Source organism: Alteromonas sp. ABH4_452 (assembly GCF_056311825.1).
Window position 1 is genome coordinate 2243770 of sequence record NZ_CM149973.1, and the last position, 115343, is coordinate 2359112.

General features: G+C 43.7%; 98 protein-coding genes and 1 pseudogene (2 of these 99 only partly in view). 46 read left to right on the forward strand and 53 right to left on the reverse strand.

Features of this window, described 5'->3' with window-relative positions; all coding sequences use genetic code 11:
- On the forward strand, positions 1–366 hold the end of the coding sequence (locus ACYX4N_RS09540) for a rhamnogalacturonan acetylesterase (protein ID WP_476056394.1). Its footprint begins 570 nt before the window's first position; the window shows 366 of its 936 coding nt (coding positions 571–936); its start codon lies off the left edge, out of view; the stop codon is at positions 364–366.
- A gap of 174 nt (positions 367–540) precedes the next feature.
- On the opposite strand, the gene ACYX4N_RS09545 is transcribed toward ACYX4N_RS09540, so the two are convergent.
- From ACYX4N_RS09545 to ACYX4N_RS09595, 11 genes are all read right to left on the reverse strand, one after another.
- The gene (locus ACYX4N_RS09545; protein ID WP_476056395.1) at positions 541–1512 is read right to left on the reverse strand and encodes a sugar kinase; all 972 of its coding nucleotides are present in this window, start codon (positions 1510–1512) and stop codon (positions 541–543) included.
- Positions 1509–2147 (reverse strand): bifunctional 4-hydroxy-2-oxoglutarate aldolase/2-dehydro-3-deoxy-phosphogluconate aldolase, encoded by a 639-nt coding sequence (gene eda / locus ACYX4N_RS09550; protein ID WP_014976837.1) that lies wholly within the window; start codon positions 2145–2147, stop codon positions 1509–1511. The genes ACYX4N_RS09545 and eda overlap by 4 nt, the downstream gene beginning before the upstream one ends.
- The gene (locus ACYX4N_RS09555; protein WP_476056396.1) at positions 2147–3688 is read right to left on the reverse strand and encodes a mannitol dehydrogenase family protein; all 1542 of its coding nucleotides are present in this window, start codon (positions 3686–3688) and stop codon (positions 2147–2149) included. The genes eda and ACYX4N_RS09555 overlap by 1 nt, the downstream gene beginning before the upstream one ends.
- Positions 3689–3690: 2 nt before the next feature.
- A complete protein-coding gene (gene uxaC, locus ACYX4N_RS09560) occupies positions 3691–5106 on the reverse strand; it encodes a glucuronate isomerase (RefSeq protein WP_476056397.1) in 1416 nt (471 codons plus the stop codon).
- An 11-nt stretch (positions 5107–5117) separates the two neighbouring features.
- On the reverse strand, positions 5118–6608 hold the full coding sequence (locus ACYX4N_RS09565; RefSeq protein WP_476056398.1) for a UxaA family hydrolase: 1491 nt from the start codon (positions 6606–6608) through the stop codon (positions 5118–5120).
- Between the two features lie 205 nt (positions 6609–6813).
- Complete coding sequence (locus tag ACYX4N_RS09570) at positions 6814–7830, reverse strand: LacI family DNA-binding transcriptional regulator (RefSeq protein WP_120958989.1); 1017 nt, start codon at positions 7828–7830, stop codon at positions 6814–6816.
- Between the two features lie 146 nt (positions 7831–7976).
- Complete coding sequence (locus tag ACYX4N_RS09575; RefSeq protein WP_476053850.1) at positions 7977–9272, reverse strand: TRAP transporter large permease; 1296 nt, start codon at positions 9270–9272, stop codon at positions 7977–7979.
- Positions 9272–9757 carry a TRAP transporter small permease gene (locus ACYX4N_RS09580; protein WP_476053851.1) on the reverse strand — a complete coding sequence of 162 codons (486 nt, stop codon included), beginning with the start codon at positions 9755–9757 and terminating at the stop codon, positions 9272–9274. Before ACYX4N_RS09580 ends, ACYX4N_RS09575 begins: the two co-directional genes overlap by 1 nt.
- Before the next feature lie 2 nt (positions 9758–9759).
- Positions 9760–10743, reverse strand: coding sequence for a TRAP transporter substrate-binding protein (locus ACYX4N_RS09585; RefSeq protein ID WP_476053852.1), 984 nt, complete (start codon positions 10741–10743; stop codon positions 9760–9762).
- 31 nt (positions 10744–10774) lie between these two features.
- Positions 10775–11620 (reverse strand): 5-dehydro-4-deoxy-D-glucuronate isomerase, encoded by an 846-nt coding sequence (gene kduI / locus ACYX4N_RS09590; RefSeq protein WP_476053853.1) that lies wholly within the window; start codon positions 11618–11620, stop codon positions 10775–10777.
- Between the two features lie 129 nt (positions 11621–11749).
- Complete coding sequence (locus tag ACYX4N_RS09595; protein ID WP_476053854.1) at positions 11750–12508, reverse strand: glucose 1-dehydrogenase; 759 nt, start codon at positions 12506–12508, stop codon at positions 11750–11752.
- A 174-nt stretch (positions 12509–12682) separates the two neighbouring features.
- Between ACYX4N_RS09595 and ACYX4N_RS09600 the strand changes: the two genes are divergently transcribed.
- From ACYX4N_RS09600 to ACYX4N_RS09610, 3 genes are all read left to right on the forward strand, one after another.
- The gene (locus ACYX4N_RS09600; protein WP_476053855.1) at positions 12683–13915 is read left to right on the forward strand and encodes a DUF4861 family protein; all 1233 of its coding nucleotides are present in this window, start codon (positions 12683–12685) and stop codon (positions 13913–13915) included.
- Positions 13916–14421: 506 nt separating this feature from the next.
- The gene (locus ACYX4N_RS09605) at positions 14422–16278 is read left to right on the forward strand and encodes an alkaline phosphatase PhoX (RefSeq protein ID WP_476053856.1); all 1857 of its coding nucleotides are present in this window, start codon (positions 14422–14424) and stop codon (positions 16276–16278) included.
- 64 nt (positions 16279–16342) lie between these two features.
- A complete protein-coding gene (locus ACYX4N_RS09610) occupies positions 16343–18085 on the forward strand; it encodes a hypothetical protein (protein WP_476053857.1) in 1743 nt (580 codons plus the stop codon).
- Positions 18086–18119: 34 nt separating this feature from the next.
- Here ACYX4N_RS09610 and ACYX4N_RS09615 read toward each other — a convergent pair whose 3' ends face one another.
- The 5 genes from ACYX4N_RS09615 to ACYX4N_RS09635 form a co-directional block, all read right to left on the reverse strand.
- On the reverse strand, positions 18120–18713 hold the full coding sequence (locus ACYX4N_RS09615; protein WP_476053858.1) for a DUF1989 domain-containing protein: 594 nt from the start codon (positions 18711–18713) through the stop codon (positions 18120–18122).
- 24 nt (positions 18714–18737) lie between these two features.
- Complete coding sequence (gntA, locus tag ACYX4N_RS09620) at positions 18738–19403, reverse strand: guanitoxin biosynthesis heme-dependent pre-guanitoxin N-hydroxylase GntA (RefSeq protein WP_474806191.1); 666 nt, start codon at positions 19401–19403, stop codon at positions 18738–18740.
- Positions 19404–19450: 47 nt separating this feature from the next.
- A complete protein-coding gene (locus ACYX4N_RS09625) occupies positions 19451–20431 on the reverse strand; it encodes a glycosyltransferase family 2 protein (protein ID WP_476053860.1) in 981 nt (326 codons plus the stop codon).
- A gap of 330 nt (positions 20432–20761) precedes the next feature.
- Positions 20762–21454 carry a response regulator gene (locus ACYX4N_RS09630; RefSeq protein WP_476053861.1) on the reverse strand — a complete coding sequence of 231 codons (693 nt, stop codon included), beginning with the start codon at positions 21452–21454 and terminating at the stop codon, positions 20762–20764.
- Positions 21454–22893, reverse strand: a complete 1440-nt coding sequence (locus ACYX4N_RS09635) for an ATP-binding protein (protein WP_476053862.1) — start codon at positions 22891–22893, stop codon at positions 21454–21456. Before ACYX4N_RS09635 ends, ACYX4N_RS09630 begins: the two co-directional genes overlap by 1 nt.
- Before the next feature lie 217 nt (positions 22894–23110).
- Between ACYX4N_RS09635 and ACYX4N_RS09640 the strand changes: the two genes are divergently transcribed.
- Both ACYX4N_RS09640 and ACYX4N_RS09645 read left to right on the forward strand, forming a co-directional pair.
- On the forward strand, positions 23111–23347 hold the full coding sequence (locus ACYX4N_RS09640) for a hypothetical protein (protein WP_474859094.1): 237 nt from the start codon (positions 23111–23113) through the stop codon (positions 23345–23347).
- A 298-nt stretch (positions 23348–23645) separates the two neighbouring features.
- Positions 23646–24194 (forward strand): hypothetical protein, encoded by a 549-nt coding sequence (locus ACYX4N_RS09645; RefSeq protein WP_476053864.1) that lies wholly within the window; start codon positions 23646–23648, stop codon positions 24192–24194.
- A 16-nt stretch (positions 24195–24210) separates the two neighbouring features.
- On the opposite strand, the gene ACYX4N_RS09650 is transcribed toward ACYX4N_RS09645, so the two are convergent.
- Positions 24211–25194: an endonuclease/exonuclease/phosphatase family protein gene (locus ACYX4N_RS09650; protein WP_476053865.1), complete on the reverse strand. Its 984-nt coding sequence runs from the start codon at positions 25192–25194 to the stop codon at positions 24211–24213.
- A 434-nt stretch (positions 25195–25628) separates the two neighbouring features.
- Between ACYX4N_RS09650 and ACYX4N_RS09655 the strand changes: the two genes are divergently transcribed.
- A complete protein-coding gene (locus tag ACYX4N_RS09655; protein ID WP_474806205.1) occupies positions 25629–26228 on the forward strand; it encodes a BON domain-containing protein in 600 nt (199 codons plus the stop codon).
- Positions 26229–26848: 620 nt separating this feature from the next.
- On the opposite strand, the pseudogene ACYX4N_RS09660 reads toward ACYX4N_RS09655, so the two are convergent.
- A pseudogene (locus ACYX4N_RS09660) lies at positions 26849–27925 on the reverse strand (polysaccharide lyase family 7 protein); the annotation flags it as partial.
- A 658-nt stretch (positions 27926–28583) separates the two neighbouring features.
- Here ACYX4N_RS09660 and ACYX4N_RS09665 point away from each other — a divergent pair.
- Entirely contained in the window at positions 28584–28961 is a 378-nt protein-coding gene (locus ACYX4N_RS09665; protein ID WP_476053866.1) for a hypothetical protein, read from the forward strand.
- 130 nt (positions 28962–29091) lie between these two features.
- Here the strand turns inward: ACYX4N_RS09665 and pyk are convergent, their stop codons facing one another.
- Positions 29092–30528 carry a pyruvate kinase gene (pyk, locus tag ACYX4N_RS09670; protein WP_118493982.1) on the reverse strand — a complete coding sequence of 479 codons (1437 nt, stop codon included), beginning with the start codon at positions 30526–30528 and terminating at the stop codon, positions 29092–29094.
- A gap of 238 nt (positions 30529–30766) precedes the next feature.
- The gene (locus ACYX4N_RS09675) at positions 30767–31618 is read right to left on the reverse strand and encodes a MurR/RpiR family transcriptional regulator (protein ID WP_474806210.1); all 852 of its coding nucleotides are present in this window, start codon (positions 31616–31618) and stop codon (positions 30767–30769) included.
- Positions 31619–31902: 284 nt separating this feature from the next.
- Here ACYX4N_RS09675 and zwf point away from each other — a divergent pair, with 284 nt between their 5' ends.
- From zwf to ACYX4N_RS09700, 5 genes are read left to right on the forward strand one after another with little or no spacing between them, the layout of a single operon-like run.
- Positions 31903–33396: a glucose-6-phosphate dehydrogenase gene (gene zwf / locus ACYX4N_RS09680; RefSeq protein ID WP_458730979.1), complete on the forward strand. Its 1494-nt coding sequence runs from the start codon at positions 31903–31905 to the stop codon at positions 33394–33396.
- Position 33397: 1 nt separating this feature from the next.
- Positions 33398–34090, forward strand: a complete 693-nt coding sequence (gene pgl, locus ACYX4N_RS09685) for a 6-phosphogluconolactonase (protein WP_474856981.1) — start codon at positions 33398–33400, stop codon at positions 34088–34090.
- A 9-nt stretch (positions 34091–34099) separates the two neighbouring features.
- Positions 34100–35926, forward strand: a complete 1827-nt coding sequence (gene edd / locus ACYX4N_RS09690) for a phosphogluconate dehydratase (RefSeq protein ID WP_476053868.1) — start codon at positions 34100–34102, stop codon at positions 35924–35926.
- Positions 35926–36879, forward strand: a complete 954-nt coding sequence (locus ACYX4N_RS09695) for a glucokinase (RefSeq protein WP_476053870.1) — start codon at positions 35926–35928, stop codon at positions 36877–36879. The genes edd and ACYX4N_RS09695 overlap by 1 nt, the downstream gene beginning before the upstream one ends.
- Positions 36880–36882: 3 nt before the next feature.
- Positions 36883–37527 carry a bifunctional 4-hydroxy-2-oxoglutarate aldolase/2-dehydro-3-deoxy-phosphogluconate aldolase gene (locus ACYX4N_RS09700; protein WP_179983754.1) on the forward strand — a complete coding sequence of 215 codons (645 nt, stop codon included), beginning with the start codon at positions 36883–36885 and terminating at the stop codon, positions 37525–37527.
- 125 nt (positions 37528–37652) lie between these two features.
- On the opposite strand, the gene ACYX4N_RS09705 is transcribed toward ACYX4N_RS09700, so the two are convergent.
- Positions 37653–38504: a D-hexose-6-phosphate mutarotase gene (locus tag ACYX4N_RS09705; protein ID WP_476053871.1), complete on the reverse strand. Its 852-nt coding sequence runs from the start codon at positions 38502–38504 to the stop codon at positions 37653–37655.
- A 174-nt stretch (positions 38505–38678) separates the two neighbouring features.
- Entirely contained in the window at positions 38679–39674 is a 996-nt protein-coding gene (gene gap / locus ACYX4N_RS09710; RefSeq protein ID WP_476053873.1) for a type I glyceraldehyde-3-phosphate dehydrogenase, read from the reverse strand.
- Positions 39675–39910: 236 nt separating this feature from the next.
- On the opposite strand from gap, the gene malQ reads away from it, so the two are divergent.
- From malQ to msrB, 5 genes are all read left to right on the forward strand, one after another.
- The gene (gene malQ, locus ACYX4N_RS09715; RefSeq protein ID WP_476053875.1) at positions 39911–42109 is read left to right on the forward strand and encodes a 4-alpha-glucanotransferase; all 2199 of its coding nucleotides are present in this window, start codon (positions 39911–39913) and stop codon (positions 42107–42109) included.
- 157 nt (positions 42110–42266) lie between these two features.
- Positions 42267–44441, forward strand: a complete 2175-nt coding sequence (gene glgB / locus ACYX4N_RS09720; protein ID WP_476053876.1) for a 1,4-alpha-glucan branching protein GlgB — start codon at positions 42267–42269, stop codon at positions 44439–44441.
- Between the two features lie 48 nt (positions 44442–44489).
- Positions 44490–46589, forward strand: coding sequence for a glycogen debranching protein GlgX (glgX, locus tag ACYX4N_RS09725; RefSeq protein ID WP_476053878.1), 2100 nt, complete (start codon positions 44490–44492; stop codon positions 46587–46589).
- A 465-nt stretch (positions 46590–47054) separates the two neighbouring features.
- A complete protein-coding gene (gndA, locus tag ACYX4N_RS09730) occupies positions 47055–48608 on the forward strand; it encodes an NADP-dependent phosphogluconate dehydrogenase (RefSeq protein WP_476053879.1) in 1554 nt (517 codons plus the stop codon).
- 99 nt (positions 48609–48707) lie between these two features.
- Positions 48708–49136, forward strand: a complete 429-nt coding sequence (gene msrB / locus ACYX4N_RS09735; protein ID WP_039216559.1) for a peptide-methionine (R)-S-oxide reductase MsrB — start codon at positions 48708–48710, stop codon at positions 49134–49136.
- A 152-nt stretch (positions 49137–49288) separates the two neighbouring features.
- On the opposite strand, the gene ACYX4N_RS09740 is transcribed toward msrB, so the two are convergent.
- Positions 49289–50173 carry a DUF2989 domain-containing protein gene (locus ACYX4N_RS09740; protein ID WP_476053881.1) on the reverse strand — a complete coding sequence of 295 codons (885 nt, stop codon included), beginning with the start codon at positions 50171–50173 and terminating at the stop codon, positions 49289–49291.
- Between the two features lie 190 nt (positions 50174–50363).
- Between ACYX4N_RS09740 and ACYX4N_RS09745 the strand changes: the two genes are divergently transcribed.
- The 7 genes from ACYX4N_RS09745 to ACYX4N_RS09775 all read left to right on the forward strand — a co-directional run bounded on the left by ACYX4N_RS09745 (position 50364) and on the right by ACYX4N_RS09775 (position 58933).
- Entirely contained in the window at positions 50364–51809 is a 1446-nt protein-coding gene (locus tag ACYX4N_RS09745) for a glyceraldehyde-3-phosphate dehydrogenase (protein WP_476053883.1), read from the forward strand.
- A gap of 168 nt (positions 51810–51977) precedes the next feature.
- The gene (locus ACYX4N_RS09750) at positions 51978–53117 is read left to right on the forward strand and encodes a M14 family metallopeptidase (protein ID WP_476053884.1); all 1140 of its coding nucleotides are present in this window, start codon (positions 51978–51980) and stop codon (positions 53115–53117) included.
- Between the two features lie 108 nt (positions 53118–53225).
- Positions 53226–54884, forward strand: a complete 1659-nt coding sequence (locus ACYX4N_RS09755; protein WP_476053885.1) for an alanine/glycine:cation symporter family protein — start codon at positions 53226–53228, stop codon at positions 54882–54884.
- Between the two features lie 265 nt (positions 54885–55149).
- Positions 55150–55476 carry a zinc ribbon domain-containing protein gene (locus ACYX4N_RS09760; protein ID WP_014949837.1) on the forward strand — a complete coding sequence of 109 codons (327 nt, stop codon included), beginning with the start codon at positions 55150–55152 and terminating at the stop codon, positions 55474–55476.
- The gene (locus ACYX4N_RS09765; protein WP_474856967.1) at positions 55477–55770 is read left to right on the forward strand and encodes a YeaC family protein; all 294 of its coding nucleotides are present in this window, start codon (positions 55477–55479) and stop codon (positions 55768–55770) included.
- The gene (locus tag ACYX4N_RS09770; RefSeq protein ID WP_476053886.1) at positions 55760–58702 is read left to right on the forward strand and encodes a DUF349 domain-containing protein; all 2943 of its coding nucleotides are present in this window, start codon (positions 55760–55762) and stop codon (positions 58700–58702) included. Before ACYX4N_RS09765 ends, ACYX4N_RS09770 begins: the two co-directional genes overlap by 11 nt.
- 12 nt (positions 58703–58714) lie before the next feature.
- The gene (locus ACYX4N_RS09775) at positions 58715–58933 is read left to right on the forward strand and encodes a hypothetical protein (protein WP_476053887.1); all 219 of its coding nucleotides are present in this window, start codon (positions 58715–58717) and stop codon (positions 58931–58933) included.
- Positions 58934–59016: 83 nt separating this feature from the next.
- Here ACYX4N_RS09775 and ACYX4N_RS09780 read toward each other — a convergent pair whose 3' ends face one another.
- From ACYX4N_RS09780 to ACYX4N_RS09835, 12 genes are all read right to left on the reverse strand, one after another.
- Complete coding sequence (locus ACYX4N_RS09780; RefSeq protein ID WP_025255565.1) at positions 59017–59211, reverse strand: hypothetical protein; 195 nt, start codon at positions 59209–59211, stop codon at positions 59017–59019.
- A 30-nt stretch (positions 59212–59241) separates the two neighbouring features.
- Positions 59242–59418, reverse strand: coding sequence for a DUF1328 domain-containing protein (locus ACYX4N_RS09785; protein WP_049587611.1), 177 nt, complete (start codon positions 59416–59418; stop codon positions 59242–59244).
- Positions 59419–59725: 307 nt separating this feature from the next.
- On the reverse strand, positions 59726–60370 hold the full coding sequence (locus tag ACYX4N_RS09790) for a phosphoribosyl-AMP cyclohydrolase (protein WP_474806234.1): 645 nt from the start codon (positions 60368–60370) through the stop codon (positions 59726–59728).
- A 550-nt stretch (positions 60371–60920) separates the two neighbouring features.
- Positions 60921–61499 carry a CC0125/CC1285 family lipoprotein gene (locus ACYX4N_RS09795; protein ID WP_476053888.1) on the reverse strand — a complete coding sequence of 193 codons (579 nt, stop codon included), beginning with the start codon at positions 61497–61499 and terminating at the stop codon, positions 60921–60923.
- Positions 61500–61523: 24 nt separating this feature from the next.
- On the reverse strand, positions 61524–61781 hold the full coding sequence (locus tag ACYX4N_RS09800) for a hypothetical protein (protein WP_476053889.1): 258 nt from the start codon (positions 61779–61781) through the stop codon (positions 61524–61526).
- 93 nt (positions 61782–61874) lie between these two features.
- Entirely contained in the window at positions 61875–62399 is a 525-nt protein-coding gene (locus tag ACYX4N_RS09805; protein ID WP_476053890.1) for a hypothetical protein, read from the reverse strand.
- A gap of 4 nt (positions 62400–62403) precedes the next feature.
- On the reverse strand, positions 62404–62733 hold the full coding sequence (locus ACYX4N_RS09810; protein WP_474856963.1) for a DUF883 domain-containing protein: 330 nt from the start codon (positions 62731–62733) through the stop codon (positions 62404–62406).
- Positions 62734–62913: 180 nt separating this feature from the next.
- On the reverse strand, positions 62914–65007 hold the full coding sequence (locus ACYX4N_RS09815; protein WP_476053891.1) for a response regulator: 2094 nt from the start codon (positions 65005–65007) through the stop codon (positions 62914–62916).
- A gap of 12 nt (positions 65008–65019) precedes the next feature.
- Positions 65020–65472, reverse strand: coding sequence for a response regulator (locus tag ACYX4N_RS09820; protein ID WP_039216546.1), 453 nt, complete (start codon positions 65470–65472; stop codon positions 65020–65022).
- Complete coding sequence (locus ACYX4N_RS09825) at positions 65462–66979, reverse strand: sensor histidine kinase (RefSeq protein WP_476053892.1); 1518 nt, start codon at positions 66977–66979, stop codon at positions 65462–65464. Before ACYX4N_RS09825 ends, ACYX4N_RS09820 begins: the two co-directional genes overlap by 11 nt.
- A gap of 4 nt (positions 66980–66983) precedes the next feature.
- On the reverse strand, positions 66984–67208 hold the full coding sequence (locus ACYX4N_RS09830) for a hypothetical protein (protein WP_474806248.1): 225 nt from the start codon (positions 67206–67208) through the stop codon (positions 66984–66986).
- Between the two features lie 15 nt (positions 67209–67223).
- The gene (locus tag ACYX4N_RS09835) at positions 67224–68555 is read right to left on the reverse strand and encodes a sigma-54-dependent transcriptional regulator (RefSeq protein ID WP_474856960.1); all 1332 of its coding nucleotides are present in this window, start codon (positions 68553–68555) and stop codon (positions 67224–67226) included.
- 486 nt (positions 68556–69041) lie between these two features.
- Here ACYX4N_RS09835 and ACYX4N_RS09840 point away from each other — a divergent pair, with 486 nt between their 5' ends.
- Positions 69042–69647, forward strand: a complete 606-nt coding sequence (locus tag ACYX4N_RS09840) for an exopolysaccharide biosynthesis protein (RefSeq protein ID WP_476053893.1) — start codon at positions 69042–69044, stop codon at positions 69645–69647.
- 19 nt (positions 69648–69666) lie between these two features.
- On the opposite strand, the gene ACYX4N_RS09845 is transcribed toward ACYX4N_RS09840, so the two are convergent.
- Positions 69667–70578: a LysR family transcriptional regulator gene (locus ACYX4N_RS09845; protein WP_476053894.1), complete on the reverse strand. Its 912-nt coding sequence runs from the start codon at positions 70576–70578 to the stop codon at positions 69667–69669.
- Between the two features lie 55 nt (positions 70579–70633).
- Complete coding sequence (locus ACYX4N_RS09850) at positions 70634–70984, reverse strand: rhodanese-like domain-containing protein (protein ID WP_474806255.1); 351 nt, start codon at positions 70982–70984, stop codon at positions 70634–70636.
- Between the two features lie 189 nt (positions 70985–71173).
- Here ACYX4N_RS09850 and ACYX4N_RS09855 point away from each other — a divergent pair, with 189 nt between their 5' ends.
- Positions 71174–71485, forward strand: a complete 312-nt coding sequence (locus ACYX4N_RS09855) for an ArsR/SmtB family transcription factor (RefSeq protein ID WP_474806257.1) — start codon at positions 71174–71176, stop codon at positions 71483–71485.
- Positions 71486–71588: 103 nt separating this feature from the next.
- Here the strand turns inward: ACYX4N_RS09855 and ACYX4N_RS09860 are convergent, their stop codons facing one another.
- Entirely contained in the window at positions 71589–72332 is a 744-nt protein-coding gene (locus tag ACYX4N_RS09860; protein WP_476053895.1) for a PRC-barrel domain-containing protein, read from the reverse strand.
- Positions 72333–72534: 202 nt separating this feature from the next.
- Entirely contained in the window at positions 72535–72891 is a 357-nt protein-coding gene (locus tag ACYX4N_RS09865) for a MaoP family protein (protein WP_474856956.1), read from the reverse strand.
- 399 nt (positions 72892–73290) lie between these two features.
- Here ACYX4N_RS09865 and ACYX4N_RS09870 point away from each other — a divergent pair, with 399 nt between their 5' ends.
- The 7 genes from ACYX4N_RS09870 to ACYX4N_RS09900 all read left to right on the forward strand — a co-directional run bounded on the left by ACYX4N_RS09870 (position 73291) and on the right by ACYX4N_RS09900 (position 83010).
- Entirely contained in the window at positions 73291–73458 is a 168-nt protein-coding gene (locus ACYX4N_RS09870; RefSeq protein WP_474806263.1) for a hypothetical protein, read from the forward strand.
- Positions 73459–73584: 126 nt separating this feature from the next.
- Positions 73585–74415: a LysR family transcriptional regulator gene (locus ACYX4N_RS09875; protein ID WP_474856955.1), complete on the forward strand. Its 831-nt coding sequence runs from the start codon at positions 73585–73587 to the stop codon at positions 74413–74415.
- Positions 74416–74487: 72 nt separating this feature from the next.
- Positions 74488–74838 carry a DUF2750 domain-containing protein gene (locus ACYX4N_RS09880; protein ID WP_474806266.1) on the forward strand — a complete coding sequence of 117 codons (351 nt, stop codon included), beginning with the start codon at positions 74488–74490 and terminating at the stop codon, positions 74836–74838.
- 165 nt (positions 74839–75003) lie between these two features.
- Positions 75004–75237, forward strand: coding sequence for a DUF2789 domain-containing protein (locus tag ACYX4N_RS09885; RefSeq protein ID WP_014949810.1), 234 nt, complete (start codon positions 75004–75006; stop codon positions 75235–75237).
- Between the two features lie 69 nt (positions 75238–75306).
- Positions 75307–76695, forward strand: coding sequence for a ribonuclease J (locus tag ACYX4N_RS09890; protein WP_476053896.1), 1389 nt, complete (start codon positions 75307–75309; stop codon positions 76693–76695).
- 245 nt (positions 76696–76940) lie between these two features.
- Entirely contained in the window at positions 76941–81113 is a 4173-nt protein-coding gene (locus ACYX4N_RS09895) for an EAL domain-containing protein (protein ID WP_476053897.1), read from the forward strand.
- A 217-nt stretch (positions 81114–81330) separates the two neighbouring features.
- Entirely contained in the window at positions 81331–83010 is a 1680-nt protein-coding gene (locus ACYX4N_RS09900) for an AMP-binding protein (protein ID WP_476053898.1), read from the forward strand.
- A gap of 217 nt (positions 83011–83227) precedes the next feature.
- Here the strand turns inward: ACYX4N_RS09900 and ACYX4N_RS09905 are convergent, their stop codons facing one another.
- Positions 83228–83881 (reverse strand): dUTP diphosphatase, encoded by a 654-nt coding sequence (locus tag ACYX4N_RS09905; protein ID WP_476053899.1) that lies wholly within the window; start codon positions 83879–83881, stop codon positions 83228–83230.
- 639 nt (positions 83882–84520) lie between these two features.
- Between ACYX4N_RS09905 and recC the strand changes: the two genes are divergently transcribed.
- The 3 genes from recC to recD are packed head-to-tail and all read left to right on the forward strand — an operon-like array spanning position 84521 to position 94219.
- Positions 84521–88144 carry an exodeoxyribonuclease V subunit gamma gene (recC, locus tag ACYX4N_RS09910; protein ID WP_476053900.1) on the forward strand — a complete coding sequence of 1208 codons (3624 nt, stop codon included), beginning with the start codon at positions 84521–84523 and terminating at the stop codon, positions 88142–88144.
- Complete coding sequence (gene recB, locus ACYX4N_RS09915) at positions 88141–91998, forward strand: exodeoxyribonuclease V subunit beta (RefSeq protein WP_476053902.1); 3858 nt, start codon at positions 88141–88143, stop codon at positions 91996–91998. The genes recC and recB overlap by 4 nt, the downstream gene beginning before the upstream one ends.
- Before the next feature lie 31 nt (positions 91999–92029).
- Positions 92030–94219 (forward strand): exodeoxyribonuclease V subunit alpha, encoded by a 2190-nt coding sequence (gene recD / locus ACYX4N_RS09920; RefSeq protein ID WP_476053903.1) that lies wholly within the window; start codon positions 92030–92032, stop codon positions 94217–94219.
- A gap of 55 nt (positions 94220–94274) precedes the next feature.
- On the opposite strand, the gene ACYX4N_RS09925 is transcribed toward recD, so the two are convergent.
- Positions 94275–94670, reverse strand: a complete 396-nt coding sequence (locus ACYX4N_RS09925) for a hypothetical protein (protein ID WP_474806277.1) — start codon at positions 94668–94670, stop codon at positions 94275–94277.
- Positions 94671–94954: 284 nt separating this feature from the next.
- On the opposite strand from ACYX4N_RS09925, the gene ACYX4N_RS09930 reads away from it, so the two are divergent.
- The gene (locus ACYX4N_RS09930) at positions 94955–95335 is read left to right on the forward strand and encodes a VOC family protein (RefSeq protein WP_476053904.1); all 381 of its coding nucleotides are present in this window, start codon (positions 94955–94957) and stop codon (positions 95333–95335) included.
- 29 nt (positions 95336–95364) lie between these two features.
- Complete coding sequence (locus tag ACYX4N_RS09935) at positions 95365–95700, forward strand: hypothetical protein (protein WP_474856946.1); 336 nt, start codon at positions 95365–95367, stop codon at positions 95698–95700.
- Between the two features lie 40 nt (positions 95701–95740).
- On the opposite strand, the gene ACYX4N_RS09940 is transcribed toward ACYX4N_RS09935, so the two are convergent.
- The 3 genes from ACYX4N_RS09940 to ACYX4N_RS09950 all read right to left on the reverse strand — a co-directional run bounded on the left by ACYX4N_RS09940 (position 95741) and on the right by ACYX4N_RS09950 (position 97683).
- Complete coding sequence (locus ACYX4N_RS09940) at positions 95741–96382, reverse strand: DNA-3-methyladenine glycosylase (protein WP_476053905.1); 642 nt, start codon at positions 96380–96382, stop codon at positions 95741–95743.
- An 18-nt stretch (positions 96383–96400) separates the two neighbouring features.
- A complete protein-coding gene (locus tag ACYX4N_RS09945; RefSeq protein ID WP_334059984.1) occupies positions 96401–96625 on the reverse strand; it encodes a hypervirulence associated TUDOR domain-containing protein in 225 nt (74 codons plus the stop codon).
- Positions 96626–96798: 173 nt separating this feature from the next.
- Positions 96799–97683: an EamA family transporter gene (locus ACYX4N_RS09950; protein WP_476053906.1), complete on the reverse strand. Its 885-nt coding sequence runs from the start codon at positions 97681–97683 to the stop codon at positions 96799–96801.
- A 277-nt stretch (positions 97684–97960) separates the two neighbouring features.
- Here ACYX4N_RS09950 and ACYX4N_RS09955 point away from each other — a divergent pair, with 277 nt between their 5' ends.
- On the forward strand, positions 97961–98410 hold the full coding sequence (locus tag ACYX4N_RS09955) for a GyrI-like domain-containing protein (RefSeq protein ID WP_476053907.1): 450 nt from the start codon (positions 97961–97963) through the stop codon (positions 98408–98410).
- 198 nt (positions 98411–98608) lie between these two features.
- Positions 98609–99463, forward strand: coding sequence for a hypothetical protein (locus ACYX4N_RS09960; protein ID WP_476053908.1), 855 nt, complete (start codon positions 98609–98611; stop codon positions 99461–99463).
- Positions 99464–99480: 17 nt separating this feature from the next.
- On the opposite strand, the gene ACYX4N_RS09965 is transcribed toward ACYX4N_RS09960, so the two are convergent.
- A complete protein-coding gene (locus ACYX4N_RS09965) occupies positions 99481–99969 on the reverse strand; it encodes a hypothetical protein (protein ID WP_476053910.1) in 489 nt (162 codons plus the stop codon).
- A 107-nt stretch (positions 99970–100076) separates the two neighbouring features.
- The gene (locus tag ACYX4N_RS09970) at positions 100077–101267 is read right to left on the reverse strand and encodes a DUF3500 domain-containing protein (RefSeq protein ID WP_476053911.1); all 1191 of its coding nucleotides are present in this window, start codon (positions 101265–101267) and stop codon (positions 100077–100079) included.
- Positions 101268–101569: 302 nt separating this feature from the next.
- Here ACYX4N_RS09970 and ACYX4N_RS09975 point away from each other — a divergent pair, with 302 nt between their 5' ends.
- Genes ACYX4N_RS09975 through ACYX4N_RS09985 form a run of 3 tightly spaced genes read left to right on the forward strand, consistent with a single transcriptional unit; the run spans position 101570 to position 103709 of the window.
- Entirely contained in the window at positions 101570–102454 is an 885-nt protein-coding gene (locus tag ACYX4N_RS09975) for a YHYH protein (protein WP_476053913.1), read from the forward strand.
- Between the two features lie 12 nt (positions 102455–102466).
- The gene (locus ACYX4N_RS09980) at positions 102467–103072 is read left to right on the forward strand and encodes a toxin-antitoxin system YwqK family antitoxin (protein ID WP_476053914.1); all 606 of its coding nucleotides are present in this window, start codon (positions 102467–102469) and stop codon (positions 103070–103072) included.
- Positions 103023–103709, forward strand: coding sequence for an SCO family protein (locus ACYX4N_RS09985; protein WP_476053915.1), 687 nt, complete (start codon positions 103023–103025; stop codon positions 103707–103709). Before ACYX4N_RS09980 ends, ACYX4N_RS09985 begins: the two co-directional genes overlap by 50 nt.
- A gap of 155 nt (positions 103710–103864) precedes the next feature.
- On the opposite strand, the gene ACYX4N_RS09990 is transcribed toward ACYX4N_RS09985, so the two are convergent.
- From ACYX4N_RS09990 to ACYX4N_RS10010, 5 genes are all read right to left on the reverse strand, one after another.
- A complete protein-coding gene (locus tag ACYX4N_RS09990; RefSeq protein WP_476053916.1) occupies positions 103865–106705 on the reverse strand; it encodes a TonB-dependent receptor domain-containing protein in 2841 nt (946 codons plus the stop codon).
- Positions 106706–107296: 591 nt separating this feature from the next.
- Positions 107297–109039, reverse strand: coding sequence for a GGDEF domain-containing protein (locus tag ACYX4N_RS09995; RefSeq protein WP_476053917.1), 1743 nt, complete (start codon positions 109037–109039; stop codon positions 107297–107299).
- 300 nt (positions 109040–109339) lie between these two features.
- A complete protein-coding gene (locus ACYX4N_RS10000; protein WP_474856934.1) occupies positions 109340–110380 on the reverse strand; it encodes a methionine synthase in 1041 nt (346 codons plus the stop codon).
- Between the two features lie 145 nt (positions 110381–110525).
- Positions 110526–111515, reverse strand: coding sequence for a DUF1852 domain-containing protein (locus ACYX4N_RS10005; protein WP_476053918.1), 990 nt, complete (start codon positions 111513–111515; stop codon positions 110526–110528).
- Between the two features lie 152 nt (positions 111516–111667).
- A complete protein-coding gene (locus tag ACYX4N_RS10010; protein ID WP_474806298.1) occupies positions 111668–112246 on the reverse strand; it encodes a GrpB family protein in 579 nt (192 codons plus the stop codon).
- A gap of 266 nt (positions 112247–112512) precedes the next feature.
- Between ACYX4N_RS10010 and ACYX4N_RS10015 the strand changes: the two genes are divergently transcribed.
- Positions 112513–113055, forward strand: coding sequence for a hypothetical protein (locus ACYX4N_RS10015; protein WP_474806300.1), 543 nt, complete (start codon positions 112513–112515; stop codon positions 113053–113055).
- Between the two features lie 188 nt (positions 113056–113243).
- Here ACYX4N_RS10015 and ACYX4N_RS10020 read toward each other — a convergent pair whose 3' ends face one another.
- Positions 113244–113507: a DUF7218 family protein gene (locus ACYX4N_RS10020; protein ID WP_474806302.1), complete on the reverse strand. Its 264-nt coding sequence runs from the start codon at positions 113505–113507 to the stop codon at positions 113244–113246.
- 374 nt (positions 113508–113881) lie between these two features.
- Here ACYX4N_RS10020 and ACYX4N_RS10025 point away from each other — a divergent pair, with 374 nt between their 5' ends.
- Positions 113882–115063, forward strand: a complete 1182-nt coding sequence (locus ACYX4N_RS10025; protein WP_476053919.1) for a pyridoxal phosphate-dependent aminotransferase — start codon at positions 113882–113884, stop codon at positions 115061–115063.
- A 195-nt stretch (positions 115064–115258) separates the two neighbouring features.
- Here ACYX4N_RS10025 and ACYX4N_RS10030 read toward each other — a convergent pair whose 3' ends face one another.
- Positions 115259–115343, reverse strand: partial view of a saccharopine dehydrogenase family protein gene (locus ACYX4N_RS10030; RefSeq protein WP_476053920.1) — the end only. 1091 nt of this gene lie beyond the right edge of the window; the window shows 85 of its 1176 coding nt (coding positions 1092–1176); its start codon lies beyond the right edge, outside the window — the gene reads right to left on this strand; it ends in the stop codon at positions 115259–115261.

Consider the following 115343-nt stretch of genomic DNA (forward strand, 5'->3'; position numbering starts at 1 on the left):
GCGAGAGGCGCATCAGTGATTATTGCAAGTAGTATTTGCAGGCGTCATTTCACCGAGGAAGGTGTATTAAAACGCACTTTGCTGGCGTATGCCGATGCAGCGAAGAAAGTGGCAGCACAAAATAACGTGCCATTTATCCCTATGAACGCTTTAACTTGCGATTTTCTTGCTCAGGTAGGCGAGCCTAACAGCAACCATTACTTCATTAAGGTGCCCGCCGACCTATATGCGCGCTACCCCGAAGGTAAAACTGATGATACTCACTTGAATGTAGTAGGCGCGGCTAAAATGGCGCAGATATTCGTTCGAGAGTTAAAAGCAACAGCACATCCATTAGCAAAATACGTTTATCGAGACACCCTATAAAATAATATAAACGAAGCGGCGCGCCAGTATACCTAGTATGCCGCGCCTATTTAAACTAACGCAGTGCAACCTATCTTAGCTAACTTGCTGAGGCATCGTTATCAATTTTGTATGTGGCGAGTGATTAGTGAGGAGGAGGGAAGACAAAAGAGAAAAGGGAAGGTCACATACCGACTATAGCGACGGTATGTGATTAGTAAAGGCATCACTTGATATAATGGCACCTGGGTAGGTTATTACGGTGGCTGCCACTTTTGCTCCATAGCTCGCGCTTTCAACAGGCTTTCTACCTGCAAGTCGAGCTGCCATATAACCGCCATTGAATGCATCGCCAGCAGCCGTTGTATCAACCACTTGCTCAACACGCTCAACAGGTACAATACATTGTTCTTTGTGGCAGAGTATATGAACGCCGACTGCCCCGTTTTTCATAACGATTTCTTCAATCTGTTTGTCGGCTAAATAGCTAAATATTTCATCAGCATTAGTGTGGCCAAACAGCATTAAATGGTCGTCAGCACCTGGGAACGCTAGATCTGCTTCAGCATAAGCCTTACCCGTCCAGTACTTAGCATCTTCTTGAGATGACCAAAGGCGAGCTCGATAATTAGGATCAAAGGCAATCTTACTTCCTTTGGCCTTGAGGGATGAAATTAGTTCGAAAAGTGTAGCGCGCTGTTCGTCATCTAAAATAGCAATAGAGATACCGCTCAAATAAAACCAGTCACACGTAAATTCAGCGCCCTTCATTATATTAAGCGTTTGCGTTGCAGCAGACTGGTTACGCCAATAGGCAAAGGTTCTTTCACCTTCATTGTCGTTGCGGATCATATACAGACCGAGATTACGCGAGGACGAGCGAAACACTAGATCAGTGTTAACTTCGTGCTCACCCATTTTAAACAGCAGCTCATCGCTTAAAAAGTCTGCGCCTATCGCTGTTAAGTAGCTAATGGAAGATGAAGGCAAACAGCGTTTTAAATAAACCGCAGTGTTGTAGGTGTCGCCAGCAAAGCTTTTCGCCATCAAATCGTTATTTGTGTTTTCATCACACGTCCTAACTGATGATTCACGCTGAGTGCTTCGAAGCTCTACCATGCACTCGCCAAAAATAACCATTCTTTGTTTGGTATCAACGATGCTCATGCCGCAGCCTCATCAAATAATGTGAGGCTTTGTTGGCATGCCAATGTTATAGCTTGCCAATTTTTTGCTTCAATGGCTGCCTTCGGCATCATCCATGTACCGCCTACTGCTCGAACATTGCCAAGCGAGAGATACTCATTCGCGTTGTCGCCATTAATGCCGCCGGTAGGGCAGAAGCAAACATCGCTAAATACACTTGAAATCGCTTTAAGAAAAGGGGTTCCGCCGCTAAGACTCGCAGGAAAGAACTTCATCTCGCGAATGCCTTTTTGGTGCGCCAAAAGAATATCGGCAGGCGTAGCGACGCCCGGCAAAAAGGGTGCATTAGACGCAATCAGAGTATCGAGCAATGTCTCTGAGCTTGTGGGCGTTATCAAAAATTGCGCGCCTGCATCCAACGCTTCAAATACGTGGTTGCGATTTAACAATGTGCCCATACCCACAACGAGTTCAGGAAACTGTTTTCTAATCGCTGACAGGGCTTCAAATGCTGCGTCGCTGCGTTTCACTACTTCTATGTTGCACAGGCCGCTATTTGCAATTGCTTCTGCTAGGTGAAGCCCCTCGTCAACAGATTTAGGCTGAATAATAGGGAGTAATGGGGCGCCTTTAAGCATGGAAAAGGTACTTTTCATCACGCGGTTCCTTTTAGTGAATCTAGCGAACTTTCTGTTAACGTAGTCGGAGCAGAACCTTGCTGACTTTCGTTGCTGTTTTCGTGCGATAAAATGTTAAGCAGCTGATTAACTTTTTCGAGCACTTTTTCTTTGAACGTAGTGTTTACCGACAATTCGGCGAACATGGTTTCAAGAGATAGCAATTTTTTTGCAAGTTCTATTGCCTGAAAGTCTACCGATTTTGCTGTAGCCCTTAACATACTATCTAGCGGGTCGGTGATAGTTTCGTTTAAACGTGCCTTGTTGTTTACAAATAGGCACCAGGCCGCAACGGCACTACAGAGCAAATCAATATTTCGTTTTGCTTTTAGGTTATCGCGTACTGTGTCGAGAATTCGAAATGGGATTTTCTGTGACCCATCCCAAGCAATTTGCGACAACAGGTGGCGAATATGCTTATTCTCATAGCGCTTAACAATGTCTTGTGCGTAAGCGTTCAGATCGAAGTCTTGTGTTCCGCTATCGGCATTCTCGTTATCACTGGATAGAGACGGAACAATTTCATCTTTCAACATGGTTTGAATCAGTTGCTTTATGGCTGGGGTACGCATTGCGTCGAATACGGTTTCCTTGCCAAGCAATAACCCCATGTAGGCCAGTGTTGAATGTGTGCCGTTTAGAATGCGAAGCTTAGCTTTTTCAAAGAAGCTCACATCATGAGTAAAAGTAACGCCAACTTTATCCCAAGCAGGTCGTGGGCCAGAAAAATTATCTTCAACCACCCATTGAGTAAATGCCTCTCGCTGAATAGGCCAGTTATCAGTTAAACCCAGCTCAGCGGCAACGTTGGCTTTAAAGCTGTCTTCAGTTGCTGGCGTAATACTGTCAACCATAGTGCAGGGGAAGGCGATGTTCTCGCTGATCCATTGGCCGAGTGATTCATCCGTTTTATTGGCGAACTCGGTCACCGCTTTTTGCAGCTTTTTACCGTTGTCTGACACGTTGTCACAGCTGATAATGGTAATATCTGCATAGCCTGCCTGCTTACGTTGTGCTAGCGCTTGCACAATTAGGCCAACTGCACTTACCGGTGTCTCTGGGGTGACTAAATCAGCTTTAATATCCGGATGATCAGTATCTATATGACCTTGCGCATTAAGGCAATAGCCCTTTTCTGTCACGGTAAGCGTCACAATTTTAGTTTGCTTGTTTACCAGCGCAGCAACAATGTCTTCACGATCATGTGCTAATGTAGAAAGGGTTTTAATTGCGCCGATAATGTGGGTTTCAGGCTCGTTATCAACAATACACAACGCATAGAGATTGTCTTGTGTACTCAACGCTTCTTTAAGTGATGCGCTGCGCATTGACACACCGTGAATGCGCCAGTCACCGCCATAAGCCAGCGCCTTTTCGGTATAATACGCTTGGTGCGCACGGTGAAAGGCGCCTGGACCAATATGCACAATGCCACAACCGGTTGCTTCCAGGTCGTAATTTGGTTTACTTACGCTGTCACTTAAAAGAGGTAGCGTTGAAATTGATAACGGCTTTGTCATGATTACCCCAGTTTGTACGCTTGTTTAGCAAAATCATAAGTGAGTTTTTTTGCAATGCTGGCCGCTTCTGTTTCGCTGATGCGGTGCTCCACAACTAGCTGTGCAAGGAAGCGACAATCAATGCGTCTGGCAACATCATGACGTGCAGGTATAGACAAGAACGCGCGCGTATCGTCGTTAAAACCAACCGTATTGAAGAAACCTGCGGTTTCTGTCACTTGCTGTCTAAAGCGCAACATGCCTTCAGGGCTATCATGGAACCACCAAGAAGGACCGAGCTTCAGGCAAGGGTAGTGGCCTGCAAGTGGCGCTAATTCACGGCTGTACGTGGTTTCATCTAATGTAAATAGAATAATGTCGAGGTTAGGCTCGTTACCGTATTTACCGAGTAACGGGCGAAGCGCTTTAACAAAATCTGTTTGCATTGGAATGTCGTGGCCTTTATCGCGACCAAACTGTGCAAAGAGCTGACTGTTGTGGTTTCTAAACGAACCAGGGTGAATTTGCATCACCATGCCGTCTTCTACACTCATTCCCGCTAATTCGGTAAGCATTTGCGCTCTAAATAGCTCTTGCTCTTCAGCGTTACTGTTTCCACTTCTTACTTTATCGAATAAAGCAATACACTCAGCTTCACTTAAATCAGCAGTGTTTGCCGTTGGGTGTCCGTGATCGGTTGCTGTCGCACCGTGCACTCTAAAGACGGCACGTCGCGCGCGAATAGCATTTAGGTAGCCTTTCCACGTCGCAGTATCTTCACCGGTTAATTCACCTAGTTTCTCAATATTTGAAGTAATATCTTCGCGAGATACATCAACTACATCATCAGGCCTAAAGGTAGTAATAACCCGCTTTGCCCACGGTGTATCTTTAATTGCCGCATGATGGGGTAGGGTATCAAGTGCACCTTCGGTGGTTGCGATCACTTCAATATTGAAGCGATCCATCAAGGCGCGAGGCTTAAAGTCATCCCCTTGAAGCTGCGCGGTAATATGGTCGTAATAATGCGTTGCGTTGTCGCTACATAGCATCTCTCGCAAACCAAACACATCGTGAAATACGGTGTCTAACCATAAACGGGACGGTGTGGCGGCAAACAGGTGATAGTTATCTGCCAGAAGCTTCCAGATTTTACGTGGATCCTTTTCCGTCTCGCCGCCATCCCAACGTGGTACACCGATATCGGTTAATTCAATGCCTTGGCTATACAGCATTCTGAAAACATAGTGATCAGGCGTGATAAATAGCTCGGTTGCATTGGTGAAATTATTGTTTTGTGCAAACCAACGTGGGTCAGTATGGCCATGCGGACTTATGATAGGGAGCTCCCGAATTTCCTTGTACAACGCCTTTGCAACACTTCGGGTTGCTTCATCGGCAGGAAAAAGTCTATCTTCATGTAATAAAATCGATTCCATAACGCTCTCTTTTAGAGGGTGACGCCACGTTTCCAAATAGCAATCTCATGGCTGCCATTTTTCTCGTTGCAGGTTTGTTGACCGGATGCCACTGCCAAGCAGTGTTGGAGTAGCGCTTCGGCACACTTATCGATAGATACGCCTTCTAGAACTTGTCCAGCGTTAAAATCTATCCAATGTGGCTTCTTATTAGCGATATCTGAATTTGACGATATCTTGACTGTGGGTACAGGAAAACCAAGGGGCGTGCCTCGGCCTGTGGTGAATAAAACGATATGTGCTCCTGATGCAGCCAATGCAGTTGAGCTTACGGCATCGTTACCAGGCGCTTGTAGTAAGCTTAAGCCTTTGTCTTGCTTGGGCTCGCCATACTGCAAAATGGACTGAATAGTAGAGGTTCCACCTTTTTGAACCGCGCCGAGAGACTTTTCCTCTAGCGTGGTTAAACCGCCTGCCTTATTGCCTGGAGACGGGTTTTCGTAAATAGGTTGGTTGTGGGCGATAAAGTAGTTCTTAAACTCATCAATCAGCGAGTTAAACGCCTCAAATACGTCTTTGTTTTTAGCGCGATTCATTAAGAGCTGTTCGGCGCCAAACATTTCTGGCGTTTCGGTTAAAATGACCGAGCCGCCTAGATTACACATTAAATCGGTAACACGCCCTACTGTTGGGTTGGCAGTAATACCGCTAAAAGCGTCACTACCACCGCATTTCATACCTAACGTGAGTTCACTTGCGTCAATGGGCTCACGTTTGTCATTAGCCATTACTTTTAACAAGTCATAAACCGCATTGACGCCTTCTTCTAATTCATCTACCACTTCTTGTGCGTTATAGAAGCGAATGCGATTTTCAGGTTTATCAACGTGAGGCAGTAAACTCTTAAGCTGATTGTTTTCGCAACCCAAGCCTACAATTAACACCGCACCAGCGTTCGGGTGAGATGCGAGAGAGGCTAAGATAGTGCGCGTGTCATCTAAATCATCGCCCAGCTGAGAACAGCCAAAAGGGTGGGTGAATGCGCGGAAGCCTTCGCATTCGCTGGCGAAACGACGGTTACATTCATCAGCAATTCGGTCCGCAGTACGGTTTACACAACCCACGGTATTTATGATCCACACCTCATTGCGAATACCCACTTTTCCATTTTCTCTTCTGTAGCCCATGAACTGTAACCCAGAAGTAGAATGTGTTTGCTTCGATGCGGAGTTTGACGGGGCGTAAACGTATTGTTCTGTGCCTTGCAATTTAGTCTTTGCGTTGTGGCTGTGAACATGTTCACCGGCGTTTATTTGGCTTGTTGCTGCACCAATGCTGAAACCATATTTTACAATGTTGTCACCATCTGAAATGGCGGTTAAAGCAACCTTATGGCCGGCGGGAATGTCTTGGCGAACTGTAATGTCATATTCAGTGATGTAGGTACCAGCCTCGACAGGGCAGGTTGCGACCGCAACGTTATCGTTATTATGAACTTTTACTAGTTGTGTTTTAACGTTCATTCCAAGTCCTGCTTTATCTTTACGGCTTACTTAACTGCCAAACGTTGTTAAATGAGCACCGGGTATTTGAAAGAGCGAAAAATTAGAAATGTTTTTTTACGCTCTGCTTACAAATTTTTTGTTTTTAACATTCTCGTTCATTATTGTGCCACCGGTGGCATATTAGGATGAAATAGAATCGTAAGCAACACTTCTTTATAAAAAATTACACTTTTTTGATGGAATCGCGAATAATTAAGTGGGGCTTAACTAAATAGGTTTCAGATTCACTGACTTCATTGCCTTCGATATGAGCAATGATTTTACGCGCTGCGATAGCTGCCATATCACCAACAGGACGTTGAACAGTGGTAAGGGCAGGGATCACGCGAGCGGCGAGCAAGTTGTCGTCGAACCCCGCGACGGAGAGCTCGTCTGGCACGGTAATGCCCATTTCGTGGGCCACTTTTAGGACACCTGCCGCCATTTCATCGTTGTTCGCAAATATAGCTTTAACTCGCGGAGACTGGATGAGCAATTGGCGTGCGCACTCAATTCCGCTTTCGAAGCTGTTTTTACCTTCAATTACTCTGTTTTTAGGTACATCGACTCCTAAACCGTTAAGCGTCTCAACAAAGCCTTCCAAACGCTCTTTTGAGGAATAGTATTGTTGTGGACCGCTGATAATACCAATATCTTTATGGCCCAGTGATACCATATAGCGCGCTAAATCGCTAAGCGCAGCTCTGTCGTCACTGACTACGATATTTTGGTGGTCATCTAAATCAACTGACGCCATTCGCACATAGTTAATGCTCTTTTGCTGCAGTGCGTCTGCTAAAAGCTTAGACTCGGATACCGGTGGCAGTATGATGACGCCATCAATGTTCGAACGACGTACAAAATTGACGCAGTCTTCTACAAAACCATCTGCGTTGTAGCGGCAAGGGTGAACGACTAATTCGTAGCCCTTTTGAGAACATATGCTTAGCACGCCTCTTTGAACTTGGTCGATATACAAGGCATCTGGGTTGTCATAAATCAAGCCTATCAAATAAGAGCGGCTAGTACTTAAACCACGCGCTTGCTTGTCGGGGGCAAAGCCCGTTTCTTGAATGACAGCTTCAATGCGCTCACGTGTTGCTTTACCAACATTGGTCGCGCCGTTAATAACACGCGACACGGTACGCTTTGATACACCTGCTAGGGCTGCAACATCATTGATAGTCGGGCGCTTGTTCATAATTCTCTGTTTTTCCGCGCTATTATGTCATTGTTTGTGATACTACCACACAAACTAGGGCAGTATGCTGTTGTTACTCAAAAGTAAAAGCTTGTGTGGTCAAACTACGACTGACCACACCTTTCAGTCTCCATAATTCTACCTTATTAAAATCCAAGTGCACGTGGTAGCGCTTCGCTGAACCAAGCAACATAAGTGACGAGCATAAGAACCACGAACATAGCCACATACAAAGGAATGAGCGGTCTTATGATGTTCTCAAGTTTGGTTTTAGCAATAGCACAGGTAATAAAAAGTACCGCACCTACGGGGGGTGAGCATAATCCAATAGATAGGTTGAGTACTAGCATGATGCCAAACTGCAACTCGCTCATACCAAGCTCTAGCGCCACTGGTAAAAATATGGGCGTAAAAATAAGTACTGCAGGTGTCATATCCAAGAATGCACCAACCACAATGAGTAACAAGTTGATAAGAAGAAGAATGAGTAATGGGTTATCGCTTATCGATAACAGTGCATTACTTAAAGTTTGCGGGATATTTTCAAACGATAAAAGCCAAGACATCGCGGTTGAAGCCGCGATAAGCAGCATTACAATTGCCGTTGTTTCTGCCGCTTTCAAGAATATGTCGGGTAAGGTTTTCACTTCTACTTCTTTATAAAACACTAAGGCTAATAGCAAAGAGTAAACCACCGCAATGGCTCCCGCTTCAGTAGCGGTAAAAATGCCGCCGACAATACCGCCAATCACTAAAAATATAAGAAATAGAGAGGGAAGTGCGGCAACAGTTTTTTCGACAACTACTCTTAAAGGAAGTCGTGGCGACAGCGGGTATCCCTTCATTTTTGCGTAGACAAAGCACACTAGCATTAGCGATAGACCCACCATAATGCCTGGTATATAGCCAGCCATAAAAAGGGCAGCGATGGATACGCCTCCACTGGCGATAGCGTATACAATTAGGATATTGCTTGGCGGAATTAACATACCTGTAGTTGATGCAGCGGCAGTGACTGCGGCACTAAAATTCGGCTCGTAGCCCGCTTTTTTCATTTCGGGTAACATAAAGCTGCCAATAGCTGATGTGGTCGCTACAGCAGACCCTGAAATTGCACCAAACAGCATGCAGGAAACCACGTTCACCAAAGCTAAACCACCGGGAAGGGCACCAATAAGCGCCATTGCGCACTCAATCAACCGCTTGGCTATCCCGCCGCGTCCCATGATAAGTCCAGATAAAACAAAAAACGGGATGGCCAACAGTGCAAAGCTATTCAGGCCACCAGCCATACGCTGCGCAATGGTGATAGTAGCAGGGGCAATATCCATGCTCATTAGCATAGCAAGTAACGTGGCGACTCCAATACTGATTGAAATTGGCACATTTAAAAGAAGAAGTACGAAAAAAGCGACGACTAGGATAATACCGGTCAGTTCCATTACGCTGTTTCCTTATTGTTGTTTTGCCAAAGCGTTGTAATGTTGACCAGTGCGTAGGCAATAATGAGACCACCAGACAGGGGAAGCACGCTATAAATAAGGCCCATTTTAATGCCAAGTGCCGCCGAGATTTGTTCCAATTCTAAGGTGAGAGATACAAGCTCGGAGCCGCCGTATACCATCACTAAAACACAAAAAATAATGACGACAATTTCAACGCAGGTGAGCAAAAGGCGTTTCACTTTGCGTGACTGGCGCTCAACAATCAGGTTGAAGCCTAAATGTGCGTTTTGACGATACGCATAAGCCGCACCTAAAATACCAATCCAAATAAGTATGAACCTAGACAATTCTTCGGTGATTGAAGCGGGGTCTTTAAGTACGTAACGTGAGACCACTTGCCAAATCACGGTAAGTAAAATACTTACCATGGCAACTATAAGTGTGCCGGCTAAGGCTTTATCGATAAGGCGTATTATTGTCATTGTTACATCGCTTTTATTTGAGTAATTAAGTCCCCAATAGGCGTGCCTTCAAAGCTTTTGTGAAAAGGTTTAACCGCTTCAACGAAAGGGGCTTTGTCAGGCGTAATAACTGTGACGCCTTCGGCTTTTACCTTTTCTAAAGATGCTTGGGTAGATGTTTTCCAAAGCTCGCGTTGGTATTCAACCGAGTCTTCCATAGCCTTGGTTAACCACGTTTGCTGCTGTTCATTCAAACTTTCCCATACCGGCAGCGATGCCAGCATGACATCTGGCACGCTCGTATGCTCATCAAGGCTGTAATACCGAGCAATTTCATAATGACGAGAAAGGTAGTAGCTAGGTGGGTTATTCTCAGCACCATCCACAACGCCTTGCTGAAGCGCTGTGTACAGCTCTCCCCAAGAGACGGGCGTTGCTGCTCCACCCAGTGCGCGAACTGTTGCTACTGCAGTAGGGCTGTTCAACACGCGAATTTTTAGCCCGTTCAGATCGTTTGGTGTTTCTATAGGTCTGTCGTTGGTGTAAAAGCTACGGCTTCCCGCATCGTAATAGCCGAGGCCTTTTAGTCGAAAATCTTCAATACCTGATAGCAATTGGTCGCCCAAGTCGCTGTTTAATACTCGCCAAAAATGATCATTATCGCGAAAAATATAGGGAATGCTGAATATCTTCATTTCAGGAGCAAACCCTTCTAGGGGGCTTGCCGACACCTTCGTCATAGCGAGTGAGCCAATTTGCAACAGTTCTACCATTTCTCGCTCGGTGCCCAGCTGGCTGCTCGGATAAATAACCACACTCATTGTACCGTCAGAATAGTAATCGAGTCGCTCTCCAAGGTATTCCATAGCCTTATGCACAGAGTGTTGCGTGTCCAACGTATGCCCCAAACGCAATAAGGTGACCTCGCCTTGCAATTCATTTTGCGAACACGCCCCTGTTAGCAACAGCGCAGTAGCAGACAGTGTGAGTTTTATATACCGCAACATAATTATTACACCTAATTTAGAGCAGGGCTGCTTAAAGCAACTGTGAAGGCGGAAACTTATCCATATCATCGTAATCTAGGTTTTCACCTGCCATTCCCCAGATAAACGCATAGCTTCCTGTACCCACACCACAGTGAATTGACCAAGGTGGCGATACCACAGCTTCTTCATTCGCAATGAAAATGTGGCGGGTCTCCTGTGGTTCACCCATGAAGTGACATACTCTGCTTTCGCTGTCCATATCGAAGTAAAAGTACACTTCATTGCGTCTGTCGTGTTGATGAGCTGGCATAGTGTTCCAGACAGAACCGGTATGCAGTCGCGTCAGTCCCATCTGAAGCTGACAGGTATCAACAACAGTATTGATAAGCAATTGTTTAATATCGCGCTGATTTGACGTTTCTTGACTACCTAAATGGAGAACATTTGCGTCTGCACTACCTATTTTCTTGCATGGATAGGCGTGATGAGCCGGCGCTGAATTCAAATAGTATTTGGCGGGATTAGAGACGTTGTCTGACTCAAATATTACTTCTTCATTGCCCTGGCCGATATATAGGGCTTCTTCGTTATCTAAATGGTAAGTCGTGCCTGAAACGGTAATGGTGCCCGGACCGCCGATGTTTATTACACCTACTTCGCGACGAGCGGTAAAGAAGGGCATTTTTAACTGATCTTCAATGGTTTCTAGCGTCAATGGACTCGTTGTAGGTACGGCGCTTCCAAGCATAAAGCGTTCGTAATGGGTGTATATCCATACGACTTTGCCCTGTGTCATTAGGGTGTCGACCAAAAAAGCGTCGCGCAGTTCTTGCGTATTGTAAGCGTTGGCCTCTTTACGGCCTATGGCGTATCGTGTGTCTATTTTTTCGTTCATGACTTTTTTCCCATTCATCGTTGTTTTGCTGCTCAAGGCAATTTGTTTGCTCGGGGCTGTTTTATCGCTCAGGGCTTCTTCATCGCTCAGGGCTATTTGTTTGCTCAAGGCTGTGACCCTTGTTAGTCACTAGCGTGCTAAAAAGCCGCCGTCGACCGCAAGGATATGGCCGTTAACATAGTTGCTTGCTGCGCTCGCAAGAAATACTGCTGCCCCTGCTAAATCGTCGCTTTCTCCCCAGCGGTTAGCTGGAATGCGTGCACAAATTTCAGCACTGCGTTTTTCATCATCTTGCAGCGCTTGGGTGTTATCGGTTTTGATATAACCTGGGGCAATAGCGTTTACCTGGACATTGTGCTGTCCCCATTCATTCGCCAGTGCTTTTGTTAATCCGGCAATGGCATGTTTGCTTGCAGTGTAGGCAGGAACAGTAATACCGCCCGTATAACTCAACATTGAGGCAATGTTGATGATCTTGCCTTGCTCGCGCTCTACCATCTTCTTGCCAATAGCTTGGCTAAGTAGGAAAGCTGAATCGATGTTGACCGCAAGTACGTTTCTCCATTCGTCAAAAGGAAAGTCGGTGGCGGGCGCTCTGAAAATAGTGCCACCGTTATTGAGCAGAATGTCGATATGACCTTTAACGCTCAACGCATCTTCGGCAAGTTTAACGACAGCGTTGGCATCGGCGAGGTCACCATCTAGTGCCATTGCTTGCCCGCCTTTACTTTGAATTTTACGTAATGTCTCATCACAGCCTCCTGGGCGAGAGCTCGCGCAGATGACAAACGCACCTGAAGTGGCGAGTGCTAAGGCAAGCGCTTGACCTATACCTCTGCTTGCGCCTGTCACTAATGCTGTCTTACCTTCTAGGCTGAAATTGACCATGTGATTCACCTCTACCATCTGCGTTATCAAATGCCTGACTTTCATCGACATACTAAGTTGAAATATCTCGTTAACAAAATTTAAAATAATTGCCACCGGTGGCATTTGTCAATATATTGTTTACAAATATCGTAAATTAGTTAAGCGCGTTAACAATCAATGGAGAGCATAAAAGTGATTAAATTGAGTAAGATAGGTCTAATTTTGGTGCCATTATTGGCAAGCTGCTCACAGGGGAATTTAAATTCTGCTTTGTCTGTTAAGGTGAAAAATCCAGCTAATGGTGGTGAGGGAAAACAAGTTTTCGAGATTTCACTGCCCCCTAAATATGCAGGCTGGAAGTTAAAGCAACACCCTTCAGAATGGGTAGAAAATGATGAAGGGAAAGCGGTGCTTTTAGGTGCGGCATCTATAGTGCCAGGCAAGAGCATATCGTTGGAACTTTTACCACCCAAGCAAGTTTCAAATAATAATGTTCAAGACAGAGCGCACGCGGAACTTTCAGTAAGAACGGGAGGGGAGTGGCAAGACGCAGCATATAGCGCTGAAGGCTTTACGTTTGAAGAGGTCACTTCGTTTACGTCACCCCCTCAATTAACCGACCATTCTTATTTTTTGCGTTACGAAGGGCCTGGTTGGGAGTCTGACCAAATGGGCTATCGCCTTTATCTAGATTGGCGCAACGCAATAGATGTCTTCGTTAAAACTGATGACAGTGTAGTGTTACCCGAAGTTGGGCAAGACGGTTATGATAGCTATCACACTTTATCTCAGTGGGGCGGAGACGCGCTTAAAGTTGGCAAATCGTTGGGAGTGGGTGCACTAGGTCGATTAATAGAACAAGAAACCCAAGACTCCTCAACGCAGGCAGTCATGCATTTTCAGCATGTAGAGAATACGCAATACCAATTGGTATCGGATTCTCAGTTGCGGGCTGAGTTCGAGGTTAGCTACGAAGGGTGGACATCGTCTTATGCGAAAGAAGACAGCATCGACGTTACCACGCACTATCGAATTGATGCGTTCGACCCAACGACCCATATCAGTGTTTCTGTATCAGAGCCTTCGGATAATATTGTCGCAGGTTTAGTGGCACATGATGGAATGCAGGTGATTAAAGCCGAGCACGGCGATTGGGGCGTGATAGCTACTTGGGGGGCTCAAAGTATCTTGGCAGATAATGACAACTTAGGATTGGCCCTTGTTTACCGGTTAGATCAGGCCGAAAAGGTATTTGAGGGTGAACATGACCACCTTGTGTTGTTTAAACCTTCAACCGCTTTTGACTATAAAATTCTTGCGGTTTGGCCCAAGCGAAGCACCGATATACAAACTGCCAAGCAATTCGAAGATTATTTGGTTAATAAATTAAAAATGTATAGTCATCCGCTTACCATTTTAAATTAAGCGGCATTGCTCAATTTGGCGAGTAGAATATTGTTTTATGCTGTGGCCTGATGATCTTTGATGCAGGGCAAAGATCAACAGGCTCTAGGTCCGTTTAATCGTTATGGTGTATTTTTGTGTTTTTGCCTTGTTCGTACATTTCTTTTTAATATCTTCCGCAACGTTCTTTAACTATCTCGACATTGACTTTTCAAGTATTGAGTCGAGTTAAACCTCTTAGATAGCCCCATGAAACAAATAATTCATAAACTGACTAAGTGGACCACTCTTTCTTAATTGAACATTCAATAACCCTAAGCACTGCGCCGCCTTCATGTACGTTTACTCTCCTTTCCCTTTTACTTTCAGGTTGTTGTGTCAAAAATCTTTCATGTTGGAGTCAATAACTTGTCACCCAAGTGTCATAAATCTTATCCACACTCTTTGTCCGCTAAGACCATTTAGCGAGGTAAGCCATCTGCTCTCCTCATTTCTAATTATAAAACAAGTATAAGCAAGGAACCGTAATGAAAAGCGAAACTCTTCGTGGAATTAAGTATTCAGCGATTGCACTAGCAGTAACACTTGGCATGTCTGCCTGCTCACTAGAGGGTGATGATGGTGAAGACGGGGTTCAGGGCCCAGTAGGTGAACAAGGCCCAACAGGCGAACAAGGACCTGTAGGTGAGCAGGGCCCAGAAGGTACTACAGCAGGCACGCTTACTCGTATTGCGACTGTTCCTCTTGGCGCAGAAGTTACCGGTATTTTCCTAACTGATGAAGGCGACCTGTTTTTCAATGTACAGCATCCATCTGGTACGAATGCAGCAACGACAAGTGTTAACGACATGCCTATCAATACAGGTACTGTGGGTGTGCTAGCAGGCGCTAACTTCAATAATCTGCCGGTTACATTACCAAATTCACCTGTACCTAGCTCTGACGAAGAAAAAGAGCTAGTGGTGTCTGCTATTGGTCAATACCAAGTACTTGGGCAAACGGGTGATACTTTCGGTACTGACCTTCCTGAAGGTTTAGGCCACATTTACACACTCGATGGCGAAGAGCTAGTTCTTGAAAACGATATGCCTGACTTTAACGGCTTTATTTCAACTGCCGAAGGCGAAGGGTATCTTTTCTCTAACTGGGAAGAACTACCTGGCGGTATGAGCCGCATGAAAGTAGAAAAAGACGAATTTGGCATGTGGGAAGTAACAGAAGCCATGATGCTCGACTTCTCACCAGTGTGGGGCACGGCAGCAAACTGTTTCGGCTCAATGTCACCATGGGGTACGCCGCTTACCTCTGAGGAGTGGGTGGTTGATTCTGCGGTAGATACCACAACGTCTCCTAGCTGGAATAACCCAGAAGCAGTATCTACAGATGCACGCTTAGGTCGCATGTGGCAGATGACGGCACCAGATGCGCCAAACCCTTACAACTATGGTTATATTGCGGAAGTAACAGAGCCATTGGCTGATGAGCCGGTAATTGTTAAGCACTTCACGATGGGTCGTTACGAGCACGAAAATTCAACAGTAATGCCTGATGGAAAAACTGTTTATCTTTCTCAAGATGACACCGGCGGCGTACTATTTAAGTTTGTTGCAGACACGGCAGAAGACTTATCTGCAGGTACGCTTTACGGCGCTAAACTAACTCAAGATGCAGGGCAGAATGACCCGGCAACTACAGGGTTTGCTGTTGAGTGGGTAGAGCTAGCTAGTGGCGACAATATGACTATTCGCGCATGGATTGACGAGTACAACGGTATTGGTACTGACGATTACGTAGATGGTCAAAGCTCTTATATCACTATGGCCGACGTTCAGGCATGGGTTGATGGCGATGCAACGTATCCAACAGTGGAAGAGGGTGGTTCTAGCGTAACGGCTGGCCAACCTATGGACGACCGCGTGGCGTTCCTAGAGAGCCGTGCAGCAGCCCGCCTTAAAGGCGCCACGGCAGAGTGGAGAAAGCTGGAAGGTATCTCTATTAACCAGAAGCGTGCGCAAGAAGCTGTTGAGGGTGTTGATACGATTGAAGGTGAAGTCGTAGACAATGCATACCTTTACATCGGCATTGCTGATATCGATAACACGATGATCGATGGTGAAGGCGATATGCAGCTTTCTGCCCGCGTTAAAGATTGTGGTGGTGTTTATCGCGCCAAGCTAGAAGAAGGCTACAACATTTCTCGTATCGAACCTGTAGTGATGGGCGGTACGTACCGTTCAAGCCTCACAGGTGCTGAGCGTTGTGATGTTGAGCAGCTTTCTCAACCAGACAACGTTGTAGTTATGAACGACGGCCGTATTCTTATCGGTGAAGACGGTTTCCAAGAGAACAACACGCTGTGGATGTATGAACCAGCAGATAAGTAAGTTTTCTCTTTAATTTAAAATACGCCGGGTGTTTACACACCCGGCTTTTTCCGTTGTGACCATTATGAAAATACTAAAAATAACTTCAGGTGTAGGCATTCTGCTTTCACTACTTATCAGTGCAGGGTGTACTGAAAGCACAAATGCTGATTTAAACAATCAATCAAATACCGGCATGAGCACAAGTACTCACTCTGTGAATGGGAAAGGGCCTTCATCAGAGCAGACAAACGTCGACAATGTGCACTCTTACCCTTATCAAGAAGGGGACGATATTCCTGCTCTGGCATACATTGAACACAATGAAGTGTATAACCCTGAGTCGGTGATACCTCCCCAGTGCTATACCAAAACAGAAGGCGTAAATAACCCTTGCTACGCATGTCACCAAAGTTACGATTCTTTAGAAAAGCGCCCTAACCAAATGGGCGATGGTACCTTGCAGGGCAACTATGAATTTTCCGATGTGGGGCTAACAAACAGCTGGAAGAATCTGTTTATTGACCGCACATCACTTATAGCGGGTATTGACGATGCCACAATAAAAAAATACGTAGAGCAAGATAACTACACCGCTTCACTTAAAAAACACGCAATGCCAGAGTACATGCGTATTGAAAACTTGAGCGCCGCTGAAAAAGCCTTTGATGGCGACGGTTTTGCTAAAGATGGCAGCGGATGGGTGTCATATAACTACAAACCTTTCCCAAGTACTTTCTGGCCGACCAACGGGTCGACGGGCGATGCTATGATTCGCCTTCCAGAAAACTTCCAAACGCTAAATGGCGACTACAACAAAGCTATTTACACATTGAACCTAAGCCTAGTTGAAATGACGCTAAAGGAGCTTAATAAACTAAGCGTAGCGCCAGTAGATGAGACTGCCATTAATGTAGACGTTAACCAAGACGGTGAGTTGTCGCCATCTGTAACTGAAATTGTTCGCACCTCACATTATCTGGGTGATGCGAGTGCTGTTCCTCTGGCTCATATGCTTTACCCTGAAGGCACCGAGTTTTTGCATACCGTACGCTACATTGGCGTGGATGATAACGGGAATATTTATAATGCGCCGCGCATGAAAGAAGTGCGTTATATGAAAAAGCATATGTTTAGAAGCCGAGAAAGCCTAGCTTCTGCCTATTATGCTGAGGCAAAAGATAAACATTTTGAAAAGCTGCCTCAAACTCGCTACCTAGGCGAAAAGGGGATAGACAACGGCTTTGGTTGGACAATCAATGGCTTCATTGAAGATGAGCAGGGTGAACTGCGTGCGCAACACGATCAAGAGCTAGCGTTTTGTAACGGCTGTCATAAAACAGTAGGGTCAACCTTTGACCAGACATTTTCATTTGCCCGTAAAGTTCCTGGCGAGGCAGGGTGGGGGTATATTGATTTGCGTGCCATCGAAGATGTGCCAAATATCAATGAAGAAAAAGGCGAATTCCTTACCTACATGGAGCGTGTAGGCGGTGGCGACGAGTTTCGTCAAAACGGCGAAATGCTAGCAAAGTGGTTTGACGAAAAAGGTATGGTTAAAGCGGAAGAAATGCAGCGTGCTAAGTCGGTGTACGAAATCATCACGCCTTCGCCAGAACGCGCTTACGCGTTAAATAAGGCCTACTTAACCATAGTGAAAGAGCAAAGCTATTTGTTTGGTCGCGATGCTACGCTTACCGAGGCAACCAATGTCTTAAGTAATATTGATGCAGCGCAACCACCATTAAAGCCTGAACACCGGTTTAAGTGGGATATGAGGCTTAACTGGCAACAAGGCAAGCCGAGCGCTATCGCAGAAGCACAATAACGCTCGCTCCATTTGCTAAAATAATGCTCGCGAATTACAACGGGTTCGCGGGCATTATTTCAAATTGTATTGGTTTATATCGAAAGTTGTTAGATTCACCAGCAGAGCAAGCCGTTAACCCTACAATCATATCCATTTTAGCTTCAAATATAGTGTAATCGCCGGCTTTTGACTTCGGCGGCAAAACAGCGATTTTACCCGTACTGTCTACCTCAACATTCATAAATGTATTGAAGGTCGTGCATACATGATGCTCTGGAATATCAAATTCAGCAAAAGCGGCAACTAAGTTACCGTGACAACCAGGAACTGGCTCTTCATTGGGGTAGAAGTGTTTGAAGGTATTTACGCTACAAGGCGTTAGTAAAAAATCATGATCCTCTACCTTATCTTCGATAATTTCGAACATGATGTTGCTTTGATTTGAATATAGCAAACTGCCTTCTTTGAATTTAAGGCTCTCGTTATAGTCCAAACTTCTGCCCGAGGAAATGAACTCATCCTTATCATGCTCGTTAAAGGCATAAAGGTCGGCCACTTGTTCCCCTTCAGGGTCAATGACTTTAAGGCGTTCACCTTTTTTGATAGTAAATGCAGTACCGCTTCTTGGCTGTATTGTTTGTCTCATACTGTGCCTTTTATATTTTAAGAGTTAATTTTCTACTTGTTTAAAGGGGCACTCCCAGCTTTCTGAGTGCTTTTTACCACTGTATTGATAAACTTCAGAACTTTCACCATGGTTAGCAAGCAATGGGTTTTTACTGCCGCAATAGGCGGCATCACGCTTCCTGATATGGTCTCTAAATGCTTCAAACTTCTGTTGTTTACGAAGCAGTTCAAACTGTTCGTGTAAATTAAATACAATTGCGGGGTGAGAAAAACGGCGGCTCTTTCTAGAGGCATTTGGGTGCAATCCAATTACGAAAAAGCCTTTCCCACCAAGGCTTAAACTGAATTGCGCACTATGCGGATCGCTTGATACTTTGCTATCCCAACTTTTTAAGCATGCGTCTACTTCATGAAGACGTTGAAGTTTTTCCCATAAAATCTTATCAAACTCAGTTTCGGTAATGGTATCGGGCTGTTCGAAGGTAACCACAAGTGAGGAGTACATATCACGGTTCAGCTTGAATGCTTCCACGAATTTGTGAATTGAAGCCAAGATATCAGGTTCATTACTTTCGCAGTAGATATCGTCAAATTGCAGAACGTGTATTTGCTTCTTAGTTAGCGCCGATTTAGCGCCTACACAGGGGAAGTCACCTTCCCCTACAAATGATAAAAAACGGTGTGTTAGATCGGGTTTAAGTAAAGACATTCCATATCTCCCTATTCAAACAGTGCCGCTCATTCCTTTTAAAGAAATTAAGCCGTGTTGCTTAAACGCTCTTGATTTTTAGCTGGCGAATGAAACGAAGTGAATTCGTATCCCGTAGAAGCCGGGGCAGCGCTTGAACCGCTCGTATCTATTTTGATTGAGTCATCTTCCTGCTCGGGCAACTGAATAATCTTCAATCCCTTTTCTTCATAGTTTGACTCGATGAAGCCTTTATCCGCGTAAGCTTTGAGTACTTCAGTGCAAGGGTAGAAGCCCCATTTAGCGTGAAAGCGCTGTGCATTATGTACAAAGTCTAATAAGTGATTGACTGGGCATTGATAATTAGGGCGCTGTGGAGCGAAAGTGCGGGTGGGCAACTGTTCTAATGAGTAGCCAAGTGCACGGCAGTTGGTGAAAAAGTCTTCGTCGTTTAGTCCGAAACCCGCGTAGCCTTCATCGAAGCCGCCGGTTTTCTGAAAGTCTGTCTTACGAATAAAAAACACTGTAGAACAAATACTATCGTCACTAAACTTTCCATGATTATTTTCCTGATCTCTTGAAGGTATTTCGTTGTTATCATCGCCAGGTAACGTTTCGTCGTTACTTGCTAGATAACCTATTTGCTGTTCATTTTTTGAAATGTCTGAAAACGGCTTGTTGCAGCGTTCGTTGGGTAAAAAGACGACCGAAGTAAACACCACCGTGTTGTCTTTCAACGCCAAAAGTCCATCTTTACAAAGGGTAGGTGATATAACCGCATCAACATTTAAGTAAACAAGGTTTTCATGCTTAGCCGCCAGCATTCCCTTATTTCGCGCTTTCGCAATTGGTAGTTCTTCTTGGGTAGTGAACTTGTGCACAATATCGAATTTTTCGCTTTGAATGAGGGACAAGTCAGAAGGAGGTGCCATCCACACAATAACAAGTTCATCTGGCGTTGGTGAGCATTGCTCCAACTGCGAAATCAAATTGCAAAGCTTCTCGGTTCTATTTTTAACAATAGTTACTGCACTTACTGGTGAACGCATACTCAACCTCCTTTGCTAACCTTTCTAAAGCCCTAGGCTTAAACGGTGTGCCTTGTACGTTATACTTTCGTATAAAGCAAAGAGTGCTCCAAAGTTGCAAGTTATTGAAGATGTGTGATTTTTTTGTTTTTATTTGCCAATTCAGCAGTGACGAGGTTTAAAAGCGAGCAAGAGCTGCAAAGAAAGAGAAAAATTTACAAACCAAAAAAGTGGGCAGGTTTTTTAGTGAAGTAACTTTGAAAACAGGTTATTTTCACCATTCTTGAAGTGGGTGCCTAGTGTACGTGCCCGCTATGCGCAAAGCTTAGTCAGATAAAAGATAAAGAAAAGCTAACTCAGTTTATAACCTATACCGTATACAGCCTGAAGCGGCGAGATTTCGTCATCCTGCATTAGCTTATGGCGTAAGTTTTTCATGTGGCTATCAATAGTGCGATTGCTAACGACGCGACCGTCCACATAGCCTTTGTCCATAAGCTGTTCTCTGGAAAATACATGTCCTGGCTTTTCTATAAATGCTTTAAGCAATCTAAACTCAACTGGAGTGAGCTCTATGGTTTGGTTTCTTCTTTCACAGACATAAGCGTCTAAATCTAACGAAATATCTTTGAATACTAGTTGTCTCGAGCCTTCACCACTTATGTTATTAGTAGTTTGCGCTCTTCTTAAAATAACTTGTACGCGAGCGACAACCTCACGTGGAGAAAAGGGCTTGCATATGTAATCGTCGGCTCCTGCATCTAACCCAATAAGCCTGTCTATTTCATCAATTCGAGCGGTTAGCATCAAAAGAGGCACATTTGAAAACTGCCTAATTTGTTTGCATAAGGTTAGTCCATCTACCGCAGGCAACATGCGATCGAGAATGACTGCGCTAAAGGTGTTTTCTCTAATTTCAGAAATAACCTGTTCACCGCTATGCAGTACTTTTGTGTTGAAACCCTCAAGAGTAAAGAAATCTACAAGTATTTGGGCAATTTTCTCTTCGTCTTCAACAATTAGGACAGGATATTGAGTAGACATTAGATAACATTTCCCCTAATCGGTAGCTCGATTGATATTTTAACTCCTCCAAGCTCAGAACTCGCAGCGTTTATCGTACCTTTGTGCGCTTTAATAATTGACTGACTTATCGATAAACCTAAGCCAGCGCCTTCAGTTCTCCGTTTTCGAGATGAATCCTCTCTATAGAGAGGGTCAAATACTTGCTTTTCATTGCCGGTGGTTATGCCAGGTGCACTGTCTTCTATGTCGATGGTGGCTTTATTTCCGGTTTCAACTAATGTGACCCGAACTTGGCCTGGAGAATCTGTGTATTCAACACTGTTGCTCAAAACATTCGAAAACACTTGGCGCAGCCGTTGAGCGTCCGCATGAACTTCTATATTGCTAGGAATATAAGTACTAACGGTAATGCTTTTGGCCTCTAAAGCTAGATTAAACTGTGCCAAACTATCATTTAATAAGCCGCCGATATCAACCACCTTGAAATCGAAATGCATGCCTCCTATATCTGATAAGGACAACTGATATAAATCATTAACCAAGCGTGTTAAACGGCTAACCTCGTCTTGGAACGAAGCGAGTTGTACTTTATCGAACTGCCTGACACCTGCTTCAACTAATTCCATTTCACCAGCAAGTATTGATAGCGGCGTGCGCAATTCGTGAGAAATATCTGCCAACCATTGTTTTTGCGTAGCCTCATGTTTTTGTAAAGCCTCTGAAAGAGAGTTAATGTCTTTCATTAACACGCCAAACTCATCGCTGGGCGGCTGCCTAAATTTTACATCGTACTCGCGTCTAGCGAGTTGTTCGACAGCTTTTACTATCTTTTTAAAGGGCGATAAAAGTTTAGGCACAATGATCACCGCAGTAATCAATGAAACCAGTAATGCTAATGCGCCTACAGCGATAAATGATGTGCGTTGCTGTCGCATAAACTCTTGCGCCATTGTAGAGCTTGGTGAAGGTGGTAGATAGCTTTCCAATGCGCCAATCTTGCGACCTTCGCTAACAATAGAGACAGATACTTTAATATCTTGGTTAGTCGCAGCGTCGCTAGGCATACTGCCAGCTATGACGTTACTTTGTGAGTCAAGTAATGTAGTAGGAGGGCCTATATGCTGTTGGTCCCGACTAGGTAGCTGATAGGCGCGTCTTTGTGGAGGATGCTGATTGATACCTCTATGTTCTTGGGCTCCAAACTTGCGCCCAGGCGGAGGGGGGCGATTACTTTGGCGAGAAAATGCATAGGGCGATATACCTTCCCAGCTTCGCTCATTCAGTGCGTACTCTAACGCGAGCATTTCTCCAAGCTGACTGAGCCGCTCTTTTTCCTGAGCTATAATAAATTTGTTGAAACCTTGTTCAAAACTCCAACGGGCAGTAGCGAGCGCAAGCATTAAAGACATGCAAGAGAACGCGAGCAAAATGATAGTAAGTTTATGAGATAACTTCATATTTCGAGTATAGCGACCTAGGGGCCATCTCTACAATATCCACAGCCTGATCAACCCTCAAATCATGGGTTAATACTCATGTTCTGCACTATTTCTGCACATTTAAATTCTATGATTGGAACGATAGAGCCGGCGCTATTTGCGGTCACTGCATTTGGCACCGATTACAGTAGATTTTGTATATATTTCGAATACAGAAGTAAGGAGTAGTAGCAATATGAATAAGACGGCAATGTTAATTGGTCTACTTAGTTTGAGTACCGCCGGTTGCTTCGCGAAAGGCGATAGAGAACATCCAAGACAACCACCTCCAGAGGCTATAGAAGCTTGTGAAGGAAAAGCTGAAGGCGAAACCGTATCTTTTGAAACACCAAGAGGTGAAACCGTTGAGGGTACGTGCACGCTAAAAGATGATACCCTTGTCGCAATGCCAGAGCGCCGCCCGCAAAGGTAATTTTAAATTCTTCATATAGCGCGGTGTTGTACGATGTTTGTTATGTCGTTTTTCACCGCGTATTTAGTGCGTAATAGCTTTGCCCCCGATATAAATTTTGATATGCTTACCTAGTAGGTTAAGCATTACATTTCAATAGTTTGCATATTCCTACAATTATTACTTAACACGTTTCCTTTCGAGTAAAATTCGTCTTTTAAAATTGGTGTTTACTCATTCAGAGTGTAGGTAAATCTTCAGCCTTACTTGTAACGTATTAATTTCTGTATTTCGTATTTTTCTTTGGTGGACAAAGGCTGTGGAATTACAATCGTCTGTAATTATTCGAAACTATGACAAGCAATCTCTAAAATTGGTTGATGTTATTTCAGGTATCTCACCAAACGCTATGCGTAGAGTCTTCGGTGGTTGGATATTTTTTGCGGCTGTTGTTGGGGTTATTGTAAGTGTGGCCCCTGATTTAAGCGCGCAGTTTATTGGTTTAACACTTTTCGTGCTTGTTGCTTTTACACTTATCATGTTCGGGCAAAGTAGAATAACGGAAGGCTGGCCTGCTATCATTTGTGACAATGACTATATCGGTGTGGTACGCGACCCCGTAAAACGAGAGTATATTTGTGTACGCTCAGCTTTGGTTAAAGACGCTAAGCCTACGTTGATAAAGCCCAATAAAAAAGCCATCGAGATTATGCTAGATAGCGATCAACTTCTTGCAAAGGATCAAGAAATCCTTAATCAAGCAGTTTGGCCAAGAGAGCATAGCTTAATTGGTTTGGCACACTTCAAAAAGCGTGAAGAGGCTTGCGACAGCCTCATGTGGTGTGTAAAGCATCGTGGGGCTCGTTAAACATCATTGAACCGATTTATCCTTTGTCGGTCATTAACGCAAGTTCGGTATAAAGAGGGTAGTGATCAGATCCCACACCCTCTAACTTCTCAATGTTTACTAAACCAAAGTGTTTAGAGTGAAAAACGTGATCTAGCGGCCACTTCACTAATGGGTACTTTGCGTGGAACGTATTAAAAAAGCCTCGGCCTTCCCTAGGGTCTAATAGGCCGCTTATTTTCTTAAAGTTCCTGGTAGTAGGTGACCACGCGACGTCATTTAGATCGCCTGCGACTATGATTGGACCTTCTGTTTTAGCAATTTCCTCGCCTACTACGGTCAACTCGACATCCCTAGGTTTAGCATAGGTATTTTCCGTAGGGCTTGGCGGTTTTGGATGAAGAAAATAAAGCAGCACATCTTGACCATGATGATTAATTTTTACCCTCATAGATGGCACATCGTCTTCTATCATAAAACGAAGTGTAGCCTCTTCAAATGGGATTTTGCTGTATAGATGCATGCCGTAAAGGTTTTCTAGAGGGCAGAATTTGCGGTAAGGATATTCTGACTCTATTTCGCTAATGCCCTTCTGCCACTTTTCATTAGATTCAAGAGTAACCAGAAAGTCGGGGTGTTTATTGCGCACATGCTCGATGAGCTTGCGAAAATCGTTGTTTGGCATATATACGTTACTGGAAAGCACGCTAAGTTTACGGTTCGTGTCCTCATTACCCACGCGTTGTACTTCACGCTTGTACAGGGGAGTGTAGGGGATTATCCAGACAACTTGGTAAATCAGGCTAACAATTAAGCCTACTACCAAAATTAGCGAAAGGCTATTTAATGGGGCGTAGTACGATGCTTTAAAAGCGTACCCAATAAGTAATAAAGAAATAATAGCTGCTATTTGAAGTCGTGGAAACTCCCATACTCTTACCAACCAGTGTGAAGAGGGTAAAAGGGGAGCCCAGCTTACAGCGATAAAAAAGACTGAAGCAGCAGTGAGTGCAGTATCCATGTCTAGATGGTCCTTGAGTAAAACTGACAAAACACATCTTACCTAAACCAAGAAAGTTAGTTGGTATGTCAAAGGCGATGTAGATGATGTGAAAACAATAGTTATAATTACGACGGTTTTCTAAAATAAGTTTAACCTTACCTTTCTATTGAGCGTCAGTATCTGTGCATGGTTCTATGGATCTTTTCAATGTTAATTCCACCGTGTTATTTCCACAGGGACATTAAGTGGCAAATTATAAATAGAGCACTTTCCATAGGGCATACGCTGTTTGCTTGTGTTAAGTAAAAAATTCTCGAAATAAGGCAAAGTTTGCAAATTCCAGAAGTCCGACATAATCGAAAATCAATAATTAATGTATATAAAACAATAGGATATTATGTTGGCAAGGTTTTAGCACCTGTAGTTGTGAGTTTCGACAAAGGAGAAATGTTATGAAACGTTCAATTATTTCTATGATTGTTGCTACAACATTAACTACAGCTGCTTATGCTGGTGATATGGACACAGACAATAAGTGGGAAAAAGGTGCTAAAGACGCATGGATTGACGGTAAAGCAGAAGCTACGCTGTTGTTCAATGGCAATCTAGATTCATTCGACATCAACACCGATGTGAAAGATGGCAATGTCGTTCTTACAGGCAAAGTTGAAAACTCTGTCGATAAAAAATTAGCTGAAGAGTTGGTAGCTAACATCGACGGTGTATCCTCTGTAGATAACAAGCTTACTGTTGTTAACGACAACGATATGCATAAAGAGATGTCTGACGACATGGAAGACACTGTAGATGAAGGCACAAGTGAATTAACTGACGCCAAAATTGCTACAGTAATTAAGACTCGCCTTCTCATGGACACAGATATTTCAGGCTTTGACATTGACGTTGACGTAGAAAATGGCGTGGTAACACTGACTGGCGAAGTCGATTCTGACGCTGAGCGTGACCTAGCAGTAGAAATTGCTAAAAATGCTTCTGATGTTAAAGACGTAGAGAGTGACCTACGTGTTGTTACTGAAACTGCAATGAACTAAAGTTTCTTCATCCGACATTATGAAAAAGGGGCATGCGCCCCTTTTTTCTTGCCTAACGAAAGTAAGGTAAAATGGTTAGCAAATCGACATAACTAATGTTTCCACTCTTCATCCAATAGGACAACTTCACCGTTTTCAGATTTAATTTCTTTTCGGGATTCAGTGCCATTTTCTTTCACAAGATAAAATTCATAAATCGTAATATCAGTTCCGTATTGTTTACTTTCAATGATACGCCTAACTTGGTCAGAGTTTTCCTGCTTATTGATAAGTGTTTTTACAGCGGAAGGTAAATCTTCCATAGTTAAATCCCGCTGTACTTCAACAATTTTCCACTGCTCTCCATCTTGCAGCATATCGAATTCTATTTCATTTCCGTTAGCGTCTTCACCTTCAACATCAAGATATACATGATCGTGTTTGTATTCTTTCTCAACTTCTTGTATCGCAAAATTAGGCGCAACGCTTTTTATTGCCGTTAACGCGGAAGTAGGAATAGCATCTATGGATATCGCTTCTTTTTTGTTTAGCGTAGCGCCAATCTTAACATTGTCGCTTTTCGCCACAGGTCTTTGCGCCCCAGGTTTTTGCGTAATTAGGTTCGCTTTGAAGGTTTCAGTAGGTTCGCTGCTTTCACCTACCGTTAAGTTGGAAAACGCAACCTGTACATAGTCACCATTTTTCCTATCTTCTTCCCAGTTTCCTGTACCCATACATGCAGCGTACCAAAAGCCGTCATCATCTTTAGTACTGCACTGGTTATAAGCGCCAGCTTTAAAATAATTCCAATCTAGCGTATAGCCGTAGGGGTGATCGTGTTGGTCCAACTCTCCATAAGCATTTACCCCATTGGCAAGATTAATAGCATAATTAACGGTTTTGTGTCCGTCTGATTTAAAGCTTAGGTACATCACGTCACCGTGAACGTTCACTTCATAACTAAAGCTCTCGTTAAGTTTAATACCTTCGCTACCCGGGTTTTCTGGGTCGGTCCATAAATTTCCCCAAACTGGATAAGCAATATCAGTACGGTTTTTATCATTCTTGGGCAAGTTGCGCTCGTAAGTCCAGAATACAGAACCAGTTTCATGCTGTGGCCACTTTTTATAATAAATCTTGAGTGGTTCATTACCCCAACCAAATCCTTTGACCTTTTTCTTCCATTTACTGGCGTGTATTTGGCCTACTACCACTGAAAAAGCCGGCGCTTTGTCGGGATATTTAGCTCTGGTAGCGACGTGCTGCACTTTAAGCGTGGCATTTAATTTTCCGCCGACTTGCGCAAAGCGATCTGAAATAGGGTTGCTGGCAACAGTAAAGTTATTCTTTGGGGAGTGAGTTTTTATGCGTGTGTTAGAGCCGCGAAGCATGTGTCGAAGTTCGCTACGAGTATTAGATGAATTTTGAGTGGTTAGCGCTTTATTAGGCGCAGCAAATACCATATTGCCGTCATCGTCAACATAGAAAAAATCTTTGTGCTCAAAGCTCTGAATATCCTTTACGGATATTTCGTCAACTTTCCCATTGTTGTCTTTATCTGTAGGAATTGTAATTTTCCATTCGCTTAAATCAAACTTCTCAGCTGGAAGTGCCTCAGCATTAGTAAGACCTGAAGCGAAGAGTAGTGGAAGGCACGTCAACAGGGGCTTTGTCCATGGGGAAACAGAGACGGTAAATAACGAAAAGGCAGTAGGCATTGTTTTTATTTTAGACATTTAAACCTCTTAGTAGACAATCGCTTACCAATACAACTCATACTTAAGTTAATATTATTGGTAAGTCCAGTTTTGGGTTGAAGTTTTACTTTGTAATGCCAATTTATCATTCTTGTAAACCAATTGCAAAATGTTATCAAGTCGTTAACGTTAAAGAGGTCTGAAGGGAAGAGTGATTATATAACCTTCACTTTTATCGTTGATTTCGATGTTTTTTTATACTTATGTCTATGCGCGTTGCGATATTTAGCGCGAGAAATAAACTTTTTGGTAATACCAAATATGCATTAGACACTATATTCTTTATCTACTGTTTGTTTGAGCCTGTTTCACAAACTTAAGTTTAGAAACGCTTAAATTAAACCTGAAGGAAAGACACGGAAAATTTCTCTTAAAGTGTGTAGAAAGTTCTTTATATACATTTTGCAGTAGCAGTCTTGTTTCATATCTTCCTGATATTCAAAGAAATATATTGTGGTATAGAAGCTGCAATTCTAAATTTAATCTAGCAATTAATATTAGCGCACTGTTTGGCATACGATAACTTTTCATCGCCGAAGAAGTTAACCAAATAGAAGTCGTTAGCCAAAAAATTGCTATCCAAATTATGAGCAGTTCACAGTTGGTCAAGGAGTGAGGCATGAACATTTTAAAGTGGGTTTATTCAGCTATTGTTGTTTCAGTTGTCATAGCATTAATCGGCATGTTTGGGCAGGGTAAGCTTTCAGTTAGTCAAGCAACGGCCGATGACGCAGAACGCACTGTTCACGCCGATATTGTTAAGGTTGAACAGACCTTATCACTGGTAGAGTTTGATTTATCCAAAAAGGCGCATTTGCTTAGAAAAACACGCTTAGATTTTTATGTTAAGCAGGCAAAACAAGCCGATTTAAGAGGTTGGAAGTTTAAACGTGATGAGTTCGTTGAGCGGGCCGAAAACATCATAAGCCACCATCTTACACAATATGCGAACGATATAAATCAAGAGACAGAGACCTACACTGCACAGGCAATCTAGCCTAAACAGTATTAACTAAAACGCCCCTTACATCATAAAGGTGTAAGGGGCGTTTTTAGTTTCCAAATCTATTCAAATTTCAGGCAAAAAAAAGCGAAGCTTAAGCTTCGCTTTCAATATTCGTTTCAGGCTATTCAACTTCTACAATTTTCAAAGTGTTCGTTGCGCCTACTTTTTCCATTTCATCGCCATAGGTAAGGATGATGCTGTCACCGCTTTTCACTAAGCCTTTGTCTTTTAGCGAAGCAATAACATCGTACTTTAATTTGCCTGGTTCGCTGTTAGATGAGTCAAAGTAAACTGGCTTCACACCACGACACAATGCCATAGTGTTAAGCGTGGATTCGTGACGAGACATGGCAATTATTGGTAGTGACGTAGTAATACGAGACATCAAGGTTGGCGTAGTTCCACTTTCTGTCAAACCGACAATCGCCTTAACGCTTGGCAGGTGGTTCGCTGCATACACAGCTGAAAGTGCAATTGATTCGCTCGTTGATGAAAACTTCTGATCCATGCGGTGCTTAGAAATTTTAACGCTTGGATGAGTTTCTGCACCTTCACAAACACGGGCCATTGCTGCAACCGTCTCGATAGGGAAGTTACCCGCAGCGGTTTCAGCTGAAAGCATAACCGCGTCCGTGCCGTCTAGTACAGCGTTTGCTACGTCCATAACTTCAGCACGTGTCGGCATTGGGCTATCAATCATCGACTCCATCATTTGAGTCGCTGTAATAACAACTTTGTTCAGTTGACGAGAGCGGGCAATTAACTTCTTCTGAACGCCAACAAGTTCTGCGTCACCAATTTCTACGCCCAAATCACCGCGAGCTACCATTACAGCATCAGAGGCTACGATAATATCGTCCATGGCTTCATCAGAAGCTACAGTTTCAGCACGTTCAACCTTTGCACAAATTTTGGCGTAGCAGCCTGCTGCTTCAGCAAGTTCTCGCGCGTAGTTTAAATCTGCGCCGCTTCGTGGGAATGACACTGCAAGGTAATCGACACCGATTTTTGCTGCAGTTTTAATGTCTTCTTTGTCTTTGTCAGTAAGTGCATCTGCTGAAAGGCCGCCGCCTTGACGATTAATGCCTTTATTGTTTGAAAGTTTACCACCAACGGTGACTTCAGTAACAACTTTGCGTCCTTCAACGCCTGTTACACGAAGCTGGATACGACCATCGTCCAGAAGAAGGATATCGCCAGCAGATACGTCGTCAGGAAGTGCTTTGTAATCAATGCCTACTTGGTTGATATCGCCTTCGTCACGACCTAACTCAGCGTCTAGGATGAACTTAGCACCGATATCTAAATGAACAGCACCCTCGGCAAAACGGGCAACACGAATTTTAGGGCCTTGAAGGTCCCCCAAAATGGCTACGTATTTACCTAAGTTCTTTGCAGCCTGACGAACGCGCTTAGCTCGCTCGATGTGGTCTTCAGCCTGCCCGTGTGAAAAGTTCATTCGCACTGTATTCGCACCTGCGGCTATTAGCGCCTGAATTTTCTCAAGTGAGTCTGTTGAAGGTCCTAGGGTGGCAAGAATTTTAGTTCTTCTGGTCATGTGATTCCGTCGCTGTTTCTAAGTTAGAAAAGACAAAGAGTGAAAGGCGTTGGCTATTATATGAACGCCTGTAATCGCTTTACGTAATTTTATTACAGAATAATAGTTGAATTTGACAATAATGTGAATGAAATAAACAAAAACGCCCAACTGGCTCGACCAGTTAGGCGCTCTTCTGGGTTCATCAGTCGCTAATTGCTACGGCAATAAAGGCGACTATGATCAGAGTGGTGGTGATTTAATCGCCACGTTTTTCGTACCGTGACCCACGCAATGTGTCTTTTACGCGCTTAAGGTTTTCTCTGAACTTATTACCGCGGCGCAATGTAAACCCTGTTGCCAACACGTCAATAAGGGTCAATTGCGCTATACGTGAAGCCATCGGCATATACATGTCGGTATCTTCTGGCACTTCTAATGACAACACATAGGTACACTCTTGAGCGAGAGGGCTTTCTGCCGATGTAATACCAACAACTGTTGCATCGTTCATTCGAGCGATTTGAGCGATTTCAACTAGGCTTTTAGTACGACCAGTATGGCTTATCAAAACCACGACATCACCGGCCGAACAATTCATACAGCTCATACGCTGCATTAGGATATCTTCAAAGTACACAACAGGCACGTTGAATCGGAAGAACTTGTTAAGTGCATCGTGAGCCACAGATGCCGACGCACCTAAACCGAAAAATGAAATTTTCTGAGCCTGGGTGAGTAGATCAACTACGCGATTTACCACATTGACGTTAACCGACTGACGGGCAACTTCAAGCGATGCCATAGTAGACTCAAATATCTTGTTCGTATATTCGTCAGGGCTGTCATTTTCATCGACGTGACGATTAACATATGGCGTGCCGTTAGCTAAGCTTTGCGCCAAATGAAGTTTAAAATCTGGAAAGCCTTTCGTATCCAGTCTTCGACAGAATCGGTTAACAGTGGGCTCACTAACATCCGACATTTTAGCGAGGGTTGCTATACTCGAATGAATGGCTGTTTGTGGGTTAGCTAAAATAACTTCAGCTACCTTTTTTTCAGATTTACTGAATGCCGCTTGGTTTTGTGTGATTTTTTCTAAAATGTTCATACAGATATAGCAATTGGTTAGCACAGATTATTGTAAGGTACACCTGTAATAGTACCCAATGTGACGTCTGTGACAAGAAAAATGTAATTTTTTGACAAAATTTGTTGTTTCAAACAGGTTAAATCAGGGTAAACTGAGGGAAATAGTAAAGATTCAGATCCTATAGTTGGTTCAAGTTGTAATTTTACTACATTTGGTGTTAACTATACGGTAAAAATAGTCGTTAGTGTTGTAAATAACTGTACAATACGCCGCGCACACATACATTTAAAAGGTCGACGAATATGGTATTGGATAATTCCTACGAGCCCTGTGATTTTGTACTTTTTGGTACGCTGGGAGATCTTTCACGACGCAAGTTATTGCCTTCTTTATATCAGTTAGAAAAAGCTAACTTGATGCACCCAGACACTACCATTGTCGGTGTGGCGCGTCAGGAAATGGAGCTTGAAGCGTATATCGAAGAAGTTCACGCTAACCTTATTAAGTTTGGTGAAAAGAACTTATGTGAAGAAACTTGGGAGCGCATGAAAGCACGTTTGCATTACGCATGCGTAGACATGAAAGATGTGGAAAGTTACTGCGTTTTAGACGACCACGTTGACCCAACTCGCACCATGGTGTGTTACTTAGCTACACCTCCTGCTATTTATGGCGACATTTGTCGCGGCCTGCATAGCTGCAAAATTATCGATTCAAGCGTTCGCGTAGTGCTTGAAAAGCCAATTGGTCATGATTTGGAATCGTCAAAAGTTATCAACGAACAAGTTGCTGAATACTTCGACGAAAAACAAATATATCGTATTGACCATTACCTAGGTAAAGAAACCGTTCTTAACTTAGTGTCGCTTCGTTTTGCCAACTCTATTTTTGCTACAAACTGGGATCACAACTGTATTGACCATGTTCAAATTTCAGTTGCTGAGTCAGTAGGTATTGAGGGGCGTTGGGGTTATTTCGACGATGCGGGACAAATGCGTGACATGGTACAAAACCACCTGTTACAAATTTTAAGCTTGGTCGCAATGGAACCGCCAACAACGTTAGATGCCGATAGCATTCGTGATGAAAAGCTTAAAGTGCTTAAAGCGCTTCGCCCTATCAACTCGTTTAATATCAACGAAAGCACGGTACGTGGTCAGTACACGTCTGGTTTTGTTAAAGGCGAGGAAGTACCTGGGTACCTTGAAGAAGAAGGTGCAAACACGCAGAGCAAAACCGAAACCTTTATTGCTATTAAAGCGGAAATTGATAACTGGCGTTGGGCCGGCGTGCCATTTTACCTGCGCACAGGTAAACGTATGCCAACTAAGGTGAGTGAAGTTGTTATTTACTTCAAGCGCCAGCCGCACAATTTATTCGGCGATAGCTTCAAAAACCTTCCGCCTAACAAGCTTGTAATACGTCTACAGCCTGATGAAGGTGTAGAAATCACTGTAATGAATAAAGTTCCAGGTTTAACTAGCTCAGGCTCGATGGATCTTCAAAAATCTAAGCTTAACCTAAGCTTCTCGGAAGCGTTTGCTGACGAGCGTATTCCTGATGCTTACGAAAAACTACTGCTTGAAGTGATGCTTGGTAACCAGGCGCTATTTGTTCGCCGAGACGAAATTGAACAAGCCTGGACATGGGTAGATTCAATTCTTGAAGCGTGGAAGCAATCAAGTGAGCCACCTGAGCCGTATCAGGCAGGTACGTGGGGCCCGGTAGATTCTATTGGTCTTTTAGCCCGCGAGAATCGCAGCTGGTACGAAAGCAAAACAGGGAAGAAAAAGTAATATGGCGTTAACAACTCTATCATTTGAAACACCTGACGCGCTAACCGATGCATTTGCACAAGATTTGGTAAGCATTCTTAAAACAGGTATTAAAACTCGTGGCCGCGCATCTCTAGTAGTTAGTGGTGGACGTACACCGCTAGCGCTTTTCAAGCAGTTAAGCGAGACCGACCTTGAGTGGGATAAGGTTGATATTACCCTTGCTGACGAACGCTGGGTTGAAGAGGGCCATGAAGCCAGCAATACTAGCCTAGTTAAAAACAATCTAATTCAAAATAAAGCCGCAGCAGCTCGTTTTATCGAACTGAAAAGCGATGTTGACGATGCAAACGAAGGTGTAAATGCAGCCGAGTCTAATTTGGCTAGCATGTCACAGCCTTTTGACGCATTGATTCTTGGTATGGGGGAAGACGGGCACACTGCATCGCTTTTCCCTTGTTCTGAGCAAGTACTTGACGGCTTAGATATGAGCAGCGGCAGAACCTGCATTGCTGTTCAACCTACAACAGCACCTCATCAACGTATTTCATTAACGCTACCTGCGTTACTCAATAGTCGAAACATCTTTTTACACCTAACGGGTGAAAAGAAAAAGCAAGTGCTTTTAGACGCTATTGAAAATGCTACCGAAGCGCAAAAGCCCATCACTGCCGTTGTAAATAGAGCACCGGTGACTCTGATGTGGGCGCCATAGGAGACAAGAATGAATCCAAAAATTGCTGAAGTTACGCAACGAATTATCGAGCGTAGTAAAGAAACGCGTAAAGCGTATCTAGAAAAAATTGAAGACGCGCGCCGTCAAGGCCCACACCGCGGTGTACTATCATGCGGTAACTTGGCCCACGGCTTTGCCGCATGTGGTTCAAGTGAAAAGGCAGACCTTCGTTCCATGACCAAAGCCAATGTGGCTATTGTGTCAGCATACAATGACATGCTTTCTGCTCACCAGCCTTATGAGACTTATCCTGCGCTTATCCGCGAAGCGGTAAAAGAAGTAGGCAGTGTAGCGCAGTTTGCCGGTGGTGTACCTGCAATGTGTGATGGTGTGACGCAAGGCCAGTCTGGTATGGACTTAAGCCTTATGAGCCGTGACAACATCGCTCAAGGCGCAGCTATTGCGCTTTCACATAACATGTTTGATAGCACCTTGATGCTGGGTATTTGCGATAAAATCGTACCCGGACTTCTGATGGGCGCACTAACGTTTGGTCACTTGCCAACGGTGTTTGTTCCAGCCGGTCCTATGCCATCAGGCTTACCGAACAAAGAAAAAGCGCGCGTTCGCCAAGAATTTGCTGAAGGTAAGGTTGGTCGCGACGCACTTCTTGAAGCTGAGTCTCAGTCTTATCATTCTGCTGGTACTTGTACTTTCTACGGTACAGCAAACTCAAACCAGCTTGTGGTTGAGATGATGGGTTTACACTTACCAGGCTCTTCGTTTGTAAACCCAGGTACGCCACTGCGTGATGCGTTAACAAAAGCCGCTGCGGTTCAAGCGACGCGTCTAACTGACCTTGGCGACAACTACACGCCAATTGGCCACATTGTAGATGCTAAAGCCATTGTAAATGGTCTTGTAGGTCTACTTGCAACGGGTGGTTCTACTAACCACACCATGCACCTTATCGCTGTTGCGCGCGCTGCTGGCTACATTGTTAACTGGGACGATTTCTCAGATATTTCAAATGCGGTTCCACTACTTACCCGTATTTACCCTAACGGTTCAGCAGACATTAACCACTTTGTTGCCGCTGGCGGTATGTCTTTGCTTATCAAGCAACTGCTTGACGCAGGATTACTGCACAACGATGTGAAAACTATCGTAGGCGATGGCTTAGAGCTATACACCAAAGAGCCTGTGCTAAAAGACGGCGAGCTTGAGTGGCGCGACGGCCCAACAGAATCTCTGGATAAAGAGGTACTAGCAACAGTTGATGCACCATTTAAACCTGATGGTGGTTTGAGCGTGCTTGACGGGAACTTAGGCCGCGGCGTAATCAAAACGTCTGCGCTTCGTACTCCGCATTGCACTATTAAAGCGCCAGCGGTTGTATTTGAAGATCAGTTTGAACTAGATGACGCGTTTAAATCTGGCAAGCTAGATAAAGACTGTATCGTGGTTGTTCGCTTCCAAGGGCCATCGGCCATTGGTATGCCAGAGCTTCACCGCCTAACGCCGCCGCTTGGTGTAATTCAAGACCGTGGCTTTAAAGTAGCCCTTGTTACTGACGGTCGTATGTCGGGTGCATCAGGTAAAGTACCTGCTGCCATCCACGTGACTCCAGAAGCTTATAAAGGTGGCCTGCTTGCTAAGGTACAGGAAGGCGACATTATTGAGCTCAACACCGAAACCGGTGCCCTAACTTTGCACGTTGATGACGAAACCCTTGCTGCTCGTGAAGCTGCGCCGGCAAGCTTGGCGAAGCATCATGTGGGAATGGGACGTGAAATGTTTGCGGGTATGCGTGCCATCCTTACTGGTGCAGAGGAAGGAGCGTGTTCACTGTTTTATACGCAGGAGCAAGCATAATGAGCCAAAAGTTTGTGGCTGATGTCGGCGGTACCAATATTCGCGTTGCGAGAGTAACCAAGTCGGGCGTCACTGACATCAAAAAATACATGTGTAATGACTTTGCTAGCATCGATTTAGCTATTACACAGTATTTTACTGATATGCCAGAGCACAACTTTACCCAAGGTTGTATTGCAATTGCCTGCCCAGTGCTAGGTGACCAAGTTGTAATGACTAACCACAGCTGGGCTTTTTCTCAAAACGCTTTGCGTTCGCAGCTTAAGCTAGACGCGCTGTTTGTCATTAACGACTTCACTGCAGTGGCACATTCATTACCTGTGCTAAGTGAAGACCAAGTTGTTCAAATTGGAGAGGGCACACCAAAAGAGAACGGCAATATTGCTGTTTTTGGCCCAGGTACGGGCCTTGGCGTTGAGCATATCACCATGACTTCGACAGGTTGGCAAACATTAGACGGTGAGGGTGGTCATGTTGACTTCGCTCCTGTTGATGAAACCGATGTTGTGGTTTGGCGTCATTTGCAATCAACATTGGGGCGTGCTTCTGCTGAAGAAGTGATGTCTGGACGTGGCTTGCACAATATCTACACTGCGTTAGCTAACGATGCGTCTGCCCCTGTCGCTTTTACTGAGCCAGCGCAAATTACAGAAGCAGCATTAAACGGAACGTGTGAGTTAGCTGAAGCAACACTGACTCAGTTTTGTCGAATTATGGGAAGCTTCGCGGGTAATATAGCGCTGAATATGGCGACTACTGGCGGTATCTTTATTGGTGGAGGTATTGCAAATCGTTTCCCTGAGTTTATTCAAAACAGCGACTTCAGAGCGCGTTTTGAAGCGAAAGGGCAAATGAAGCATTACGTTAAAGACATTCCCACCTATCTTATTGCAGAACCTGATCACGGTTTATTGGGTGCGGCTGCATATCTGAATCAAAATACAGCGAGCTAAATTATGACATCAAAATGGAAAACCTCTCCAGAGGAAATTTTTGCGGCGGGCCCAGTTGTACCTGTGTTGGTTATCAACGACGTAGAAAAAGCGGTACCTCTGGCAAAAGCGCTAATGGAAGGTGGAATTAAAGTACTAGAAGTTACTTTACGTACACCTGCAGCAATTGACGTAATTAAGCGAATTGCAGAAGAAGTACCTGATTCTTTGATCGGGGCAGGCACGGTAACCAACGCGCAACAGCTAAAGGCGGTTGTTGAAGCCGGCGCTAAGTTTGCTATTAGCCCAGGCATGACGGCTGACTTGCTTAAAGCGGGTATGGATGCTGATATTCCACTTATCCCAGGTATTTCTTCAACGTCAGATCTTATGAAGGGTAAAGATGCGGGTTATACCCACATGAAATTTTTCCCCGCAGAAGCGTCAGGTGGCGTTAAAGCTATCAAGTCTATCAGCGGTCCTTTCCCTGATGTAACCTTCTGTCCAACAGGCGGAATTGGCCCGAATAACTACAACGACTACTTAGCGCTTAAGAACGTTAAGTGCGTAGGTGGTTCGTGGTTAGCACCAGATGACGCGATTGAGTCAGGTGATTGGGCGCGCATCACGCAGCTGGCTAAAGAAGCCGTTGCAGGAGCTAAGCAGTAAAATTCGCTAAGCTCTACGTTTTAAAAAACCTGCCAATTGGCAGGTTTTTTTATAAGATACTTTCGCTACTCGATATTGCTAGCAAGCACGACTCATCGCGAAAGACCATCGATATAGCCACACGTTTACTTGGGAGCAATAGTCTGTCTAAGAGTGTGACTTTCACCAGGTGCTAATGTTCTGCCTTGTGTCAACGACGTCTCCACGCATAGCATGTGCTTATAGCCAAATGGGTCCATATCTGAAATGGACGCAGCACCTTGCCACGGGTTCCACACAACAAGTGAATCATTGCCCTGTGAGACAACTTCCGTAAATGAATTGCCGCCTACTTCAATATCAACGTTTTTAATGGGCGCAAGATGGATTCGGTCGGTTTCTCCGGTAATGGTGTAAGGCGTTGGCGTAGGCTTTATCGCCCAATCGTCAAGCTTGTCTTTATATTCGCCCTTAATTCCTTTTATAACTGCTTGCTGAATATCATCAACATGAAAATAAGTGTGCAGAGCACAATTAAAGTCGAATGCTACCACCCCTGTGTTTTCAGTAACCAGAGATACCTCCATAGTTTCACCGATAGCGACAACCATGGCGACAGTGCAGTCATTTTCAAACCCCTCAGCCCGAGTAAAGCTTGGTGAAAGGGTTATAGTGGTGCAGTTTGCTGTTTCTTCTGAGTTAACCAGCTTCCACACTTGGGTTCTTAAAAAGCCGTGAGAGGGAAGGGCACCTTTTTCGCGACCATGGTCATCACTAAACCACGGCCAGCATACTGGAATACCCCCGCGAATTGGACGCTCGCCATTTAAGTATGCGTGTGGACTCACCCATAGTCGCTCTTTGTTATCACTTTTAGGAACAAATGATAAAATATGGCCGCCAAATAAGCTTATGCGCGCTGTGGCGAAAGCGTTATCCACGTCTAAAAAGGTAAGACCATTAAACTCGCTAACGGTAACTGAATTCACAGATGGCATACGTCCCCCTTGGACTGAATACTAAACTTACAAATAGGCGACGGGAAAATGTGTGTCGCTGAAAAACCGTCTTTATTTTTGAGACAACAAAAAAGGTGCAAACATAATGTTTGCACCTTTAGATTAACTCAACTTTAGAACAAATAGTTTAACTATTTGTTCTATATTTTTTTATTACTTAGAAATATGAGCTACTAAGTCAAGAACCTTGTTTGAGTAACCCCATTCGTTGTCGTACCAAGATACAAGCTTAACGAATGTGTCAGTAAGTGCGATACCTGCAGTAGCGTCAAAGACTGAAGTGCGTGCATCGCCTAAGAAATCGTTTGATACAACTGCATCTTCAGTGTAACCCATGATACCTTTTAGCTCGCCTTCTGAAGCTTCTTTCATTGCAGCACAGATTTCGTCGTAGCTAGCAGCCTTCGCTAGGTTAACTGTAAGGTCAACAACTGAAACGTTAGGAGTAGGTACACGGAAAGCCATACCTGTTAGTTTACCGTTAAGCTCAGGGATTACTTTACCTACTGCTTTGGCAGCACCCGTTGATGATGGAATGATGTTTTGACCCGCGCCGCGGCCGCCACGCCAGTCTTTCATTGAAGGACCATCTACAGTTTTCTGTGTAGCAGTTGTAGCGTGAACGGTTGTCATTAGACCGTCTACAATACCAAACTTGTCGTTAAGCACTTTTGCAAGTGGAGCAAGACAGTTAGTGGTACAAGATGCATTTGAAACGATAGTTTCGCCAGCATAGCTTCCTTGGTTAACGCCCATTACGAACATTGGCGTGTCGTCTTTAGACGGCGCAGACATAACCACTTTCTTCGCGCCAGCTTCAATGTGCTTCGCTGCAGTTTCTTTAGTTAGGAATAGACCTGTTGATTCAACAACAACATCTACGTTTACTTCATCCCACTTAAGCGCTGCTGGGTCTCTTTCAGAAGTAATACGGATAGTTTTGCCGTTTACAACTAGACTGTTGTTATCAACTGATACTTCACCGTCAAATAAACCGTGCGTCGAGTCGTATTTCAAAAGATAAGCAATGTAGTCTGTGTCTAGCAAGTCGTTAATAGCTACAACTTCAATGTCGTTGCGCTCAGCTGCTGCACGCATTACTAGGCGACCAATACGGCCAAAACCATTGATACCGATGCGGATTGTCATAACGTACCCCGATTGTTCAAATAAAATGAAAATAAATTACGTAAAGTATGGATCAAAATGCCATAATTAGCAAAATAAAAAGCTAAAGTGTTGCAAAATTACGAATAAGTGCTATTGCAATCGTATTCACATATCGCGAAGCCTTTGTTTCTAGAATAATGTTAAAAATTTGTTTGCAGACGCACTTTGCACCTTTGGCCTATGCGTCTTTCACCGAATAACAGGAATGACACACCATGACACAACAACTTCTGCAACAACTGGTTGAAATGCGGGGAATTGAAACCCAATACGTCGACGCATGGGGAAAACCAGCAACCATCGCAGAATCAAGCAAAGCGAAATTGCTAAACACGCTTGGCTATGACACCAGCAGTGATGAAAAAATTCAGTCACAAATTACACAAGATATTAAATCGGTATGGTTGTCGCCTTTAAATCCTGTTCAAGTTGTACGAAACACCCAAGAAATAAATTTAGCCGTTCGCTTACCCATCGAGTTGGTCAACGACGACCATACATTTACTGTTACGTGTGAAAATGGTGACGTACAGACCCATCAATTTACGCCTGTTGATCAAGAAATGACGACAATGGCGCACATTGATGATGTTGAATTTCATGAATACGTAGTAACCCTACCTTTGGATTTACCACTTGGATATCACGATGTAGCATTAAGTGCAGATGATGATGAATTCGCACGCTCTCGCTTAATTGTGGCACCAGAGGCATGCTATACACCGAAAGAGATTAAAGAAGGCAAAAAAATCTGGGGCCTAAGTGTTCAGCTTTATTGCGTTCGCAGCGAAAAGAACTGGGGCATTGGTGACTTCTCAGACCTTGCACTACTTATCGAAAAAGCCGCGGGCGTCGGCGCAGATTTTATCGGGCTTAACCCAATTCACGCGCTTTACCCAGCTAACCCTAACGCGTGTTCTCCTTATGGGCCGAGCTCACGTCGCTGGTTAAACTATTTATATATCGATGTAACTGCTATTGACGGTTACGACGATGCATCAGTGCAAAAGGTAGTTAACAGTGATGAGTTTAGAGCTACGCTAGAACATGCCCGTAATGTTGAGCATGTAGACTACGAAGCAGTAGCCCATGTGAAGTTAGCAGCGCTTAAAGCGGTGTTTGATGTTTACGATGCTAAATACCTTCGTAAAAGCACCAAACAAAATAAGGCGTTTAATGCTTTTGTAGAAGCAGGCGGCGAGAGTTTAGATATGTTAGCGGTGTACGATGCGCTGCAGTCACACCTAAAAGCCGATGGTAAGGAAAGCTGGGGTTGGCCAGTTTTTCCACAGGAATACAAAGACTACCACAACCCAGCAGTGGCTAAGTTTAAGAGCGCTAATCAGCATGAAGTTAAGTTCTATCTGTTCCTTCAATGGATTGCTGCCCAGCAACTTGAAGTAGCAAGTGATAAAGCAACAGGTGCAGGCATGACTATAGGTCTTTATCGCGACCTTGCTGTAGGTGTGAGCGAAGGCAGTGCCGAGATTTGGGGTAATAAGGACCTTTACTGCACAGGTGCAAGTGTAGGTGCTCCACCGGATATCTTGGGGCCGCTTGGTCAGAACTGGGGCTTACCTCCAATGGACCCTCGCAAACTTTATGAACAAGCCTATCAGCCAATTATTGACTTGTTTTCTTCGAACATGGCGTCTTCTGGGTCGTTGCGAATTGACCACGTTATGGCGTTACTTCGCTTGTGGTGGGTAGTAAAAGGCGACCACGCAAAAGACGGTGGCTATGTTTATTATCCTGTCGATGACTTGCTCGGTATTCTAGCGCTAGAAAGTCATCGTAATGAAAGTTTGGTTATAGGTGAAGACTTAGGCACCGTACCCGAAGAAATTCGCAGCAAACTCGCCGACAACGGTGTGTACTCATACCGCGTATTTTTCTTCGAACAAGCAGAAGACGGTGGTTTCTTCTCGCCTAGTCATTATCCAGTTCAGTCGATGTCAACCTTGACTACTCACGATATGCCGACGTTGATTGGTTACTGGCACTGTTTAGATTTAGAGTTGGGTAAAGAAATAGGGCTGTATCCGACAGAAGAAATTCTTCAAACGCTTTATGCAGATCGCCATGAAAATAAACAAGCAATACTTGATACGCTGCATGGACACGGTTCAATTGGCGACAATGTAGGTCGCGATGTAAATCACACGGGAATGAATCGCGATTTAAATAACGGTATGCAGGTGCATATGGCAGGGGGGTCAAGTGCGCTATTAAGCCTTCAGTTAGAAGACTGGTTAGAAATGGATAAGCCGGTGAACATTCCTGGTACATTCGATGAATACCCCAATTGGCGCAGAAAGCTAACTGAGAATATTGAGTCGATGTTTGATAGACATGATATAAATGAGTTAGCGTCTAAACTTACTCATGCTAGAAAACAAGCAAGCCAAGGTTAATTGTCATTATCAAAGAATTGATAACAGACAGTTGCCTAGGCAACTTAAACGAGTAAGATAAAGTACCATGACGGTACTGGATAGAGCTTAAATGTAAAAACGCATTTAAGCTCACAATTCAACCCGCTGTAATGCGGGTTTTTACTAGGAGTAGCGAATGCAATTAGCGCAGCAGTTTGAACAGGTATTATGTTCTCAACCGTTTTCCCACTTAGGTATAGTGTCAAATGAGCAAAGTTCTATACTTCGTGTTTGGAACCCAAACGCAAGTGAGATAACGATTAAATGGGGCAATCCTGCGCTAAAGGAAACAACCGTTACTTCCAGTAATGGTTTGTTCGAGACACCACTGCCAGAAAAGTATCAAGGCGAAATTTATCGCGTTCTCGCTAAAGGCGAAAACGCTTATATCGATCCTTATCAATTTACCGACCAGGCTTATCACGCTGTACATTACATCGACAGCTCGCCTGCGAACTTATATGAGCAAGCTGGCGCGCAATTGATTACACTGGCTTCACCAGAAGGTGAAGCTGTAAGTGGTGTAAGGTTCTGCGTATTCGCCCCTAATGCCAGTACGGTGTCACTTATTGGCGACTTCAATCAATGGGATGGCCGTTTACATCCTATGGAAAAAACGTCTATGGGTTACTGGGTGCTGTTCGTTCCAGAACTCAGCGATGGAGAGCGCTACAAGTATCAGCTTAAAGATGCGTACGGCCATGACCTGCCGCACAAAGCTGACCCCCTAGGTTTCAGCGCAGAGCAATACCCATCGCACGCGTCGAAAATCTATGACCACAACATCTACAAGTGGAATGATAGCGCTTGGATGGAAAAGCGAAAGGGCAATAAATACAACCGCCCGATGAGCATTTACGAAGTACATCTAGGGTCTTGGAAGCGCCCCGGCATTGAAACGGACGCGCGCTATCTGACTTATAAAGCATTGGCCGATGACTTAATAAGCTATGTCAGCGATATGGGCTACACTCACGTTGAATTGCTGCCCATTTCCGAGTTTCCGTTTGACGGTTCATGGGGCTATCAGCCAGTGGGAATGTTCGCACCAACCAGTAGATTTGGAAACCCAGACGACTTCAAATATTTTGTCGATAAAGCCCACCAAGCAGGCATTGGCGTAATTATCGACTGGGTACCAGCGCACTTTCCTGAAGACGGCCATGGCTTGGCGCGATTTGATGGTTCTTGTGTTTATGAATATGAAGATCCGAGGAAAGGTTGGCATCCGGATTGGAATTCTTGCATTTACGATTTCGGCAAAGACACAGTTCGTCAATTTTTAGTTGCAAACGCATTGTTTTGGCTAGACAAATTTCACGTTGATGGACTCAGGGTTGATGCAGTGGCATCCATGCTTTATCTCGACTATTCACGCAATGACGGAGAGTGGATCCCGAATGTGGATGGTGGCAACGAAAACTATGAAGCTATAAGTTTACTCAAATGGATGAATGAAGAAGTGTACAAGCACTTCCCCGACGCTATGACCATTGCGGAAGAGTCAACGTCATTTCCAAAGGTTTCTCGACCTGTTTTTGACGGTGGCTTAGGCTTTGGCTTTAAGTGGAACATGGGGTGGATGCATGACTCTTTGCATTACATCGCTAAAGACCCAGCGTATCGCAACTATCATCATGGTGATATCACGTTTAGCATGGTCTACGCATTTGATGAAAACTTTGTGCTGCCTATTTCACACGATGAAGTTGTGCATGGCAAAGGCAGTATGCTGCACAAAATGCCAGGCGATGAATGGCAGCAAGCTGCTAATCTGCGTTGCTATGCCGGTTTTATGTATGGCCACCCCGGTAAAAAACTTAACTTTATGGGTAATGAACTTGCACAGGCCCGTGAGTGGAACCATGACAGCAGCCTAGACTGGCATCTGCTCGATTATGATAAACACAAAGGTGTTCAAACACTTTATAAAGCGCTCAATAACCTTTATACATCAACACCAGCGCTATACGAGCAAGATCACGAACCTAGTGGCTTCGCATGGCTAGATCACAGTAACGCAGACCAAAGCATAGTATCATTTGTGCGTACGTCAAAAGATGCAAAGCAGAAAGTGTATGTGGTGTCTAATTTTACGCCCGTGCCACGTGAAAACTTTAGAATAGGCGTAGATGATGCATGTACGTTATCGCTTGCACTTAATACCGATGACAGTGCGTACTGGGGTAGCAACTATGAGGTTTTACGTGAAGTTTCCACGCAAAACACTCCTTTCCATGACCGCGGTCACTCGGTAGAGATAACTTTACCGCCGTTAGCCACCGTTTTTTACGTTGCTAATGTAGGTTAATCCGTATTAGGCGTTATAGCCTTAGCGTATAAGTAGATTGAGAACGCAGTGAACGAAATTTCAGATATAGCGCAAATTGTTGAAAGTGGGGTGGGTAATGCACATCCACTGGGCGCCACACTGACTCACGATGGATGTAATTTTGCCGTTTATGCCCCTGATGCTAAAGCGGTCGTATTGTGCTTTTTCAATTGCGATACTGAAGAGGCAATAAGTGAACATCCACTGCCAGAAAAAACTGGCGATGTTTGGCACGGTCATTTTAGCGGCGTAAGTGCGGGCCAGTACTATGGGTATCGTGTAGAGCGTGGAGAAGGTGGTCTACATGCTGTCCCTACTGACAAATTGCTTATAGACCCGTACGCTAGAAAAATCAGCCGTGCAATAAAGTGGGATGCAAGGCAATACAAGCACGACTCTCAGTTTATGATCCCAAAGTGCATAGTCATAGATCATAATGACTATGCAACTAATCATGTTAGTTCGCCCAATATACCTAAACACAAGCGCGTGGTGTATGAAGCTCACGTAAAAGGGTTAACAAAACTTCACCCTGATGTACCAAAAGAACACAGGGGAAAGTTTATTGGTGCAGCTCACCCCAGCGTCATTAAACACATTAAAGCATTAGGCGTAACGACAGTTCAATTTATGCCTTTGTGTTCATTTATGCCAGAGCCTTTTATCACCGATAAGGGTTTAACAAACTATTGGGGATATAACCCAGTTAACTTCTTTGCGCCCGAACCTCGCTATGGTGTTTCTGATGCGCTCGCTGAACTCAAGTCTATGGTTGACGCTTATCACAGTGCAGGCCTAGAAGTGATAGTTGATGTGGTATTTAACCATACAGCAGAGGCCGGTGTTGGCGGTCCAATTCTATCCTATAAGGGTTTTTGCCCTTACCAAGCTTATTTGCTAGAACAAACGAAAAACGGAGAGTTAGTTTATTCCAACCACTCTGGCTGTGGTAACACAGTGAATACTGCCCAGCCATTTATGATGGGACTTATCTTGGATGCCATGCGTCATTGGGTATCCGTAATTGGCGTTGACGGTTTTCGCTTCGATTTGGCAGTTTGTTTAGGAAGAGAGCCGCAGGAATACAATAAGAAATCAGGGTTACTAAGAGCCATCAGTAGCGACCCAGTTTTAAAAGACAAGGTGCTGCTCGCTGAGCCTTGGGATATTGGGCCAAACGGTTACCAAGTCGGCAACTTCCCGTCACCATGGTTAGAGGTAAACGACAAATACCGCGATACAGTGCGCGCGTTTTGGCGGGGAGATGGTGGTGTAACAGCAGACTTTGCTACTCGCTTGATGGGCTCACGAGATATTTTTCATAAAGGCCGGCGACATATTAGTACGTCAGTCAATAATGTGACTTATCACGACGGTTTCACGCTGCACGATATGGTGACCTACGCCGAACGTCACAATCTCGATAACTTAGAAGAAAATCGAGATGGCCACGGACACAACCTGTCTGCCAATTATGGTATTGAAGGGGAAACGAATGACGAGCAGATACTCGCTATGCGAGAGCGTCAAAAGCGTAATCTGTTCGCTACTTTGATTTTTTCCCAAGGGACACCCCATATACTCGGTGGTGATGAGTTAAGTCGCACCCAAAACGGCAACAATAACGCCTACTGCCAGGATAATCCGATTAGCTGGATGAATTGGGAACTAAACAAGCGTAAACAGGACTTTTTGAGTTTTTGCCAGTACGTGGTGCGCTTGCGTCAATCATCATCGCTGCTTAGCGAGTTGAAGCTGCATGACGACACTTTTACATTATCGAGAAACGTTAAAGAGATTAATTGGTACAAACCGGATGGGTCGGACAAAGCGTCTGAAGATTGGAATGCACACCACAACAAAGCGTTTGGTGTTGAAATAAAGGGTTGTGCCATGAGCCAGAGAGAGCCCGACCAAAAGCCCGAGCACTGGTTCTTGTGTGTAAACGCTAGCGATAGCGACGTGCGTTTTCACTTGCCAACTGTGATGCCGAAAGGCGGGTGGACCATGCATTTAGACACGCGCTATAGTTCACTAGAAGAGCAACCTTCTATTTGTATTCAAAAGGTGTTTTTACAAGCCAGTAAATCTCTCACGCTGTTTAGTTTTTCCCAATTTTCCGAATAGAAATTGCCGACTTTCGGGATAAAAGTTGTGGCTGAATGTTCAGAAAGGTTTAAAACGACAACGCGGTATATAGGGTCCTAATTACCTGCCACATGCCGCTTGCCTTATCAAAGCTCACTGCGCTCGTTAGCGGGCACTAACCTGATTACTCAGCGCTAGGTGGAATACAGCCAGCGAGATAAATCAAATTGGATAAAAGCAGCGCTCAGCCACCGTCTAACAGCATGCTAAGTAGGAGAATGCTGCCGTGTCTTTACAGTTGTACGAATTTTGTTCGTCGTGGTGGTGCGTGTGTTATTCGGTATTAAATAAAAACAAATTTCTCGTTCAAACTGGCCTTAAAAACCTGTTAATGTTTACCGCTGGTGACATTTACACCAGCGCGTACTAATTTGTTAGCTTAGACTGTTCTTTATTCTTTCAGGTGGTATCATTCGCAGCCATCTGAAATGTGAGGGTGTTCCTATGCAAAAGAAAGGTGGTAATTCGCACGAAGACAAGTCGTGTGATATTGGTTTTATCGGTTTAGGGGTGATGGGTAGTAACCTAACCATGAACCTAGTGGACCATGGCTATCGTGTAGCGTGTTTCGATTTAGACCAAAATAAAGTTGAGTCTATTCTAGCCAAAGACGCAAGCGAAAGAGCTGAAAATACTGAGCCTCGTGTTGAAGGCTGCAGTTCTTACACCGAGCTTTTAAGCAAGTTAAAAGCCCCGCATCTTATTATTATCTCTGTGCCTGCTGGCGATCCTGTTGACCACGTTTGCAATCATCTTATTGACGCCGGAATTCACGCTGACGATATCGTGGTTGATACTGGCAACAGTTTGTGGACAGACTCTGTAGCACGTGAAGAGCAGTACAAAGGTAAATTTATCTTCTTCTCTACCGCCGTGTCAGGTGGTGAAGTAGGCGCGCGTTTCGGGCCATCTCTTATGCCTTCAGGCAACCCTTATGCATGGACACGCATTGAGCCTGTTCTTAAAGCTATTGCTGCAAAGGTTGACCCAGAAACAGGTAAACCATTAGAAAGCCATACGCCCGGTCAACCAGTGTTAGAAGGCGAACCATGTGCGACCTACATCGGTCCGGTTGGAGCCGGGCACTATGTAAAAATGGTGCACAACGGTATCGAATACGCCGACATGCAGCTTATCTGCGAAACTTACCATGTTATGCGCGAAGCGCTAAATATGGCGCCTGCTGAAATAGCAGAGGTGTTTCGTCGCTGGAACGAAGGCAAGCTGAATAGCTACCTGATGGAAATTAGTGCTGAAGTTCTTGAACAAATGGATCCAGAAACACAGCAGCCGTTAGTTGACGTGATCTTAGACAGAGCAGGTCAAAAAGGTACAGGCCTTTGGACTGCAGTAAGCGCATTACAGGTAGGTAGTCCGGCACAGACCATCACTTCTGCGGTATTCGCGCGCAGTATTTCTAGTTTGAAAGACGAGCGTGTAGCTGCGAGCAAGGTTCTTGCAGGGCCTGATGCGCCATCATTAAGCGATGATGAGAAAATGTCGATCATCAACAAGCTAGAGCAAGCGCTTTATTGCTCTAAAATCTGTGCATACGCACAGGGCTTCCAGTTAATGGCAATGGCAGGCAAAGAACACGGCTGGACACTGGAGTTTGGTGAAATAGCTAAAATATGGCGTGCAGGCTGTATTATTCGCGCCGTATTTCTTCAGTCTATTTCTCAGGCCTACGAGAATAACGAAGACTTAGCCAACTTGCTTATGGACCCATTCTTTGCGGAACAAATTACGCAGTACCAATCTGATTGGCGCGAGTCTATCGCCCAAGCGACACTGGCTGGCGTGCCTTGCCCTGCCATGATGTCGGCGCTAAGCTATTACGATTCATATCGCACAGCTGTGTTACCTGCTAATTTGCTGCAAGGCCAGCGCGATTATTTTGGCGCACATACTTATCAGCGTGTAGATAAGCCAGCAGGTAAAAAGTATCACATCGAGTGGAGTGATCCTGCACGTCCGCAAACCGCTATCAAAAAATAGTATGAACTAAATAGTGTTACACGCGCTCATAATTGAGCGTAAACTATCGAAAGGTGTATTTGTTTTCAAATACACCTTTTTTGTTTTAAGAGGTAAGTTATGTCGACAGATGAAAAAGCAAACGCATCAATAGCTAAAAAAGACTGGAAAACTGAGCTCACTGACGAGGAATATTATGTATGCCGCGAAGCGGGTACTGAGCGACCTTTCACTGGAGTATTGCTAGACGAGCAGCGAGATGGATTGTACGTGTGTAAGTGCTGCGAAGCGCCACTTTTCCCCTCAGATACCAAATTTGATGCTGGTTGTGGATGGCCTTCTTTCTATAAGCAGCTTGATGACGGGAATGTAGATTACAGAGAAGACTTGAGTCACGGTATGCGTAGAGTTGAGATTTTTTGTAAGCAGTGTGGCTCCCACTTAGGCCATGTATTTCCAGATGGTCCTGCGCCAACGGGTCAACGCTACTGCGTAAATTCGCTATCTATGACCTTTAAAGGCGAAGATGATACACAAATTAAAGGTTAAAAAGCCCTAGGTGAGCGCTTGATTAAGGTAAACATCTGATTAAATTTTGACCTCATGTGGGAAGTCGAGAGATCCAATCAAAAAAAACCGCCTATAAACGGCGGTTTTTTTAATTATTTACCAATGAAATTGTGTAATTGAGTTTCAAAAAATCAGAGCTTATCCAGTTTCAATGAATCTGCGTTGAAGGTCGCGCTATTCAAATTACTGACTATTTCATCAACAATGTTATCTAGAATGCCTACTGGAAGGGCATAGCGTTGTCCAAGTTGAACACGCTGAGTGTCGTTAATTCTCTCATCGAAGGCTTCAGCCACACCATACCAAACATAGGCAAGGCGATAGTTGTCCATATCCATTCCCATTGAAGCAAGCGAGTAGAAAATGCTGACGTCAATGTCGTCGCTGTCTGTATATAAACTTAGCGCGCGATATAAGGTTTCAATAGTACGCTTTTGGTCTGTTTTAATCTGAACAGAGGCCAGTGCGACCAGTAGCTTTGGGTCGCTTACGCGGTTGCTGGCAGCGTAGCGCTCAAAGCGATGAAAAGCCTCTTTGTCGTTATATCGTGTCCAATGATAGTAAGAAAGGTAAGGATCAAGGGAGTCTTTCGTCTCGCGGCTTAGGCGTTTAATTTCACGCTGAGCAGTAATAACGCCTTTTAGCCGTGTCGCTTCCTTGCCTTTGCGTTTAACGTGTTCGATATGCTGCACTTCTTCAACGCAGGTGAGATACTCTTCGAAGTTCAGAAGGAGCGGGTACTTGTAAGCGTCGTCTTTTGAATCTTGATTGTAGTAACGTAAGCGAATAATCTCAGCTCGCTCGCCGCGACAACGGGCATCCAAACTCAAATCTAAGCAAATCTCGCTGTGAGATTCACAAATTTCACTAATAGTAGGTTCAAAAAGATCGCCGCAACCTGCCAGTGTTGTCGCTGCTGCAAGCCACACTGTCGCTAGATGCTTTTTTGTTGGAAACTTACTAAATAAATTCGTTGTTGTACGAGTTTTCATAGAGGTTTTGAAACTTATCAACAATTTGGTCTTCCTTGCTTGTTTATTTAAGATACTGCTCGTCACCGTCAGGCGAAAACTCACCTAGTGTACCCTAAAAATAATAAAAAGCTGACGCGTAATTAGGAATAGTTGATAGCGGTAGTACCAATAAATACTTGGTCGCGCACACCAACCACAAAACCGTTAATTTAATATCGATGAAGGCAGAAGCATGAATCAACAGTTTGAGCAGGAATTACAAAGCAGCTGGCAAGAGCGTCAGGAATACGCAGAAATGATGTTGCCCCTTATTGGTAAGTTGTACCGCAATAAGGCAGTTGAAATTTCAGTTTATGGACGCTCGTTACTGAACGCCAGTGCTATTGATGTTATTAAAGCGCACCGCAAAGTGCGTCTGCACGAAGGTATTAAGCTACGCCTACGCGAGAGCTATCCAATTTTAGAAACCTTGAGCAACATGAAGCTTGCTCCTGCACAGATTGATATAGGTAAATTGGCTTTTGATTTTCACTACGGTTCTGCGGTCGACAACAACGACCTTACGGCCTACCTTAACGAAAAACTAAACGACGTTGCCGACAAAGAGGACGATCAGAAACCTCAGGACGTTGTACTATATGGTTTTGGCCGTATAGGTCGTTTACTTGCTCGCTTGCTTATTGAACGCCAAGGTAAAAACAATAAGCTTCGCTTACGCGCCATTGTGGTTCGTGGCGGGCGCGATGGCGACCTAGAAAAACGCGCAAGCTTACTGCGCCGCGATTCAGTGCATGGGCCGTTCAACGGCAGCATCACAGTTGACCATGAACGCAATGCATTAAAAGCAAATGGTTCGTACATTCAAGTGATTTATGCCAATAGCCCTGATGAAGTGGATTACACCCAATATGGTATCGATAACGCTATCATCGTAGATAACACAGGTATTTGGCGTGACCGCGATGGCCTTGGCCTACACCTTAAAGCTAAGGGGGCAGCGAAAGCTATCCTTACTGCCCCGGGTAAAGGTGACATCAAGAATATCGTACACGGTGTAAATGACGAAGAAGTCACACCAGAAGATACAATTGTATCTGCTGCGAGTTGTACGACTAACGCGATAACGCCAGTGCTTAAAGCGCTGGACGAAGAATATGGCATTGAAAACGGTCACGTCGAAACCGTTCACTCTTACACTAACGATCAAAACCTTATCGATAACTACCACAAGGGCGACCGTCGTGGACGTAGTGCGCCGCTTAATATGGTTATTACCGAAACGGGCGCAGCGAAAGCAGTTGCCAAAGCCTATCCGAAACTGGCAGGTAAGCTTACCGGTAACGCTATACGTGTACCTACGCCAAACGTATCGCTAGCGATTTTAAACCTAAATCTTAAGACGCCGGTGGATCGCATTGCCGTTAATGAATTTTTGCGCGATACCGCACTGTTTTCAAAGCTTCAACACCAAATTGATTACACAGCTAGTAAAGAGATTGTATCTACAGACTTAGTCGGCTCTCGCGCTGCATCTGTGGTTGACTCTCAGGCAACTATCGCCGCCGATAACCGCCTGACGCTATATGTATGGTATGACAATGAATTTGGTTACAGCTGTCAGGTACTGCGCGTAGTTCGTGACATGGCAGGACTAAGCTTTCCTACGTTGCCGCTGTAAGTAACAAGCATTACAAGAAACTGTACAAAAAACCGACCTAAGTGGTCGGTTTTTTAGTGGTGTAAACATTTTGTATACTCTCGACAGTACAAAACCCGCTGAGTGCGTGGAATTTGTGTTTATGTCTATGCTAAATTAGCGCTCAAATAATGAGGAAAACGACAGTCTATGCATATTTCCAGTCAATTCGACAGCGGTAACATTGAAGTTGTTAGCGCACAATCACCAGACGATATCCGTCTAACCATTCCTAACGACAACCAATCTGAATTTGCTCAGTGGTTCCATTTTCGTTTAGTGGGCGAAACTTTTGTAACTCACACAATGACGATTGGTAATCTAGCAAAGTCAGCATATCCAGAAGGTTGGAAGGGATATAACGTTCTAGCGTCTTACGACCGTCAAACATGGTTTAGAGTCCCTAGTGAATTTGATGGTGACAACCTTACGTTCTCACTAACGCTAGAACAGCCCAGCGTTTACTTTGCGTATTTCATTCCTTACAGCTACGAACGTCACCTTGATCTTGTGCACGACGCGCAGATGTCACTACTATGCGAGCACAAATTCCTAGGCCTTACCCTTGATGGCCGTGATATGTCTATGCTGGTTATCGGTGAAGAAACGCCAGAAAAGAAAAAAGTCTGGATCACGGCACGTCAACACCCTGGCGAAACCATGGCCGAGTGGTGTGCCGAAGGTATTATTTACCGTCTGCTCGACGAGCAAGATGGTTTGGCTCGACAGTTGCTAGATAACGCGGTGTTCTACATTGTGCCAAACATGAACCCAGACGGCAGCGCACGCGGTCACCTGCGCACTAATGCTGTAGGAACCAATCTTAATCGCGAGTGGGCGACACCTTCGCAAGAAAAAAGCCCGGAAGTACTTTACGTATTGAATGCAATGAGCGAAATTGGTGTAGATATGTATCTTGATTTGCACGGTGATGAGGCATTGCCGTACAACTTTGTTGCAGGAAGTGAAGGTAACCCTAGCTACAATGACACTATAAAGATGCTAGAAAACACCTTTAAAGATGCGTTGTTAAATGCAACGCCAGAATTTCAAGACGAGTTTGGTTACGATAAAGATGAGCCAGGCAAGGCTAATTTAACCGTAGCGTCAAATGCAGTGGGCGAGAAATTTAAATGTATGGCGTACACGGTAGAGATGCCATTTAAAGACAACGCAGATGTACCAGATGACATCTATGGTTGGTCGGTACAGCGCAGCCGCCAATTAGGTGAGGATTTACTTATTGGTGTGAATGCGGTTGTTAAAAAGCTAAAAGCATCAGAGCAATAAAATAAGAATTAGGAAGCGAAAGCTTCTGTAAAAAGGCCTCGACAAAAAGAGGCCTTTTAATTATTAAAATAAAACAACAATTAAACATAATAAAAAAGGGGAATAACGTTGGAAGGGTTATATGGTTTTCTAACTATGCTCGATGGATTCTTAGGAGGCGCGTTCTGGTTTCCTTATGTACTGTTAGGCGTAGGTCTTTTCTTTACGGTTTATCTTAAATTTCCGCAAATTCGTTTCTTCAAACACGCTTGGCAGGTTGTTACCGGTAAGTTTGATAAAGAAAGCGATCCAGGTGACACCACGCACTTTCGTGCACTAACTACTGCACTGTCTGGTACCGTAGGTACAGGTAACATCTCAGGTGTTGCATTCGCTATTTTCCTTGGTGGCCCCGCTGCACTATTTTGGATGTGGGTAACCGCCTTTCTAGGTATGACTACAAAATTCGTTGAAGTTACTCTGTCGCACAAATATCGCGTAAAGACAGAAGACGGCACCATGGCCGGTGGCCCTATGTATTACATGGACCGTCGCCTAAACATGAAGTGGTTAGCGGTTGCATTTGCTGTTGCAACGGTAGTCAGCTCATTTGGTACCGGAAACCTTCCTCAAAGTAATGGTATCGCACAAAGTATCGAAGCAACATTTGGCTTCGAACCTTGGATGGTAGGTAGTGTACTGGGTATTCTTCTAGCCTTGGTCATTCTTGGTGGTATCCAACGCATTGCCGCGTTTACGGCGCGTGTTGTTCCCGTTATGGCTGTAATTTATCTTATTGGTGCTCTTGCTGTTATTTTCGCAAATCTAGAAAATATCGGTCCATCATTTGCCGCAGTTATTGGTGATGCGTTTACCGGTTCAGCCGCCGCAGGAGGCTTCTTAGGAGCGTCGTTAGCTTATGCCTTTAACCGTGGTGTTAACCGAGGCCTATTTTCAAACGAAGCGGGTCAGGGTTCTGCACCTATCGCTCACGCCGCAGCAAAAACAAAAGAGCCTGCGTCAGAAGGTATGGTGTCACTGCTTGAACCTTTCATCGACACTATTCTAATTTGTACCGTTACTGGTTTAGTTATTCTGTCGTCAGGCGTGTGGAAAGAAAAACACGAAAATGTTTTCGATCGTTCAGACATGTACTTTGTAGCCGGGCAATATGACGATTCCAACCAAGATGATGTAAACAAGCTATACGGTTACCTAAATGATATTGAGGGCAGTGCTGTAGAGGCATACACAGGATCAATTACGGTTGTTAACGGAACCGCGGTAAGCGAGGGTTTTACACTTCTTAATGCGCGCTCTGTAGCAGAAGACGTGAAGTATGCAGTAGGTAGTGAAGACTTGTTTACTGGCACGCTTAAGATTGTCGACGGAAAGCCGGTTAAAGAGAACCTTGAAGTAAGCGGTAAGTCACTGGTTCACTCGGCAGCGCTTACAACCATTGCCTTTACTCGCGGTTTCTTTGGCGATGCGGGGCAGTATATTGTATCCATTGGCTTAATGTTATTTGCGTTCTCAACTGCTATCGCGTGGTCTTATTATGGTGACCGCGCTATGACCTACCTGTTTGGTCCACGCTCTGTAATGCCGTATCGCGTTATCTACGTAGCAGGGTTTGTTTGGGCGGCATTCTCTGATACTACACTTGTTTGGGCGCTTTCTGCCGTAGCAATTGTAGTAATGACCTTGCCAAACCTGTTCGGCATCATGCTGCTTTGTAAAGAGATGAAAGAGACCGTTAACGACTACTGGTCTCGACACAAAAAATAGTATTTAAGCTACCTTTAGTACTTTTTCTTCGGGTATTTAGAAGAAAGAGAGTACGGAAAGCTAGCCAGTAAAAATGCGCAGTGGTGAACTTTGTACAAAAGTTAACACCCTGCGCATTTTTGTTTTGTAACAAAGAGGGTATTCAACAGAATCGACTTCATTGTTGTGTTGAACTTCAGTATGATACCCGTCCGCGTATAAATGCTCATTCGCTTAAAAGCGTACAGTGCATTTCGAATTCGCACTCAATAAACAGGAGCAACATATGGCATTAGTTGACTGTCCTTCATGTAATAAGAAAACGTCAGATAAAGCGAAGACGTGTCCTCACTGCGATTTTAAAATCGGTGATGCGACCTCTGAAGATATAGAACGCAAGCAAAGCTTACAAAGATTTAAAAAGTTAGCCAGTATCCAGAACCAGTCCCTTCTTGCTATGCTGATATTTGTTGCGAGTTTTGGCTTCATGTATTGGGGCGGAACACGCCCAGGTGATTTGCAACACAATTTAGCTATTTTGGGCGCTGTGGTTGGCTTTGTTTGGTACTTAGTAAACCGCGCGCGTATTGTTTACATAAAGCGTTTTTCCTAAATGAATATAGAAGCACTATTAGCCAGCATGACGCCGGAGATTTACGAGCGTCTGCGTCAGGCGGTTGAGACAGGCAAGTGGCCTGATGGCACGCCTTTAAATGAAGAGCAAAAAGCAAGCAGCATACAGGCTGTTATGCTGTATCAAGCAAAAATAGAAAAGTCCTCTGAGCATATGACAGTGGGTGAAAGCGGCGAAATTGTTCATAAAAGTAAAGCCGACTTTAAACGCTCGTTACGCGATGAGCAGGATGATAATAATACAATAGCGCGGTTTAAACAGGATGATATTTAGTCGTATATTTGCGCCTTCACACCAAAGCCCTAAGCCTGAGAAACGGATGCAGGCAATAGAGAATCTTTCTCCCGAAAAGGCACAGGAAAAAACAATTCTTCACGAACTGGCATTTAATGACGAAGATGCAAATGTCAGTTTAGCAGCACTCGAAAAGCTTAATAGCTTTGTGCTGTGGCTTAAAATGTCACAAATTGCCAAGCAGTCTCGCGTTAAAAAAGCCGCCGAGAAAAAGGTAAACGCTGCTTTGCTAGGCGAGGGCGATGTCCCACTTTCCCGCCAAGAGATATTCTCTTTTTTAACTGAAACAGCCAACGCTGATCTGGTAGTGCAGTTAGTTCCGCAAATGTTGAAGAAAGAGCCTACGCTTCTGCAAGATGATGCCCTAGCTAACGCGCTAATCGAAAAAGTAGCGAAGCCATCTTTCACCCAGTTTGTCTTTCTAGAAGGAGCAAGTCCCCAACTGCAGACTCAACTAGTCAACGCACATTCAGACGTGTCAGATTTGCAAAAGCTTGCTAAGAAAGTGTCAGATGATGCGCTTGTAACGCAAATTAATGCGCGGATCGATGTTATTAAAGAGGCTGCAAAGCGCCCCGTAGAGCTTAAAAAGCAGCTTACTTTGGGGCTTTCAAAATATCAGGCTTTACTCGACAAATCAGATGTAGAAACCATTGATGAAAAGCGCAACGAGCTTGAGAGCGAATTGACAGGGCTGTTTGCTCAAATTGACTTACTCACTTCAGAAGAACGCGCTGATTATATAGAAAAGCGCGCGCGTATAGGTGAGCAGCTCGAGCGATATTTAAGCCGTATCCGCCCAGCATGGGAAGAGAAGCAACAAGCGTCGCAACGTGCCAATACCAAAGCATTGTGCGAACAGCAGCTTACTTATGCCAAGGAGCAGGTAGCTTGGTTGTACAATAACAGGCTTTGTGAAGCTACGCTTGCTGATGTTGCAACAGTTAATGAAAGTGTACGCGGTGTCGAAGCAACGCTCGAACAGCTAGCGCGTCTCGATGTTGAGTCGGCCGCTGATAAGCGTATCACACAGATTAAGCGCTCTGTCGACGAACTAAACGAGCAACTTGATCGCTTCTCTATGCAGCAGCAATACGGCCAAAAGCTACTGATAAAACTTCAGTCGCTCGAAGATATTGCCGCTAAGATCGTTTCAGCGGGCGATAACGGGTCAGATGAAGATACTCGTGATGTAAGCACTGAAGACGCTAGCGCATCAGCTGAAGATTTGAGTCAAGTAAACGGTGACGACGCAGTACAAAGCAGTAGTGTAGTGGCTCTCAAAGCGGAGTTTGACGAAGCACGTCAAGCGTATAAAGCGCTTAGCCGCGAAATCGATGCCATTCCTAAGGCGTTGTCTAAACGTTTTAACGCTGCCACAAACAGTGTAAATGCCAAAGAGCGTGCTCAAAAATCCAAAGAAAATGAGCAAGTAAAACACATTAGAAAGCACATTAGCGTTATCGACAACTTAATTGATCAGGGCAAGTTTCGCGTTGCTATTTCAAAGTTTGCAAAGCTTCAAGAAAGTTATGCTGCGCTTCCTGATTCAGCGAAAAAGTATGTAGAGAAGCGTTTTGAAAAAACGGCTGGCGAAGTGTCACGCTTAGAAGGGTGGCAGGATTATCTTGCGGCGCCGCGCAAACCCGCTCTTTTAGAAGAAGCAAAAGCGTTAGCCAGTGCTGATGCAGAAAATATTAAGCAAAGAAGCGAAGCTATTAAGTATCTGCGCAAGCAATGGTTATCATTAACGCCTTCATCGTCTAGTAACGAAGAAAGCAGCGAAGACGCGTTATTACAGCAGCAATTCGATGATGCACTTGAAAAGGCCTTCGAGCCTTGTAGAGCGCATTACGCGAAGTTAGATGCACAGCGGGCTGCTGCCCGTGAACAGCGCATGTCGATTATCGCTACCGTTAAGGCAATGGACATTAACACGCCAGAAGCCGAGTTAGTGAAGGTTTTTGATAGAGCGTCTAAACAGTGGCATGCTGCAGGTCAGGTTGAACGTGAAATTTATGAACAGCTGAAGCAAGAATGGAAGGCGGTATCATCGCCCATCCAGGCTAAAGTGACTCAGTGGCAAAGCGATAATCAAGCTCAAAAGCGTGCGTTAGTCACTCAAGCTTGTCAACTTGCTACGGAAGAAGATGTCGCTGGCGCTGCCGACAAAGCTCAGCAATTGCAAAGCCAGTGGAAGCAAGTAGGCCATGCAGGTAAACGTGAAGAGAGTAAGTTGTGGGCAGGATTTAAAGCTGCCAATGACACCGTATTTGAACGTTTAAAAGCCGAGCGGAAAGTACAAAATAATGCATTTAACGCGTTAGTAGATTCGCTACTTAAGCAAATGGAAGCGGTTGATATCAACAGCGATGATGTCACGTTTAGTCAATCAATGAGCGACGTTCGCGCTCAGTTAACCGACTTGCCTAAAGCGCAACGTACGAAAGTAGATAAAAAGATTGATTCACTTGAAAGTAAGCGTGCGGCGCAAGCGAAAAATGCACAATCTCAAGCCCGATTGGCGCGAGCTCAGGCCCTGATTTCTTTACTACAGCTAAGTGAAGGTGAGGGAAGTGGTGACGAGCAGGCTCTAGCGGAAACGTTAGGGAAGCGTTGGGCGAACGTATTATGTCAGTCTACTGGAAATGAAACAACTCAGCACGACAGACAATGGTTAACGGTAGCACTAGAAGTTGCAACTGGTATGCCAAGCCCGGATGCAGATGCATCTATACGCTCTAGTGTACAGCTACAAATGATGACATCTAAGTTGGAACAAGGAGAGGCAGCGACCGCTCCCGACATTCTTGCTGACTGGTTATCCTACGACTCAATAGATAATGTGGACAATAATCTGCTTCAACGTGTTGTCGCAGTAATTAATGCTCACCCTGAAATTGTGGCCTAAGCGGGAAAATAAATGGAAAACAGTGTTGAGTTTCAATTTGAAACCGAAATGTCTGCGTATCGTTTTTTAAATACCGTAAAGCATATTGAAGCTGAAGGGTTAAGAGTTAAATTTGGACGTACCGATCATCACGTAAGTGTACGGTACCGTTATGGGATAGGCGAGTTTGATTCTACGCTATCTACACTGGATGACCTTGCTCGAGAGTTAGGTGGTGAAGAAGTTTCTTAACGAGAACGTAAGTCTGGGCAGATTAAATCAGTACATACAAAAAGGGCCAGACATTGTCTGGCCCTTCTTTTATAAAGACGTGATTAACAGTCTTTATCTTCAGCGTTTGCGCCTTCTTTCACATCTTCACAAGCGTCTTCAACGGCGTTACCTGCATCGGTAACCATCTCGTCTAGCTCTTCGCCTGCGTCTTCTGCCTCACCGTCACCGCACGCTGCTAGTGATAGTGCAAATGCTGATGCTACTAGTACCTTTGATAGATTTTTAAATGAAAACATATCCTTACTCCTTTTTCCTATTAGATATTCTTAGGCCTTTGGTGCCTTTCCACGTAACGCATTAGCGATAAGTGAAATTACCAACAACGCGATAAACACAAAGAAAAGAAACTGTGCGATACCTGTTGCTGCACCTGCGATGCCTCCAAAACCAAAAACTGCTGCAATAATGGCGATGATAAAAAATGTGATTGCCCAACCTAACATAACTAGATCCTCGTATTGCTTCCGTTACTTTCACAATAACTAATGCTATCTTTATGCCTGTTTTTTAAGTGTATGAATTATATAGATTAAGTTTGTTTCAGATTGAAATTTTGAAATGTAATTTTCAGTGGCAGGAGTCACGATTACACAAGCGAATGCATTTTTTACATGATAGAGCAGAAGCTCTTTTCTCATCATTTAATTCAAGATGAAAAAAGAGGCAAAGCGAAAGGGAAAAACGCTTTGCCTATAAAAGGGAGGAGGTGACGCCCCACATAATCTGAGTAGATTGGGGGCTGAGCGTTACCTAGTTACCATTTGGGTTGTAAGGTAACGAAGATTGGTGAGCGACAATACGCAGGTCGCCATCACTGTCTTTCACATAGGCAAAGGTGTACTCTACTTTTGTTTCTCCGCCCTTAGTGTCAGTAAAGAAGTAGTTACCCATCGCCACCGCCATCCGACAACTGTTATTAATAATTCCTACATTGTCGAATTTCACGTTTGTATAAGGCTTAATCGCAAAACCCTTATCTTCCTGATAAGCGTCATTTCCACCGACAAAGTAAGAAAGCGCTGCATCAAAGCTTGAACGGAACTGATCATTTGCTGCAAGGGTTGGTTTAAACAGTACACTACTTAAATCATATCCGTACATGTCCTGGATAAAATCAGCCGCCTCGCCAGAGTAGTCACCGTCGTTACTAAACACTGCGCCAATACGTACAATGCCTTCACCCCACATCTTTTGTGCTGCTACAACTTCACGCTCTGTAATACATTCATCCGAATACAGTAATGCATTGTCTAGCGCCTTAGCCTTCAAAACACCAACGTTCGAAGTGGCGGTCTCATTCATTTGCGGTTTGGCCACTGCACTGCAGCCTGTTACTAGCATAATCGAAGCTGCAAGAAGCGTTGTTTTTGTCATTAACGAGTTTAGCTTTTTCATCGCGTGACTCCTCAGTCATTTGCAAAATAAATACGTGTTATTACCTAATTAAATTGCTGGGAGCAGAAGCTGTATAACGTTGTAAAAAGCGGTCTACAAATCTGCTCTGCAGTTCATAGGTTTAATGATAGCTAGATTGGGTGACGGAGACTTTTGTACAACATTAATAGAAGATTAATGGGTCATTAAGAATAAAGATGTTAAGACATGTATCGGTTCTGAACGAATGAATGTCTCATCTATCATGTTGATTAGTGTGTTTTAATGTCGCTTTACTTCATCGATATTACGTAATTTATACGCAAGCTTATTCGTTTACTTATATACGAAGGACTGGATTTACTCGATTTTGCAGGCCCTTAGTCTGCTTTATAGGATGCATTTCAGGGAATGGGTGGTAGCTATGAATTTAAGGTAGTGGGCTTTAGGGCGTTCCACAGACTTGCTCGTGCAATTAAGCTATGCTTTTCAGTAACACTGATTGCGTACCGAAAAGCATTTTGTCAGAACACTGATGATGCAGTGTATAGATGTACAGAATGACGTTCAGCTAATTTGTATTCTTTGGCTCTAGAGGCTGTGACAGCACTTCTAAGACAGTAAAGGCGTTTTTACCTAAACGAGTTTTATCATGCGCCATTTTTACATCAATAGTAAAGTAGATGTCGTTAATCTGAGTATTTACAACATCGTTTGAGCTCGGGGCGGCCATCGGTTGAGCAACTTCCTCACAGCCTGACATAGTGCATTGCCTATCTGTTTGAAATATTGCTGGCTCATTTTTGCCAGCCGTTACTTCCCGCGCAATAACAGGCTTTTTATCAATATTTGTATTAATCACCTCTAGATAAGTAAAGCCTTGCTCTTGTGCGACTTCAGCGGCGCGATATAGAGCGTACTGCTGTACTTTGTCGGCCGGAGTTTTATCAGTCGCTTTAAAAAGAACCTGATACTGATTTGCAGATACTTTTTCGCTCGAATAACCATATGAGGCTTTAGAGTTCGCTGATTTGTATGGGGTAGGGGCAGCTACTGGTGTCGATGAACACCCTGCTATCGCAAAGCTTAGTGCCGCACCTGCGGTGGCAAGAAGTACGCGGCCACTTTTAATTTTACTTTTGATGTTCATCTCACAAATTCCTTAATACTGTGATTACTGAAACAAAGAGAACAGCGCGGTTCTACCTAAAGCCATTAACGCTCGGTTACGCTTTGCTTTAGGCTTAGCATCTACTGCACCTTTATATGCGCCAACAGAAGCTATGCCAAGTAGGGTCTCTGGCTTACCCATCATTAACGAACATTGCCTTTTTGCTTGTGTAAGTGCAACATCTGCGTGATGTTTTTGAGAAAAATAGGCATGTTCCTTTTGCGCAATATCTTTTATATTCGCTTTCAAAAAGATGTTCATAGTACTCACCTCATTATTGTTGACAGGGCACTGTCCATGGATTTGATCAAATGAACTTAATCAAAAGGGTTAATGCGCCTTTAAATCTGTGCCTTACCCAAAGACCCTACGCCATGTTTGAATTAATCTGCTTAAACTTAGATAGTTGAACGCATTCTGAGCAAGCTTAAAGAAACCGAACGCCGCAAGACTATTAAGTGCTAATAACACAAGTGGTACCACAACGTAGTGCACGCCAACATTGTGAAGTATAGCGCCTATAGCAATATTTAGAATAAGCCAACAAACTGTACCAACCGCAAATGCTGCGAGGCATGCAAAAACAGTGACGAAAAAACTCTTTTTGACAAGCATGAGTTCACTATTAGTAAGCTCAAGAAATGCAAAGCCTTGGTCTTTTCTCTGAGAGAATGCTTCTTTAAATGCGTTGAATACATCGGAGAAAGACGGGTCGGGGTATTGTTGCTGGGTTGACTGCTCGTCAGGTGGCGTTTCTTTGGGTGTACTTTCTCCTGTAGCGTTTTCATGGAACTTCGCCTGCGCCGAAGGCGGCGTCAGGCGAAATGGATTTTCATTGCACGTGCGAAACCGTGCTTTGTGAAAATCTAGCGCTTTCATGAATCTACTTCTTACGGAGAAGTGACGTTACTAGCATGCCTGCCGCAAAAGCGATACCTGCAGTTTGAACAGGATTTTCAATTGCAAATTTGCGTACTTTTGATGCCTGCCATTTCTGTTCTGCTAAACGCTTTCTTTCAGACATGTTTTCAGCAGATGATGATGCTGTGCGACGAATATTTTCTTCCGCCACGCCCGCACTATCAGCAAGCTTGTCTACTGACGCATGAAGGGTATCTTTTAGTTGATCCGTTACTGGGTGACTCGGTTCAGCCACACCGTTAGTGCTATTAGTTTTAACGGTTTGTGGTTTTGCTGAAGCTTGTGTAGCCATAATACTCTCCTTAATATTTTGGGTTCACAATAACTGTTGCAACGGCTGTACCAATCGAATAAATCCTTTATTTACAATTAGATAGGGGGTTGAGTTATTTGGGAGGGTGAAAGGTTTGCAAGAGAAATGCGTTATCCTTGCAAACCCCTGTAATATTTTCTTAGTCGCTAAAACGAAAGCTTAGCTTCCACCTACGACAGATGCGAGGTCATCTTTTGAAACCGGCTTAAGAAGCGCGCTATCTATTCCTATCGATTCCATTGCTTCTTCTTCGGCTTCGTGTCCACTAACTATGGTAAGCAATGCATTAGGCAATTTTTCTTTAAGTTCGCCAGCCAAGTCATAACCATTGTAATCGGGTAACGTCAAATCCATTAACACGTGATCAAAGTCATTGTCTTGTGCGGTGCTAAGCGCATCAACACCACAGTACTCGGTGGTGACTTCATGACCTAAATGAACTAAAAACAACTGCAATAGCTCTGCAGCATCTTCATCATCTTCAATTACTAAAATACGTTTACTAGAAGGGCTTCCGTCACCTTTTTTCTGAGGGGTATCTTGAGCTGCAATGTCTATATTCGTATTGGATTCAAATCCATCGCTTGATGGCATGTTTTCCTCTGGTGCGTAAGGTTTCTGTATCGGCATGTCAGCAACCTGTGCTTCCACATTAGTAAAAGTAACGTGATCGCCAGGAGGAAGGTATTGTGAGAGAAGTTGAGCGAGTGCAAAGCGGTCTATTGGTTTACCTATAACGTCATTAAAACCTTCGCGTATTAGCGACTCTCTTAATCCTTTACGACTGGCTGCGGTGACCGCAATAACGGGAATATCTTTACCATGGCGACGAATAGCGTGTAACGCTTCAATGCCATTCATCACAGGCATGTGAATATCCATGAGAACGAGGTCAAATGGTTGATTGTGTTCATCGGCCTGTAATACAGCTTCCAGTGCCTTAACACCGTTTTCCGCGTAACTAATATCTGCCTGAGACTGACTTACAAGGTGGCCGGTAAGGCGCCGAATTTCTCTTAAGTCATCGACAATCAGCACTCTGCCGGTAACATTTAAATCGATACTGCTAGATTCGACGGTTTGTATCTGACCGAGTTCTAGGTCAACGAGAGGTTGCTTGGAAATATCGCCAGGGTCAATATCGAATGTGAACGTACTACCTTCTCCAAGTCGAGATGACACGTCTATATCGCCGCCAAGCTTGGTGACAAGCTCTTTACAAATAGCTAAACCTAAACCAGCACCACCGTGATTAGCGCGCATTACATCTTCAATTTGCTCGAAAGGTTGGAAGATGTTGATCAACTTGTCTGGTGGCATACCTATGCCAGTATCGTCTACGGAAAATCTAAGTAGCTGAGGTTTTTCACTATCTGTTGGGTTTTCATCAAGGGTTATAGTAAGTGTAATACTGCCCTTATCGGTGAACTTAACCGCATTAGAAATGAGGTTAAGCAGCACTTGGCGAAGTCGGGTGGGATCTGTCTTAATAAATTCAGGGATTTTGGTGTTAGACACCACATTCAAACTTAGCCCTTTATCTTTGGCGTTCAAGCGCATTAAGGAGTGAATATCGGTAAGAAAAGCAGATAAGTTTACATCTTTAATGTTTAATTCTAGCTTCTCAGCCATTATGCGCGACATATCAAGTAAATCATTGAGCAAGCTCAATAAGTGTTTGCCGTTTGAATGAATTATCGATAGCTCTTGCTGAAACGGGCTATTCCTTGCGTCATCAATGAGAAGTTCTGTATAGCCCAAAATAGAGGTGAGAGGCGTGCGCAATTCATGGCCAAGGTGGGCTAGGAACTTGTCTTTTGCTTTGTTTTTTTGTTCAACCTTATTGCGCTCAATTCGCTCGTTTTCTATATCGCGACGAACCATGGCATAACGGATAGTACGCATAAAACGTGGCGATTCTATCTCGGACTTTTGAAGATAATCTGCGGCTCCCGCGCGCATCACCATTTCATCTACAGTAGCGTCTGACTGACCTGTTAAAATAACCACTGGCAGACTAAATTGGTTCGATTTAAGAACACCCAGAACGTCTATGGCATTCTCAGCGCCCAACAAATAGTCAAGCAAGCATAAATCAAAGTCTTCCGTCTTAAGCGCTTCTATGGCGTCAAGACTGTTTGTCACCCACGTTAACTCAAACTTAGGTGACTCACACTGTTCTAGATAGTCAGAAGTTAAGAAGTAATCATCTTCATCGTCTTCTACCAATAGAATTTTAATAACCTCTGACATCTAGTACCTCTTTTACTCGTGTGGTAACTCTACAAACTCGATCCAATAACGACCTAAAGCACGCATTAATTCAACTAATCCTTCAAAATTAACGGGTTTAGTAATGTAAGAAGCGCAACCGAGGTCGTAACCGCGGAGCATATCTTCTTCTTCTTTCGACGTCGTTAAGATAACAACCGGAATACTGCGTAGTTTAGGGTCGTTTTTAAGTTCTTGAAGTGCTTCGCGACCATCTTTTCTTGGCATGTTTAAGTCAAGCAATATAAGGCTAGGGCGAGGCGCCGATGCTGGATCAGAATATTTTCCCTCGTGACGAAGAAACTCTAACAATTCCACACCGTCTTCAACACAAAACAGATTGTTGAGGACACGACTTTCTTGAAGCGCGTCAACAGTTAATAGGCGATCATCCTCATCATCATCGGCCATCAAGATATTTATTGGCTGGGTTTGTTTACGCGTCATTTTGTGTCTCTCCATTATTGTTGTTAGAACCAAACGGCTCGCTATCTACCGGCACTATTATTGTAAAAGTAGCCCCGTGTCCTGGTGCGCTCATAGCAGTAATTTGACCATTATGCCTTTCTACTATGCGTCGGCATACCGCAAGCCCTATACCCGTACCTTTATATTCACTTCTACCATGAAGGCGTTGGAACGGAGCGAATATTTTCTCTGCGAATGACTGGTCAAAACCAATGCCGTTGTCGGTAATTGCAATTTTTATCCAGTTATACTCTTCGGACATAAGTATATCCTGAGTATCTTCTTCGCTGGCTTCTTGTAAATTGACTTTGACAACCGGCGTTACACCTTCAGTTTGAAATTTAAGCGCGTTAGAGATTAAATTTAGAAATAATTGTTCAAGCTGTGTCTTATCCCCTCGAATGGAAGGCATATTTTCGCTTACATCTATCTGTGCTGATTTTTCATCAATGGCGATCTCTAAATCGCCTAGAACGCTCTGTATAACTTTATTTAAGTCTACATCATCAAAGTCTTTTCCCCGGGTTGATACACGAGAAAAGGCAAGAAGATCAGATATGAGCATCGACATGCGCTCTGCTGCGTTTAGCATTCGCGCTAAATAATCCTTGCCTCTCTCATCAATAACATCCTTGTATCCTGACTCTAGTCGGTTTCCGAATGCCCGAATTTTGCGAAGGGGTTCTTGTAAATCGTGTGAAGCGACAAATGCAAAATCTTCCAACTCTCGATTACTTCGTGCTAATTCATCAGAGTAAATACTAAGCTCTTGTGTCCGTTCATCTATGCGATTTTCTAAGTCCTCATTGACAGATTCAAGATCGGCTTGATACTTCTCGTGCTCTCGCGAGTTAATTTTCAATAATAGGAAAACTGCAATAACGAGTAGTAGGGTAGTAGCTGATGAGATGATTAATGTGTTTACTGAGTCTCTTCGCAAGCTCATCAAATTTGCTAAATGCGTACCTTGCATACCGCGTTCGGACCCATCGATTTCGCGAAAAAGCCCTTCAAAACGTTTATATAGCAGTATACCTTTGTCGCTTTTAACTAGACTAATAGCCTCTTGCTTTTTCCCTTCCTTAACAAGTTCTACTACTTGAATAACCTCGTTGACCTTTGCCTTAGTTAGCTTTAGCAATTCCTCAATTCTTGCAGATTGCTCATCAATATCAGACGAAAAAGAACTCACTTCTACCTCGTCCATCAACTCACCGATGACACCAAGTGTTTCAGTATAGTCAGTTAAATACTCTTCATCGTCTGTGAGCATATAGCCGCGTTGACCAGATTCCACCCGCAGCACCGCTACATGAAGCCTATTCACTGCATTGATTACACGATTAGTTGTAAATAGTCGCGCCTCAAGTGCTGAGAGGTCGTTAAGAGTACTTACTACATAAAAGGAGTTTGCAGTCATAACGACAATGATGACAACAACCAAAATTATCCAGCTGTAAATGGAAGACAGAACTTTAGAGATCATTTAATTATTCCGCATCGTTCTTACCCAGTTCTGACGTCATTTCAGAAAGGGTCTCGCTGCAGTCTTTTGCACTGCTTATTATTTTATCTAACGCCGCTAATGCTTTTTCGGGCGCAACATCACCATTTAGTGCCATTTTTACTAGCTCCGCCTGCATAGATATTCTATTTAAAGGCTTGCGAGCATCATGTACGAAAACACTTAGACGTGAGAATTCCTCGCTCGTCATATCGAGCACCCCTTATTATTCATCTTTGCTTAGATCGCCGTAGGCATGAAGGCGGTTGTACAGCGTTTTAGTACTTATCCCTAACATTTCTGCGGCCGTGGTTTTATTGCCACTTACTTTTTCTAACGTGGCGTAGATAAGCTCTTTTTCTACATCTTCAATCGTTCTTCCAGCTTGAAGGGCAGGTGTCGTACTCTGCTTCTGTGCAAAAGGAGATTCAATAGTTTTAGGTAGTTCAATCTCACTCTTCTCAGGGTCACTCATAATTGCTGCACGGTGAACGAAGTGTCTTAACTCACGAACGTTTCCTGGCCAATCATAGGCTTGAAGCGTTTCAAGTTGATTATCTTCCCATTTAAAATTAGAACCGTTATCTTTGTTAAATTCTGCAATAAAGGTTTTCGCTAGCAGCGGAATATCTTCTTTTCGTTCACGTAATGGTGGGATAGTGATTGGGAAAACGGCCAATCTAAAATAGATATCTTCGCGCAACACTTTGCTTTGAGCTATTTCTTCCATTGTTCTGTTTGTTGCAGATACTACGCGACAATTTACCGGTATAGATTTTGTGCCACCTACGCGAAGCACTACTTTATTTTCAAGTACGCGCAAAAGGTTGGGCTGCATATCGATGGGCATTTCTGTGATTTCATCTAAGAAAAGGGTGCCACCTTCCGCCTGCTCAAACACACCTTCTTTACGACCTACCGCACCAGTGAAGGCACCTTTTTCATGGCCAAACAGTTCACTACCAATCAATTCTTTAGAAAAGGCACCACAGTTTGTGGCGATATAAGGACCTTCACTTTCAGAAGCTCGGTGAATTGCAGCAGCAACCACTTCTTTACCAACGCCACTTTCGCCTAACAGCATGACGTTAGCACTTGTTTTACTGACTCTTGAAATGAGTTTGTATAACTCTTTCATCACGGGAGACTCGCCTATCAGCAAATCGAAGTGTTTTTCAATTGTTTCTTCTTTAGGTGTTGTGTCTTTTTGTTTTTTACTTAGAACAGCCTCAATTTCTTCGCGCTGTATTGGCTTTACAAGGTAGTCTACGGTAGGGCCACATAAGCCTTTAATCACGCTTTTAACCGAAGGGTGACCAGTAATTAGAGTAACGCGAGGACGCTTAGGAAGCGCATCAAGTTCATTAAATAGATGAGCGCCACTACCATCAGGCAGCATAAAATCTAACAGTACGTGATCGAATGTTTCTTTCTCAAGCCAATCACGGGCTTCAGCTAATGTAGCAGCGGTTAGAACGTCGTGGCCTAAAAATTCAATAATAGTACAAGCTACTTCTGTAAACTCGGCGTCATCATCAACTAAAAGTACGGTTAGCACGTGGATGTCCCTCTCTATTACTTTCCATTTAAAATATGGAATAAAATCAATGTTATAGTTTTATCATAAACAGCAAGGAAAAATAACTAGATACCTAGTTTTGATCGTTTATTTCCAAGCGTTATGTTGTATAGGTCATGTAACACTACATTAGCATTTAAGTAACTCACCTCAAGCATGTAAGCTTAATTCAGCGAACGACTGTTTAATACTTCGTTTCCACTATTTGCTCTAACCGGGTTTCGATCTATCAAATACAGTCTGAGTGTTACCTATTTACAAACGACTGCAAAAAGTATTCCCATTACCTTATGAATTGTGTGTGCATAGAGCTATGGCACATTTTTCGCACAATTTGTTGGGGGAGCAATTTTATAATTGGTGGAAAGAGTAGATAAAATTTACCGAAGGTTTGCGCATAGTAGGTCCGCATTTGCTCTCTGAAATTAGGGGATTACAGCTAAATTTATGTCAAAGGAATTGAAAATGTGGGCAAAAACAGCTGAGAGATCAATGACCTTAACCGAGCTGCTGACAAAAATGCAGCCTCGGGCTAGTCAAAATTTATTTTATTTTGCAGACTTTTGGGAAGTAATGGAAAAACGGGGCTTTGGCCCGATGCTAGCGCTTCCTTCCTTTATCGCCTGCACCCCTATAGGCGCTATTCCAGGTGTACCTTCGTTAACCGGTGTGACGATTTTACTTATCGCATTGCAAATATTACTCGGTAGCAGACATCCCTGGTTACCTCAAAAAGTAATGGATATTCATTGCGATGCCGATCAGTTGCGCCATATAGTTGAAAAAGTAAAACCCTACGCGGCCAGTGTTGATCGCTTTCTCGTTCCCCGTTGTTTTTTTATGAGGCAGCCCGTTTTCCGCTCTCTAATTGCATTGAATTGTGTTGGCTGCGGCTTGGTAATGGTTCCGTTAGAGCTTATTCCCTTTATGGGTCTTATTCCCGCCTTGGCGGTATTCATAATGGCGGTTGGTATGGCTACAGACGACGGCGCAGTAGCCTTGGTAGGTGTAACAATTTCGCTGTTTGGTTTTGTGTTAGGCTTTAAGCACCTGCCTGCCGTGGTGAGCTAATGCGCGAGCTACTTATACATCAATCAAGCATAAACTCAGAGGTAGGCAAGTTCATTGTTTGGTACCTCAGTTCTCCCATAAATGCGCGTGCCGCTGGGCCTAACGTGTCTCCATCTTCGAAAGAAAGATAGAGAAGGGCCTTTCTCAACGCCGCATTGTTATTCAAAGGAAGCGGTACTAGCGTACCATTTTCTAATTCATCCTTGATAATGGCTATAGGTAGCCATGCAAATCCTAATCCTTGAGCGATGATATCTAAAGATGTTCTCACGTGACTCACTGTCCAGCGCTGTTCTGCACCCAGCCAACCCACATCCGCCTTGCGCTCTGCAGATGAGTCGCGAACGACAATCTGACGATGAGTTTTAAGATCTTCTAAGGTAAGAGTTCTATTTAATTGATGCAATGGATGTTTAGCATGAGCCACCGCGGCGAACTCAATTTCACATAAGTCTTCGCTAAAACCATTCGGAAAGACAAAGGGAGAAATGCCCAAATCTACTTTTCCGCTACTTAATAACGCGTTAGCTCCGCTAAGGACGGTTTCCTCTATTTCTATACGTAAGAGAGGAAACTCTGCAGAGACTTTGGCAAGCACGTTATACAATAACTCAGAAGGGAAAATAATATCCACAGCTATACGTAGTGTTGTTTCTGTTCCTACTTTTAAGCTACTTGCTACCGCTTCAAGCTTGTGAGCTTCGTTAAGCAAAAACGAAGCGCGGCGATACATGAGCTCACCCTGCGGAGAAAGCTGTACTTTACGGCCAATATTTTCAAATAGTGTTACACCAATGGCATTCTCAAGTTTTTGAACAGCGTGATGAACACTAGATTGACTTTTATGTACTTCTGCAGCTGCTTGATTGAAACCACCAGCATCAACAACGGCTTTAAACATACGCCATTGTTCGAGTGTAGATTTAAGCATACGACGCCCTTAACCCGCTTTATGGGCTACTTATAGCATAGACTGATTATACAAGTCACTTTTCAAGAGCGAGGTTAATAGATGATACAGGACACGTTACTACTGATACGTTCTCGTATCCCATAAGCATTAATTGCTCAGCGGCTAATTTGGCACGAACGCCAGATGCACAATGAATGTAAAGCGGTGTAGAGGCATCTTTGAATTTCTCCAGTGCTTTCATCTCGAGCACGCCTCGTGGAATGTTTTGGGCAGAGGGGACTGGCTGGCTAGCTGCTTCATTGCTTTCCCTGACATCGATGAGAGCGCCATTATTGTGCACTAGCTCTTCTGAAGCTTTTTCTGCAGTGACGCATCGAATATCGAAACTGATGTTCTCAATCCGAGTTTTAATATCTATTAGCATAATACTTCCAATTGATAACGACTTTATGTAATTAAGATAAGGTTAATCTAATGTAAGGGCCGAATCTCACTAAAACAATATGAATTACCGGAATTCGTCGCATAAAATGGCAAGTCGGCAAAATGTCTTATACTTTAGTATAATTAATAGCTAAATTATTGCCAGAAATGTTAAAGAAAGGAAGTGCTTATGTCTGAAGATATGGTAATAGGTTCAGAGGATATAATGGAACATGCGGTGGAAGCTGAGATCTTCCTTAAGCAATTTGCGAATAAAACACGTCTTATGGTGCTTTGTTCATTGTTAAAAGAGGAAAAGTCGGTAACCGAGCTTTTGGAAGTAGTCAATGTTTCACAGCCCGTGATTTCTCAACACCTTGCGCTATTGCGAGAGTCGAAAATGGTAGCTACGAGAAGGGAAGGGCAAACAATTTACTATCGACTAGCGGATGAACGTGTCAAACGACTTATTGCGCTTATGGACGAATTCTTCTGCAAGTAACTTTTTCGTATCCATTATCACAACGATAATGTCCGTGCCAACACGGACATTATATCGTTTAACATTTATTCAAATTCTAATCTTAGACGAGCTATCCAGTTGTTTACTCGCTATCCAGTTGCTTTCTCAAAAGGGCAATGTAGTCCTCTTCTGCAATCCTATCACTATCAACCTCTGGTCTATTGACCAATTCGTCATGACTCAGGTTGACCGCAACACAGTGTGCCGCCCAATCGATATTTTCAATGTCTCTCGGTAATAGCGCAAGATGTTTACCGCCTGGAAGCCAGTTATTGGTATCAACCACTAGCATCACAATTTTCCAACTTCGCGTGTCGATTATAAAATTGCTTATGTGTCCAACGTTGTCGGTAGTCGTAGCAACCTCATAACCTCCCACTTCGCCAACAGCCCTCAAATGATTACTCGTTTTTTCAGGGTGAAGTGTTTCGGATTCTTCTGCTTGCTGTAATTCAACGAGCTCATTGGGATGTGCAAATTCTCCCCATGCCCCTGGCCCAATCCAGTAGTAGCCGTAACCAAAGTACTTGAAGAGGTTTTCTTCATACTCTCTAGAAACGGGCTTATGTTCATCAATTGACGGACTATTCTTTAACTTTTCAACAGTCATATTTACGTGAACAGTGTCATCACTGCTATCTAGCTCTGTCACAGCGATAGGAGAAATAACAACTTTTCTGCTAAGAGGAAGCCACGTATTTGTATCTGCAACCAAATAACGTACGGTAAACGTTTCATCGTCAAAGAGAATATCGCGAACACCGCCTACCTTGTCATCAACGGCGTGAATAGAAAAGTGAGTAAGCTGTTTTGAACTAATGATCATCGTTGCGCCTCCTTTGCTAGGGCTCTTTGTATAGAGTGACAGTTACCATTAGTTAATGTCACTCTTTAATACTCTAAGTGTAGACAGTCCTTAACCTTTCTTCATTTTCTTCTTGCATAGCCTTGATTGAGATCATTTATCATCTAAAACAAAAAAAGCTCGCCTGAGCGAGCTTTATAATGTGAACTGGTATGATTTTAACTTAGGCTACATCAAATTCTTCTTCAGAGTAATCATCATCGTATTCTGATTGATTGCTAGCGCTGCTGTGGAGGGTATAAAAGTGTTTTTTCCCTCTTGCCAGCCTGACATATTTTGCCCACGCTTTTTCAAGGTTATTCACTGCTTCAACTTTGCCATTGATGAATGCAACGAAATGTTGCTCATCTTCACTTTCTGGCGAAAGTTCACCGCTTTCAAGGCCTAATAAGGTCTTGCCATAGTTAGTTAAAAGATCTGCTTCAGTGATACTGAAGTCACCTGATTTACGAAAGCCATAGGGAAACTTTTGACGGTCAATATATGGTTTTGGAGATAGTCGAATAGCTAAACTTTTCATGTTGTACCCAACGTATTGTTTTGTTCAGCGCACTTTTAAAATAAATAAAAATGAAGATAAAACAAAAGATTTTTCTCTTATCAATAAAAAATTTTTTAACGGGTTAAAAAGTAACGGAGACTCAGAGGAATATTCTTGCAAATGGGCCTTTTTAGAAACTGTTCGCAAAAGATTTGTATTCTTTAAATGCATGAAAAATAAGAGTATATCCGAATTTTTTTAAAGGGTTGCTATTGTGGGCGTATTGTCACAAAAATGACATATGGATTAGCAAAACACGCATGTGAGAAAGCAGCAAAGATATCATCAAAAATTCTTGTCGCTACGATGATTAAAATTCGTTTTCTATTTTTCGGCTTAGGATGATAATTAAAAAGTGTTAACAACCCAGAGAAGTCAATGAGTAAAGACTATCGTTACCAGCGTGATGAATGGGACTCGGTAGAAGAGGAAGATCTTCACGCAAAGAAAACAAATTCTAAACGTCATAGCTCTGTAAAAGTAAAACAGAAGCGTGACTTGCAACGTCGTGAAAAGCAACGACGTTTGCATCAAGAAGAGTATTAATTAAGCGAGTTGATGAATTTTTAATTAAGCGCACCGGTTATAGTGGTGCGCTTCTGTGCATTTGTATTTACTTACCGTATTATCTATGTCAGTTTAGAGTCATATCAATTCGGTTGTAAATTAAGCATGGATATACGCTTTCTCACCACTTTTATAGAGGTGACAAAAACACGTCACTTCGGTAAAGCCGCTGAAAATCTCTACCTTACTCAATCTGCCGTTAGTGCTAGGATAAAGTTACTTGAAGAGTATTTTCACACGACGCTTTTTATTAGGCAGCGCAACAGTATCCAACTTACGCAGTCCGGAGAAAAGTTGCTTCCCTACGCTAAGCAATTATGCGCCACACTCAACGAAGCCAAACAAGAGCTGCAAATACAGTCATCTGAGTATGTAGTTTGTGGAGCGACACAGCTCGCCAGTGAATTGCTATTGCCTACAATGCTAAGCCATCTTCACAACTCATTTCCTGATTGGTCTGTAAAGGCAGAAGTCTTGACCCTAGATACTCTTTCCCGCCAACTGCACGAAAGAGTTACAGACCTCGCTTTTTCTACAGAGCCACTCAAATCTGAGGAAGTAAATAGCACAGTTTTGATGGAACATGAAATTGCACTCTATCGTGTTGGAAAGAATTCGGATGCTGTTAATGCCGCTGATTTTGTAGCAATTGACTGGGGTACTAAGGCTAGGGACTGGCTTCTTACCGCCTACCCGCAGCTTCGCGATGCAAAATTAAGGACCAATTCGTTAAATCTTGCTCTTAACAACTTACTTAGCGAAGGTGGGGTAGCCGTGCTACCCACTAATATAGAAAAACAGATACCAGCCAATGTTAACGTGACTAAAATTGCGACCCTTGAAAACGTATCATTGAAATTATACATACACAGTATGAAGCAAATACGGCGTGTTGGCCTTGACGAGATTATAGACAGCGTATCTACAGTAAGTTAAATGCAACCAATAGGTTTTGCGCGAGTGCCACTATATATGGCACATAAATGACAGAATTAAAAAGAGAGTACTATGTCCCAAATACATCCTTTACTAGAAAAAAACGCATTTCAGCGCTTAGAAGCTAGCTTGGAGACGATTAAATCCGAAAAAAAATTGTTTATCCTTAAAGATGAACACGGTTGTGTCATGCTAACCACTGACGAAGAAGATGGTGTGCCGGTTTGGCCAGACGCTGAACTTGCGCTTTTGTGGGCCACAGAAGATTGGGCACACTGTGAAGCAATGGAACTCACTACAGAAGAATTTTTAACTAAGTGGGTTCCAGGTATGACGCAAGACGAACTCATGGTTATTGTTTGTCCAGTTCCAGCTGAAGAAGGTGAGGTAATTTCACCACAAGAGTTTGCTGAGTACCTTTAATGTATTATTCAGGGCGCTGCAAGTTCAAAAGTTCCGGGTGATCTTAAGCACAGAGCTTGGGGTAGTCATTTAGTAACTAGGTAGAAACAATTGAGCGGTAGTGTAATCAACACGCCACTCGTTGTCTCTACAGCTCTTGTTATTAGATAACCCAAGGGAGGTGTTATGTTTACTGAACAACCCACAATGAACAGCTTATTTAGTCAACTCGGTCTAGGAAGTTCAGATGAAGAGATCGCAGAGTTTTTCGAAACTCATAGAGGGCTAAATAAAAGCCAGCACTTACACGAGGCGCCGTACTGGAATGAAAGCCAGTCCGCATTTCTCAAAGATGCTATCGTAGAAGATGCAGCATGGGCTGAGGTTATTGATCAGCTCAATGCAGAACTACACGAATAATACTATTTAGCAGGCATCTACCGCATTCGTGGCTTATTTCTAATTTTTTGAAAAAAGGCAGTATACGCTTTGTTACACCCAAACATTGATGATTTGTGGTTTGTCCCCTTAGGGGGGACAGGCGAAATTGGTATGAATCTGAATTTATACGGACACAATGGTCAATGGCTGATGGTAGATTGTGGAGTATCATTTGATGAACCCCTCGTCCCGGCGTACAAAAGCGACGATTCGGTTGGTGGCAGCACTTCGCCTAAGGGTGCTACGCATCGAGTAGTAGCGCCTGACCCAACTTTTATAGCGAAGCAGAAAGATTCATTGGCCGGCATTGTGATCACTCATGCTCATGAGGATCATGTGGGCGCTATCCCTTACCTCTGGGAACGGTTTCAAACGCCGATTTTCACTACCCCATTTACTGCTGAGGTACTAAGACGCAAGCTAGCTAGGAGCAAGCTTGCGAATCGAATCCCCATCGTTGAAGTAGACGCTGGTGACACTCGGCAAATAGGCCCTTTCAGCGTGAATTGGTTGGCTATTACACATTCTTTACCTGAGCCCTTCGCACTTAAAATTGAGACACCCGCAGGCACTGTTTTACACACTGCTGATTGGAAAATCGACGCTAACCCCATCACTGGATTGCCCTTTGATGTAGACCTTTACAAGCAGTTAGGTAATGAAAATATCCTTGCGTTAGTAGGCGACTCTACTAATGCACCTAAGCCTGGGTTTTCTATCTCTGAACGAAATTGTTATGACGGCTTACTCAGTACTATTTCCCCGCTTAAAGGCAGGGTGGTTGTGGGGTGCTTCGGCAGTAACATTGCAAGACTTGTTTCATTGGCTAGGGTTGCTAAAAAAACTAAGCGCTACATGGCGCTTTATGGACGTTCACTGTTAAACATGTACGGCATTGCAAAACAGCAGGGTATCTGGCCCGATGATTTACCGATAACCGACCCTCAACACTTGGGTTATTTGCCCCCTCATGAAGTTTTAGCAGTAGCAACGGGAAGTCAGGGCGAGAAAAATACAGCCTTAGCCCGCCTGGCTCGCGACAACCATCCACATTTAAGTTTGGACAAAGGCGATACTGTTATATTTTCATCCATAATTATCCCTGGTAACGAAGAGAGTGTAGGTCGTCTGAGTAAGGCGTTGTCGGCAAAAGGCGTTGCGGTGATTCATAGCGAGGACAGTTCCTTGCCTATTCATGCCAGTGGCCACCCTTGCGCAGAAGAGTTAAAACTTATGTATCACTGGGTAAAACCTAAAATTGCTATACCGGTGCATGGTGAGCATGAGCATTTACAGGCACATGCAGATATTGCTAAGGCGTGCGGGGTTAAGAAACACTACGTGGGACAAAATGGCGATTTATATCGGTTATCTCCTCAGCCCAGCATTCGCCGCCAAGTTGTTCCAGTGGGGCGGGTGCCAGTTCAACAAGACTAAACTTTTCGAAAAAAGTAGGGTAGAAAGAAAAAGTATTTGCATAATTTAATCATTCTTTAATCCTTTTAAGACTTACTTTTTGCGTTATTAAACTTCTTGTCGCTAGTGTAATTAGTTTATTAATATCAATGCGATACCAGTATCTTAAGGAAGTGTAAAAACCTTCTTTTGAAATTGCCCATGTTTCGAACATTCTGGTACACTTAATTGCATAATAAAAATTTAAATTATGCGAACAACTTGTGATGAAGTTTTTATCCTACCTGATTCTTTTGGTTTTTACTTTTTGTACTTATGCAGAAGCTTCTCCACGGCTTACCAATCCAGTTTTCCAATCGCTCTCGACAAAAAATGGTCTGCCACAAGATGTCGTTAACGACATTGCAATAAGTGATGATGGGTTTGTATGGATTGCCACAGAAGGTGGGTTAGTGCGCTGGGACGGCGTTAGAACAAAACGGATAACAGATTCATCTAACACGCTACTTGATTCGTCAGTTTACAGATTAGCGCTGCAAGGCTCTGAAGGACTTTGGTTTAGCATTTTCGGAAAAGGCAATTACTATCTAGATTTAGCTACTCAAAAAATCGTTCAAATAGAGCCTACGAGTTACTACGATATTGAAGGTGTGGTTCAACACGCCCAGACATTTCATTGGTACACCAAAAATAAATTGGTCATTGCGCTTCAAGAAGAAGTTCAGCTTTTCGATACTGAAAAAAATAAATTAACGAGTATTGCTAAGCTACCTACCGAGCTTTTAGAAAATAACCATATCATTCGCGCTGCTATTACTATCGACGATATTTTGTTGATAGCAACATCCAAAGGCGCTTATATAAAAAATATACACGATACAGAACAGCCGCTGGTTAGCCTAGATTACTTAGGTGAAACACCACAGAATATTGACAATATTAACGCAAAATTTCTGCTGTTGGATAAGCAAAATAGAGTATGGATTTCGACGGTGCTTGGCGTATTCGTCACACAGAAAGAAGACTTTTTAGCGCAAGTGAATGGCGTTAAAAGGAATGTATTTGAGCAGGTAGTTGCTGATAGGAATGTGTGGACTATGGTTCAGCACAAAGACAATGCGTTCTGGCTGGGAACTAATAAAGGCCTGTATCAACTAGTCAAATCTTCAGAAGGTTGGGAGAGCGAACACATTTTAGAGCCTAACAACGGGTTCACTGAAATCTCAAATAAAAAAATTTCAGCAATAGCGAAAGATGAAGCTGATAACTTGTGGATGAGTTCCGTCTACGCAGGCGCGTTATATTTTGGCGTTAAAAGTGCTGACATGTTTACTATTCAGAACGAGCGAGCGGCAGCAGACAGCACATTAACCAGTCATATAGTGTGGACCTTCGCGGAAACCGAGCCCAATAAAGTATGGATAGGTACTGACAATGGGCTAAATCATTATGACTTCACAACAAAAACATCTGACAAATTTCTTTATTCTGACAACAAAGTTTATGGTAAGGGAGTGGTAGATAAACTTATTCCGCTGCAAAACGGAAAGTTATTCGTAAGTACTTATGACGGCATCCGACTCTTCAACCCGAAAACAGAGGAATTGTCTCGCCCAGAAGTACTTAGTGGAGGAGATAATGCTGTCTTTGATACTTATGTCCCTGGCATGGTTCTATCTAATAACGATGTTTTATACTTTATTGGATATGAGGGCTTTTTTAAGTATGACGTAAATAATAAAGCAATCTCTCCACTTAATTTAGACTCACGAGTTTTCGACATCAATTTTTCTTATGGCTTTATAGGGCAGTCTTCCTATCACAATAATAGGTTGTTCTTGGCTACCAAAGGAGGCTTATGGTTAATAGACCCTGAGACTTCGCAGCATGAACTTGTTTATCGTTTCCCTGAGTCGCAGCGCGGAAACGAGCGCTCAATATCATCTTGGGTCATTGACGATATGGGCGTACTATGGCTTGCCTATAGTGGGGTCGGTTTAATTGGCGTCGATGCCGATACATTCGAACCCCTATACAATTTAAACGACACCAATATTCTGTTATCAAACATAGTTTACGGGCTTCAAAAAGATGAGTTTGGGAACATCTGGTTTAGCTCGCATAAAGGCCTTCACCGGTACGGTCCTTCCACTGCCCAAATCAAGAATTTTATATACGGTCGTGAGTTAAGTGTTTCTGAATTTAATCAAGGTGCTTCATTGAAGCTTAATGACGGAAGGCTCGCCTATGGCTCAACAAGTGGTGCTGTAGTATTTTCGGCCTCCCAGCTTGAAAGTTTAGATACAGAGAGGAGTTTACTTAGCAAACAAACGGCTATAACTGAAGTTGCCGTAGACAATCGCGTTCTTAGCCAGCCATTAAAAAACTTAAGTGGTCACCATTTTAATCTAGATTATGAAGACTATGGCTTAACCATTCACTTTTCTTCACTCGCGATGTCTGGAATAGGTAAAGTTAAATATTACTATAAGCTTCTTGATGGTGAGCGTGTAGTAACAGAAGGTGTTACCGACGATGCGAAAGTAACCTTTACTAATATTGAGCCTGAAGATTATGTGTTCACCGTGGCGCCGACGCCAGGTAGCTTCGAGTTTAACGTATTGCCGGCAGAAATAACGCTCTCCATGCCTTATGCTCCACTTCGTTCGCCACTGGCTTACTCCTTATATGCCACGCTTGTTTTTGGCCTTTTAGTGGCTTATTTGCTCTCTAGACAACGTCATTTGTTTAGGCTTCAGAAGGCGCAGCAACAGGTTACCCTATTTAGCGATGCGTTTAGACAAACTCGGGACTGGGTACTCATTTTTGATAAGAATAAGCGTTTGGTTGCCGCGAATCCCGCCTTCGAGCAAGTGTTTGGATTTAATAGCAGGGAGCCACTACCTAAACAGTTATCTCGTCTATACCTGCGTTATCCCAACCTTAATCGTCACCTTTCGGGCAAGTTGCCGGAAATGCAAGGCGGTGATTTTTGGAAAGATGAAACCGTTATTGATGGTGCTGACGGTAAGCGTTACGACGTTTTGATAGATATAACAGCGGTAAGTGGCGAAACTAATGACGCAGAACACTATCTGATTGTTATATCTGACATCACCGAGCAAAAAAATGCAGAACGCAAGCTGCTTAAAATTGCCACCTACGACAGCCTTACTGGTTTGGTCAACAGGACGTTATTACTCGATAGACTTGAGCACGCCATAGGGCTTGCGCGTCATCATGGGCATCGTGTAGCTGTGATGTTTGTCGACCTAGACAGATTTAAAGGCATTAATGATAGCCTTGGTCACGATTATGGTGACAAACTTTTGCGCATTGTTGCTAATAGAATGCGAAACCTGGTGGCAGAGTCGGGTACGGTTGCGCGTCTTGGTGGCGATGAGTTCGTGATTGTTATTGAAGAGGTGGGCGCCGACGATGATTTAAGTTCATTTGTAGCGCAAATTATTGAATCGGTAGAAACACCTATTTCATTGGCTGAAGAAGTGCTTCGTGTATCTTGTAGTATTGGTGTTGCTTTTTACCCAGAAGATGCGTCTGAACCAGCCGAGCTTATCAAGCAAGCTGATGTTGCTATGTACAGCGCTAAAAAAGATGCGTTGAGCGGTTTTACTTATTTTACAAGTGATATGAATGAGCGAGCAAAAACACGCTTGCAGATAGAAAACAAAGTAAAACGCGCTTATTCAGATGACTGCTTCTTTAATCACTACCAGCCCATCATAGATGCAAGAACTAATAAAACAATTGGGGTAGAACTACTGCTTCGAGGAAGATTAGACGAGGAGCCGCTATTCCCCGACCAGTTCATTCCAGTTTTAGAAGAGCTTAAATACATCATTGAAGTGACCCGGCAAGCCATGCGCCGCGCTGCTCAAGATTTGTCTTTGTGGTATGAAAGAGGCTTTGACGGTTATGTGTCAATAAACCTATCTGCCCTGCACTTTAAAACTGAGTTCGACTTAAGCGGGGTACTAAGCCTGTTAAGCGAGTTTGGTTTACCAAAAGAGGCATTTAGATTTGAGATCACGGAAGGCGTATTGATGGACGATAGCGATAATGCTTTACGGCAGATTGAGCGGTTCGTAAAAGAAGGCTTTGTGTTAGCGTTAGACGACTTCGGAACAGGATATTCATCGCTAAGCTATTTAAAACGCTACCCGTTATCGGTACTAAAAATTGATAAAAGCTTCGTTAATGAAATGGCACCGGGTAATGCCAACGAAGCCCTAGTAACAACGACCATAGCGCTTGCAACGAACTTAAAGATGAGTTGTGTTGCAGAAGGCGTTGAAACACAGGCGCAGGTTGACGAGCTTATTGGAAAGGCCTGTTACTTCCATCAAGGCTATTTTTACGCAAAGCCATGCACGGCAGATGAAATAGTGCCCATTCTGTTTAAAAACTGGGCTGAGTGACCGTATCTAGTTTCGGCTTATAGCGTTAAACAATCATAAAGAGTGAAAAGCCGAATGTATAAAAAAACTAAATTTAGCGCTCAAATTGTTGTTATTCATCGCAAATAATGTAAACGCTTGTTTAAAAAGCTTGTTTTTCAATAAAAAATAAGGCTTATTAGAAGTCTGTGAAATCATTGTAAAAATGAGCTACATTATAACAACATATGAGTGACTTATGCCGCTAGACATGACAGTAAACGCAAATACCACGGAAGTAATAACATCGCCATTAAGTATGTTGTACCACTGGGAAAAAGAACGTGGCAACGACGTATTTCTTACGCAGCCAATTAACGGTGAATATCACGACTACACTTGGAAACAAGTTGCGGAGCAAGCCCGAAAGGTGGCGGCACGTTTACGTGAGCTAGATTTCCCACAAGGCAGCCGTATTGGTATCTTTTCTAAAAACTGTGCAGAGTGGTTTATTGTCGACCTGGGCATAATGATGGCAGGTCACGTGTCGGTACCTATTTTCTCTACAGCCGGCCCTGATACGGTTCAGTATGTGCTGAAACACGCTGATGTACAGTTGCTGTTTGTAGGAAAGCTTGATAACACTGCTGAACAGGTAGCTTCAATTCCTTCAGAGTATCTTACTGTTGCCTTCCCTTATCCAAACATTGCTACCAAACAGCAGTGGAAAGAGTTCATGGATATAGCGCCAATTTCTGATTTGCCTGTACCTGACATGAACGACATGATGACAATTATCTACACATCAGGTAGTACGGGGCAGCCTAAAGGGGTAGTCCATAGCTATAATACGGCTTGTTGGGCAGCGCGACGTTCACTGGATCAGTTAGGCATCAACGAAAACGATCGCACTATGAGTTATCTGCCCCTTGCACATATTACAGAGCGCGTGCTTGTAGAACTTTCAAGCTACTATAGCGGTGGGAAAATTCATTTTGTGGAAGACTTAGCGACCTTCCAACGAGATGTAGGTCATTGCCAGCCTACGCTGTTTATTTCTGTGCCTCGCCTATGGACGAAGTTCCAAATGGGCGTATTAGCGAAAATGCCACAGAAAAAGCTAGATACCTTGCTCAAAATACCCTTCTTAAACAAAATCGTAGCCAAGAAAATCCGAAATGGCTTGGGTATAAATAATGCGCGCTTATGGGCGAGCGGTTCTGCACCATTGGCGCCAGCTGTTATCGAATGGTTTGCGAAAATCGGTATCTACATTTCCGAAGGGTGGGGGATGACTGAAAACAGTGCCTACGGTACTGGCAGTGTACCTTTCAGACATGACAAAATTGGTTGTATCGGTAAGCCTTATGATGGTGTCGATATTCGAACTTCTGAGGAAGGCGAAATTCAGGTCAAGTCGCCGTGCAACATGCTGGAATATTATCTAGAGCCTGATAAAACCGCTGAAGTTTTCACCGAAGACGGTTACTTGCGCACTGGCGACAAAGGCGTCATAGATAACGATGGCTACGTCAAAATTACCGGACGTTTGAAGGACATCTTTAAAACGGCAAAGGGTAAATACGTAACGCCTGCACCCATTGAAGCTAAATTTATGGAAAACCCTGTCGTTGAACAGGTGTGTGTAACGGGGACTAACTTACCTCAACCGGTTGCGCTTTTGGTATTAAGCGAAGAAGCGCAGAAGAAAGATAAAGCAAGCATTGAAGCGAGCCTTAAGAAAACCTTTGAAGCTATTAACGCTAAATTAGAGAGCCACCAGGTAATGGATCGCGTTGTAGTAATGAAAAACGAATGGAGTATTGAGAACGATTTACTTACCCCAACGCTAAAGGTTAAGCGCCACGTGCTAGAAGAGCGATTTGTTGACATTATACAAGGTAACTACAGCGATAAATTGGTATGGGTTGACGCGTAAGTTGCCTGTTTAGCTATATTTTTCTGACTAGATTAAAAAAGCTCTGTCCTTAGACAGAGCTTTTTTGTAGTAGCCTTATAAAAACAGTCAGGCGTTAAACAGGCTATTCCTTTCGCCCCTCAAGTCTTCACACAGCACTGTCTACTATGCGCACCCAATCCCAAAATCTAAGCCCAATACGCTATTAGAATGAGGCTTTATCGGGCCTAAGGGAAGTTTAAGAAGGGTAGCGTGCGCGTAAACCTTCGTACACCAAATCGCTAAACTCGGGCTTAGTCAAATCAAGTGCGTCCATGACTTCAACTAAGTGCTCATTGTCTTCGCGGCCCTCCCATACTTTAACGTATGTTCCTTCTTTGTAACCATTATCTTGACGGAAGAAGTTAAGAACATTTTTGCCAACATATTGCCGATACAACTCGTCAGCGGTCATTTCGCATTGGCTTACGATAAACATAAATAGTGGAACGCTGAATCGTTTAGCAGCGCACAGACCTGTCATTAATTCTAAATTATCAAGAAGGGACTGGTTAGATGCGTCGTAGTCTTTGCCATCGAAGGTTACTTGGGTATTGCCACTTGCCAGCTCAGACGCAATGCTTTTGGCAGACTCACTGATATCACCTCTATATTCAATAATGCAGGCACTCAGCGCAAAATGCCAAATATCAACCAGCTCCATTTGAAGCTGAGGCAAGTCTTTTTTCTGTGCTTTCCACCATTTCCAGCCGTGATGCTCAATGGCTTCAACTGACTCAACCATAGCTGCACGCAAGTATCCATATCCTGCATTTAGCCAGTCTGGGTTTACTTTGGCGTTCATTTTATCTTGAAGAGAAAGCATGGTGGCGAGTTGTTGGGCGGTTAACATTGTTGCTCCTGACCGTGAATGTGTAATGCATCTTTTAAAGGCGAAATTGTACTTGAATGACGATGAAGGAGAAACTGCTAAATTTTAGCCAATAATAGTGAAGCATCTTCTTTACTAAGTGCTTGCTTGTGGTGCACTTGCACCAGAGTAAAACCATGACTGATTAGTCATATTTTCGAAATAACTCTAACTTATTGAATTGTATGCATTATAAAGTTGGCATTCTACCTGCAAAACCTAAAGAGTTAACAGTGCTGCCCAGTAGCGCTAACGTGAATGAGTGCCAGGCAACGCTTATTCACGTTGTTACTGAGTAGACCGTAAACCTTACCCATACAGATTTTTCGTGTCCTGAGGTCTGTATGGGTTTTTTTTATCTAAAAAACGATACTCTTAGTTTTCTCGTACATCCGATACCTAGCTTTCTCCTATTACTTGTCACTGATTTGTTTGGATATGGTTGTTTATACCAATGCTTTAGTCCTTATTTTTATCTTCATAAGACATTTGCTTATCTATTTTTTTTGAGAAATAACTTAACTACTTGGCCTAATGCGATACACTTAATTGATAAGTTCGACGATGCGTGCATAGTCTTTATACAGAACCTAATTGCACGTTTTACAAAGGATTTTTCGATTGCTTGCGTTATATCCCTCTAACAAATTAGAACACTTGAGTTTTCTTCTCACCACGCTTTTACGTCAGCAACCCTTGGGGGTATTTACGCCAGAAACCATTCTGGTTGAAAGCCCAGGTATGCAACATTGGGTTAGTATGCAATTAGCCACTGAGCACGGCGTGGCGATGAATATTGACTACCCGCTGCCTGTACGCTTTATGTGGAATACGGCGCGCGCGGTACTAGGGCAAGATAAAGTACCCAAGCAATCTCCTTATCGTCGTGAAGTACTGACTTGGCGCATTGACAATATTCTTCAAGATGACTCACTGATGAACGGTGAAGCTTTTGAGCAAGTAAATAGATATTGGAAAAATGCTGGTAGTGAGCAAGAGCAGGGCCTTCAGCGTCTCCAGCTCGCTACTGCTTTAGCTGACGTGTACGAACAATACCTCTTATACCGCCCCGACTGGCTGTTTAAGTGGGAAGCGAATGAACGGGCTGTATTCGATGATATGGAATTATGGCAAAGCGAAATTTGGCGTATTCTTGCCAAAGAGGAACCGTTGCATCCTGCCCGTTTGCATCAAATGACTATAGAAGCGTTAGGGGCGTTAGAGGCAGGCGATATACCAAATGATCCCGTCAGTCATTTACCTAAGCGCGTTATTGTTTTTGCCATTAACACCATGGCGCCGCAACTAATAGCATTCTTTGACGCCCTCGCACAGCATATTGATATTCATATATTCCACCTAAACCCCAGCGTAAATTATTGGGGGGAAGCGAAAAGTAGTAGCGAACAAGCCAAGCTATTACGCTTGGAAGGGCTTAAAAAATGGATGGAAGAAGACCAGTCCAACCCACTACTTGGCAACTTAGGTAAGCAGGGCAGGGAGCTATTTAATCTACTTACCGAACTGGATACATTTGAGATAAGCGCTTTTGATTCGCCAGAATTTGACGAAGAGGTTGGAAACGGTGAGATAGAGCCTACCCGCGGTCTGCTGGACTATATCCACAGAGATATTTTACAAGCCGCTCAACCTGCGCCATTCACTAGCGAACTAAAACAAAATGATGATAGCGTTACTATCATGTGCACCCATTCCGCGCTTCGCGAGGTGCAAGTGTTGCACGACCACCTGCTCCATTGGTTATCCCAAGATAAAACGCGTACCCCTTCAGATATTCTTGTGATGTGCCCGGCGATTGAAAACTATGCGCCATTTGTTGATGCCGTATTTCACAGGGTGGGTACTAAAACCTTAGCTGGCACCGGGCAAGTTAGACTCCCCTGTACCATTGCAGATAGAAGCCCTATGGACGCAGAGCCTCTTATCGCGGCGTTTATGGCGCTTTTGCAGCTACCTGATAGCCGCTTTGGCGTATCGGATATTATGGATTACCTGCAGCTGGATTCTGTACAAAAACGATTTTCAGTGTCCCAAGACGACATAGAGCAAATGGTGGTGTGGCTAAAACAAGCCCATATCCATTGGGGTCTTAATAGTACCCATAAAACCGCCGTATCAGAGGGCGTTAAACTAGATGAAACGTACAGCTGGTGGTGGGGCATTCGTAGGCTGCTAATGGGCATGTTGGCGCAAGACGCCGAAGTGGTTGTGAGTGACCTACTTACTATTCCGGACGTTGAGGGGCAAAGTGCGCTAACCCTGGGTAAACTTATTGATATAGTGGCGATGCTCGGGGAATTCGCACAAGAGTTAACCGCTCCAAGAACACCAGAGCAGTGGTCTAAAGCGTTAATCGACCTTCGCGATGCGTGCTTTATGCCTATAAAAGAGCAGCAGCAAAGCTGGGATCTTATTGCTAACGTTGCAGCCGATCTTGCAGCACGATGCGAAGAAGCAGATTACCAGCATGAATTATCCTTGCGCCAAGTCCGCGACCTTTTACTGAATCGATTCTCATCACCAGACGCAGGTAACCACTTTATGACCGGTCAGGTCACGGTATGTTCAATGTTGCCAATGCGAAGTATACCGTTTAAAAAAGTGTGTATTCTTGGCCTAAACGACAGTGAGTTCCCAAGAAAATCGAGCCCGTTAGGCCTAGACTTAATGGCAGGTGCGAACCGTAGGGTTGGTGATCGTTCAAGGCGTCTAGAAGACAGATATTTATTCCTTGAAGCCATTATTTCAACGCGGGAAAGCCTGTACTTAAGCTACCAAGGCAACGATGTTACCAATAACAGTGAGCGCCAGCCTAGCCTGGTACTGGCTGAGTTTATGGACATGCTTGAAAATAGCTACGCTCTGGCCTTGTCTAGATATCGAGTACATGCGCCGCTTCACCCCTTTAGTGAAGAGGGATTTACTGGCCAATTGCCAAGCTACGAAACCGGTTGGCTTAGACTGGCCGATGCGCTACAGCATACAAAGTCACAGTCTGATAAGACAAGTGTTGATAGCAATGGTTCTGACCAACTAGCGATGCCTGAAGAGTCATCCAATGCGCTTTCAACACAGGAACTTCGACTATCAAATAGCCAAATCGCAAGAGCCTTTAAAGACCCTCTAGAGCACTTTTCTATACAAAGGCTAGGTGTAAATTTATCACAGTCATTTACGCTACTGGAAAACAGCGAGCCATTTGAAACCAATGCCTTGCTGCGCTACCAGGTGCTTGATGCCATCTTCTCATCACCTGAACGCAAAATGTCACAAGAACACGACTCAATGTCATACGGTGAACAGGTGATCACTTTTGCGTCACTTAGGGGCGATATTCCCAATAACCCCGTTGCTAGAGATGAAGTTGAAATGTGGAAAGAAGGGGCTTTGGCATTAAGTCAGGCTATGGGGCCCCATGATGCTGAACCTGTAAAGGCGCAGTTCCAAGGTAAATTCATTACCTTTACCACAGCTGCCCTCATTAGTAGCGACGCGTTAGTAGAGCTTTGTGCCGGTAAAATAGACGCCCACCGCGCTCTGAGCTTTTTCATCTCTCAATTGATATTTTCATGCAGTGATGACGCAACAAAATACAGCAGTTATCCATTGGATATCTATTCGTGTTCATGGGAAAAGGGCGAAACGGTATTGAAAAAGCAGCGTTTCCCTTCTTATGGCCGAGAAACTGCGGTGCGGTTACTCTTGTTTATAGAACAGCTTTACATGGCTGTTTATACGGCGCCAACGCCAGTGCATTTAAGCTTGTTTGGCACCTTTATGCCCGGCACAAGAAACTCAGAGACTAAGCCCGTAGTTGAAAGCATAAAACCGGATATGTTTGACGATATCCTGCATGCACTGCTGCGTAGTACCGATATTACAAGTGAAACTGATAAAGCCATTCTTGAACAAATTCAACAGGTAATTGACGAAGTCTGCCCGTTTGCTGAGAAAGATAGAGACACTAGCGAAATAGTAAATGACAGAAACGAAAAAGCGAAACAGATAGTTGGTCAATCTGCCGCACTTTTTGACACAATTGAACTACAGCGTGCACTAACCGATTGGCAGCAAAGTAACGGGCAGTTCAGTGCGAATATGGCAAGCAATCCTTACCTCAACTGGCTATACCCGCAAGGTGTAAGCTGGAACGATGTCCCGCACTTGTGTGCCTTCGTACTTTTTTCCATGGTCAATAATGCGTCTCAGGAGGAGAAGTTATGAGTCAGAATTCTGTATCCTCTGAAAATTACGAGTACGAGCGAGCCCATATCGAAGCGCAATTGCTTGACGTAGTGGCCATGCCGCTAAAGGGTCGGCACCTTATTGAAGCGAGCGCTGGTACAGGTAAAACCTTTAACATTACGCGTTTGTACCTACGCTTGCTGTTAGAAAAAAAGCTTAATGTTAAAGAAATATTGGTGATGACCTTCACTAAAGCCGCTACCGAAGAAATTAAGGGGCGGATTGCGGCCACGCTAAGAGAGGCATTGCTTATTTGGCAGCAAGCCAAAGACAACGGCAACGAAATAGACGCTAGCTGCGACCCGGTTTATCAGAACTTGTTTAATAGCTGCGATCCAGATGAGAGTTTAGCCCTGTTAAAGGCAGCGCAGCTGGAGCTCGATGAGGCGTCGGTGTTCACTATCCACGGTTTTTGTCAGCACGTTATTACTCAGCTGGCGTTCAACAGTGGCTTTGCTATGTCGCTCAACTTAGGCAACGATACTAGCGATTTATATCTTCAGGCTGCCGAAGATTTCATTCGAAAAATAAGTAAAAGCGAGAACGATTTCAGGCTGTTGGCAGAGTCTGGTTGGCACACACCTGAAAACCTGCTGCGTGAATTTAACGCCAGCATAAAAAGTACTCTGACCCCATTAATGCTAACTGAGGACGACATTGAAGCTGCTTTTAACAAACAGCTGAATGACGCGCCAAACACGTCTTTAGCCTATGTGAAATCTTTACTGCAAAGTGTGGAAGAAAACGAAGGGTTAATCGTAGAGCAACTTATTAAAACGCCGGCGCATAAAAAAGAAAGACCCCAAGAATTGGCTGCGCTTAAAGCGTGGTTAGGCTCTTGCGTAAGTAAGCAGCAGTATTATCTCGCACCACCAGAAGCAGAGGCTTTTGTTAAGGGGAATCGATATGCTCGGAACTCTTCAGGCGTAAAAGAGATTTTAACGCCAATTAAGGAATTTGCTGGTGCGCTTAAAAAAGCCTTTGTCGAGAAAGATAAAGCACTCGGTAAAATACCTGTTTTCAGGTTGGTTATCGAAGCTATTGCTTTTATCAAAGAGCGAGTTGAAAAGCAGAAAAAGCAGCTGGGTGTTATCGACTTTGACGACCTTATACGCATGTTAGCTGATGAGGTTATAAAGCCAAACAATACCCTCGTGCCAGAACTTCGCAAGAAGTTTCCCGTCGCGCTAATCGATGAGTTTCAGGACACCGATGCTAAGCAATACGCTATTCTAGATTCGGTTTATCCTAATTTAGCTGAAGCTGATGAAAGTGCGCTACTAATGATAGGCGACCCGAAACAGGCTATTTATCGCTTTCGTGGCGGTGATATTTTTACCTATTTAAAAGCGGGTAGGCAGGCTGATTACCGCTGGGTGATGAACACCAACTGGCGTTCAGTGGAAGGTATGGTAAGGGCCTACAATCGACTATTCTATGGTGCGCCAGTGGCATCAGGCGCGCCCACTGATGTATTTGGCTTTGGCATTAACTACAACCCTGTTGAATTTACCCCTAAAGCCGCAGCTGCTAGAACACCTCTGGTAGACCCCGCAGAAGATCATAGTGTACCGAAACGCAGTGCAATGAATTACGTGAGCATGTGTTTAGAGGAGAAAGAAAACACTAACATTATGCGGCGTAAAATGGCGCAGTGGATTGCGCAAGAGATTTATCGCTTGTTGAATGAAGCGCATTTTAAAGCGGCAGACGGTCACACTACGCCAGTAAAGCCCCAAGATATCGCCATTCTGGTCAAAGACAGGACCGAAGCAGGCGCTATCAAAAATGTATTACAGCAAAAAGGGCTGGCCTGCGTTTATTTAAGCGACCGCAGTAATCTATTTGCCAGTGCTGAGGCGAAAGACGTGCTTAGGCTGCTTAATGGCATTTGGCATGCGAATGACACCAGTAAAGTAGCGTCCAGTTTGGCATCTCCGCTTTGGGGCTATAGCGCAAACACCCTTATCGAACTGCTTTATCACGAAGATGACGCGCAGTGGGATGCCGCTATCGATAAAGTACTGTCGCTGCGCGAGATGTGGCTGCAAAAAGGTTGTATGAGTGTACTGCTGCACTTAATGCAAGACAGTTATCAACCCCATGCCGACAGTGTAGAGCGGGCATTAACCAACTATCAGCATTTAGCAGAAGTACTGGAAAAAGCTAGCACTACACATCAGCGCCCTGAACAACTGCTGGATTGGTTGAATAAGCAAATCCACAAGCCGGAAAGTGACGAAGAGCTAACGCTTCGCCTTGAGAGTGATAGTCAGCTTATTCGTCTTATTACTCAGCATGGCTCAAAAGGCCTTGAGTATCCAATCGTTTTTGTACCCTATGCCACGGGTTATAAAGACGCGTCAAAAAATGGAAAGGCAACATCGCAAATCTTTACCTATTACGACGAAGAGAAGCAAGACTTGCAGATGCAGTTGGGGCAAACGCCACAAGCGATAGCTCGGGTTCAACGTGAAAGCGAAGCGGAAGATATGCGCTTGGCCTATGTGGCGGTAACCCGTGCAGCGCACCGCTGTTATATGGGGGTTGTACCTCTTGCCAACAATGAAAAAAGCGCACTGGCACGAGCCTTAGGCGTAAGTGGGGATAGCGGCAACAACGATTGGCCAAGTGTATTAAGCAGGGTCGCCGCAGAAGATGCGTCTCATGCAAGCCACATCAATGGCGACGATTTCGAAGACGTGTATTCAGGCTTTGAGCAAGAAGACGAGCTGCCACAGCTTAGCGCGTTGCAATTTACCGGCACAGCGAGTGAAGAATGGCGGCTGTATTCATTTTCAGCGCTGAGCCGTTTAACTACGGTGAGTACGAGCGTAAACACAACACCAGTAGAAGCTTCAGGTCAAGTACTTCCAAGTGTGCCCGTACTTCAAACCATTCGTGACGAAGAGGTGTACGCGACGGATTCACTTGTGGGGGGAGAAGAGCTGTTAGGCTCAAGTAATGCAGATCCTTCTTTAAGCACTATAACTACAATCAGTAAAAGTGACTTGCGTTTTACGTTGGAAAAAGGTGCAAGCGCAGGTAACTTGCTTCACGATATTCTTGAGAACAGTGATTTTAGTGCGCCCGAATGGGAAGAAACTGGCAAAGAGCTTGTTAAGCGCTTTGGCCTAGATGAAAAGCGCACGCCACTACTTTACGAGTGGCTTGAAGAAACGTTACAGACGCCCTTGTATCCTAAAATGCAACTAAGCATGAGTGATTTACCGTTAGCACAAACCCTGCGCGAAGCAGAGTTCTACTTTCCCATGAACGATACGCAATGGGCTCAGCTTCGCGATGTTCTTGCTCGCCACCGCCAAGTGGTAGCTGACGCCATTGGCGGTAAGGCTGAAGCCGCGCCTCAGCTAATTACAACGAAATTGCAGGGAATGATGCACGGTTTCATCGACTTGATTTTTGAACATGATGGTCAGTTTTTTGTAGCGGACTACAAATCAACTTGGCTTGGAGATACCTTAGATAGTTACTTACCCGCTGCGCTGTTTCACAATAATCAGCACCACCTATACGATCTTCAATACTTAATTTACTGCTTGGCGTTACATCGCTATTTAAAAAATACCCTGCCTGATTACGACCCTGATGTTCATTTCGGCGGTGTGTATTACCTATACTTACGCGGCATGCACCCAGAGAACGAACGGGGGGAAGGGGTGTTTTATACCGATATTCCTTCGTCTTTGCTCATGCAAATAGATTCAATATTTGAAAGTGGTGCCAATAGTCAGCAAAGCGACAATTTGAAAAGTGCAGGCACTACTCAACAGCCTTCAGAACAGCAGCAGTTTAGTTTCGATGACAAGTAGTGGCATCAAGGACAATATAGTTAGGAAAATAATGAACAACAATCAACATTCTGTATCGTCGTTTTTCGATAACTTGTTTGGCATCGAAGCTATCGACAAATTTGTCGCAAAAGAATTTGGCTTTATTGATGAACTCGCACAAGAAGAGAGGTTTATCTGGGCTGGAGTACTGGCGTATTTGTCATATATGCAGCGTAATGGGCATAGCTGTATCTATCTTAAAGAAGTAGCTGGAACAACCCTGTTTAAGGAAGACGACACCGGGCATACCGTTGGTTCGATGACCGAAGCGCAAGAAAGCGAAAGTGCATCATCTATTCACAATTCCCAAGCGGTCATTTATCAACAAGAACCAGAAAAACAAGAGCCAGAACAAGCCCTTAAGACAGGTTTAGTACTACCTCAACTTACGGCTTTACTAAAAATTGTAAAAAGCGCTTTGGAGAACGAACAAGTTGCTCAGCTATTTGTTTATGAAAACGGCAGGCTGTATAGCCGTCGTTATTATGAGTTTGAACAAGAGGTAGCGCGAGACATAGTGAAGCGAGCGGCGCTTACGCCGTTAACAGAAGACGCAAATGATAAAGTAAAGCAGCTGTGGCCCGCTATATTCCCTACCGAAACTACAGATAAACAAGATTGGCAGCAAATTGCTGTTGCTAAAAGCTTGATGCAGGGGTTTTGTGTCATAAACGGTGGGCCTGGAACGGGTAAAACCTATACCGTGTTACGTCTATTACTAGCGCTACAGGCGTGTGACAAAGACCTAAATATTGTATTGGCTGCCCCCACCGGTAAAGCGCAGCAACGTATGACCGAGTCTATCGTTAACAGCATTGAAGGGCTTCGCGGCAAGGTGGATGATGCAGCACTTGATAATGTGCCTACTGATGCTGTAACGCTGCATAGATTGTTAGGATTGCGAGAATACGGTGTATCGACCAAATACAATCAGCACAATCAATTAGCCGCTGATGTGCTTATCGTCGATGAGGCAAGTATGGTCGACCTAGCGTTAATGACGCGCATTGTTCGCGCATTGCCAGATCATGCACGACTGTATTTTATCGGTGATGCCGACCAGCTTCCAGCCGTTGAACTTGGCAATGTGTTAGAGCAGCTAGTTAGTAACACGACACGCTTTGACGTAGAAGAGAATGCATCGCCGAGCGACGAAAGTAGCTTACACATTGATAGCGACCCACTTTCATTGGGGGGCGTACCCTCGTTAATGCGCCAGAATATCGCTACGCTGTGCCCTCATCTTCCTATGTTACCTGTTAATGAGCAAGCCAAAAGCTACGTGGCAACACTGCAGGCACCGCAGCGTTTCAAAGGCCAAGTAGCAAAAGTAGCAACGGCAATCCAGAAAGGGGATGCTGGTGGAGCGATCGCTGCCATCGCCGAAGAAAGCGATGAAAGTAGTAAAACCGCAAACCTAGCGGCTTATACAAAAACACGTTTAAAAGAAGGCGTGCATTTATGGTCAGAAGATAAAGTTGGCAGTCGTGATTTACATGAGTTCGCTAAAGAAAGTTTCTTTCCCATATTTGATGCCGATAGTGCTGAAGAAGCGCTTAACCGCCTAAACTATGTTAGGTGGCTCACACCGGTTCGCAAGGGTGCAATGGGAGTAGAGGGCCTAAATAGCTTGGTGTTCGATGCCATCAAGCACAAAATTAAAAAGCGAGAAGGGCACTTCTATCAAGGTCAGCCCATAATGATTGTAAAGAATCATCATCCACAGCGGCTATCTAACGGTGAAGTAGGCGTAATCTGGCCTGATAGCACGGGTAAGCTGTATGCATGGTTTTATCAAGACGCCAAAGGTGCAGACCAACAAGCCTCACCAAGTACGGTCGAGAATGCTACTGGCGTACAAAACCAAATGCAAAAACAAGCGCTACGCAGCATATCGTTATCTAGAGTGCCGCAGTTTGAAACCGTATATGCCATGACCATTCATAAATCCCAGGGCTCTGAATTTAACCACGTTGTACTTATACTGCCCAAGCCCGATAGTGAGAAAGCCGCCAACCTATTTCATCGGGGGCTAGTGTATACCGGCTTAACCCGAGCCAAAGATGGTTGTTTGATCATTTCAGACAATACGACATTTAGCCACATGGTTCAGCGAGTAGATAAGCGCTATTCAGGGCTGTCAGAAGCAATCAGCCTGCACTTAAAGAGCACATCAAACGCCACCGCAGAAATCGAGTAGATGAAAATGTACTCTGACCCCCCAAATTGTGGGGTCAGAGTACATTTCTGCATTGTTATTTCACAGGCGTAAAAAGACACAGGCCGTGTTTGTTGATTTCGATAGGGGTTTTGCTGATTAGATAAATACGGGTGGGGGCAGTAACACGCAAAATGCCGCCTTCAGCGTTTAAAAACTGTGAAGGAAAAAGCACAGAAATGTCGTCATTTTCTAGGCGGTTAGTTTCGGCTTTTATGGAGAAGTGCGACAAGCCGAAGTGATCTAGCCAACCCAATATATTATTGGGTGTCGCAACAAAATGATCGTGCTTTAAAAAGCTGCTGTGTAATGTAATGTTCGCACCGAAAACAGGTTTGTTTTCTATCGCCATCTGCGTATTCGGCTTTATATGCAGCCGATATAGCCCATGTGACTCCGGCACAATATCATCATTTGCATCTGTATTATTCACTAGCGTTAGCATACAAAGTTTCACGAGGTAATTCTGATGACTTTATTGTGGAGGAGTTACGTTTTTCCTGCGTTGATGTGGATCAAGCGGAAGCAATGCTAGTCTAAAGCGTTTACAACTGCGCCAATATAGAGGTATGAACAAGTGATTGTTCACAAGACAGCAGACTCAATGAGGTTTTCTAAGGTATTATTAGCTTTGGCTTGTGACGACCTAGCGGTAGCTTGAGGTAATCGCGACTATGCTAACGCAGTTTAGATATCTTACAAAAGGAGCAAGTGCTCATGGAATTGAATCAAGTTACACTGCCTGTTACCAATATGACTGAAGCGGTTGAGTTTTATCTTACACTTGGGTTCACCCAAATTGTTGATACACCACATTACGCAAGGTTTACTTGCCCTGAAGGCAGCTCTACGTTTTCACTCTCTTTAGAAAGCGAAAGCGTACAAAATCACAGCGTGATTTATTTTGAGCATGAAGCGTTAGACGAGCTATATACATCGCTCGTAGAAAAGGGTATTCATTTTGAGCAGGCGCCAACCGAACAACGCTACCTTTGGAAAGAAGCTATTTTAAACGACCCATCTGGCAATAAAATAAAGCTTTATTGGGCGGGGGAGAACAGAGTAAACCCGCCTTGGAAAGTAGACATTAAGCGGTAACCGTTAAAATTAAAAACCCGAGATAACCAGTGACAAAAAACCAAATAAGCGTGTACTTTCGCTTAACAAAGTTAGATGCCATGCAGGCCTATACGCTAAAAAGAGAAATTAATGGCGCTTATTTTATCAAGCGCGAAGGAAATGTTGATGATCAAGAGATTGATGTTTTTGTCGGTATGGTACCTTTAAAAGAAACGCTGTTCGACGAACTCAACGACTATGTTATACGCCAGCAAATTCAGTACGATGACTGTGATATTTTTGTAGAAGCGAAAAATGCTAATGGGGATATCGCCGTACCAAGAGTAGTAAACAAACTGTTGAAGTATATAGACTGTAAGCTTACATATGCCCTAACTAACTAGGCTTGAGTAAAGATAGTGCGAAGTGCGGTATTAAGCCTGTTCATACACCCGATTTCAGTGTGAAGCGCCAAGGTAGGCTTGTATCATCCCGTGTGGCATGCGCTTCGCTTTTATCGTCTTTTCTATCTTCGTTTTTATCTTCTCTGGCGTAATCTATGCCTATGCGGGGTGCGCTGGTAATACTTTTGGCGGCGTTAAATTCGGCGTTGCTCTCAAACCAGATAGTATTGTTGTTTACAACGGGTTCGCCATTTAGCGCTGGTGTTAACGCTAAAGCTTGCGATAGCTTCGCTGGGCCAGAGCACAAGTTACGCACGGCAACGTTTGACCCTCGTCGTTTCTGCATTATATCTAAGCCCACGGTAGGACTGATTGCTCGGATAAGCACAGAATCAGTATAGCCCACCTCGTTAGTGACAATATTGAACATGCTGTGGTAACCGTAAACCTTATAGATGTAGGCTATGCCGCCCTTTTTCTTAAGCGTTGTTACAGATGAGGGCCGGCGCAATAGGTGTTTTTGCATGGCGAGATCCCGTTCACCGCAATAAGCTTCAGTTTCTGTGATCATTCCTCCGGTGAGTTTACCACCGACCCTACTAAAGAGAAAATTGCCAACGAGTGACCTAGCAATGTTGACCACATCACTGTCAGTGAAAAAAGAAAGCTGTATATTTTTCAAAGTAGATTGAAAAGTAAGTTAAGACGACTTTTTGATTTCGCTGTGAGATTTTAAAACCTTACTGCCGTCGTCTTGTTCAATAAGATAGGCTGGGTCACTATCGCTCGCTTCACGCTTTACCGATGAACCTTTAATAGTGCGTTCAACATCGCTAGTGAATTTCTCTCTTATATTGCCTGTGGCACTGCCATTACCCCATTCCCATTCAACTTCTGTATTTACCGCGTAGTGCTTCATCATCATTCCCTGTTGCGTTAGTTTTACTACTTACACAGTGTTAAACGGTGAAAATAGCCGCTTAGTTCATAGAGCAACACGGCAAAAAAGAAGAAACGTAAAGGTAAAGCCAAGTAAGGTACAGGGAACTAAGGCATGGTGACTAAGGTAAAAAGAGCTAATAAACAAAGCTTGAAACCCTAAGAAAGCGTTTCAAGCTGCTTTTGTTTGGGCACTTGTTTCTGAGTAGCAGAACTTCCAGCGGTAGCTATGACCACTAAAGCTACTGCAAGCCACTGAGTCAGTGTAAGGGTTTCATCAATAATGACAAATGCTGCTACCGCTGCAACAGCCGGCTCTACACTCATCATTATGCTAAAAGTTTGCTTGGGCATATTGCGCATTGCACTCATTTCTAAGGTGTAGGGAATAGCGGATGAAAAAATCCCTACGGCGCTGCCTATGAGGACCGCCTCTGAAGATAATAAAGCACTGCCTTGACTCACTATACCAATAGGGACCACACAGATGGCGGCTACTAGCATACCTAAGGTAACCGTAACGCCGCCTGAACCTTCATTGCCTGTTTTATTACCAAACACAATGTAGCCGGCCCAAAAAGCTCCTGCGGTTAGCGCTAGCATTACGCCGATAGGCTCTAGGCTTTCTGCTGATGCACCGAAAATATCCGGTAGCAGTAAACAAACGCCAACAACGGCCAAAATGGCCCACGCAAAATCACGTTTTTTTCTTGCGCTAAAAAAGGCCACCGCCAATGGTCCTGTGAATTCAAGCGCAACGCCTATACCTAAAGGAATACGCGCAATGGCAAGGTAGAAGATGATATTCATTGCCCCTAAACAGGCGCCATAAATAATGACGTTTCGCCATCCTTTCGCACTTAAGCTTGCTTTCCAAGGTTTAAAAATTACTGTTAACACCAGGGCTGCGAAGAATGCGCGCAGGGCGCTTGTACCTTCAGGCCCCACGATAGGAAAAAGTTGTTTGGCAAATGATGCTCCCGATTGGATAGTTATCATGGCCAAAAGCACTGCGAGTATGGCAAGTAAAAAACGTCGATTCACAATGTATTGCAGTTTCAAAGAGTTAAAACAGGATTATATTTGTTCTGAAGTCGAAATGCTCGTTGATAAGCGGGAAAATTCGAAAAACTAGGTTTTATAACAGCTTAAACTACAGCTTTACCAAGGCGTTTATATCTTCTTGAAAAACAACTTATTTCACTTTCCGCGTGATAAACGAGTTGTTTATTTTCGACAAAGCAAAGTAGTGGCGTAATATACGTTTATTATACGGGTAACATAATTGTATTACCTAAGCAAATTATGAAGAAATATTGATATGGAAATAAGACACCTTTCTGCTCCATTATACATAAGCGGTTTTTCGGTGGTAACGAATAACGAAGCTGAGTTTTCTCAAGACGGAAAAATTCCCGCACTATGGCGACGCTTTGACAACATCATACCTGTGGATTATGTGGGCGGTGAGCGCGTGTATGGGGTGTACTTTAACTATGAAAGTGATCATGCTGGCAATTTTTCAGTGTTAGCAGGCTATGATGGTGAGAAAGAGCCAGAAAATATAGAAGTCGAAAACATCACTATTCCACCGGGGAAGTATCTTGTTTTCACGAAGCAAGGAGAAATGCCGCAAATCGCTATTGATGCATGGACCGATGTTTGGAAATGCTTTACCCAAGAAAACGCGAAGTATGAAAGGACGTTCACGGTAGATTTCGAGCACTATGTAAACGGCAATCACATTGATGTATACATAGCGATAAAGTAATGCTTTTTAGCGGACTTGTAATAATCCGCATGAAATTGAAAGTAGAAAACTAGTTGCTATCGCTAGCGTGCTCTATACTGGAATGTAGATTACGGCGTGAAGTCGTCGATATCCACTTAATTTCAATGATTTTAAATACACGAGGTTTGTGTCTAATTACTAAAGAATCAGTTGATGTTCCTCTTTTAAGGAAAGCAATTGCATAAGCTTACCCAATTACACATAGACATCGCTCGAAATGCCACGGACGATTTCAATTTATTTCACGACCCTATGCGTTGGCAGTGCATTTCGGGTAACCCCTTTCAAGGCACCATAGCGCTGGGGTTTCAACTTGGCCTTTATGTAGAAACTCAAATTAATCAAAGTGCCCCTGCCATCGAGCAAAGACAATATTCAGTTTACGAGTTTACTTTCGTTAACCCAGCGAAAGTGGGAGACGACCTCAATCTAGTATTAAAACGCGCCCGTGTTGCTCAAACGGAAAAGGGTGATCAAGAATCGCAGCGTTTAATTCTAAAAGCCTCGGGCAAAACTTGTTTAATGGGCTTTTATCGTCAGTCCGACTACCAGTCGATTACTTCTTCGTTATTGAAATATAGCAAAGACCAAGTTTCAAAGAAGGCTGACCGAACGCTGTTAGATGAAGGCGTTTTTTTAAAACGAAAGTGGATGATTGTTGGCAACGTTAAAAATTATCTATTAAGCGCTTTCGCTGACCAAGCACAGTATGTAGATGAGTTTGCGAATAAGGTCCATTTCCCCAAATTTTACCCGCTTTCTTTGATGTCATCGGCGATGTTAGAAAGGGCGCAGGCCCTTGATTACGACTTAATACAAAACCCTATGATCTATGTTTCGCAAAACATGTGCATCGACAACCAGCAGTTAGCACAACTTAAAAGCAACGACTGTCTAAATATATTGGTTACGCCTGTTGATACAGATCCCAACCATCTTACCTGCGTGGGGTGGGTGAGTAGTGAATCTCCGCTGTTCTGTGCAGAGGTAAAGCTGATGCCGTTGTCTGATATGCTACAGTCAAATAAGTAACCACTAAGTGCTTTCGTTCAACTAGCCGGGGAGAGGACATGCACGGTAGGATTACCATTAACTTCGCTGTAAACAAAGTCTGTAAGTTTCGTTTTACCGCTTTGCGCACTCTCAAAAAATACCGCTACCCTGTGGCTTCTTATCTCATGCATAATCGCGTCATAGCGCAGGGCTAGCGGGAACAAATCACGCTGTAGTCTTCCGGTATCTAATGAAAATTGCACTTTAACCCGTTTATAGTTTCCTACATACTCATTAAATGCTTCAGTAACTGTAAGGGAGTACAATGAGGGCGATAAGAATGCGTGTTTTGACTGATCATTGACGGGTTTAAGTTGAATATGCTGGCTGAAATACTGATTTAATTGTGACTTCTCTACACTTGTTAAATCGCCGAGATTGGAAGCACGCTCTATGAAGTCTAGTTCTGGCGCTGCAATTATAAACTCTTCTAAAGGAAAGCTTAAAGATAATGCCGCTTTCGGATCTACATCCTTGAATACCAATTCACTGCCCGGTAATGAATGGGCATTTACGGAGCATGTGAGCGCGGTTAAACAGCATAATAAAGCGCGCAAAAATAAGTGAAAGCCCTTCGATGTTTTTGAGGTTATCACTGGTCTTGCACACCATAATCGGTTTGTCTGTCACGCCAAACCGAGTGAGGGTGGTTACCTGGTTTATTTGTAGACTTATTAGATTGCATTGAGAATTCTATCCAAAGAGAAGGACCGTGAACGCGCACATAATCATCCTCAGAGTTCAGCGCTGTCGTACCAGAGAATCCAATAACCGTACTATCAAACTCATTTGCATATTTCTCCATGTACTTAATAGCTTCGGTTTCATTGATATCACCGACATAGGTATAAATGGCTTCTTTTAGCAAAGAGACTTGTTCCTTAGATAAAGAGGACACCGCTAAGCCTTCTTGGATACTGGGTATGGCATCATCGAACTGCGGGCCTGCAATAATGTCTCTGTAAGTCCCTTTTAAGGTCGCTTGTTCTTGCTGTTTGCTGGTGAGTGAGGTGAGCAATTTTGCAAACGCATCGCGTTCTTGCAAAAGCGGTTTATTTTCACGCCCGTTCATTTCGAAAGAAGGGAAGGGCTCAATTCCCCGAAAGGAAGGCGTAGCGCCGATAAGCTTTCCGTTGTTATAAGTATTTGAAAAGGCGAAATGGTGACCGCCGTAATATAGTTCCCAAAGTCCGTCTAATGTGGGCTCACCTAAAAAAGCGAGTTTACCGTTGTAGGACGAATACGCCGCCTTATAGTCGGTGCTAATGGTGCCAATGTAGTCATCGGCATTAAGTGTTTGCACCATCTCGTCAAAACCTTCATCCATGGTTTCACTAGCGGCCTCTTTCAAAATTGCTTTAACAATGCCCCTTTGCTCAATGGAAAGTTCACCCAGAAAGATACCGGGGCGCTCGGGGAAAGCACCGGCTGGTAAATTACTCCAGTTTTTCGCCTCTTCCACAGAATATTCGGTTTGTATGTGTGATAACGCGTCTTCAGATAAGGTTGATTTTAGCAGTGAGGTGAGACATATCAGCGACGTAATATGATCATCATTCTCGCATTCGTCTGTTGAAACAGGAACACTAAGATCACCCATAAGCGTACTTGTATCGCCCATTCGAGCTTTTATGGCTAAGGTCTCAGGCGTGTCGGGGCGCGGAGGCGGTGGACCATCTGGGTGCGGGCCTTTTGGGTGATCTTGAGAAAATGTACAGGGTGATAATGCGAGGCCTATAGCAAGAATACTGATAGAGACTTTGAAGCTGTTAGATACATTCATGGGTAAGTGTTCCTGCTTTGTTCGGGCTGCTTAATTACTTTGATACTTCATTAAAGCATTTCAATCTCTTACTATTTCATTGAGAACAATATGGATCAACGCCGACCACTTTGTAACTCTGACAATGTATCTATCCATATAGCCATAAACGCTGTACTACAAATAATGATAAGTAGTAGCATTGCAGTTTTATCGTCGCTATTTTCATTACTATTTGTGCGCTTTCTGCACATTCTCTGCACAAACCTTCAGTATCTTAAAATCACAAACTAGTAAAAATACGATTGCTGAGGTATTCAGTTATGAAAAAGCCTTTTTCTTTGGCACGTCCATTAATCACAATGGCGATGGTTGGAGCGCTTGTCGCTTGCGGAGGCTCAGACGATGATAGTTTAACCGTCGATGCCGACTCATCTACAGACAGCGGCACAGATTCAGGCAATACTGACAATAGTGGAGCCGATAGTACCGCAGGTAGTTGCGATAATCCGGCAGCAACCTTACCCGCCATTTTCCTAGAATTTAACGCCTCACCAAACGTGACTGCTGTACTTTCCTCAGACGGCTGTACTGTAACCGTTGAAGCGAATGGCAAGCCTAACCACACTTCTTCCTATTGGGATTCAGGAAATGAAAGCGGCCTTTATGTAGCGCCTGAAGACGCAGATTTATTCGATCAACAGCGCTCACCCGGAGATATCGAGGATTATGTTAATTTGTTTCAACTTACGGTACCGGTAAACCCTGAGTTGGCTGACTCTTCTTCTGCAACTCCGTTAGGTGCAATAGGTATTGCCACCAGTGGTGCGCCTATTTTTAATGACTCTGAAGGCAATGGCGATGTTTCACTGGGCGTAATACAAGGTTTTGATAGAAACGGTGCACATACCGGCCCACAAACCTATCATTATCACCTTGAACCTAAAGCCATTACTTATGACGACGATAACTTGGTAGGTATTATGTCAGACGGCTTCTTTATTTACGGTAGACGTTGCTATTCAAGCGCCGACTATCCCACCGATCTCGATACATCAAACGGCCATGTGGGTATTACTCAATTCACCGACCCGTCAAATGAGGAAGGCGAGTACCATTACCATGTCTCAACTGAACAATACCTAAACGGCGATTATTACCTTATTTTTCCAGGTGATTTTCAGGGTACGCCAAACGGAGTGAACTAAACTGCGCTTTTTATGAAGTATTTAATCGCTTTAATCATGGGATTGTCTGTATTAAGCGCGGTTGTGTATTTAAAGCCCTTTATTCATGGGAACGAGATGCAGCCTGCGTCTAATAGCGACATTTCGATAAGTCGCGAAGGTCTTCGTATATTTCAAGGTAAGCCTTTTACTGGAGAAGCTGTCACACGATACCCGAACGGGGCTATTGCAGCTCGTGAGCAGTTTAAAAGCGGCCGACGTCACGGTGAAACGAAGAAATGGTTTAAAAACGGCACACTTGCGTTTAGCGCCACTTTTAACGACGCGAAACGGGAAGGGGGAGCAACTAGCTGGTGGGCTAACGGCAATATACGTTCAAAGCGTTACTTTGAAAAAGGAAAAATTCAAGGGGTTGCTATGGAATGGTATCGCAGTGGCGAAATATTTAAACGCTTTAATTTCAAGTCTGGGCAGCCAAACGGGCTACAGCAAGCGTGGCTAAAAAACGGCAAGCTGTTTAGTAATTTTGAGTACAAAAATGGCCGAATATTCGGCTTAAGAAAAGCAAATAACTGTGTTGGATTAGAAGATGAAGAAATTTCTATTGATTACTATCGCCTGCAATCTGCTGGTCTGTAGCGGTTTTTCCCATGCTGAAAAGCCCGAAGTATTGACCGAAAAGACCAACAGCGCCAATGTTGAGGAGTTGCCATACTACCAAGATGCTTCATTTTCGCCTTATTGGTTATCAGAGGGTGAAATAGACTTAACCTCTTTTCACAAAATTCCAGCCTTTAGCTTTACTGATCAAAGCGGTAACACAATTAGTGACAAGGATCTCGACAACAAAATTTACGTCGCGGGTTTTTTCTTCAGCACATGCCCAGGTATTTGTCCTACAGTGCGTTCGAAACTTATACGAGTACAAGAAACGTTTGAAGGTAATGATGAAGTAAAAATAGTTCAGCACTCAATCAGACCTTCAACAGATACTATCGAAGTACTGCAAGCCTATGCCATTAAAAACAAGATCAATAACGAGCAATGGTACCTACTAACCGGCGATAAAGAAGAGATTTATACTATTGCCAAACAAGCGTATTTCGCTAGTGAAGACCTAGGTAATGTTCAAAAGAACAAAGATTTTCTGCATACAGAAAGCCTGTTACTTATTGACAAAAACAAGCATATTCGAGGAATTTATAATGGCTTAAACGCCGCATCAGTTCAGTACTTGATAAAAGACATCAAGACCTTACAGAACGACAGGTCGTAGTGGGTATGTCAGAGATTATGGGGTTGGCACCGAAACTACCACTATAACAAGTCTTGAAAGATCCCAGATTTTGCAGCTTACCAAAGTTAAGAAAAACTCAAATAAAAAAACCGGCGTAAAAACGCCGGTTTTTGGTTTACGTACTAAATCGTAAATTACATTTTGTACGCTACAGTTACATAGCCAAAGCGACCGATGTTGTCATAGGCAGCATCGGTTGAGCCGGTACCTGTTGTACCTGTAGGTAGCGCGCGGTTAAACAGGTTATCAATACCCACAGTTAGGCTTACGCCATTCTTAAAGTTGTAACCCGCAGTTACATCAGTTACTGCGTATGAAGGCAGTTCCATACGGTTACTTGGGTTAGGGTTACGTGCTAGCTCTTGATTGTCGTAAATGCTTGCGCGCTCAATATAGCGCGTTTTCCAGCTTGCTTCCCAATCGCCACGGCTGTAGTTAACCGTGAATACACCTTGCCAGTCAGACTCACCAGCAGTGCCAGCGTTTTGATAAAATAGCTCTGGGTTGTCTTGGAATGGAAACTCTTTACGATCTTTAAGGTAAGTTGCAATTAGGCTTGTACGGAACGCACCTTCAAGTGCATCAAAGTCATAGCCTAATTCGAAATCTACACCTTTTGCTTCTTGACCCGCAATGTTTAGCGCGTAGCTGCGAATTTGGGTAATTTCGCCTGATTCTGAATCACGGTCGATAAGACCACAGTACGGATTATCGATGCCTGTTTCAGAGTCTACACAACGGTCTAGAATAGTTTGACCATCAATGTTGGTGATGGCGTCTGTAAGTTCAATTTCCCAGTAATCGACTGTCGCAGTAAAGCCTTCAAACCAAGCTGGAGTATAAACTAAACCTAGGGTTTTAGAGATAGACTGTTCTGCTTGAAGGTCGATGTTACCACCGTTTACGCCTTCCAACGTTGCCGCATCATAGTCAGAGTTGAAGTCTGCCGGAACGCCAAGTGCTGCGCAGTTAGCAATACGTTGGTCGGCATTCGCTAGGTTTTCTAGGTTATCTGTACGGCATGGATCGTCAACATTGAAGAACGTCTGGCTGGCTTCACCGTAAAGCTCGCTAATGTTCGGTGCGCGAAGGGCAGATGACTTAGTTGCTCTAACACGTAAGTCTTCAAAAACCTGCCAATCTAAACCAAGCTTCCAGCTTTTCGCGTTGCCAATAGATGAGTAATTAGCAATGCGCGCCGCTGTGTCGAACGTAAGCATATCTACGCCTGGTAAACCTTCAAGAAGCGGGATAGTAACTTCAGTAAATACCTCAGAGACGTCGTATTCGCCCTTGTCTTCGCCTAGCGCATTGAAGAAGGTGCCTGCAGCGTTGTCTGGCTCATCAATTTCACTTTTTTCTTTGCGGTATTCAACACCTGCTGCGAAACCTACGTAGCCTGCTGGCAGCTCGTAGATACCTGAATTTGCGATTGTTGCACCTGCGTTGTACTGCTCAATTTTGCTAGTACCTACAGACGTGGTATTTACATAGTCGATAGCTGCTTGTGAGGCTTGACCGTATCCCATAATATTTAGAGGTACACAGCCATCTTGGCTACCTGATGCACAAACAATGTTACCATTGTCATCTTCGACGGCATCTATTGCGTTGTAGAAGTTTTGCAAAATCAGGTTATTGCGGTTTTCACGCTCCAGCTCTGTTTTACCGTAGTTTACAAACGCTTCGTAGTTCCATTCATCATTGATATAGCCTTCTACACCTAACACGTAGCGATAGGTTTCACGCTCATCAGCTTCCGTACGAACACCTAAATCGGTCATCATGCGGTTTAGTACAATGCTATCAAGACCGTTTGCGTCCATGTACTCAGCAACACTGTCATCCAAGAATGCATTGTTGCGCGTTATAGTTGTTTCGTCGCTGTAGAAAAAGAACGCTGGTTGCGCCATAGAAATAGCACGTGTGCGTGCGTATTTAGCTTGCGCATATACCGTAGTGTCGTCATTAAGTTCGTAGTTACCTTTAACGTTTAGGTTAGTACGGTCAAATTCTGGCTGTAGCTGTGTGAACTGGCGAAGGTTGAAAGAGTCACAGTTTGCGCAGAAAACACCATCTACTTGGTCGCCAATGTAAATGTCTTTAATTGAACCGTCGGCGTTGAAGGTTTTAGTGCCATCGCCGAATACACCCGCATTGTTTATTACGTAGTAACCCGCGTTAGCGGTGTAAATATCATCCGGGTAGGCCGTTGAATCTAATTGATCTTCACTGCGCTTGTAACCCATGATGCTTTCAAAGCTCATGTTGCGATAGGGTGTAGCAGTCCAAGGGTTGTCTAAAGCATCTAGTGACTCTTGAGAGCTGTATTCAGCGGCAAAAGCAATATTGCCGCGATCGTTGTCAAAGTTAAAACCATAAGACGCTTGGTACTTATCATTTTTATAGCCATTTTCCTGCGCAAAGCCTTGTGTTGCGCTGATATCAAACCCTTCAATATTCTTTTTAAGAATGAAGTTAACTACACCGGTCACAGCGTCGGCACCGTATACGGCAGATGCACCGCCGGTTACGATTTCTACGCGCTCAATCCATGACGTTGGAATAGTGTTGGTATCGACAGCAGCAGTACCCGCTGATGAAGACACGTGGCGCTTACCGTTAACCAAAACAAGCGTGCGGTCGGTGCCCATACCGCGAAGGTCTAGAATGTTTAAACCCGCAGTACCGATGAATTGACTTGAGTTACCTAGCGAGAACGTATTCGCCAATGAAGGCAGTTCGTTAAGCACCTCTCCAATGTTCATCGCGCCAGAGTTAAGTAGTGACTCGCCAGAAATAGCGGTAACAGGCGAAGGTGCGATTGCGCCCTGACGAGAAATACGTGAACCTGTAACTTGAATTTTTTCAACATCAGCGCTAGCTGTCGTTGAATCTTGCGCTATTACGTTGCCAGATGTCAGAGCGACACTACCAGCCAATGCTAACCGAACAGCAGTTGCAATGTTTTTCATGGATTGTTCCTAATGAATTAGAATGTATATGCTTGTTGTTAAATAAGGCCCAAAATTGTAGGCAAGCCTTACCATGTCGATTTGTATTCGGATTTATACTTATGTCTAAGAGGGCGCGCATTCTAATTAGCAGGAACAAGCGAAATCAATTTTTTTCGATGAAACAACGCACTCCCTTTAGGTGGTTAACATTTAATTAATTTCTGATTAAATAGTAGGGTTTCGCTATGTATTGCGGGTATTGTTTTAAACGTGAGCAGATCTAGTTTCTTTCATAACCAATTGTTCAAATTGTGGTGTGAATGAGCGCTTATTAACCTAATTTCACCTTGAGCTCATTCCTATAAAAATACAGATATTGCAACCGAAATTTGGGGGATCTGGTTTGGCAGGTCAACTATTGGTCATATGAAAATTAGTTTTGCATTTCAGCGTAATAATTTGTGCTTTTATCGACGCGCTGAGAGTGTTAATTAAATTGTTGCGAATAGGTTAATTATGGGCGGCTTCTTCTTAATTTTGATCACTCACTACCACCCTAATTACACGCGAGGGAAATGTGTTGCTCACCGTCGTGCTATTAATTGCAAACTAAATATTAACTCGGTTTTTGCCCGAGTTTTTCGATTGGTAAAGTGCTTTATCTGCGTTTTCAAACAAAGCTTCAAAGTCGTAAGCGACCTTAGGAGCGCTCGCTACGCCAAAGCTTGCTGTAAGTTTGAAGTGTTGTGAACTTAATTGGTTCGTGAGTTCTATTTGTTTCCGGCAGCGCTGGGCAACTGTCATAGCTTGTTCTAAATCACAGTTAGGTAAAATAATGCCAAATTCTTCACCACCCAAGCGCCCGATGTAGTCATCTGGCCTGCAACCTTTTAATGCAGCAGTAACCGCACTCTGAAGCGCTTGATCGCCTACTTGGTGTCCATAGGTGTCGTTTATTTTTTTAAAATCATCTAAGTCAAAAATAATTAGACTAACAGGCCTTGCATGCTGATCAGCATAATTTATAAGCTCAGCTGATATTTTCGTAAAGTATGTGCGGTTGGCTATACCCGTAAGTCCATCTCTTTGCGAGATTTTTTTTAGTGCAATGTAATGGCTTCGTTTTTTGTACAGCCAAAAAGCTATTACTAAAAACGCCATAAATAGCACAAGATAAATAAGCCTGCGTATATTGCTTTCCTCCTGCGCTAGCTGTGCCTTGGCTTTTAACAGGGAGTTTTCCGCATCGAGTAGAGTAATTTTGTTCGATTTTATTAAACTATCTTGTTGTGCTTTATGAATGCTTAACATTTTATTGCTCATACTAGATAAATTAAGCGATCGCGCTTTTGCATAGTCTTTATGTAACTGCAGCGCCTTTTCATAATTTTTCTGTTTTTCTGCGATTTGATATAAGACTTCATAAGCATCTATGTCAGAGATGACTGCATAACCCGTATCTTCTTCCTCGCCTAGTACTTTGTAAGCGTATTCTTGTGCTTTCTCATACTCTTCGCGTAAAAAATAGATTTTGCTTAATAATGCGTAATACTCTTCTAACAATGGTGGATATTTAGTACTTTCAACTTCGTTTAGATGCGAATTTAACACCGCTAATGAAGCTTCAATTTCGTTTTTGTTGTACAGATAAGTAGCGTAGTGTGTGTAAATAGCAATAAGCGCTATCTTTTCTTCTGCATTTTCACAGTAGTTTAGCGCCTTAGTAAAACTGTCTTCAGAGAGTGAATCATTCTGTGTAGAGACTAAAGCAACGATAAGCTGCATGTGTAAAAAGCATGTGAATCGGGGAGAGTGTTGCCCGTTAATCAACGAGTTTCCATAACTAATCACCGTTTCTTTCTCGTCAATAGAGTTGTAAAAGTTGATTATCGCATTGTGGGCTTGTTCCTTAACTAAGGGATCAGTGACCTTGTCTAAATTCTCAGTTAAAAAATCCATAGCAGAGAATGCCTCAGCCCAATTTTGGGTTGCAGCATTGAGCGCAGCAAGCGCTGCGTATGATTGAAACTGATAGCGAAACGAATAATCACCGTTTGCAATGTGTTGATACGCTTCTGAGGCACCCAATAGGTCTCCAGCTACAAGCTCCATATAAGCTGCAGTAAAATCATAAAGCTCCTTATCATCTTCGCTTAAGCTTGATTTATCTAAGCTTTGAAACAGCTCTTTCGATTTCTGAGGGTTTGAACTTCGTATCTCATAGGCTTCTTCTAAAATGCTATTACCACTCTCAGCTGCAAACGAAAGAGAAGAGGAAATTGAAAAAAGTACTGTTAAGATGCTAAAGGTTACTAATTTAACTTGGCTTTTTATTAATAGTTTTAACGTCATTATCGCTTTGAACAGTGGAGTTAGCTACAACATGTAATCTGCAACTCCCTTTCTGTCAAAATTGACGTTACATAAATGCGTCTTCTGATATCGGGAGCGAGGCTATTGTTTTAGTTTAGACAAAAAATGAATAAATGCTTCTGATGCCTAATAAAAATTATATAAACGTTAACCGATTAGACATTGGTCTGCAAAAAAACGGGGGAGCAGTGTTTAGCTAGCTTATGAAAGTAAAGGGGAGCAAGTTTGCCTTTTTACAAACTTGCTTTAAAGATATGAAGGAAATTAATAAAACTAGCGTTAAGCAGAGCGCTTAAGGGTTAATTCTCGTCTTACTATCGCAGCACCAGCGCTAAGGGCTTCAAGTTTCCCTCTGGCAACATCTCGTGAAAGGGGAGCCATGCCACAATTAGTACAAGGGTAGAGCTTATCTGCGTCTACGTACTTCAATGCTTCGCGCAAAGTAGCGGCGACTTCTTCTGGCGTTTCTATGGTATCAGTGGCAACATCAATGGCACCTACCATCACTTTCTTTCCTTTTAGCAAGGAAATGAGTTCAATGGGTACGTGGGAGTTGTGGCATTCCAATGACACCATATCGATGTTCGACTTCGCTAGCTTAGGGAAGCTTTCTTCATATTGACGCCATTCTGAGCCTAGCGTTTTCTTCCAGTCGGTATTTGCTTTAATGCCGTAACCGTAGCAAATGTGTACCGCAGTTTCACATTTTAGCCCTTCAATAGCGCGCTCTAGCGCAGCAATTCCCCATTCGTTCACTTCATCAAAGAATACGTTAAACGAGGGTTCGTCGAACTGAATAATATCAACGCCAGCAGCCTCTAGTTCTTTCGCTTCTTGGTTTAGAATCTTGGCGAATTCCCACGCGAGCTTTTCGCGGCTTTTATAGTGATCATCATACAGGGTATCAACCATAGTCATTGGACCTGGTAACGCCCACTTAATAGGTTGATCAGTTTGGCTTCGTAAAAACGTGGCATCTTCAACGAATACCGATTTTGGTCGTTTAACTGCTTGCGTTACAACAGGAACGCTTGCGTCGTAACGATTGCGAATACGCACAGTTTTACGATTCTCAAAATCAACACCGTCGAGGTGTTCAATAAACGTGGTTACAAAGTGTTGTCGGGTTTGCTCCCCGTCACAAACAATATCGATGCCAGATGCAGCTTGCTCTTGAAGTGTAACGCGCAGCGCATCTTTTTTACCTTCTTCTAAGGCATTATCTTTTAGTTTCCATGGCGACCATAACGTTTCAGGCTCAGCAAGCCATGAAGGTTTTGGAAGACTGCCAGCAATAGAGGTGGGGAGTAATTTTTTCATGTGATTCGTATTCTTTAAGTCAGTATTTATTGTGAATGCCTGTGGGGCAGGCCGTAGCGCCCCACTAAAATTTAAAGACTCACCTTAGCGAGCCGATGATTGCAATTGGCAACGAGCAAGTTACCAATAACCAGTATCAGAGGATTTATCTAGCGTAACTTGCTGTAAATTGCTGTAGCTTATGTTGATAAGGCTTAATAAAGTTCTCTTCCACGAACTTGCCTTGCTCTACGGCGAGGTGACTGCGTTCGTCGCGGTCGTACACAATGCGTGTTAACGAGTGATCGCTATTTTTCAAATTTGGTTTGTAGCTTAAACCTGCTTGCGCGTTAGCGTTATAAATTTCAGGACGATAGATTTTCTGAAACGTTTCCATCGTTGCGATAGTGCTTATAAGCTCTAAGTTTGTGTAGTCGTTTAGTAAGTCGCCAAAGAAGTAAAAGGCGAAGGGGGCGGCACTGTTAGGCGGCATAAAATAGCGAACGTTTAAGCCCATCTTTTTGAAATACTGCTCGGTCAACGAGGACTCGTTAGGTTGATATTCAACGCCTAAGACAGGGTGTTGGTTTTCCGTTCTGCGATAGATTTTGTTGTCAGAAACACTTAAGCAAATAACAGGGAGTTTTGAAAAGTGCGCTTTATAGGTTTCAGAGTTAACGAAATACTGAAACAGTTTACCGTGTAAATCGCCAAAATCGTTAGGAACGCTGAATGACGATTGGCCACGATTATGATTAGAAAGACGAACGCTAAAATCATAATCTCGAACATAAGACGAGAAGTTATTGCCCACAATACCTTGGGTGCGCTTCCCCGTTTTTTTATCGATAATGTTAGTTTGCAAAATCTCAATCGTAGGGAAGGTTTTGCCGTTACCCTCTACATCAATATCTACCGATACTATTTCTAGTTCAACAGCATACCGTTCGCCACGCTCATTGTCCCAGCTAGCCAACGCGTTAAACCGATTGTTAATCATGCTCAACGCATCGCGTAAGTTTTCTTTTCGGCGCTCGCCTCGCGCTAAATTAGCAAAATTAGTGGTAATGCGCGTGTTGTCTGAAGGGCGATAATCTTCATTAAACTGAACGCTGTTAATGGTAAAAGAGAAATTTGTATCCACGTTATTGTTCATGAGAATGCGCTTCTATTCCTAAGATTAAAACGAGTAATGTAAATGCTGTAAAAAGCTATGGATAAATTTATACGCGGTTTTATCTATGAATAAAAATGACTTAATTTCATTTTTATATGAAATTATCTCATGCTATGTTCGGAAGAGAGGAGTTACGTGGTTTTATCCTCCCAACGCCTAGCACTAATCATAATTAGGTCACAGACCGGATCTTTCAGTTGTGAATATAAGTCTCTATCGTTAGGAATTCGAGAGGCGAGGGTTTGCTTGAAGAACGCGTAAGACTTTGCGGTATCGTCATCAATTCTAAGATAATCTCTGAATAGAAGAGCATACTTAAAGTTTTTTGCGCCTACTTTTCGTATATGAATATTCGCTTTAAACGACCATTGGTCTGTGACCCCTTGCAGGTAAATTTTACGCCAGTCCGCAAGGCATGATTCGTCAGGCGGTAAATGATCTTGACTCATGTGAGCGTTAGGCAAGTTTAATTGACTTATTCGCTGGTTTATCGTGTCGCAAATAGCAGGAGATATTTCACTAACCCCAATTTGAATATCGATACGATCTTTCGCTGGCATGTTATGAATAGAAGTAGAGCCAATATGGTCAATACAAACGCAAATATCGCCTAGCGCAGTTAATAAACAGCGCTTAGCAATTTCAAACTGCTCAAGCCACACTTTTTTATAAGGCACAATTTCAACTTTATCTCGCTCTTGGTGTTTCATAGTGCAACCTTTCTGCGTTAATTAACAAACTCGGCGCGTTTTTCATTCAAGAAGAAAAAGGTAGCAACTTAAACCATTTCGCTAGTATCAATAACGGCTTTAATGCAAAAAAAACGCACTGGGTTAACAAATACTTACATTGAATAAATTAGATGCCTTGACTTACTTAATTTACAACTTAATACTTGAAACCAGTCATTTAATACTAGAAGTTATTAAGTCTAGTTTTTTTATTTTTGTCTGATAGGACCGCAAGGAGGCACCCAGTGAATCTCATCAAACGTATCAATTTTGTTTCGCCCTCGCGCTTTTCATTACTTTTAGCTTCTGGGTTATTTATTAGCTGTATGGCTAATGCAACACCACAAACTAGCGACAAAGAAGAGTTCGTTGAACCCAAAGATATAGAAGTCGTTGAAGTAAAAGGTAAAGTTAATAAAAATAGTGGTTTTTTCCTACGTAAAATCCAGCGAACGGAGCTAGATTTTTACAGACGATTTAACGCATTAGCGGACAACAAAAAGTTCAAAGTAAGATGTAGAAAAGAATCATCCGTAAACAGCCGAATTAAAAAGACTGTCTGCTATCCCCAGTATGCGCTTGATCGGATGTACAAGGAAACTCAGCAGGCACTTAGGCAAAACATGCCTAGACCGACGATGAAAGATATCGAAGACTTAACAGTTAGCGACAGAGAAGAGTCTTTTGCCTATATGGAAACAGTCATTAAGAAAGATCCTGAACTAACTAAGTTATTAATAAATATGCGCAAAGCCCAACTTGAATACGAAGAGTGGAAGTCGCAATAGTTGCGCAATTGTATCGTTCTTTTAATTGTATCTGCTGGATTTTGTGCCACAGATACTTTCGCTGTGCCCCGAAAGTTCGGCCAATCCCTCGGACTTTTAATTAGGGTTCAATAATAACTGTGCGCTGACACTTAATAATGGCCGTATATGCGTTCCTTTAACGCTGCGTTGTAACGGCCAAAGCCCCCTCAGTGATTACGCAGCGCATCAATTAACTCGTCTTTACTCATGTTTGAACGTCCATCAATGCCCACTTCTTTGGCTTTTTGATAGAGCTCATCTTTAGTGCGATCTTCGTACTTATTTGCTTTGCCGCCGTCTTTTGACGGAGTTTGTTTACTATTGGCTTGTGCATTGGCAATGCGCGCTGACTTTTCTTTGCTATAGCCTTCCTCGCGAAGGGCTTCATAGGTATCGTCGTTCTTAATTTGGTTACCGTGGTCCTTAGCCATTTTAAAACTCCTGTTGTGAATGGTGAGAGAAGCTGTGGTGTTTATAGTATTTCATACTTGGTATTCGCCTAGATGGTTTAGGTTAGGTGAGCGACTTGGTGATTCAATCCAAAGAACAATGGGTTTAGTCAGTAATAGTATTGCTGCTAATACGAGGAAAAATGTCATTCATCGCAAACGCCTAAATGGGTAAAAAGGCGCTGCACCGCAATGTAACCCATTAACACATTAAAACTACTTACATTGTCAGTTTTAGTGCGTTTCGTGCACGGGAAAAGTGCAATTGTGTCAATGGTTTAGCGCCTTTAGGCTATTGCGCGTTTAAAGCTGAGCCTTTAGTCTAAAGACATTGTAGATGGAAGGCTGAGCGAAATATGAATAAAAACGTACAACAAACCACGATAAATTCTTCACGTCGTAATTGGTTAAAATCGGTAGGTTTAGGGGCTGGTGCGGTGGCACTAACCACGAGTGTCGACAGTATAATGGGCGACCTGCATGCGGCGGGAATGCCCACTGAACATTTTCCGTCGGCTACACCTAACGTGAACGATGGTCTTATTCGCTTATCGTCAAATGAGAACGCCTTTGGACCTTCGAAAAAGGCCGCTAAGGCAATGCAAAGCGAGCTTTTAAACCTTGCACGCTATACCGATGCTACGGTTGAAGTTTTAGCGCAAAAAATTGCTAAGCAAGAGGGCGTTTCTGCCGATCAAATCGTTATCACAAACGGCTCTTCACCTATTCTTTTCGGCTATGCCGACTGGATCACGAAAAATGGTAATAAGCTAGTAACGTCTATGGCAACCTATGAAGGTGTGCCGAGAGGCGCTGAGTTCATGGGGGCAGAGGTGACTTACGTTCCACTTGCTGCAGACATGACTTTCGACCTAGATGCCATTGAAGCAGCAGTAACTGAAGATACAACCGCCGTTTATGTATGTAATCCAAACAATCCAACCGGCAGCATGGTAGATGCGGCCAAACTGACCGCTTTTGCGAAACGTGTGTCGAAAAAAGCACAGGTATTTATTGATGAAGCTTACATTGAAATGTCTGACGCTTACCCGGCCAACGTTCAGTCGAAGCTTATTTCAGAAGGGCACAATGTAGTAATTTGCCGGACATTTTCTAAAATTCACGCCATGGCAGGCCAGCGTTTAGGTTACGCCATTATGCCAGCTGAGCAAGCTAAAACCCTGGGCGGAATGTTGCGCATGGGTGGCGTAAACTACTTGGCACTTGTTGCGGGTATGGCTAGCATGGATGACCACGCGAACCTAAACACCATGCGCTCACGGATTAAGACTGAACGTGACAAGTTAGTAAAAGTCGCCAAAGAATTAAAGCAGCCCTATGCACCGAATCCACAAGGGAATTTCATTTACATGGATACGGGTATGCCGCACGACAAGTTTGCGCAGAAGATGAGAGCTCAGGGTATAAAGGTAGTAGGGCGTACCTGGCCCGGTTACGATTCATGGTCGCGAATAAGTGTGGGTACGCCAGCAGAGACCGATGCCTGCGTTAAAGCATTAAAAGCAGTACTTGCTTAGAAAAAACAATAATAACACCTAGCGAAGAAAGAAAAGGCTGAACACTAGTTGCGTTCAGCCTTTTTTATATTCGTTGTGCGAAAATGCACGCTAGTTTTTTATAGGTTAGACTAAGTTTAAACTTTACTTTAGTCCTTGCTTTAGCTCTTACTCAAGCCTCTATTTTTGGCCTTATTTCAGCCCTTATTTCAGCCTTTATTTTTCGATAGCAAACGTTAAGCCTGCTTTTTCTTCTAGGCGACTAATTAACTTATCGCCTAAGGCTGCTGCTGGTGTGAAA

Bases quoted from the DNA above. Each gene is read 5' to 3' on its own strand.
- ACYX4N_RS09650 (WP_476053865.1), bottom strand. From the start codon at position 25,194: ATGGATACTGCACTCACTGCTGCTTCAGTCTTTTTTATCGCTGTAAGC.
- ACYX4N_RS09970 (WP_476053911.1), bottom strand. From the start codon at position 101,267: ATGAATGTATCTAACAGCTTCAAAGTCTCTATCAGTATTCTTGCTATA.
- ACYX4N_RS09610 (WP_476053857.1), top strand. From the start codon at position 16,343: ATGAAAATACTAAAAATAACTTCAGGTGTAGGCATTCTGCTTTCACTA.
- ACYX4N_RS09800 (WP_476053889.1), bottom strand. From the start codon at position 61,781: ATGAACATCTTTTTGAAAGCGAATATAAAAGATATTGCGCAAAAGGAA.
- ACYX4N_RS09795 (WP_476053888.1), bottom strand. From the start codon at position 61,499: ATGAACATCAAAAGTAAAATTAAAAGTGGCCGCGTACTTCTTGCCACC.
- eda (WP_014976837.1), bottom strand. From the start codon at position 2,147: ATGAAAAGTACCTTTTCCATGCTTAAAGGCGCCCCATTACTCCCTATT.
- ACYX4N_RS09745 (WP_476053883.1), top strand. From the start codon at position 50,364: ATGAATCAACAGTTTGAGCAGGAATTACAAAGCAGCTGGCAAGAGCGT.
- ACYX4N_RS09785 (WP_049587611.1), bottom strand. From the start codon at position 59,418: ATGTTAGGTTGGGCAATCACATTTTTTATCATCGCCATTATTGCAGCA.
- ACYX4N_RS09615 (WP_476053858.1), bottom strand. From the start codon at position 18,713: ATGAGACAAACAATACAGCCAAGAAGCGGTACTGCATTTACTATCAAA.
- ACYX4N_RS10000 (WP_474856934.1), bottom strand. From the start codon at position 110,380: ATGAAAAAATTACTCCCCACCTCTATTGCTGGCAGTCTTCCAAAACCT.
- ACYX4N_RS09995 (WP_476053917.1), bottom strand. From the start codon at position 109,039: ATGACGTTAAAACTATTAATAAAAAGCCAAGTTAAATTAGTAACCTTT.
- gndA (WP_476053879.1), top strand. From the start codon at position 47,055: ATGCAAAAGAAAGGTGGTAATTCGCACGAAGACAAGTCGTGTGATATT.
- ACYX4N_RS09750 (WP_476053884.1), top strand. From the start codon at position 51,978: ATGCATATTTCCAGTCAATTCGACAGCGGTAACATTGAAGTTGTTAGC.
- ACYX4N_RS09605 (WP_476053856.1), top strand. From the start codon at position 14,422: ATGAAAAGCGAAACTCTTCGTGGAATTAAGTATTCAGCGATTGCACTA.
- ACYX4N_RS09860 (WP_476053895.1), bottom strand. From the start codon at position 72,332: ATGATCATTAGTTCAAAACAGCTTACTCACTTTTCTATTCACGCCGTT.
- ACYX4N_RS10010 (WP_474806298.1), bottom strand. From the start codon at position 112,246: ATGAAACACCAAGAGCGAGATAAAGTTGAAATTGTGCCTTATAAAAAA.
- malQ (WP_476053875.1), top strand. From the start codon at position 39,911: ATGACACAACAACTTCTGCAACAACTGGTTGAAATGCGGGGAATTGAA.
- ACYX4N_RS09945 (WP_334059984.1), bottom strand. From the start codon at position 96,625: ATGATGATGAAGCACTACGCGGTAAATACAGAAGTTGAATGGGAATGG.
- ACYX4N_RS09705 (WP_476053871.1), bottom strand. From the start codon at position 38,504: ATGCCATCTGTGAATTCAGTTACCGTTAGCGAGTTTAATGGTCTTACC.
- ACYX4N_RS09630 (WP_476053861.1), bottom strand. From the start codon at position 21,454: ATGTCTACTCAATATCCTGTCCTAATTGTTGAAGACGAAGAGAAAATT.
- ACYX4N_RS09580 (WP_476053851.1), bottom strand. From the start codon at position 9,757: ATGACAATAATACGCCTTATCGATAAAGCCTTAGCCGGCACACTTATA.
- ACYX4N_RS09770 (WP_476053886.1), top strand. From the start codon at position 55,760: ATGATATTTAGTCGTATATTTGCGCCTTCACACCAAAGCCCTAAGCCT.
- ACYX4N_RS10005 (WP_476053918.1), bottom strand. From the start codon at position 111,515: ATGAACAATAACGTGGATACAAATTTCTCTTTTACCATTAACAGCGTT.
- ACYX4N_RS09595 (WP_476053854.1), bottom strand. From the start codon at position 12,508: ATGGTCAATTTCAGCCTAGAAGGTAAGACAGCATTAGTGACAGGCGCA.
- ACYX4N_RS09990 (WP_476053916.1), bottom strand. From the start codon at position 106,705: ATGAAAAACATTGCAACTGCTGTTCGGTTAGCATTGGCTGGTAGTGTC.
- ACYX4N_RS09815 (WP_476053891.1), bottom strand. From the start codon at position 65,007: ATGTCAGAGGTTATTAAAATTCTATTGGTAGAAGACGATGAAGATGAT.
- ACYX4N_RS09700 (WP_179983754.1), top strand. From the start codon at position 36,883: ATGACATCAAAATGGAAAACCTCTCCAGAGGAAATTTTTGCGGCGGGC.
- ACYX4N_RS09875 (WP_474856955.1), top strand. From the start codon at position 73,585: ATGGATATACGCTTTCTCACCACTTTTATAGAGGTGACAAAAACACGT.
- zwf (WP_458730979.1), top strand. From the start codon at position 31,903: ATGGTATTGGATAATTCCTACGAGCCCTGTGATTTTGTACTTTTTGGT.
- ACYX4N_RS10025 (WP_476053919.1), top strand. From the start codon at position 113,882: ATGAATAAAAACGTACAACAAACCACGATAAATTCTTCACGTCGTAAT.
- pyk (WP_118493982.1), bottom strand. From the start codon at position 30,528: ATGACCAGAAGAACTAAAATTCTTGCCACCCTAGGACCTTCAACAGAC.
- ACYX4N_RS09790 (WP_474806234.1), bottom strand. From the start codon at position 60,370: ATGAAAAAGCTAAACTCGTTAATGACAAAAACAACGCTTCTTGCAGCT.
- ACYX4N_RS09985 (WP_476053915.1), top strand. From the start codon at position 103,023: ATGAAGAAATTTCTATTGATTACTATCGCCTGCAATCTGCTGGTCTGT.
- ACYX4N_RS09805 (WP_476053890.1), bottom strand. From the start codon at position 62,399: ATGAAAGCGCTAGATTTTCACAAAGCACGGTTTCGCACGTGCAATGAA.
- ACYX4N_RS09635 (WP_476053862.1), bottom strand. From the start codon at position 22,893: ATGAAGTTATCTCATAAACTTACTATCATTTTGCTCGCGTTCTCTTGC.
- ACYX4N_RS09845 (WP_476053894.1), bottom strand. From the start codon at position 70,578: ATGCTTAAATCTACACTCGAACAATGGCGTATGTTTAAAGCCGTTGTT.
- gntA (WP_474806191.1), bottom strand. From the start codon at position 19,403: ATGTCTTTACTTAAACCCGATCTAACACACCGTTTTTTATCATTTGTA.
- ACYX4N_RS09675 (WP_474806210.1), bottom strand. From the start codon at position 31,618: ATGAACATTTTAGAAAAAATCACACAAAACCAAGCGGCATTCAGTAAA.
- ACYX4N_RS09545 (WP_476056395.1), bottom strand. From the start codon at position 1,512: ATGAGCATCGTTGATACCAAACAAAGAATGGTTATTTTTGGCGAGTGC.
- ACYX4N_RS09865 (WP_474856956.1), bottom strand. From the start codon at position 72,891: ATGAAAAGTTTAGCTATTCGACTATCTCCAAAACCATATATTGACCGT.
- ACYX4N_RS09880 (WP_474806266.1), top strand. From the start codon at position 74,488: ATGTCCCAAATACATCCTTTACTAGAAAAAAACGCATTTCAGCGCTTA.
- gap (WP_476053873.1), bottom strand. From the start codon at position 39,674: ATGACAATCCGCATCGGTATCAATGGTTTTGGCCGTATTGGTCGCCTA.
- glgB (WP_476053876.1), top strand. From the start codon at position 42,267: ATGCAATTAGCGCAGCAGTTTGAACAGGTATTATGTTCTCAACCGTTT.
- ACYX4N_RS09780 (WP_025255565.1), bottom strand. From the start codon at position 59,211: ATGTTTTCATTTAAAAATCTATCAAAGGTACTAGTAGCATCAGCATTT.
- ACYX4N_RS09825 (WP_476053892.1), bottom strand. From the start codon at position 66,979: ATGATCTCTAAAGTTCTGTCTTCCATTTACAGCTGGATAATTTTGGTT.
- ACYX4N_RS09765 (WP_474856967.1), top strand. From the start codon at position 55,477: ATGAATATAGAAGCACTATTAGCCAGCATGACGCCGGAGATTTACGAG.
- msrB (WP_039216559.1), top strand. From the start codon at position 48,708: ATGTCGACAGATGAAAAAGCAAACGCATCAATAGCTAAAAAAGACTGG.
- ACYX4N_RS09585 (WP_476053852.1), bottom strand. From the start codon at position 10,743: ATGTTGCGGTATATAAAACTCACACTGTCTGCTACTGCGCTGTTGCTA.
- ACYX4N_RS09775 (WP_476053887.1), top strand. From the start codon at position 58,715: ATGGAAAACAGTGTTGAGTTTCAATTTGAAACCGAAATGTCTGCGTAT.
- ACYX4N_RS09830 (WP_474806248.1), bottom strand. From the start codon at position 67,208: ATGACGAGCGAGGAATTCTCACGTCTAAGTGTTTTCGTACATGATGCT.
- ACYX4N_RS09955 (WP_476053907.1), top strand. From the start codon at position 97,961: ATGGAAATAAGACACCTTTCTGCTCCATTATACATAAGCGGTTTTTCG.
- ACYX4N_RS09855 (WP_474806257.1), top strand. From the start codon at position 71,174: ATGTCTGAAGATATGGTAATAGGTTCAGAGGATATAATGGAACATGCG.
- ACYX4N_RS09850 (WP_474806255.1), bottom strand. From the start codon at position 70,984: ATGCTAATAGATATTAAAACTCGGATTGAGAACATCAGTTTCGATATT.
- ACYX4N_RS09625 (WP_476053860.1), bottom strand. From the start codon at position 20,431: ATGCGTTCACCAGTAAGTGCAGTAACTATTGTTAAAAATAGAACCGAG.
- ACYX4N_RS09575 (WP_476053850.1), bottom strand. From the start codon at position 9,272: ATGGAACTGACCGGTATTATCCTAGTCGTCGCTTTTTTCGTACTTCTT.
- ACYX4N_RS09760 (WP_014949837.1), top strand. From the start codon at position 55,150: ATGGCATTAGTTGACTGTCCTTCATGTAATAAGAAAACGTCAGATAAA.
- ACYX4N_RS09565 (WP_476056398.1), bottom strand. From the start codon at position 6,608: ATGAACGTTAAAACACAACTAGTAAAAGTTCATAATAACGATAACGTT.
- ACYX4N_RS09870 (WP_474806263.1), top strand. From the start codon at position 73,291: ATGAGTAAAGACTATCGTTACCAGCGTGATGAATGGGACTCGGTAGAA.
- ACYX4N_RS09895 (WP_476053897.1), top strand. From the start codon at position 76,941: ATGAAGTTTTTATCCTACCTGATTCTTTTGGTTTTTACTTTTTGTACT.
- ACYX4N_RS09665 (WP_476053866.1), top strand. From the start codon at position 28,584: ATGAACATTTTAAAGTGGGTTTATTCAGCTATTGTTGTTTCAGTTGTC.
- ACYX4N_RS09695 (WP_476053870.1), top strand. From the start codon at position 35,926: ATGAGCCAAAAGTTTGTGGCTGATGTCGGCGGTACCAATATTCGCGTT.
- ACYX4N_RS09655 (WP_474806205.1), top strand. From the start codon at position 25,629: ATGAAACGTTCAATTATTTCTATGATTGTTGCTACAACATTAACTACA.
- ACYX4N_RS09975 (WP_476053913.1), top strand. From the start codon at position 101,570: ATGAAAAAGCCTTTTTCTTTGGCACGTCCATTAATCACAATGGCGATG.
- pgl (WP_474856981.1), top strand. From the start codon at position 33,398: ATGGCGTTAACAACTCTATCATTTGAAACACCTGACGCGCTAACCGAT.
- ACYX4N_RS10020 (WP_474806302.1), bottom strand. From the start codon at position 113,507: ATGGCTAAGGACCACGGTAACCAAATTAAGAACGACGATACCTATGAA.
- recD (WP_476053903.1), top strand. From the start codon at position 92,030: ATGAACAACAATCAACATTCTGTATCGTCGTTTTTCGATAACTTGTTT.
- ACYX4N_RS09820 (WP_039216546.1), bottom strand. From the start codon at position 65,472: ATGACGCGTAAACAAACCCAGCCAATAAATATCTTGATGGCCGATGAT.
- ACYX4N_RS09930 (WP_476053904.1), top strand. From the start codon at position 94,955: ATGGAATTGAATCAAGTTACACTGCCTGTTACCAATATGACTGAAGCG.
- ACYX4N_RS09570 (WP_120958989.1), bottom strand. From the start codon at position 7,830: ATGAACAAGCGCCCGACTATCAATGATGTTGCAGCCCTAGCAGGTGTA.
- ACYX4N_RS09640 (WP_474859094.1), top strand. From the start codon at position 23,111: ATGAATAAGACGGCAATGTTAATTGGTCTACTTAGTTTGAGTACCGCC.
- ACYX4N_RS09885 (WP_014949810.1), top strand. From the start codon at position 75,004: ATGTTTACTGAACAACCCACAATGAACAGCTTATTTAGTCAACTCGGT.
- uxaC (WP_476056397.1), bottom strand. From the start codon at position 5,106: ATGGAATCGATTTTATTACATGAAGATAGACTTTTTCCTGCCGATGAA.
- kduI (WP_476053853.1), bottom strand. From the start codon at position 11,620: ATGAACGAAAAAATAGACACACGATACGCCATAGGCCGTAAAGAGGCC.
- ACYX4N_RS09900 (WP_476053898.1), top strand. From the start codon at position 81,331: ATGCCGCTAGACATGACAGTAAACGCAAATACCACGGAAGTAATAACA.
- ACYX4N_RS09810 (WP_474856963.1), bottom strand. From the start codon at position 62,733: ATGGCTACACAAGCTTCAGCAAAACCACAAACCGTTAAAACTAATAGC.
- recB (WP_476053902.1), top strand. From the start codon at position 88,141: ATGAGTCAGAATTCTGTATCCTCTGAAAATTACGAGTACGAGCGAGCC.
- edd (WP_476053868.1), top strand. From the start codon at position 34,100: ATGAATCCAAAAATTGCTGAAGTTACGCAACGAATTATCGAGCGTAGT.
- ACYX4N_RS09840 (WP_476053893.1), top strand. From the start codon at position 69,042: ATGTGGGCAAAAACAGCTGAGAGATCAATGACCTTAACCGAGCTGCTG.
- ACYX4N_RS09555 (WP_476056396.1), bottom strand. From the start codon at position 3,688: ATGACAAAGCCGTTATCAATTTCAACGCTACCTCTTTTAAGTGACAGC.
- ACYX4N_RS09905 (WP_476053899.1), bottom strand. From the start codon at position 83,881: ATGTTAACCGCCCAACAACTCGCCACCATGCTTTCTCTTCAAGATAAA.
- ACYX4N_RS09980 (WP_476053914.1), top strand. From the start codon at position 102,467: ATGAAGTATTTAATCGCTTTAATCATGGGATTGTCTGTATTAAGCGCG.